This window comes from Gellertiella sp. DMC107 (assembly GCF_056313605.1).
Map to the genome: position 1 here is coordinate 1 of NZ_JBQUZZ010000007.1, position 114,254 is coordinate 114,254.

101 protein-coding genes (1 of these 101 running past the window's edge) are annotated in these 114,254 nt (G+C 65.3%); 32 read left to right on the forward strand and 69 right to left on the reverse strand.

Annotated elements, in window-relative coordinates:
- Positions 1–1,181 (reverse strand): Ig domain-containing protein (locus ACT54B_RS19645; RefSeq protein ID WP_476047416.1); only part of this gene is annotated, 1,181 nt, incomplete at its 3' end.
- 194 nt (positions 1,182–1,375) lie between these two features.
- On the reverse strand, positions 1,376–2,176 hold the full coding sequence (locus tag ACT54B_RS19650) for a hypothetical protein (RefSeq protein ID WP_476047418.1): 801 nt from the start codon (positions 2,174–2,176) through the stop codon (positions 1,376–1,378).
- Positions 2,177–2,355: 179 nt separating this feature from the next.
- Here ACT54B_RS19650 and ACT54B_RS19655 point away from each other — a divergent pair, with 179 nt between their 5' ends.
- Together ACT54B_RS19655 and ACT54B_RS19660 are read left to right on the forward strand one after the other, a co-directional pair.
- Complete coding sequence (locus ACT54B_RS19655) at positions 2,356–10,800, forward strand: autotransporter domain-containing protein (protein ID WP_476047419.1); 8,445 nt, start codon at positions 2,356–2,358, stop codon at positions 10,798–10,800.
- Positions 10,787–11,350: an invasion associated locus B family protein gene (locus ACT54B_RS19660; RefSeq protein WP_476047420.1), complete on the forward strand. Its 564-nt coding sequence runs from the start codon at positions 10,787–10,789 to the stop codon at positions 11,348–11,350. Before ACT54B_RS19655 ends, ACT54B_RS19660 begins: the two co-directional genes overlap by 14 nt.
- Positions 11,351–11,356: 6 nt before the next feature.
- Here ACT54B_RS19660 and ACT54B_RS19665 read toward each other — a convergent pair whose 3' ends face one another.
- The 7 genes from ACT54B_RS19665 to ACT54B_RS19695 all read right to left on the reverse strand — a co-directional run bounded on the left by ACT54B_RS19665 (position 11,357) and on the right by ACT54B_RS19695 (position 19,220).
- A complete protein-coding gene (locus ACT54B_RS19665) occupies positions 11,357–13,015 on the reverse strand; it encodes an ABC transporter ATP-binding protein (RefSeq protein ID WP_476047422.1) in 1,659 nt (552 codons plus the stop codon).
- A 17-nt stretch (positions 13,016–13,032) separates the two neighbouring features.
- Positions 13,033–13,977, reverse strand: a complete 945-nt coding sequence (locus ACT54B_RS19670) for an acetamidase/formamidase family protein (RefSeq protein WP_476047424.1) — start codon at positions 13,975–13,977, stop codon at positions 13,033–13,035.
- A gap of 117 nt (positions 13,978–14,094) precedes the next feature.
- Positions 14,095–15,708, reverse strand: coding sequence for an ABC transporter substrate-binding protein (locus tag ACT54B_RS19675; protein WP_476047426.1), 1,614 nt, complete (start codon positions 15,706–15,708; stop codon positions 14,095–14,097).
- Between the two features lie 29 nt (positions 15,709–15,737).
- Positions 15,738–16,658: an ABC transporter permease gene (locus tag ACT54B_RS19680; RefSeq protein ID WP_476047428.1), complete on the reverse strand. Its 921-nt coding sequence runs from the start codon at positions 16,656–16,658 to the stop codon at positions 15,738–15,740.
- Entirely contained in the window at positions 16,658–17,506 is an 849-nt protein-coding gene (locus ACT54B_RS19685; RefSeq protein ID WP_476047430.1) for an ABC transporter permease, read from the reverse strand. The genes ACT54B_RS19680 and ACT54B_RS19685 overlap by 1 nt, the downstream gene beginning before the upstream one ends.
- Positions 17,506–18,087 carry an ANTAR domain-containing response regulator gene (locus tag ACT54B_RS19690; protein ID WP_476047431.1) on the reverse strand — a complete coding sequence of 194 codons (582 nt, stop codon included), beginning with the start codon at positions 18,085–18,087 and terminating at the stop codon, positions 17,506–17,508. Before ACT54B_RS19690 ends, ACT54B_RS19685 begins: the two co-directional genes overlap by 1 nt.
- Positions 18,084–19,220 carry a transporter substrate-binding protein gene (locus ACT54B_RS19695; RefSeq protein WP_476047433.1) on the reverse strand — a complete coding sequence of 379 codons (1,137 nt, stop codon included), beginning with the start codon at positions 19,218–19,220 and terminating at the stop codon, positions 18,084–18,086. The genes ACT54B_RS19690 and ACT54B_RS19695 overlap by 4 nt, the downstream gene beginning before the upstream one ends.
- Before the next feature lie 279 nt (positions 19,221–19,499).
- Here ACT54B_RS19695 and ACT54B_RS19700 point away from each other — a divergent pair, with 279 nt between their 5' ends.
- Positions 19,500–20,315: a creatininase family protein gene (locus tag ACT54B_RS19700; RefSeq protein ID WP_476047434.1), complete on the forward strand. Its 816-nt coding sequence runs from the start codon at positions 19,500–19,502 to the stop codon at positions 20,313–20,315.
- 6 nt (positions 20,316–20,321) lie between these two features.
- Here the strand turns inward: ACT54B_RS19700 and ACT54B_RS19705 are convergent, their stop codons facing one another.
- From ACT54B_RS19705 to capB, 8 genes are all read right to left on the reverse strand, one after another.
- Positions 20,322–21,227 (reverse strand): sterol desaturase family protein, encoded by a 906-nt coding sequence (locus ACT54B_RS19705; protein WP_476047436.1) that lies wholly within the window; start codon positions 21,225–21,227, stop codon positions 20,322–20,324.
- A 145-nt stretch (positions 21,228–21,372) separates the two neighbouring features.
- Complete coding sequence (locus tag ACT54B_RS19710; RefSeq protein WP_476047438.1) at positions 21,373–22,569, reverse strand: ABC transporter substrate-binding protein; 1,197 nt, start codon at positions 22,567–22,569, stop codon at positions 21,373–21,375.
- A gap of 51 nt (positions 22,570–22,620) precedes the next feature.
- Positions 22,621–23,649, reverse strand: coding sequence for a branched-chain amino acid ABC transporter permease (locus tag ACT54B_RS19715; RefSeq protein WP_476047440.1), 1,029 nt, complete (start codon positions 23,647–23,649; stop codon positions 22,621–22,623).
- A gap of 3 nt (positions 23,650–23,652) precedes the next feature.
- Positions 23,653–24,567 (reverse strand): branched-chain amino acid ABC transporter permease, encoded by a 915-nt coding sequence (locus tag ACT54B_RS19720; RefSeq protein ID WP_476047441.1) that lies wholly within the window; start codon positions 24,565–24,567, stop codon positions 23,653–23,655.
- On the reverse strand, positions 24,564–25,292 hold the full coding sequence (locus ACT54B_RS19725) for an ABC transporter ATP-binding protein (RefSeq protein ID WP_476047442.1): 729 nt from the start codon (positions 25,290–25,292) through the stop codon (positions 24,564–24,566). The genes ACT54B_RS19720 and ACT54B_RS19725 overlap by 4 nt, the downstream gene beginning before the upstream one ends.
- Positions 25,289–26,032, reverse strand: coding sequence for an ABC transporter ATP-binding protein (locus ACT54B_RS19730; RefSeq protein ID WP_476047443.1), 744 nt, complete (start codon positions 26,030–26,032; stop codon positions 25,289–25,291). Before ACT54B_RS19730 ends, ACT54B_RS19725 begins: the two co-directional genes overlap by 4 nt.
- A 10-nt stretch (positions 26,033–26,042) precedes the next feature.
- Positions 26,043–28,130, reverse strand: coding sequence for a caprolactamase subunit alpha (gene capA, locus ACT54B_RS19735; protein WP_476047444.1), 2,088 nt, complete (start codon positions 28,128–28,130; stop codon positions 26,043–26,045).
- A gap of 14 nt (positions 28,131–28,144) precedes the next feature.
- The gene (capB, locus tag ACT54B_RS19740; RefSeq protein ID WP_476047446.1) at positions 28,145–29,905 is read right to left on the reverse strand and encodes a caprolactamase subunit beta; all 1,761 of its coding nucleotides are present in this window, start codon (positions 29,903–29,905) and stop codon (positions 28,145–28,147) included.
- A 182-nt stretch (positions 29,906–30,087) separates the two neighbouring features.
- On the opposite strand from capB, the gene ACT54B_RS19745 reads away from it, so the two are divergent.
- Positions 30,088–31,056, forward strand: a complete 969-nt coding sequence (locus tag ACT54B_RS19745) for an AraC-like ligand-binding domain-containing protein (RefSeq protein WP_476047448.1) — start codon at positions 30,088–30,090, stop codon at positions 31,054–31,056.
- An 84-nt stretch (positions 31,057–31,140) separates the two neighbouring features.
- Here the strand turns inward: ACT54B_RS19745 and ACT54B_RS19750 are convergent, their stop codons facing one another.
- From ACT54B_RS19750 to ACT54B_RS19770, 5 genes are read right to left on the reverse strand one after another with little or no spacing between them, the layout of a single operon-like run.
- Positions 31,141–32,112, reverse strand: coding sequence for a 5-oxoprolinase subunit C family protein (locus tag ACT54B_RS19750; protein WP_476047450.1), 972 nt, complete (start codon positions 32,110–32,112; stop codon positions 31,141–31,143).
- Positions 32,109–32,978 (reverse strand): 5-oxoprolinase subunit B family protein, encoded by an 870-nt coding sequence (locus ACT54B_RS19755; RefSeq protein WP_476047452.1) that lies wholly within the window; start codon positions 32,976–32,978, stop codon positions 32,109–32,111. The genes ACT54B_RS19750 and ACT54B_RS19755 overlap by 4 nt, the downstream gene beginning before the upstream one ends.
- Positions 32,975–34,360 carry an acetyl-CoA carboxylase biotin carboxylase subunit gene (locus tag ACT54B_RS19760; protein ID WP_476047453.1) on the reverse strand — a complete coding sequence of 462 codons (1,386 nt, stop codon included), beginning with the start codon at positions 34,358–34,360 and terminating at the stop codon, positions 32,975–32,977. Before ACT54B_RS19760 ends, ACT54B_RS19755 begins: the two co-directional genes overlap by 4 nt.
- Positions 34,361–34,364: 4 nt before the next feature.
- Positions 34,365–34,601, reverse strand: a complete 237-nt coding sequence (locus ACT54B_RS19765) for an acetyl-CoA carboxylase (RefSeq protein WP_476047454.1) — start codon at positions 34,599–34,601, stop codon at positions 34,365–34,367.
- A 31-nt stretch (positions 34,602–34,632) separates the two neighbouring features.
- A complete protein-coding gene (locus tag ACT54B_RS19770; RefSeq protein ID WP_476047456.1) occupies positions 34,633–35,346 on the reverse strand; it encodes a LamB/YcsF family protein in 714 nt (237 codons plus the stop codon).
- A 120-nt stretch (positions 35,347–35,466) separates the two neighbouring features.
- Between ACT54B_RS19770 and ACT54B_RS19775 the strand changes: the two genes are divergently transcribed.
- Complete coding sequence (locus ACT54B_RS19775) at positions 35,467–36,378, forward strand: LysR family transcriptional regulator (RefSeq protein ID WP_476047458.1); 912 nt, start codon at positions 35,467–35,469, stop codon at positions 36,376–36,378.
- Positions 36,379–36,393: 15 nt separating this feature from the next.
- Here ACT54B_RS19775 and ACT54B_RS19780 read toward each other — a convergent pair whose 3' ends face one another.
- From ACT54B_RS19780 to ACT54B_RS19795, 4 genes are all read right to left on the reverse strand, one after another.
- On the reverse strand, positions 36,394–36,798 hold the full coding sequence (locus tag ACT54B_RS19780) for a type II toxin-antitoxin system VapC family toxin (RefSeq protein WP_476047460.1): 405 nt from the start codon (positions 36,796–36,798) through the stop codon (positions 36,394–36,396).
- Positions 36,798–37,043 (reverse strand): type II toxin-antitoxin system VapB family antitoxin, encoded by a 246-nt coding sequence (locus ACT54B_RS19785; protein ID WP_476047745.1) that lies wholly within the window; start codon positions 37,041–37,043, stop codon positions 36,798–36,800. Before ACT54B_RS19785 ends, ACT54B_RS19780 begins: the two co-directional genes overlap by 1 nt.
- 307 nt (positions 37,044–37,350) lie before the next feature.
- Positions 37,351–38,121: a DUF1236 domain-containing protein gene (locus ACT54B_RS19790; protein ID WP_476047462.1), complete on the reverse strand. Its 771-nt coding sequence runs from the start codon at positions 38,119–38,121 to the stop codon at positions 37,351–37,353.
- Positions 38,122–38,242: 121 nt separating this feature from the next.
- Positions 38,243–38,638, reverse strand: coding sequence for a DUF1236 domain-containing protein (locus tag ACT54B_RS19795; protein WP_476047464.1), 396 nt, complete (start codon positions 38,636–38,638; stop codon positions 38,243–38,245).
- Positions 38,639–38,846: 208 nt separating this feature from the next.
- Between ACT54B_RS19795 and ACT54B_RS19800 the strand changes: the two genes are divergently transcribed.
- Together ACT54B_RS19800 and ACT54B_RS19805 are read left to right on the forward strand one after the other, a co-directional pair.
- Positions 38,847–40,253 (forward strand): sensor histidine kinase, encoded by a 1,407-nt coding sequence (locus ACT54B_RS19800; protein ID WP_476047466.1) that lies wholly within the window; start codon positions 38,847–38,849, stop codon positions 40,251–40,253.
- The gene (locus tag ACT54B_RS19805; RefSeq protein WP_476047468.1) at positions 40,235–40,858 is read left to right on the forward strand and encodes a response regulator; all 624 of its coding nucleotides are present in this window, start codon (positions 40,235–40,237) and stop codon (positions 40,856–40,858) included. The genes ACT54B_RS19800 and ACT54B_RS19805 overlap by 19 nt, the downstream gene beginning before the upstream one ends.
- A gap of 47 nt (positions 40,859–40,905) precedes the next feature.
- On the opposite strand, the gene ACT54B_RS19810 is transcribed toward ACT54B_RS19805, so the two are convergent.
- The 5 genes from ACT54B_RS19810 to ACT54B_RS19830 form a co-directional block, all read right to left on the reverse strand.
- A complete protein-coding gene (locus tag ACT54B_RS19810; RefSeq protein WP_476047470.1) occupies positions 40,906–41,403 on the reverse strand; it encodes a hypothetical protein in 498 nt (165 codons plus the stop codon).
- Positions 41,404–41,569: 166 nt separating this feature from the next.
- Positions 41,570–43,861, reverse strand: coding sequence for a methyl-accepting chemotaxis protein (locus tag ACT54B_RS19815; RefSeq protein ID WP_476047471.1), 2,292 nt, complete (start codon positions 43,859–43,861; stop codon positions 41,570–41,572).
- Between the two features lie 126 nt (positions 43,862–43,987).
- Entirely contained in the window at positions 43,988–45,844 is a 1,857-nt protein-coding gene (gene recQ, locus ACT54B_RS19820) for a DNA helicase RecQ (protein ID WP_476047473.1), read from the reverse strand.
- Between the two features lie 105 nt (positions 45,845–45,949).
- A complete protein-coding gene (locus ACT54B_RS19825) occupies positions 45,950–47,314 on the reverse strand; it encodes a sigma-54-dependent transcriptional regulator (protein ID WP_476047474.1) in 1,365 nt (454 codons plus the stop codon).
- The gene (locus ACT54B_RS19830; RefSeq protein WP_476047476.1) at positions 47,311–49,152 is read right to left on the reverse strand and encodes a sensor histidine kinase; all 1,842 of its coding nucleotides are present in this window, start codon (positions 49,150–49,152) and stop codon (positions 47,311–47,313) included. Before ACT54B_RS19830 ends, ACT54B_RS19825 begins: the two co-directional genes overlap by 4 nt.
- Positions 49,153–49,376: 224 nt before the next feature.
- Here ACT54B_RS19830 and ACT54B_RS19835 point away from each other — a divergent pair, with 224 nt between their 5' ends.
- Entirely contained in the window at positions 49,377–50,711 is a 1,335-nt protein-coding gene (locus tag ACT54B_RS19835) for a dicarboxylate/amino acid:cation symporter (RefSeq protein WP_476047478.1), read from the forward strand.
- Positions 50,712–50,768: 57 nt separating this feature from the next.
- On the opposite strand, the gene ACT54B_RS19840 is transcribed toward ACT54B_RS19835, so the two are convergent.
- Positions 50,769–51,863: an ABC transporter substrate-binding protein gene (locus ACT54B_RS19840; RefSeq protein WP_476047480.1), complete on the reverse strand. Its 1,095-nt coding sequence runs from the start codon at positions 51,861–51,863 to the stop codon at positions 50,769–50,771.
- A 100-nt stretch (positions 51,864–51,963) separates the two neighbouring features.
- Here ACT54B_RS19840 and ACT54B_RS19845 point away from each other — a divergent pair, with 100 nt between their 5' ends.
- Both ACT54B_RS19845 and ACT54B_RS19850 read left to right on the forward strand, forming a co-directional pair.
- Positions 51,964–52,746, forward strand: coding sequence for a helix-turn-helix domain-containing protein (locus ACT54B_RS19845; RefSeq protein ID WP_476047481.1), 783 nt, complete (start codon positions 51,964–51,966; stop codon positions 52,744–52,746).
- 2 nt (positions 52,747–52,748) lie between these two features.
- Complete coding sequence (locus ACT54B_RS19850; protein ID WP_476047482.1) at positions 52,749–53,192, forward strand: GFA family protein; 444 nt, start codon at positions 52,749–52,751, stop codon at positions 53,190–53,192.
- Positions 53,193–53,212: 20 nt separating this feature from the next.
- Here the strand turns inward: ACT54B_RS19850 and ACT54B_RS19855 are convergent, their stop codons facing one another.
- Both ACT54B_RS19855 and ACT54B_RS19860 read right to left on the reverse strand, forming a co-directional pair.
- Complete coding sequence (locus ACT54B_RS19855; protein WP_476047484.1) at positions 53,213–54,073, reverse strand: MBL fold metallo-hydrolase; 861 nt, start codon at positions 54,071–54,073, stop codon at positions 53,213–53,215.
- Positions 54,070–54,738, reverse strand: coding sequence for a pyridoxamine 5'-phosphate oxidase family protein (locus tag ACT54B_RS19860; protein WP_476047486.1), 669 nt, complete (start codon positions 54,736–54,738; stop codon positions 54,070–54,072). Before ACT54B_RS19860 ends, ACT54B_RS19855 begins: the two co-directional genes overlap by 4 nt.
- 74 nt (positions 54,739–54,812) lie before the next feature.
- On the opposite strand from ACT54B_RS19860, the gene ACT54B_RS19865 reads away from it, so the two are divergent.
- Entirely contained in the window at positions 54,813–55,304 is a 492-nt protein-coding gene (locus tag ACT54B_RS19865; RefSeq protein ID WP_476047487.1) for a MarR family winged helix-turn-helix transcriptional regulator, read from the forward strand.
- A gap of 33 nt (positions 55,305–55,337) precedes the next feature.
- Here ACT54B_RS19865 and ACT54B_RS19870 read toward each other — a convergent pair whose 3' ends face one another.
- The 15 genes from ACT54B_RS19870 to ACT54B_RS19940 all read right to left on the reverse strand — a co-directional run bounded on the left by ACT54B_RS19870 (position 55,338) and on the right by ACT54B_RS19940 (position 73,136).
- Positions 55,338–56,411 carry a GlxA family transcriptional regulator gene (locus ACT54B_RS19870; protein WP_476047488.1) on the reverse strand — a complete coding sequence of 358 codons (1,074 nt, stop codon included), beginning with the start codon at positions 56,409–56,411 and terminating at the stop codon, positions 55,338–55,340.
- Between the two features lie 78 nt (positions 56,412–56,489).
- Entirely contained in the window at positions 56,490–56,870 is a 381-nt protein-coding gene (locus ACT54B_RS19875; RefSeq protein ID WP_476047490.1) for a group II truncated hemoglobin, read from the reverse strand.
- A 12-nt stretch (positions 56,871–56,882) separates the two neighbouring features.
- A complete protein-coding gene (locus ACT54B_RS19880) occupies positions 56,883–59,261 on the reverse strand; it encodes a DUF1989 domain-containing protein (RefSeq protein ID WP_476047492.1) in 2,379 nt (792 codons plus the stop codon).
- A gap of 165 nt (positions 59,262–59,426) precedes the next feature.
- Positions 59,427–60,434: a GlxA family transcriptional regulator gene (locus ACT54B_RS19885; protein WP_476047494.1), complete on the reverse strand. Its 1,008-nt coding sequence runs from the start codon at positions 60,432–60,434 to the stop codon at positions 59,427–59,429.
- Positions 60,434–61,501, reverse strand: coding sequence for a heme-dependent oxidative N-demethylase family protein (locus ACT54B_RS19890; RefSeq protein WP_476047496.1), 1,068 nt, complete (start codon positions 61,499–61,501; stop codon positions 60,434–60,436). Before ACT54B_RS19890 ends, ACT54B_RS19885 begins: the two co-directional genes overlap by 1 nt.
- Positions 61,502–61,511: 10 nt before the next feature.
- Positions 61,512–62,474: a PDR/VanB family oxidoreductase gene (locus ACT54B_RS19895; protein WP_476047498.1), complete on the reverse strand. Its 963-nt coding sequence runs from the start codon at positions 62,472–62,474 to the stop codon at positions 61,512–61,514.
- Positions 62,471–63,088, reverse strand: coding sequence for a dimethylamine monooxygenase subunit DmmA family protein (locus ACT54B_RS19900; RefSeq protein WP_476047500.1), 618 nt, complete (start codon positions 63,086–63,088; stop codon positions 62,471–62,473). The genes ACT54B_RS19895 and ACT54B_RS19900 overlap by 4 nt, the downstream gene beginning before the upstream one ends.
- Before the next feature lie 84 nt (positions 63,089–63,172).
- Positions 63,173–64,309: an aminomethyl transferase family protein gene (locus ACT54B_RS19905; RefSeq protein ID WP_476047502.1), complete on the reverse strand. Its 1,137-nt coding sequence runs from the start codon at positions 64,307–64,309 to the stop codon at positions 63,173–63,175.
- A 146-nt stretch (positions 64,310–64,455) separates the two neighbouring features.
- Complete coding sequence (locus tag ACT54B_RS19910; protein ID WP_476047504.1) at positions 64,456–66,222, reverse strand: APC family permease; 1,767 nt, start codon at positions 66,220–66,222, stop codon at positions 64,456–64,458.
- Positions 66,223–66,550: 328 nt separating this feature from the next.
- Positions 66,551–67,894, reverse strand: a complete 1,344-nt coding sequence (locus ACT54B_RS19915; RefSeq protein ID WP_476047506.1) for an NAD(P)-binding domain-containing protein — start codon at positions 67,892–67,894, stop codon at positions 66,551–66,553.
- Between the two features lie 164 nt (positions 67,895–68,058).
- Positions 68,059–68,472, reverse strand: a complete 414-nt coding sequence (locus ACT54B_RS19920; RefSeq protein WP_476047507.1) for a universal stress protein — start codon at positions 68,470–68,472, stop codon at positions 68,059–68,061.
- Positions 68,473–68,826: 354 nt separating this feature from the next.
- Positions 68,827–70,134, reverse strand: a complete 1,308-nt coding sequence (gene glnT / locus ACT54B_RS19925; RefSeq protein ID WP_476047508.1) for a type III glutamate--ammonia ligase — start codon at positions 70,132–70,134, stop codon at positions 68,827–68,829.
- 74 nt (positions 70,135–70,208) lie between these two features.
- Positions 70,209–71,537: an FMN-binding glutamate synthase family protein gene (locus ACT54B_RS19930; RefSeq protein WP_476047510.1), complete on the reverse strand. Its 1,329-nt coding sequence runs from the start codon at positions 71,535–71,537 to the stop codon at positions 70,209–70,211.
- A 9-nt stretch (positions 71,538–71,546) separates the two neighbouring features.
- Complete coding sequence (locus tag ACT54B_RS19935; RefSeq protein ID WP_476047512.1) at positions 71,547–72,236, reverse strand: protein GlxC; 690 nt, start codon at positions 72,234–72,236, stop codon at positions 71,547–71,549.
- Positions 72,237–72,239: 3 nt separating this feature from the next.
- The gene (locus tag ACT54B_RS19940) at positions 72,240–73,136 is read right to left on the reverse strand and encodes a class II glutamine amidotransferase (RefSeq protein ID WP_476047513.1); all 897 of its coding nucleotides are present in this window, start codon (positions 73,134–73,136) and stop codon (positions 72,240–72,242) included.
- 236 nt (positions 73,137–73,372) lie between these two features.
- On the opposite strand from ACT54B_RS19940, the gene ACT54B_RS19945 reads away from it, so the two are divergent.
- The 6 genes from ACT54B_RS19945 to ACT54B_RS19970 are packed head-to-tail and all read left to right on the forward strand — an operon-like array spanning position 73,373 to position 76,649.
- Positions 73,373–73,654, forward strand: coding sequence for a hypothetical protein (locus tag ACT54B_RS19945; protein WP_476047514.1), 282 nt, complete (start codon positions 73,373–73,375; stop codon positions 73,652–73,654).
- A gap of 2 nt (positions 73,655–73,656) precedes the next feature.
- Positions 73,657–74,037 (forward strand): hypothetical protein, encoded by a 381-nt coding sequence (locus tag ACT54B_RS19950; protein ID WP_476047515.1) that lies wholly within the window; start codon positions 73,657–73,659, stop codon positions 74,035–74,037.
- Positions 74,038–74,048: 11 nt separating this feature from the next.
- Positions 74,049–74,219, forward strand: a complete 171-nt coding sequence (locus ACT54B_RS19955) for a hypothetical protein (RefSeq protein WP_476047516.1) — start codon at positions 74,049–74,051, stop codon at positions 74,217–74,219.
- A gap of 6 nt (positions 74,220–74,225) precedes the next feature.
- On the forward strand, positions 74,226–75,662 hold the full coding sequence (locus ACT54B_RS19960; protein WP_476047518.1) for an APC family permease: 1,437 nt from the start codon (positions 74,226–74,228) through the stop codon (positions 75,660–75,662).
- 55 nt (positions 75,663–75,717) lie between these two features.
- Positions 75,718–76,383: a hypothetical protein gene (locus ACT54B_RS19965; protein ID WP_476047520.1), complete on the forward strand. Its 666-nt coding sequence runs from the start codon at positions 75,718–75,720 to the stop codon at positions 76,381–76,383.
- Complete coding sequence (locus ACT54B_RS19970) at positions 76,380–76,649, forward strand: hypothetical protein (protein ID WP_476047521.1); 270 nt, start codon at positions 76,380–76,382, stop codon at positions 76,647–76,649. Before ACT54B_RS19965 ends, ACT54B_RS19970 begins: the two co-directional genes overlap by 4 nt.
- On the opposite strand, the gene ACT54B_RS19975 is transcribed toward ACT54B_RS19970, so the two are convergent.
- The 5 genes from ACT54B_RS19975 to ACT54B_RS19995 form a co-directional block, all read right to left on the reverse strand.
- Positions 76,650–77,306, reverse strand: a complete 657-nt coding sequence (locus tag ACT54B_RS19975) for a helix-turn-helix domain-containing protein (protein WP_476047523.1) — start codon at positions 77,304–77,306, stop codon at positions 76,650–76,652.
- Between the two features lie 68 nt (positions 77,307–77,374).
- Positions 77,375–77,938 (reverse strand): sarcosine oxidase subunit gamma, encoded by a 564-nt coding sequence (locus tag ACT54B_RS19980; RefSeq protein WP_476047524.1) that lies wholly within the window; start codon positions 77,936–77,938, stop codon positions 77,375–77,377.
- Positions 77,931–80,879, reverse strand: a complete 2,949-nt coding sequence (locus tag ACT54B_RS19985; protein WP_476047525.1) for a sarcosine oxidase subunit alpha family protein — start codon at positions 80,877–80,879, stop codon at positions 77,931–77,933. The genes ACT54B_RS19980 and ACT54B_RS19985 overlap by 8 nt, the downstream gene beginning before the upstream one ends.
- On the reverse strand, positions 80,876–81,160 hold the full coding sequence (locus ACT54B_RS19990) for a sarcosine oxidase subunit delta (protein ID WP_476047527.1): 285 nt from the start codon (positions 81,158–81,160) through the stop codon (positions 80,876–80,878). Before ACT54B_RS19990 ends, ACT54B_RS19985 begins: the two co-directional genes overlap by 4 nt.
- Positions 81,161–81,169: 9 nt before the next feature.
- The gene (locus ACT54B_RS19995; protein WP_476047529.1) at positions 81,170–82,420 is read right to left on the reverse strand and encodes a sarcosine oxidase subunit beta family protein; all 1,251 of its coding nucleotides are present in this window, start codon (positions 82,418–82,420) and stop codon (positions 81,170–81,172) included.
- A gap of 220 nt (positions 82,421–82,640) precedes the next feature.
- On the opposite strand from ACT54B_RS19995, the gene ACT54B_RS20000 reads away from it, so the two are divergent.
- From ACT54B_RS20000 to ACT54B_RS20025, 6 genes are all read left to right on the forward strand, one after another.
- Positions 82,641–83,525, forward strand: coding sequence for a LysR family transcriptional regulator (locus ACT54B_RS20000; protein ID WP_476047531.1), 885 nt, complete (start codon positions 82,641–82,643; stop codon positions 83,523–83,525).
- 365 nt (positions 83,526–83,890) lie between these two features.
- Positions 83,891–85,015: an extracellular solute-binding protein gene (locus tag ACT54B_RS20005; protein WP_476047533.1), complete on the forward strand. Its 1,125-nt coding sequence runs from the start codon at positions 83,891–83,893 to the stop codon at positions 85,013–85,015.
- Positions 85,016–85,019: 4 nt separating this feature from the next.
- Entirely contained in the window at positions 85,020–85,934 is a 915-nt protein-coding gene (locus tag ACT54B_RS20010) for a hypothetical protein (protein ID WP_476047535.1), read from the forward strand.
- Positions 85,931–86,803 carry an ABC transporter permease gene (locus ACT54B_RS20015; protein WP_476047536.1) on the forward strand — a complete coding sequence of 291 codons (873 nt, stop codon included), beginning with the start codon at positions 85,931–85,933 and terminating at the stop codon, positions 86,801–86,803. The genes ACT54B_RS20010 and ACT54B_RS20015 overlap by 4 nt, the downstream gene beginning before the upstream one ends.
- Positions 86,803–87,837 (forward strand): ABC transporter ATP-binding protein, encoded by a 1,035-nt coding sequence (locus tag ACT54B_RS20020; protein WP_476047537.1) that lies wholly within the window; start codon positions 86,803–86,805, stop codon positions 87,835–87,837. Before ACT54B_RS20015 ends, ACT54B_RS20020 begins: the two co-directional genes overlap by 1 nt.
- On the forward strand, positions 87,821–89,350 hold the full coding sequence (locus ACT54B_RS20025; protein ID WP_476047539.1) for a sulfatase-like hydrolase/transferase: 1,530 nt from the start codon (positions 87,821–87,823) through the stop codon (positions 89,348–89,350). Before ACT54B_RS20020 ends, ACT54B_RS20025 begins: the two co-directional genes overlap by 17 nt.
- A 190-nt stretch (positions 89,351–89,540) precedes the next feature.
- On the opposite strand, the gene phnY is transcribed toward ACT54B_RS20025, so the two are convergent.
- The 4 genes from phnY to ACT54B_RS20045 all read right to left on the reverse strand — a co-directional run bounded on the left by phnY (position 89,541) and on the right by ACT54B_RS20045 (position 95,264).
- On the reverse strand, positions 89,541–90,998 hold the full coding sequence (phnY, locus tag ACT54B_RS20030) for a phosphonoacetaldehyde dehydrogenase (protein ID WP_476047540.1): 1,458 nt from the start codon (positions 90,996–90,998) through the stop codon (positions 89,541–89,543).
- Positions 90,995–92,269 carry a phosphonoacetate hydrolase gene (gene phnA, locus ACT54B_RS20035; protein ID WP_476047541.1) on the reverse strand — a complete coding sequence of 425 codons (1,275 nt, stop codon included), beginning with the start codon at positions 92,267–92,269 and terminating at the stop codon, positions 90,995–90,997. The genes phnY and phnA overlap by 4 nt, the downstream gene beginning before the upstream one ends.
- A gap of 21 nt (positions 92,270–92,290) precedes the next feature.
- Entirely contained in the window at positions 92,291–93,493 is a 1,203-nt protein-coding gene (locus ACT54B_RS20040) for a 2-aminoethylphosphonate--pyruvate transaminase (RefSeq protein ID WP_476047542.1), read from the reverse strand.
- Between the two features lie 73 nt (positions 93,494–93,566).
- Positions 93,567–95,264: a Na/Pi cotransporter family protein gene (locus tag ACT54B_RS20045; RefSeq protein WP_476047543.1), complete on the reverse strand. Its 1,698-nt coding sequence runs from the start codon at positions 95,262–95,264 to the stop codon at positions 93,567–93,569.
- Between the two features lie 108 nt (positions 95,265–95,372).
- On the opposite strand from ACT54B_RS20045, the gene ACT54B_RS20050 reads away from it, so the two are divergent.
- Both ACT54B_RS20050 and ACT54B_RS20055 read left to right on the forward strand, forming a co-directional pair.
- Positions 95,373–96,239: a LysR substrate-binding domain-containing protein gene (locus tag ACT54B_RS20050; protein WP_476047545.1), complete on the forward strand. Its 867-nt coding sequence runs from the start codon at positions 95,373–95,375 to the stop codon at positions 96,237–96,239.
- A gap of 108 nt (positions 96,240–96,347) precedes the next feature.
- On the forward strand, positions 96,348–96,932 hold the full coding sequence (locus tag ACT54B_RS20055) for a UbiX family flavin prenyltransferase (protein WP_476047546.1): 585 nt from the start codon (positions 96,348–96,350) through the stop codon (positions 96,930–96,932).
- A gap of 6 nt (positions 96,933–96,938) precedes the next feature.
- On the opposite strand, the gene ACT54B_RS20060 is transcribed toward ACT54B_RS20055, so the two are convergent.
- Positions 96,939–98,435 (reverse strand): UbiD family decarboxylase, encoded by a 1,497-nt coding sequence (locus tag ACT54B_RS20060; RefSeq protein WP_476047548.1) that lies wholly within the window; start codon positions 98,433–98,435, stop codon positions 96,939–96,941.
- Positions 98,436–98,544: 109 nt separating this feature from the next.
- On the opposite strand from ACT54B_RS20060, the gene ubiT reads away from it, so the two are divergent.
- The 6 genes from ubiT to ACT54B_RS20090 are packed head-to-tail and all read left to right on the forward strand — an operon-like array spanning position 98,545 to position 103,067.
- On the forward strand, positions 98,545–99,051 hold the full coding sequence (gene ubiT, locus ACT54B_RS20065) for a ubiquinone anaerobic biosynthesis accessory factor UbiT (RefSeq protein WP_476047550.1): 507 nt from the start codon (positions 98,545–98,547) through the stop codon (positions 99,049–99,051).
- Entirely contained in the window at positions 99,042–100,019 is a 978-nt protein-coding gene (ubiU, locus tag ACT54B_RS20070; RefSeq protein WP_476047551.1) for a ubiquinone anaerobic biosynthesis protein UbiU, read from the forward strand. Before ubiT ends, ubiU begins: the two co-directional genes overlap by 10 nt.
- Before the next feature lie 5 nt (positions 100,020–100,024).
- Positions 100,025–100,966 (forward strand): ubiquinone anaerobic biosynthesis protein UbiV, encoded by a 942-nt coding sequence (gene ubiV / locus ACT54B_RS20075; RefSeq protein WP_476047552.1) that lies wholly within the window; start codon positions 100,025–100,027, stop codon positions 100,964–100,966.
- Entirely contained in the window at positions 100,963–101,229 is a 267-nt protein-coding gene (locus ACT54B_RS20080; RefSeq protein WP_476047553.1) for a hypothetical protein, read from the forward strand. The genes ubiV and ACT54B_RS20080 overlap by 4 nt, the downstream gene beginning before the upstream one ends.
- Entirely contained in the window at positions 101,226–101,888 is a 663-nt protein-coding gene (ric, locus tag ACT54B_RS20085; RefSeq protein WP_476047554.1) for an iron-sulfur cluster repair di-iron protein, read from the forward strand. Before ACT54B_RS20080 ends, ric begins: the two co-directional genes overlap by 4 nt.
- Before the next feature lie 6 nt (positions 101,889–101,894).
- Positions 101,895–103,067, forward strand: a complete 1,173-nt coding sequence (locus tag ACT54B_RS20090) for an NnrS family protein (protein ID WP_476047556.1) — start codon at positions 101,895–101,897, stop codon at positions 103,065–103,067.
- Between the two features lie 11 nt (positions 103,068–103,078).
- Here the strand turns inward: ACT54B_RS20090 and ACT54B_RS20095 are convergent, their stop codons facing one another.
- Genes ACT54B_RS20095 through ACT54B_RS20125 form a run of 7 tightly spaced genes read right to left on the reverse strand, consistent with a single transcriptional unit; the run spans position 103,079 to position 111,710 of the window.
- Positions 103,079–104,002 carry an FAD:protein FMN transferase gene (locus ACT54B_RS20095; protein ID WP_476047558.1) on the reverse strand — a complete coding sequence of 308 codons (924 nt, stop codon included), beginning with the start codon at positions 104,000–104,002 and terminating at the stop codon, positions 103,079–103,081.
- Positions 103,999–104,586, reverse strand: coding sequence for a nitrous oxide reductase accessory protein NosL (locus ACT54B_RS20100; RefSeq protein WP_476047560.1), 588 nt, complete (start codon positions 104,584–104,586; stop codon positions 103,999–104,001). Before ACT54B_RS20100 ends, ACT54B_RS20095 begins: the two co-directional genes overlap by 4 nt.
- Positions 104,583–105,404 (reverse strand): ABC transporter permease, encoded by an 822-nt coding sequence (locus ACT54B_RS20105; RefSeq protein WP_476047561.1) that lies wholly within the window; start codon positions 105,402–105,404, stop codon positions 104,583–104,585. The genes ACT54B_RS20100 and ACT54B_RS20105 overlap by 4 nt, the downstream gene beginning before the upstream one ends.
- Positions 105,401–106,300, reverse strand: coding sequence for an ABC transporter ATP-binding protein (locus ACT54B_RS20110; RefSeq protein ID WP_476047563.1), 900 nt, complete (start codon positions 106,298–106,300; stop codon positions 105,401–105,403). Before ACT54B_RS20110 ends, ACT54B_RS20105 begins: the two co-directional genes overlap by 4 nt.
- Positions 106,266–107,594, reverse strand: a complete 1,329-nt coding sequence (locus ACT54B_RS20115) for a nitrous oxide reductase family maturation protein NosD (protein WP_476047564.1) — start codon at positions 107,592–107,594, stop codon at positions 106,266–106,268. Before ACT54B_RS20115 ends, ACT54B_RS20110 begins: the two co-directional genes overlap by 35 nt.
- A 5-nt stretch (positions 107,595–107,599) precedes the next feature.
- The gene (gene nosZ / locus ACT54B_RS20120) at positions 107,600–109,525 is read right to left on the reverse strand and encodes a TAT-dependent nitrous-oxide reductase (protein WP_476047566.1); all 1,926 of its coding nucleotides are present in this window, start codon (positions 109,523–109,525) and stop codon (positions 107,600–107,602) included.
- 28 nt (positions 109,526–109,553) lie between these two features.
- Entirely contained in the window at positions 109,554–111,710 is a 2,157-nt protein-coding gene (locus tag ACT54B_RS20125) for a 4Fe-4S binding protein (protein WP_476047568.1), read from the reverse strand.
- A 209-nt stretch (positions 111,711–111,919) separates the two neighbouring features.
- On the opposite strand from ACT54B_RS20125, the gene ACT54B_RS20130 reads away from it, so the two are divergent.
- Positions 111,920–112,225, forward strand: coding sequence for a hypothetical protein (locus ACT54B_RS20130; RefSeq protein ID WP_476047569.1), 306 nt, complete (start codon positions 111,920–111,922; stop codon positions 112,223–112,225).
- Positions 112,226–112,374: 149 nt separating this feature from the next.
- Here ACT54B_RS20130 and relB read toward each other — a convergent pair whose 3' ends face one another.
- From relB to katE, 3 genes are all read right to left on the reverse strand, one after another.
- A complete protein-coding gene (relB, locus tag ACT54B_RS20135; RefSeq protein WP_476047571.1) occupies positions 112,375–112,665 on the reverse strand; it encodes a type II toxin-antitoxin system RelB family antitoxin in 291 nt (96 codons plus the stop codon).
- 127 nt (positions 112,666–112,792) lie between these two features.
- Positions 112,793–113,878, reverse strand: a complete 1,086-nt coding sequence (locus tag ACT54B_RS20140) for a DNA topoisomerase IB (RefSeq protein ID WP_476047573.1) — start codon at positions 113,876–113,878, stop codon at positions 112,793–112,795.
- Between the two features lie 70 nt (positions 113,879–113,948).
- Positions 113,949–114,254, reverse strand: partial view of a catalase gene (gene katE, locus ACT54B_RS20145; protein WP_476047747.1) — the 3' end only. 1,770 nt of this gene lie beyond the right edge of the window; the window shows 306 of its 2,076 coding nt (coding positions 1,771–2,076); its start codon lies off the right edge, out of view; its stop codon occupies positions 113,949–113,951.

Consider the following 114,254-nt stretch of genomic DNA (forward strand, 5'->3'; position numbering starts at 1 on the left):
GTGAGGGTAACGGGCGAAGCATTCCACGCCACGGTCGGCGCGGTGAAGGTCGGCTGGGCAGCCGAGGCATTGGAGAGCGTCACGGCGGGGCCGGCCGTCTGCGTCCAGCTGTAGGAGAGCGGCTGGCTTTCCGGATCGGTGGAGCCGGTGCCGTTGAGCGTCACCGACGCCGCCGAGGCGACCGTCTGGTCCGGGCCGGCATTGGCGGTCGGGGCCGCGTTGGGCGGAGCAACGATCAGGGAGAAGCTCTCCACCTCGAAATACTGGCCGGGGCCACCACTGCTGTCGGTCACCCGCACATTCATGGAATAGGTGCCGGTCGCGGCATTGGTGGTGCCGGATACGAGGCCGTTCGAGCCTATGCTGATGCCGGAGGGCAGGCTGCCATTTTCGAACAGGAAGCTGTAGCTCGGCACGCCACCCGCCCCGGTCAGCATCAGCGAAACGGGCGAGCCCTGGAAGATCGTCGCGCTGGTTGGCGAGAGGCTGAGACTGCCGGCGAGCACATTCACCACATAGGCCTTGTCCGTGAACTGGCTGGTGGCCGTATCCGTCACGCGGAGGGTGAAGCTGAAGGTGCCGCGGCTCGTCGGCGTTCCCGAGAGAAGACCGGAATTGAGCGAGAGGCCAGTGGGAAGGGTACCGGCCTGCAGCTGATAGGTGTAGGGACCCGTGCCACCGGAGGCGGTGATCGCCTGGCTGAAAGGCGTTCCGGCCGTCAGCGTCGGCAGCGTCGACGGCGCCACCACCACGGGGCTCGTCGACGGCTGAATGGTGATGGTGACGAGAACAAACCCTTCATAGGCGGGGTTGTTGTTGCCCTGGTCGTTGAAACGGAAGGAATCCGTGGTCGCGCTGTCCCCGTTATGCGTATAGGTGATGAAGGACCGCACCGTGCCGCCGGAATGCAGCTCCGAATTGACGACGGCACCATGGGAAGGGCCGGGATTGACATCGGAGGTCCCGATCCCGAAGCCGAAATTGAAGAAGTCGCAATCGGTGACTTCGATGACCACCGAGCTGCCCTGGGTCACGGTCGCTGTCTTTGGCGAGCAGTTGGTGGACGTGTGGGTCAAGGCCGCCGCCGGACGCGCGTCGAAGACGCCCACCATCAGAACCATGACCACCGCTACGGCCTGCCACAGCCTGCCAAAATTACGCGCCCAGCCCGCCAGAGTCATTCCCGCACGCCCCTCAATTATCCGGATTTTTTTGCCTTTTTTCGGCCCTAATCGGGATTGCGTAACGAGGCGGAAAGATTTGATCAACTAATAGATGTATTACTGTGGGTTAGGCTGGGATATTTTCTACCAATGACATAAAAAGTCTGACGAACGACTCGAATTCCATCGCGTTTTCAGCACGATAGCGCCGCTCAGGACAGGGCGAAGCGATCCGCAGCGCCTTCGGCCAGCACAACGGCGGCAAGCCGCCCGTAATGGGCCATCTCGGCGCGGCACCAGGTCTCGAACTCGGCCACCAGAGCGGGGCTCGCCACCCGCGCGCCGTCGATCAGGCCCGTGGCGGCCAGATGGCCGATCACGTTGCCCACATGGGATTTCGAAACCTGAAAGCGCTCGGCCAGCGATTCCAGCGTGAGGGGAACCGGCTCGCGCCCTTCGCTGCGGGCATAATGGGCCGCCATCAGCGCGACGAGCAGCGGATAGCCGCTGTCGAAGCGGGTCATGGCGAGAATGGTCGGGAAGGGGGACAAGGTGGCGCCACCGGCCAGAACCTGGCAGGCCGAGCGGTGGATCAGCCGTCCCAGCGCCTCGGGCGAGGCGGCCACGGCGGCGGCGAGCGCCGTTCCCTCCACCCGGTCACCGGCAGCAAGGAAAGCGAGAAGCGACCGGCCGATCTCATCGACCAGTTCCGGTTCCGGACGCAACACGGTGCGCCGCCGCTCTCCCTCCACCGCGTCAGCGGTCACAAAGCCCGCAGTCTTCAGAATGTTCACCACATTCACCACATGGCGGGGGCTGAGGCTGCCCATGGCTTTCAGCCGCGCCAGCGTCGGCAAGGGCGCCTCGCCCGCCTTCCACCCGTAATAGTTGTGTATCAACAGATAGGCGGTGAAGTAGCGGCCGAACTGGTTCAGCAGCTTGCGGACCGGCCAGCGGGATGGCGCCACCGCAATCATCGTTTCACAATAACCGGCAAAGACTGATGTGGTCATGGCGTGGCTCTAGCCCCTAAAATTTCCACTATCCATACGTGAATAAAAACTAGGTGCAAACTTTGGATTGGTAGCTCCCGACCGGCTCGGCGATAAGGCGAGAGCGGCCTTTCGTGTCGCTTCAGACCGGACAGGGCGCTTGCGCGCTGCCGGCGGACCGGGAAGGACGATCCGATACGATGAAAGTCTTGCAGCCGGAAAGGCGTTCGACAGGCAGGCAAACCAGGCGGCGCGCCCGGGCGGCGCGGGCCTATCCCTGGCTTGCCGGTGTGTCGCTGCTGGCGCTGCTCGCCGCAGGGCAGGACGCGCAGGCGGCGGATGTGACGCTCGACGGAGGCACGACGCTGATCGACGGAGGCGGCGCGGGCACCTATCCCTCGCCCTGGACCCTTGACGGCAACCTGACCGTGGGCACGACACAAGCCACGCTCTTCAAGGTGGAAAATGGCGGCATCGCCCGCAATGGCACGACGACGGTGGGAACCGGCCCCGGCCAGTTCCAGCCCGGCGCCTTCGCCACCACCGTCGACATCGCCGGGGCCGGATCGCGGCTCGAAAACACGCTCTTCATCCTCGGCGATTCCAGCACGGCGAGCCTCAGGGTGCATGACGGCGCGGTGGTGACCACCAGCTGGCAGGCGACGCTGGGCGACGACGTGCGCTCCTCCGGCTCGGCCTCCGTTACCGGGTCGGGCTCCGTCTGGACCGTGGGCGGGGCGTTGACCGTCGGCCATTTCGGCCAGGGCACGCTCACCGTGAACAGGGGCGGGCAGGTCAATGCGGACTATATCCATCTCGGCGCCGGTTTCGACGGCCAGAATTTCGGACGCGGCTACCTGGCCCTGAACGGCGATGCGACCGGGCAGGGCGTGCTGGATACCGGCATGATCCTGGCCGGGGGGGCGGGCCCCGCCTCCGTACGGTTCGACGGGGGCATCCTGCGGGCGCGCTATGGGAATGCCAATTTCATCGCCGGCGGCGTGACGATGACATTCGACACCGACGGCGGCGTCATCGACAGCCAGGGTTTCGATATCGGCGTGGCCGCCACGCTGGGGGGCTCCGGAACGCTTTCCAAGCGCGGCACGGGCACCCTGACGCTGTCCGCCGACAGTGTCTTTGGCGGCACCATCGCGGTCGAGCAAGGCACGCTGCTGGTGGACGGGATCCTCGGCGATCTCGACCCTGCGGTCGCCCCGGGCGAGGTGGAGGTGCTTGCCGGCGGCGCTTTCGGCGGGGACGGGACGGTCGACGGCTCGGTGCAGGTGGCCGATGGCGGAAGCCTTGTGGGCCGCTCCGGCCGGTCCATGACGGTCAATGGCGACCTGACCCTGTCATCGGGCGCGCGGCTGGACCTGATGCTCGGCGCGGCATCGCCTTCGTCCTCCTTTTACACCGTCAAGGGCACGCTCACCCTCGACGGCACGATGCATATTGCGGCCTCGCCCTCTGGCCCGGGCTATTTCGGACCGGGCATCTATCGCCTGTTCGATTATCAGGGGGCCTTCAACAATCGGGGGCTCCTCCTCGGCACCCTGCCCGACGGGGCGCTGGCCAGCGATTTCTCCCTGCAGACCGGGGTCACGGGACAGGTCAACCTCGTCTATACCACGCTACGCGAGGGCTACAGCTTCTGGGATGGCCCGGACCCGGCCTTCTACAACAACAGCCGGATCGAAGGCGGAACCGGCATCTGGCGGGTGGGCGGCGCCGGCTGGGCAGATCAGCAGGGCACGGTCAACACCACCTACGATCCCGCCGATTTCGCCATCTTCCAGGGTGCGCGCGGCACCGTGACGGTGGACGGATCGGGCGGCGCCATGGCGGTGGCCGGCCTGCAGATCGCCACCGGCGGATATCGCATCACCGGCGATCCCATCCGCCTCGACGGCGGCGCGGAAACGATCCTGCGCATCGGCGACGGCACACCGGTGAGCCAGTCCATGCTGGCCACGATCGAATCCGAACTGACGGGAAACACCAGGCTGGTCAAGACCGATCAGGGCACGGTCATCCTGTCGGCAGCGAACAGCTATGCGGGTGGAACCCGCATCGAGGGCGGCTGGATACGGCTTGCGGGTGCGGGAACGCTGGGCGCGGGCGATCTCACCGTGGCCACGGGGGCCACGCTCGATCTCAGCCGGACCACCCAGACCGTCACCCGCCTCAGCGGCGGCGGGCGCATCTCCGATTTTCAGTTGCCGGACAGCACCGTCAGCCATCTGATCGTCAATCAGGCGGCGAATTCCACCTTCAGCGGCACGTTCGGGCCCGGCTCCGCACCGATCAACGTGTCGAAGCGCGGGACCGGCGTGCTGACGCTGACCGGGGAAAGCACGGTCCGTCGCTTCAGCGCCGACGGAGGCGAAGTGCGGCTGGCAGGCGCCGGGGCGAAGCTGACGGCCAGCCTCTATGTGGCGCCCGGAGAAACGGCGGGCGGCCGCCTGACCGTCGCCGACGGCGCTTCTCTGGTCAGCCCGAACATCTATTTCGGCTCTTCCACCGGCGGGGACGGCACCCTGACCGTCACGGGCAGCGGGTCCAGCGTCTCCGCCGGTCTGCTCATCGTCGGCCAGCTGGCCGAGGGGCATCTGGCGATCGAAGACGGCGGCAGCCTGACCTCGACCGGCAATGTCTTCCTCGGCACAGTTGCGGGCCAGCGCGGCGATGCGACTGTATCCGGCACGGGATCGCGCTGGACCAGCACCGGCTCGATCATGGTCGGCTATGCCTCCGAAGGGGCGGTGCGGGTGGACCATGGCGGCCTTCTCGATGCCACGGAGATCCATATCGGTGAGGGGGGACAGGGCAACGGCACCCTGACCGTCGCGGGCACCGCCGCCGGGCGCGGCATCCTCGAAGCGGGGTTCATCAGCGAGGGCAGCGGCACCGGCCGGCTTGTCTTCGATGGCGGCATCCTGCGGCCACAGGCAGACACGACCAATTTCCTGCGCGCCTTCGAGCCCGGCGACGTGGAGATCGCCACAGGCGGCCTCTATTTCGAGGATGGCGGCCATGACGTGACGCTTTCCACCCGGTTCACGGGGACAGGCGCGCTGGTGAAGCGGGGGGCGGGAACCCTCACCCTCATCGCCTCCAGCCAGCATACGGGGGGCACGGTGATCGAGGAGGGGGTGCTGCATCTCGACAGGCTCTCCGGCGGGTTGAGCACCCCGACAGGCGCCCTGAGGGTGGAGAGCGGCGGAACGCTGGCGCTCGGCGGCTCCAATCCCGTTTCGGTCGGTTCGCTCAGCGGCAGCGGCACCATCACCAACTGGGAACCTTCGAGCCGCCGCTATCTCGCCGTCAACCAGACCGGCGACAGCACCTTTTCCGGCAGGCTGGTGAACGGGGCCGGCGATGTGGACCTGATGGTTTTCGGCACCGGCACCCTGACGCTTTCTGGGGTGAGCACCTATCGCCTGACGGCCGCAGATCGGGGCAATCTCGCCATTGCCGCGGGCGGGCGGGTCACCAACAACACCGTCCAGGCGGGTTCCGGCTCGACGATCACCGTGACGGGGGCTGGTTCCGGGCTCGATGCGGACATGGTCCGGATCGGCGAGGGCGGAACCGCCACGCTCCGGATCGCCGATGGCGGGCGGGCGACGATCGGGACATCGCTTCTGCTCGGCAGCAGCAGCCAGTCCAGTGCGGAAGGCGTGGTGCAACTGGACGGCACCGTAGCCGCCCGGGGCCTTCTCGAAACGGACGGCATCACCCGCGGCGTCGGGGCGGCCACCCTGCGCTTCAACGGCGGCATTCTGTCCGCCACCGCCGACAATGCGGATTTTCTTCGCAATTTTGCACCGGGCAGCCTGATGGTGGCTGCCGGGGGCGGCTTCATCGACACGAACGGCCATGCGATCGGCATCGGGGCCAGCCTGAGCGGCGGCGGACAGCTGACCAAGCAGGGACTGGGCCGGCTTGAGCTGACCGGCGACAACGACGCGGCAAACCGTTTTACCGGCGAGATGTCCGTCTCTGCCGGCACGCTGCACCTCGGCGGCCTTCTGGGCGATCCGGTAAACGGCACGGCAAGAGTGACGGCAAAGGGCAGCGGCATTCTCACCGGAACGGGCCGGATTGCCGGCTCCGCGCTCATCGATCACGGCGGGACGCTCGCCGGCCGCAGCGGCACGCGGCTTTCCATCGACGGCGATCTGGCCTTTGCCTCGGGCGCGCACCTCTCGGTCACGCTGGGCGCGGCGGGCCAGCCCGCGCTTTTCTCCGCCGGCGGCGACCTGACCCTCGACGGCCGGCTGGATGTGGCCGATGCCGGCGGCTTCGGTGCGGGCATCCATCGGCTGATCGACTATCGCGGGCGGCTTTTCGACCGTGGCCTCAACCTCGGAACCGCAGGACCCGGCATCCAGCCCGGCGCGCTTTCCATCCAGACCGGCATTGCCGGGCAGGTCAATCTGGTCAATACGGCGGGCCTCACGCTCGGCTTCTGGGATGGCGCGGATACGGCCGGCCATTCGAACGGGCGGGTGGAGGGCGGCGCGGGCCTCTGGAGCCGCGACACCGCCCTTGCCGGTCCCAACTGGACCGACAGCAACGGCACGCTGAATGGCGGATACCAGCCGAACCCCACCTTCGCGGTGTTCCAGGGCCGGGGCGGCACCGTCACCGTGGACAATGGCGCCGGCGCCATCGGCGTGACGGGCCTGCAATTTGCCGCGGACGGCTACCGCCTTCAGGGCGATGCGATCCACCTTCAGGGCGGCAGCGGCGAGACGGTGATCCGGGTCGGCGACGGCAGCGCCGCCGGGTCTGCCATGACCGCCACGGTCAGCGCGTCGCTGGCCGGGGCCTCGAAGCTGATCAAGGACGATCTCGGCACGCTGGTTCTTGCGGGCCACAACACCCATACGGGCGGCACCGAGCTGCGCGGCGGCACCCTCCGCATCGGCGCGGATACGGCGCTCGGCGCGGCCAATGGCATGCTGGTCTTCAGCGGCGGCACCCTTGCCACCACGCAAGACCTGACCTCCGGCCGCACGATTTCGCTCACCGGCCCGGCCGGTGGCCGCATCGATGTGGCTGCGGGCACGGAGGCCGATTTCCTCGGGACCATCGGCGGCGGCAGTCTTACCAAACGCGGCGCGGGAACCCTCAGCCTCGGCGGTGCGAACAGCTTTGCCGGCGGCCTGCGCCTTGAAGAGGGCACGGTGCGCATCGCGAACGAGCGCGGGCTCGGCACCGGCGCGATCCGCATGGCGGGCGGCACGACACTCCGCTTTGCGGCATCCCCCTATGCGACGGTGGGACCGGTCGCGCTGTCCGGCGACGTGACCTTCGATGTGGATGCGGGCCAGAATGCCGCGCTCTATCGCACCGTCTCCGGACAGGCGGGTTTCGAAAAGACCGGCGCCGGTACGCTCAGCCTCTATGGAGACAACAGCTTCACGGGCAATGTTCAGGTGCGCGAAGGCCGGCTCTGGCTGGACAACTGGCAGCATGCCGAAAATGCATCGCTGGCCGATACGGCCCGGCTGACGGTGGAGAGCGGCGCGATCGCTGCTTTCCAGCGGGGCGAGACCATCGGCGAGCTGACCGGCGCCGGCACGGTCGATCTGACCTATGCGGGCTTTTCCGGCCTGACGGTCGGCGCTGCCGACACGGATTTCACCTTCGGCGGCACGCTGACGGGCTTCGGTTTCGGCAGTTCCGGCTATGGCCTCAGGAAGACCGGCAGCGGCACCTTCACCCTGACCGGGGCCAGCGACACCGATCGCGCCGTTCTGGTCGGCGGCGGACGGCTGTCCGTCGACGGATCCCTCGCGAGCCGCAGCGTCGAGGTTTCCGACGGCGCACGCCTTGCCGGGTCCGGATCCCTTGCCGGAACGGTCGATATCGGACGCGGCGGCACGCTGGAAGGACGGTCCGGCCAGACCCTGACGCTCGGCGGGCTCCGTCTCGATGCGGGCGCCAGCATCGAGGCGGCGCTCGGTCGTCCCGGCGGAGCGGCGCTCTTCGATATTGCGGGTGACCTCACGCTTGACGGCCGGCTGTCCGTTTCCGATGCCGGAGGCTTCAGCGCGGGGATCTACCGGCTGATGACCTATGGCGGCAGGCTGACGGACCGGGGGCTGGAAATTGCCACCGCCCCCACGGAGGGCGCGCGCGAAAGCCTCGCGATCCAGACCGCCGTTGCCGGTCAGGTGAACCTGATTTCCACGGTCGGCGCGCGGCTGAATTTCTGGGACGGCGGCAATCCGGCCCTGCATGGCAATGTCAGGATCGATGGCGGCTCGGGTCTCTGGAGCCCCGGCGGCCGCAACTGGACCGACAGCGCCGGCATTCGCAACGGCCCCTATGGCGTCACGCCGAGCTTCGCGATCTTCCAGGGCATCGGCGGCACGGTGACGGTCGCAGGCGGGGCCGGCGCAACCGGCGTGACCGGCCTGCAATTTGCCTCGGACGGCTACCGCATCGACGGGGAGGGCCTGACGCTGAAGGGCGGCGCGGGCGGAACCGTCATTCGCGTCGGCGACGGTACGGCCACAGGCGCCGCGATGACGGCCACCATCGACGCGTCGCTTTCCGGCAGCGGAGACCTCGTCAAGGACGACCGCGGCACCCTCATCCTCACCGGCAACAACCGCTATAGCGGCGATACGCTGGTGCGCGCGGGCCGGCTCATCGGCGATACGGCCTCCCTGCGGGGCAATATCGGCAATGCGGCCACCGTGATTTTCGATCAGGACGAAGCGGGGCGTTTCGCCGGCACCATCGGCGGGCTGGCGGGCCGCGCGGGCACGATGATCAAGGACGGAACCGGACGCCTGACGCTTGCGGGCAAGTCCTCGCTCGACTGGTCGGTGAAACGGGGCGAGCTCAGCACGGCGACCGACCGCTTTGCCGGCAATGTCACGCTGGCTGCGGATGGCCGGTTGACCTTCGACCAGAAGACTGCGGGGCTCTACCGGGGCAAGCTCGGCGGCACAGGCACATTCGGCATTACGGGCGGCGGCAGCGTCTGGCTTGCCACCGATAACGAAGCCTTTCGCGGCCTGACCGTCCTTTCCGGCGCCACGCTGGTGGCGGACGGCAAGCTCGGCGGCTCGGTCCTCGTCGGCAAGGGCGGACGCCTTGCCGGAAGCGGCGTGCTCGGCCATGGCAACGGCTCCACCGTGACGGTGGGCGATGGCGGCACCATCGCACCCGGCCATTCCCCGGGCGTGCTGACGGTGGAGGGCGATCTGGTGATGAAAAACGCCGCGCGCTACGAGGTCGAAGCCCGGCCCGGCGCCGGCAATGCGGATCTGATCCGCGTGACCGGCAAGGCCACGCTTCTGGGCGGGACCGTGCTGCAGGTGGGCGCGACCGGCGGATACGATCCGGGCGAGGCCTATCGCATCCTCACCGCCGAGGGCGGAATTTCAGGCCGCTTTGCGGCGATGCGCTCCGATTTCGCCTTCCTCGACATGGCCCTGCTCTACGGCGCGCGCGACGTGACCCTGACGCTTGCCCGCAACGGCACCGCGTTCGAAACCGTGGCCAGCACCGCCAACCAGAAAGCCACGGCCCGGGCGCTCGACGGCCTGACGCCGGGACAGGGTCTGCATGACCGGGTCGTGCAGCTGAACCGGACGACGGCCCGGATCGCCTTCGACCAGCTTTCCGGCGAGATCCACGCTTCGGCCGCGACCGGCCTGATCGAGGAAACCCGGCATGTGCGGATGGCGGTTTCCGACCGTCTCCGCGCCGCCTTCGGCGAGGCGGCCGCGCCGGAAACCCCTGTCATCGCCTATGGTCCCGACGGTTCCTACCGGGCCGTTGCCCCCGACGATCAGGGTCCTGTCTTCTGGAGCAGCGGCTTCGGTTCCTGGAGCGAGGGAGAGGGCGATGGCAATGCGGCCGGGCTTGACCGCTCGACCCGCGGCATGCTGTTCGGCGCGGATGCGGCGTTTCTCGACAACTGGCGGATCGGCCTGCTGGCCGGGTACAGCCATAGCACGATGGACGCGGAGGACCGGGCCTCCATGGTGAGCGCCGAAGGTTATCAGGCTGGCCTCTATGCGGGCACCGACATCGCCGGCCTGTCCGTCAAGTCGGGTGTCGCCTATGGCTGGCACGACCTTTCCACCAGCCGGTCGATCGGCTTTACCGGCCTGTCCGAACGGCTGACGGGGGAGGGGCAGGCAAGCCTGTTCCAGGCCTTCGGGGAGATCTCCCGTCCGATGGATCTCGGTGGCCTGAGGCTCGATCCCTTCGCCAGCCTCGCCCATGTGCGCTTCGCTTCGCATGGCTATTCCGAACGGGGCGGCCTCGGCGCGCTCGCCGGCGACGGCTTCGACCAGAGCGTGACCTTCACGACGCTGGGTGTCCGGGCGGAGCAGCCGCTCGTCATCGGCGACAGGGAGGGGGGGCTTACGGGAACGCTTGGCTGGCGGCACGCGTTTGGCGATCTGGTGCCGGAAGCCACCCACCGCTTTGCGGGCTCCGATCTCTTTACCGTCGGCGGTACTCCCGTGGCGCGCGACAGTCTCGTCATCGAGGCGGGCATCGGCTTCGATCTCGCGGCCCGGGCCTCCCTCGATCTTTCCTATACCGGCCAGCTTTCGCAGGACGCGCGCGAGCATGGTTTCAAGGCGCAATTCAATGTCAGGTTCTAGCATGAAGACCGGTTTCGTCCCCTCGCTTGCCCCGCTCTTCGGGGCGCTCCTTGCACTCCTGCCGCCGAGCCTTTCGCAGGCCGGGGAGGCGGCGGCGCCGTTGCTTCCCGGCGGCGCATCCTCGCTTCAGGAAAGCTACGAGGACTGGACGGTGACCTGCCGCATCGTCGAGACGCGAAAGCTCTGCGCCCTCTCCCAGCAGCAGGTGCAGGAGAACGGCCAGCGGGTTCTGGCCATCGAAGTGGGGCAGGGAGAAAAGGGCACGCTTGCCGCCACCCTCGTCCTGCCCTTCGGCCTGCTTCTGGAAGCGGGCGTGACGCTGGCGGTGGACGACAAGCCGGAGGGCGAAAAGCTGGCGTTCCGCACCTGCATTCCGGCAGGCTGCCTCGTGCCAGCAAAGCTTGACGCGCCCCTGCAGGACGTGCTGCGAACCGGCAAGGCGCTGAAGCTGTCCGCAAGGACCGTGGACGGCCAGCCGGCCCCCTTCTCGATTTCGCTGAAGGGCTTCGGCGCGGCCGCCGACCGCCTTGCAACCCTCATGGCGCCCTGAGCGGCCTTACCGCGCGGCCCGGTATTTCTGCGGGTCCGGAACCGGTACGGCGGACAGGAGCGTGCGGGTATAGTCGCTGCGCGGATTCTCGAAGACCTGCCGGCGCGTGCCCATTTCGACGATCTTGCCGCCCTTCATGACCGCCACGTGATGGGCCATCTTTTCGATGACCGCCATGTCATGCGAGATGAAGAGATAGGAAAGGCCCATCTGCTCCTGCAGTTCCAGCATGAGATCGAGCACGCGTGCGCGCACCGAGACATCGAGCGCCGCAACGCTTTCGTCGGCGACGATCAGACGCGGTTCGAGCGCGAGCGCACGGGCAATGCAGATGCGCTGCCGCTGGCCGCCGGAAAACTCGTGCGGATAGCGCTCCGAAACCTCGGGGCTGAGGCCCACGCGGGAGAGCAGGTCCGCCACCTTGCGCTTGCGCTCCGCCGGCGTGCCGATGCCGTGGATGATCAGCGGCTCGGCAATCGCCGCGCCGATATTCATGCGCGGATCGAGCGAGGCATAGGGATCCTGGAAGATCATCTGCGCGGCGCGGCGGTGGGGCCGCATGGCGGCAGCACCCAGCCCGCTGACGGTATGCCCGCCGAGAATGATCGTGCCGGTCGAGGGAATGAGGTTGAGGAGCGCCTTGCCGGTCGTCGACTTGCCCGAGCCGCTTTCGCCCACCAGCCCCAGCGTTTCGCCCGCGCGGATGGTGAAGGAGACATCGTCGACGGTCGGGGCCGGCGGCTTGCCGAAATTCAGCCAGCCGGTCTTCGCACCATAGGTGACGGAGAGATTGCGCACCTCAGCGACCGGGTCGGGCGCCTCGAGCGGCTTGAAACCCGGCGTGACCGCGGGTGGCCGGTCGGTGCCGGCATGGGCCCCGAGCCGCGGCACGGCCGCCAGCAGCTCCTGCGTATACGCTGCCTTCGGCCGGGCGAAGATGTCCGTGACATCGCCCTGCTCGACGATCTCGCCCGTCTTCATCACCGCGACCCGGTCGGCCATTTCGGCCACCACGCCCATGTCATGGGTGATCATCAGGATCGAGGTCTGGAATTCGCGGCGCAGCTCCCGCATCAGGTCGAGGATCTGGGCCTGGACCGTCACGTCGAGCGCCGTGGTGGGCTCGTCGGCAATCAGCACCTTCGGTCGGCCGGACAGCGCCATGGCAATCATCACGCGCTGGCGCATGCCGCCGGAGAGTTCATGCGGATATTGCGTCAGCCGCCGGGCGGCATCGGTGATATGGACCGCATCCAGCATGGATTTCGCGATGGCTTCCGGGCTTTCCCGTTCGCCTTTGCGATGTTCCCGGATCGCTTCGGTCAGCTGGGCGCCGACCGTCATGACCGGGTTCAGCGAGGTCATCGGTTCCTGGAAGATCATGGCGATCTCGCCGCCGCGCAGGCTGCGCAGGGCCGATTGCGGCAGGCCGAGAAGGTCGCGGCCGGACAGGCGAATGCCTCCCGCGCTCACCTTCAGCGCATGTTTCGGCAGAAGCCCCATGATCGCAAGCGAGGTGACCGACTTGCCCGAGCCGGACTCGCCTGCGAGGCAAAGCGTTTCCCCTGCCGCCAGATCGAAGCTGACGCCGGAGAGGACGCGCTTCAGCCCCTCGGGCGTGCGCGCATCCACCGTCAGGTCGCGAACGGAGAGAACCGGTTCCATGCTGCCCGCGCCGCCCGTCATGCAAAGACGATGCGCGGGAAGTAGAAGGACACGACCCAGTTCGGCATGTCGACGATTTCGCTGATGCGGAGATCGCCGCAGACCGAGCAGAGCATGTAGGCATCGACCGGGTTCATGCCGTGCTCGGCGGTGAGCAGGTCGATCATGCGGGCGACCGCGTCGCGCGCACCGGTCATCAGGTCGGGGCCGATGCCGGTCGTCACCTCGTAGCCCGCGCCGTCGAGATGGCGGGTGACGGGCTCGGTGGTGGTGAAGCGCGGCGTCTTGAGGTTTGCGCCCTTCACCAGATCGAGCGTCAGCTCCACATTCATCTGGCTTTCGATGGCGGTGCCGCAGACTTCGCCATCGCCCTGTGCCGCATGGGTATCGCCGACGGAGAAGAGCGCGCCCGTCACCTCGACCGGCAGGTAGAGCGTCACGCCGGCCGTCAGGTCACGAATATCCATGTTGCCGCCGACGCGGCGAGGGGGCACGACGGAATGCAGACCGCTTTCGGCCGGGGCAACCCCGATGGTGCCGGTGAAGGGCTTCAGCGGCACGCGGCCGCCGGGCCCGAAAGCCGAAGGGGCCATGGACTGGGTGTCATAGGACCAGACATGCAGGGCAGGCTCCTTGAATTGGTCCGCCAAGAGCCCGAAGCCCGGAATGTTGGCCGTCCAGCCATGGCCGCTCGGGTGGAACGTGTTGATGGTCACCTTCAGCGCGTCGCCGGGCTCGGCGCCCTCGACATAGACGGGACCGGAAACCGGATTGATACGGCCGAAATCCAGCGAGGCCAGCGTGTCCAGCGTCGCATCGGGGCCGATCTGGCCGCCGGAGGAATCCATGCATTCGAAGAGAATGGTTTCGCCGGGCTTGGCCGTCAGCGCCGGCGGGAAATCCCGGTTCCAGCCGAAATTATGCTGCGCGCGGTGGATGGTGTGGGTGCAGGCAACGCACATGGAAGGATCTCCAGCTCCGTGGATTCGAACTCGCGGGGAATAGGCCGTCCCGGGTTACCGGGACGGCCGGGCAGCAAGGCTTCCCCTCTTCCCGCAGGACGAGGGGATGGGGGCCCCTTACTGCTTGACGTAGATGGCGTCGTAATTGATGACCCGGGTGGGGTCGATGTAGATATTGTCGGGACCGCCCATGCGCGGCGACTTGGCGACGACGCGGCGCTCGTTGATAACAGGCACCCACGGCGCATCGGCCATGATGTCGGTGAAGACCTTGCCCCAGGCAGCCTGACGCTCGGCGGCCTTGGCCGGGTCCGACATGCTGTCGGCGGCAATGGCCCGCGCATCCAGCTCCTTGTTGCAGTACCAGGACCAGTTCCACCCGCCCTGTACCGCGCCGGCGCAGCCGAGGATGGGGCCGTAGAAGTTGGACGGATCCGGGAAGTCGGCGATCCAGGCCATGCCGCCGGACCAGATCATCGGCGCTTCGCCTTCCGTGCCGCCGGCGGCGATCACGTTCGCCTGGGCGAGTGCGCGCACTTCGGCCTTGATGCCGATGGCCGCGAGATCCTGCTGGATCGCCTGGGCGATGCGGGGCTGCGGATCGGTATTGGTGGAGTAGAGCACGGTTTCGAAACCATCGGCGAGGCCGGCCTCGGCTAGCAGCGCCTTCGCCTTTTCCACGTCATAGGCATAGCCGGTATAGGCCTTGTCATAGCCCGGCATCAGCGGCGGCAGCACCTGATTGGCGGGCGTGGCGCGACCGTTCAGGATGCGGGTGATGCGCTCCTTGTTGATCGCCATGTTGACAGCCTGGCGCACCTTCACGTCATCGAAGGGCTTCACCTTGGTGTTGAGCGTGATGTAGCCCGTGTGAAGCTGCTCGCCATCGACGATGATCTGCGCGCCTTCCGGCGAATTCTTCACCTCGAGGAACTTGGCCGGCGGAATGCCGTCGCCGGCAATATCGACCTCGCCCTTCTGCAGGCGCAGCAGCGCGACGAGCGGCTCCTGGCCGACCTCCACCGTCACCTTGTCGATATGGGGGATGTCCTTGAGGTAATAATCGGGATTGCGTTCGAAGACGAGCTGCTGGCCGATGGTCCAGTCCTTCAGGATGAAGGCGCCGGATCCCACCGGCTTCTTCCCGAAATCGCCGCCGGCGGCCTCGACGGCCTCCTTCGGAACCACGGAGGCGAAGTTGATCGCCAGCACGTGCAGGAAGGTGGCATCCGGACGGGAGAGCTTGAAGACGACGGTGCCCTCATCCGGCGTCTCGATGCCGGAAAGCGTTTCCGCCTTGCCGCCGGTCAGATCCTCGAAACCCTGGATCGCACCGAAGAAGCCGGCGCCGGGGCCTTGCGTCTTCGGGTTGACGGCGCGCTCGATGGAATATTTCACGTCCGAGGCGACGAGTTCGCGGCCGTTCGAGAATTTCACGCCCTTGCGCAGCTTGAACGTGTAGGTGAGCCCGTCGGGCGAGACCTCGAAGCTTTCGGCGAGCGAGGGAACGACGGTCGCCGTGCCCGGATCGTAATCCATCAGGCGGGAAAACAGGCTCTTGATCATCGACCAGTTCACCCAGTCATAGCCGATGGCCGGATCGAGCGTGGTGATGTCATCCTTGTAGGTGACGGTGATGTCGCCACCCTGGGACGGGGTTTCCGCCCGGGCCATGGGCGCGAGTGCCAGCATGGCAATGGCTGTTGTGGCGAGAGCTAGGCGTTTGAACATTTTTCGTTCCCCTTTTTTCGCGAGACGTCTCAGTGTGAACGGATACGCGGATCGACCGCAGGCGCGATCAGGTCCGCAGCGAGATTGCCGATGACGATGGCAAGCGCCGAGGTGAGCGTGACCCCCATAATGATGGGAATGTCCACCTGCTGGATCGCCTGCCAGGCAAGCTGGCCGATGCCCGGCCAGCCATAGACCGCTTCCACCACCACCACGCCGCCCATGAACTGGCCGATATCGATGCCGATCATGGCGATGACCGGCAGGATGGCGTTGGGGAGCGCGTGGCGAAGCACGATGCGGGCGCCCGAAAGGCCCTTGGCCCGGGCGGTGCGGATATAGTCCTGGTTCAGCACCTCGATCATCGCCGAGCGCACGATGCGGGCATACCAGCCGGCCCCGAGGATGCCGAGCGTGGTGGCCGGCAGCACCAGATGGGAAAGCGTGCCGAAGCCGCTCATCGGGAACCAGCCGAGCGTGGCGGCAAAGACATAGAGCAGGAAGAGCGCGACGATGAACTGCGGTGCGGAGACGCCGACGAAGGCGGTCATCATGATCAGCCGGTCGACCGGGCCGCCGCGGGAGAGCGCCGCGACCACGCCGAGCGTCAGGCCGAGCAGGAGCTCCATGAAGATGCCGGCCGCCATCAGCGCCAGCGTCGCCGGCAGGCGGGCGGCGATCAGGGTCGCCACTTCCGTCTTCTGCGCATAGGAGCGGCCGAGATTGCCCTGCAGGAGATGGGAGAGATAGGCCCAGAACTGGGTGAGAAGCGGCTGGTCGAGACCGAGTTCGTGGCGGATGTTCGCGACCGTCGCGGCCGTTGCCGAGCGGCCGGCGATCATCCGGGCGGGATCGGCGGGCAGCGCATAGAGCAGCACGAAGGTGATGGCGGCCACGCCGAGCAGGATCAGCACGGACTGGACGAGGCGGCGGACGAGAACGGCAAGCATCAGCCTCTCCCTCGCTGGGTCGGATCGAGGATGTCGCGCAGCGCATCGCCGACCAGATTGAAGGCGAGCGCGGTGAGCAGGATCACCGCACCGGGGAAAAAGACCAGCCAGGGGGCCGCCTGGAAATAGCTCTGGCTCTCGAAGATGATGTTGCCCCAGGACGGCTGCGGCGGCTGCACCCCGATGCCGAGGAAGGAGAGCGTCGCTTCCAAGAGCACCGTGGTGGCGATGCCGAGCGTGCCCCAGACGATGGCCGTCGGCACCAGATGCGGCAGGATATGCAGGAAGAGGATGCGGCCATGGCCGGCGCCCAGCGAGCGTTCCGCCAGGATGAAATCCCGCTCCGAGAGCGCCCGCGTTTCCGTGTAGACGATCCGCGCCACCTGCACCCAGTTCACCAGGGCGATGACCAGCGCGACGATCCAGAGGCTCGGCTTCAGCAGGGCGGCGAGCACGATGGCGAGCAAGAGCGCCGGAAAGGCCATCATCAGATCGGTGAAGCGCATGATGAGATTGCCGGAGAGGCCGCGCAGGTAGCCGCCCGCAATGCCGATGGCGAGCCCGATGGCGACCGCGACACCGTTCGCCACGATGCCGATGACCAGCGAGGTGCGTGCGCCATAGAGAAGGCGGGAGAAAAGATCGCGCCCGAGCGTGTCGGTCCCCAGCCAGAACTGGGCACCGGGGCCGATGGGGGCGCCCTCGAGCGTCAGCCCGTCGAACATCTGCTCGTCGGGGCTGTAGGGGGCAATCAGCGGCGCAGCGAGCGCGATGATGACCACCAGCACCACGATGGCAAGACCGAAGAGCGCGGCAGGCTGCCGCGCAAGCTCTTTCCAGACCCGCATCAGACGGCCTCCCTCAGGCTTTCGGAGCCCCCGAGGAAGAAGGCGGCAATCTGTTCCACCGGCACCCGGCGGCGCATGGCGAAATCGCGCAGCACCGCATAGGCCTTGTCGTCATCGAGCCCGCGCTCGCTCTTCAGCCGGGCAATCGCCGCATGCACGACCGGCCGCAGCTTCAGCCGTTCGGTCAGGTGCGCCTCGCGCAGCCGGGCGGCCATGCGCTCTTCGTGGATGGACACGGCGAGAACCAGCGCCGGGAAGATGGCGGAGGCGGTGACCGGCTTCGCAATCAGCGCGCCGCAACCCTGCCGGATGGCCCAGGAAATCCGGCCCGGCGCTTCCGAGCCGAGAAGGCCGATCACGGGGCGCAGCGGATGGTCCGCCGTCCAGGGCAGGAGCTCGTCCCAGCCCCGATCGGCATCGATGAGGACGAGATCGGGCAACGCCTCGCCGGCGAGCGGCTTCCACTGCATGGAAACCGTCATGCCGAGCAGGTGGAGCTGGCGCTTGAGGCGTTCGGAGTTTCCATCCTCTTCCGCCAGGATCATGACATGCCAGCCGGTGAAATTCGGGGTCTTCGTCATGACACGACCCTCAGTTTCGGCTGCGCGGGCCGCGTCTTGCCGGTCAGGTAGGGATCGGCGGCGATGGGACCGGAGGCGGCAATCAGGTCGTAGTTCCGCTGCGCATTGATGCGCCCGAGCAGGAAGGGAAGGGCGGCGTGATTGGTGGCAGGGTCGATATGCATCGCGCCGAAAAGCGTCGGCCAGGTGCGGGCGAGCAGGCTGTCGCGCACCGGCCCCGGCGCATCGGTTCCGGCCGCCTCGATTGCCGCGATGCAGAGCGTGACGGCGGTATAGGCACTGGCAAAGACGCTGGAAACCTTGCGTGGCCCGCCTTTCCAGGCCGCAAGGCGCGCCTTGAAGGCGTGGTTGTCGGGCGTATCGAGCGTATCGAAATAGGAGGCGGCGCAGAGCTGGCCGATGGCCGCGCCGTCGGCGATCTCGTCGAGCTCGCTTTCCTGCAGGTCGCAGCTCGCCACCGGACAGTTCTCCGGCAGGAAGGCCGGATCGCGCTGGCCGAGTTCCCGCATCGCCTCCAGGAAGGCATAGCTGGCCGGGCCGATGAGATTGTTGGCGATGAAATCCGGGCGCTTCTCCTGGATGTCGTCGATGATGCGCCGGACGGCGGTTTCCTCGAGCGGCAGATAGCGCTCGCCGAGCACCGCCCCGCCCGCATTGGTGATCAGCTCGCGCGAGAGCCGGTTCATCTCCCAGCCCCAGACATAGTTGGCGCCCACCAGATAGGCGCGCTTTCCATGCTTCGGGAGCAGGTGGTCGAACATCGGGATCAGGTGCTGGTTCGGGCAGCCGCCGATATAGATGACATTCTCGTTCGCCTCGAACCCCTCATAGGGGCACATGTACCAGAGGAGACCGTCATGCTTCTCGACGAGCGGGATCACTTCCTTGCGGGCGGCCGAGGTGATGGTGCCGACGATGTGGCGGCAGCCGCTGTCGCGGATGAGGCTGCGGGCGCCGTCCAGATAGGCCGGCAGTTCGCCACGCGGATCGACATAGACCGGCTCCACGGCCGTGCCGCCGCGCGCCTGATAATCGTGAAAGGCAAATTCCGCGCCCTCGCGCGCATCCCGACCGATGGCTCCATAGGGCCCGGTGGACGAATAGAGAATGCCAATCCTGATCCTGTCCTGCATCCCCACTCCAAAAACAAAAAGCCCCACGACGCTTTCCCCTTTGCGGGGGCGTTGTGAGGCGCTGTTGCCTGAGACAAGATTGTCCGTGTAATCCGGCGGAAACAAAAATGTCCAAATCCGGTCATGATCAAATTACAGAGAGTGCGCCCTGTCAAGCACCTCCGCTGCAAGAAGTGACCGGGAAAGGCTCCAGCTTCGGAAAAGAAAGGCTTCCTACACAGGAAAGCCCTATGTTTTTCTAAATTAGAAATCTTCTCCCGCGCTTCCGGAGGCCTGACCATGCGCCTTGCTCACCTCGTTCTGCCGCTGCTGGCCCTCCTCGTTCCCCCTGCAGCCGGGGCTGCGGAGGCCGGGACGCCGCCCGACCTCCATCTCGCCAGGCTGACCTCCCCGGAAATCCGGGCGGCTGTCGAGGCGGGCTACACATCCGTGCTGGTGCCGAGCGGCGGGACCGAGCAGAACGGCCCGCACATGATCCTCGACAAGCACAATATCATTGTCGCCGAGGCGGCGGGGCGCATTGCGGCGGCGGTCGGCCATATGCTTGTCGCGCCGGTGCTGACCGTGGTGCCGGAGGGGGATTTCGGCCCGCCTTCGGGCAACATGCTCTATCCGGGCACGATCGGCCTGTCGCCGGAAGCCTATGAGGGCGTGCTGGATGGCGTGGCGCGCAGCCTGCGCAATGCCGGCTTCCGGACCATCTTCCTGATCGGCGATCATGGCCAGAGCCAGGATCCGCAGCAGGCGGTGGCCGAACGCCTGACCGCGGAATGGGAAGGGGAGGGCATCCGGGTCATCCCGATTGCCGCCTATTACGACGATGCCCGGCAGATGGCTTTGCTGAAGGCAGAAGGCTTTACCGACGACCAGATCGGCTTCCATGCGGGGCTGATCGATACGTCGGAGGCCATGGCCATCCGGGCCGATGCGGTTCGTGCCGACATGCTGCAGCACCTGCCGCAGCCGCTTTCGGACCGGGGCGCGAGCGGCGACCCGGCCCTGGCCAGCGCGGCGCTGGGACGGCGCCTGCTGGATCTCAGGATCGACGCGGCCGTGACGGAAATCCGCGCCCATCTGCCCGCACCCGCTCCCTAAGCGGCCTTACCGGTCGGAAGAGGCGGCATCCGCCACGGCGGATATGGGCGCCTTGCGCTTTTTCCGTCTCAGCGATTTGCGGAAGTGGATGAAGGGAACGATCATCTGCCGGACGATATCCTTGGGATAGGACTTGTCGTCCACGCCATAGCGGGAGGGCAGCTTGCCTTCCGGCATGTAGAAGGTGCCGAACATCACATCCAGGAAGGCGAATGTGGGGGCAAAATTCCTCTCCCCGCCTTCATCGATCCCCGTGTGGTGCCAGCGATGGAAGACGGGTGTCGCGATAACATATTTCAGCGGCCCGAGCGTCCAGTTGAGGTTCGAATGGACCCAGGCGCCCGCGACCATGTCGAAGGGCACCATCATCACCATCACCCAGGGCGGAATGCCCAGCAGCATCATCAGCGTGGAGACCGCCATGGGGCCGAACAGGCGGTTGACCGGATGGGTGCGGTAGGTCGAGGTCCATTGCAGGTCTTCCGGCGAATGATGAACCGCATGGAACGCCCAGAGGTGACGGGTATGAAACAGACGATGGTTCCAGTAGAGCAGGAAATCCGTCGCCAGGAGATAGAAGGTCACCTGCACCCAGGCGGGCGCAGCGGCCAGCGGGCCATGCCCCTCGTCGAAGAAGTGAAGGATCTGGTCGGGCGCGGTGAAAGCCAGCATGATCATCGTCATCATCGCGACCAGCACGATGTTCAGGATCGGCGCGATGAAATCATAGGTCAGCGCATAGGCGATGTCGGTCACGAGATCCGGGCTTTTCCACCAGACCTTGCCGGGATTGCAGGCCCGGTTGTCGAATATTGTCAGGGCGGTGAAGGCCGCCCCCAGACCGGCGATCCAGAGGAGATGGTCGCCAAGAGACTGAAAGACATCAGAAAAAAGATATAAAATAATGTCCACGATAACCTCCTTGTTCCGGCAACCGGAACGAACAGAAGCTCTAACATTTATTCATTAATGAATTAGAATATAAAGCCGCACGGATTCGAGACAAAAAAAGACCGCCCCGAAGGGCGGCCAGTGGGGGACTTGGCCCTGGGAGGGTTTACTTGGAGACGAGGTAATCCACCGGAATGGCTTCCGAAATGGTCCACTCGTCGATGACATGCGGCTTGCCCTTGTCGGTTTCGACGATCAGGTAACGGCCCCGGTTCTGGTGGTGGATTTCAGAGGAGAAGGAGCGCGGGCCGAAGAGGGTCGGCTCGTCCTTCATCTTTTCGAGTTCGGCCACGACCGCATCCGCATCCGTGGACTTGGCGCGCTCGACGGCCTTCGCCCAGACGTCGATCATTACATATCCAGGATAGACATACTGGCTCGACGGATCGCCGCCGGTGACTTCCTTGTACTTGGCGTTGAAGGCGGTCACGTCCTTGTTCGGGTCGTCACCGTAGATCGAGCCCTGCACCGGGGTGTAGAAGTTCGAAAGATCAGGAACGGCGTTCAGCCAGTAGGAACCGTCGACGCCCGAGCCGTTGAGGATCGGCGCGGTGATGCCGGCGGCGCGGATCTGCTTGATCGCCGAGACGACGCCCGGCATCATCGAGCAGAGCATGATGGCATCGGGCTGCTCGGGCAGGCTCTTGATGCGGGTGATCTGGGCCGCGATCGAGGCATCCTCGTTCTTGAAGGTGTCTTCGCCGACGAGCTTGGCGTCCTTCAGGCGCGGCAGCATCCAGTCGAAGCCGTCGCAGATACCCTTGTTATATTCGGTCCAGGTGTCGAGCAGGCGGTAGAACTTGCGGGCATTCTTCTTGTTATAGGCCCATTCGGCCATGGTCGCGCCCTGTACGGCGGCAAGAACGGACGCCGAGAAGGAATGCGGGCCGACGCCCTGGATGCCGGCCTTGATGGATTCGGCGCAGAGGAAGAAGGAAATCTTGCCGGCGCTTTCGGCGGCAAGGGCTGCGGGCGAACCGAAGTCGTAGTCGCAGGAGACGACCACGAGGTCGGCGCCCTTGTCGATCACTTCGAGGCCGGCCTTGGCGCCTTCGGCGCGGTCGGTCTTGGTGTCGGCGGTGACCACCTCGATCTGCTTGCCGAGCAGGCCGCCGGCCTTGTTGATCTCGTCGATCTTGATCATGGCCGCATCCTGCGCCGGCTTGTCGTAAGCCTGCATGAAGCCGGAGGCGGCAGTGGCGAAGCCGACCACGATCTTGTCGTCATCCGCATGCGCCACGGCTGCGGACAGCACGAGGCCGGAGACGGCCATTCCCATTCCCAGTTTATGCCAGAGAGTCATGTTTTTCTCCTTTGGTTCCCTTTTTTCTCCGGGTTGAGCCCCGGAAACGTTTCATGCGTTGCGGAAGCCGGACCAGCCGATCTCCCGGTTGCCGATGAGCCCTGCCGGGCGGCGCATCAGGATGACGATCATGATCACGCCGATCGCGATCTCCTGGACGCCGTTGGGGATGGTGAGAACGGTGTCGCCGAGCGCGACGCCCTTTTCGAACATCCGGAGGATCTGGATGATGGTGGAGAGCAGCACCACGCCGATGACCGCGCCCGACAGGCTGCCCATGCCGCCGACGACAAGCATGGAGAGCGAGATGAAGGTGAGGCCGAGATAGAAGGTATCGGGCGTGACGACGCCGACCGAATGGGCATAGAGCGCGCCGCCGCCGCCCATGACGAAGGCGGAGATGACGAAGGCCCGGAGCCGTTCCTTCGGGATGTCGACGCCGGAAGCGGCCGCAGCCGTCGCCTCGTCCCGGGCGGCGCGAAGCGCCAGCCCCGAACGGGAGATGGAATAGGCATAGCCGATCCCGACCGCGATGAGGGTCGCGATGAAATAGGGCCAGATCGACCGGTTGATCGGAATGCCGACCACGGAGGAGGTCGCGCCCGTCACATCCTCCCAGTTGGAATAGACCTGGTTGATGAGGGCGAGCATGGCGAAGGTGGCTATGGAGGCGGCAATGCCGGACAGCCGCATCAGGATCTTGCCGAACAGGAAGGCGATCAGCGCGGCGAAGAGAGCCGCCGCCGGCACGCCCACCCAGAAGGGCAGCTTCGCCTCCAGCACGAAGCCCGGCAGGCCGGGCAGTGCCATCTTCTTCATCGGCGGCGGGATCGTCAGCCAGGCGGTCATGTAAGCGCCGAGGCAGGTAAAGCCGATATGGCCGAAGCTGATCACACCGGAATTGCCGATGAAGATGTAGAGCCCGACGACCAGGATCACCCGGATGAAGATGTCGATGATCGTCTGGTTGAAGGGGCTGGAGCCCATGACCAGGGCGAGAACCGCAATCGCGGTGAGCAAAAGGCCCAGAATGACCGGCGTCGCCACGGTGCGGGAGAGGATGGAAGCGCGTTCAGCCATGGGTCACACCCTCTGCTTTGCGGATTTCGGCATGAAGAGACCGTTCGGACGCCAGATCAGCGTGGCGATGACGGCGGCATAGACGAAGGCATCGCGGAAGGGCCTCGCCTCAGGCGGCAGCACCACCTGCATGACGGTGGCAATCGCGCCGATGAGGAAGCCCGAGAGCACCGCCCCCGGCAGCGAACCCAGCCCGCCGATGACGGTGGCGATGAAGGCGATCAGCATGATGTTGCCGCCCATCTGGATATCGGCGGTTCCCGTCTGGGTGACGAGGATGAGCGCGACGGCGGCGGCCAGCATGCCCGACAGCGCGAAGGCCAGCATGATCACCCGGTTGGCGCGCACGCCAAGCATCCGGGCCATGGTGAAGTTTTCCGCCGCCGCCCGCATTTCGAGCCCGAAGCGGGTGCGCTTCAGGAAGAGGGTCAGCCCGATCAGGATCGCAATCGCGGTGACGATGGTGATCACCTGCAGCAGCGGGATGCGGGCGCCCATGATTTCCACCGGCAGGCCGAGATTGGACCAGAGGTCGATGCTCTTCGGGCGGCTGGAATAGAGCATCAGCAGGAAATAGCGGATGACGAAGCCGAGCGCGAAGGAGGCGATCATCATGGTCGCCGGATTGGTGTTGCGGAAGCGCCGGAAGACGATGATCTCGGACAGAACGGAAAGCCCCGCGCCGACCGCCAGGATGAAGGGGATCAGCAGCCAGGCCGGCAGGTTGCCGGCAAAGACGATGGCCGCCGCATCCACCGAGGGCCAGAGCATCGCAAAGACGCAGAAGGCCATGGTGTCGCCATGGGCGAAATTGACGAGGCGCATCACCCCGAAGATCAGCGCGATGCCGAGCGCGCCGAGTGCGTAGAGACTGCCGAGGCTGAGCGCGTCGAAGACGACTTGCAGGATCTCCGTCATTTGCCGTGCTCCCCATATCCGAAATAGGCCTGTTTCAGCGCGTCGCTGGAGGCGAGTTCGCGGGCATCGCCTTCGAGCGCCACTTCGCCCGAGCGCATCAGGATCATCCGCCCGCCGGTGAGCTTGGCGCGGGTGGCGCTCTGCTCGACGATGAGGAGGGTGAGGCCGATCGTGTCGCGCAGCTTGACGAGCGTCTGGTAGACATCGTCGATGACCTTCGGCGCGAGACCGAGCGAGGGCTCGTCGATGGCGATCAGCTTCGGCCCGGCCATCAGCGCGCGGCCGATGACGAGCATCTGCTGCTGCCCGCCCGAAAGCGCGCCCGCATGCTGGTGGCGGCGGCTCATGAGAACGGGAAAAATGGAATAGACCATTTCGAGATCCCGGGCCGCCTGGTCCTTGTCCGCCCGCATGCCGATGCCGAGGCGGAGATTTTCCTCGATGGTAAGGCCGCCGAAGACCTCGCGGCCCTCGGGCACCATGGAAAAGCCCATGCGGGCGATGTCCTCGGGGCTGCGGCCGGAGGTGACCTGACCGCGGAAGGAAATCGACCCGCCGACCGGTTTCACGACGCCGGCAATCGCCTTCATGAGGGTGGATTTGCCGGCGCCGTTCGGGCCGGTGACAAAGAGGATCTCGCCCTCGTTGAGGGTGAGCGAGGCACCGCGCAGCGCGGTCAGGCGACCATAGCGGACGGTGATGTCGTTGACGGAAAGCAGGGTCACAGGATCTCTCCTTCCGCATCGGCCTGGGTGCCCATATAGGCGTGGCGCACCTTCTCGCTGGCCTTGATGGCATCAGGCGTGCCGAATTCGATGATCTCGCCGCTGTCGAGCACATAGATGGAATGGCAGGTCTTCAGCACGAGGCCGATATTGTGCTCGATCAGCAGCACGCCGCACTTCACGTCATCGGCGATGCGGTGGATGAGGCGCGAGAGATCGTCCGCCTCTTCCGCCGACATGCCGGCGGCCGGTTCGTCGAGTAGCAGGAAGGCGGGTTCCAGCATCAGCGCCCGGCCGATGGCCACGCGCCGCTCGTCCGTATAGGGCAATCCACCGGCGAGCCGGTCGGACAGCGGTGCGATGCCGATCCAGTCGAGCAGCGCATCCGCCTTCCGCGAGGCTTCCCGGCGGGAGAGGCCGAGGCCGACGCCGGTCACTTCGAGATTTTCATGCACCGTCAGGTCGGCGAAGAGCCGGCCCGACTGGAAGGTGCGGGCAATGCCGGCCTGCCGGACGCGATGCGCCGGCAGGCCGCCGATCTCTGTGCCATCCAGGAGCACGCGGCCCATGGACGGCTTCTGAAATCCGGTGAGGACATTGACGCAGGTGGTCTTGCCCGCACCGTTCGGTCCGATCAGGCCCGTGACCCGCCCGGCGGGAATTTCCAGCGTGACATTCGAAAGGGCCCGCAAGCCCTCGAAGGCCACTGAAACCATATCTGCCGCGAGTGTCTGAGCCATAGGTCCCTTCTTACTTGTCGCGCGTGATGAGGTAGGAGTTGGTCGGGTCGAGAACGGCGGTCCAGCCGGGCTCGATGACGATGGTGGTCGTGACTTCCTCGATGATCGCCGGCCCCTTGATGGGCTCGCCCGTGCCGATCCGGTCGCCGTCATAGACGGGCGTGCGGGTCGCCTGGCCGGACGGATCGAAGATCGCGTCGCGGTGATCCTTGATCGCCCCGCCGGGGGCGCTGGCCTTCGGCATGTCGGGACGCTTCGGCTTCTCGATCCGCCCGTAAAGGGTCGATTCGATGTTCACCACCTCGACCGCATTATGCGGCTCGGCATAGGTGTAGAGTTCCTTGTGCCGGCGGTGGAAAGCCTCTTTCACGCGGTCGATGGTCGTGGCGTCGATGTCGAACAGGTCAATATCGACGGTGCATTCATGCACCTGGCCCACATAGCGCATCTCGAGCGAGCGGCGGATCTCGATGGTCCCCTCGTTAAAGCCGTCGGATACGAGATGGGCGCGGCCCTCCTTCTCCAGCTGCTTGTAAAGGTCGTCGATGCGCTTGTAGGCGGCATCGCTGTCGAGACGCACCGGGGCGGTGGCCATGTAGTTGTATTTCACGTCCGAAATGATCTGGCCGAAGGCGCAGAGACCGGAGGCGAGCTTCGGCAGGATGATCGTGTCGATGCCGATTTCACGGGCGAGCGCCGTGATATGGGCAGCGGTCGCACCGCCCGCGCCGACCAGCACGAAATCGCGCGGATCGTAGCCCCGCTCCACCGAGACGCGGCGGATGCCGTTCACCATGTTGTTGTTGACGATGGTGTACATGCCATAGGCCGCACGCTCGATGGAAATGCCGAGCGGATCGGCCACCCGCCGCACCGCCGCGCGCGCCTTTTCGATGTCGAGCGGCAGCTTGCCGCCGAGCAGGCCGTCCGGCGAGAGATAGCCGAGCACGAGGTTGGCGTCCGAGGTGGTCGGCTCCGTGCCGCCCTGGCCGTAGCAGGCCGGACCCGGTTCGGAACCCGCCGATTGCGGACCCATCTGGATGATGCCAAGCGGATCGATCCAGCCGATGGAGCCGCCACCGGCGCCCAGCGTTTCCACCTGGATCATCGGCACGCCGATGCGGTAGCGCAGGAAGTCGATGTTCTTGTTGAGGTTCGTCTGCCCGTCCTTGGTGAGCGTGATGTCGAAGGACGTGCCGCCCATGTCGACGGTGATGACGCTCTTCTTGCCGAAGGGCTCGCAGACATAGAGACCCGCCTGCGGGGCCGAGGCCGGGCCGGAATTGATGGCATAGACCGAGCGGTCCGTCATCACCTGGCCGATGGCAAGGCCGCCGTTCGACTGGAAGTAGCGCACCGGCTGGGCCGCCCCGAGCTCGCGGAAATAGGCATCCACGGCCTTCACGTAGCGGCGCATGACCGGGGCGAGATAGGCATTCACCACGGCGGTGGAGGTGCGGGTATATTCGCGCACCTGCGGGTAAAGCTCCGAGCCGACGGTGATGATGGCGTCGGGCATCATCTCCCGGACGATCTCGGCGGCGCGACGCTCGTGCGCCGGGTTCAGCACCGACCAGACGAAGGAGATGGCGACGGTTTCGATGCCTTCCTTCAGGAAGAGCTCGCAGGCCGCCCTGACGTCTTCCTCATGCATCGGTATGCGCACCGAGCCGTCGGACAGCACGCGCTCGCGCACCCCCTTTCGGAGATAACGCGGCACCAGCATGGTCGCGGCCGGATATTCCGGATCGTAGCGATAGCCGTCTTCCTTGTGGCCGTTGCGGATCTCGATGGAATCCTCGTGGCCGGCGGTGGCGATGAGGCCGGTCTTGCCGCCCCGATGGGTGATCAGCGCGTTGAGACCGACGGTCGTGCCGTTGATGCAGAGATCGCTGCTGGAGACGAGTTCGGTCGGCGAGACGCCGATGGCCTCATGGATGAGCTTCAGCCCGTTCTGGATGGCGCGGGTCGGGTCCGTGGGGGTCGACAGCGCCTTGAACAGCTTGGTTTCGCCCGTCTGGCGGTCGGCCACAACGAAGTCGGTGAAGGTGCCGCCGGCGTCGATGCCGAGGCGATAACGGTTCTTGATCGAGGTCATGGTCGTGTCTCCTTTCACGCGGCCGACCGGAGGGCCTGCGTTGCCGCCTGGTCCACGGTGAGGGTTTCGGGATCGGTGATCACGACGCCATAGTCGCGGCGCGCGCCTTCGATGGAGACAAGCCCGTTCTTGACATCCCAGAGGACCTTTTCGATGGGCCGTTCATGCGGATTGCCGTAGCCCCCTCCGCCGGGGTTCATGTTGGTGACGGTGTCGCCCGTCTTGATCGTCTCCATGATGTTGGTGCGGCGCACCTCGGTCTCGCCGCCACGCTTCAGCTCGACGCGGCCGACCTTGGTATCGATGTCGCTGGAATAGGCGCCGGCAGCGCCCATGGCGGGAATGCGCCGGCCTTCGCCGAAGCCGATGCAGAGCATGTCGCCGTCGAGCGGCTCCACTTCCCAGGCCGTGCCCGAGCCGCCGCGGAACTTGCCCGCGCCGCCGCTATCGGCCATCAGCGAATAGCGGTGGATGATGATCGGGTAGGAATATTCGAGCAGTTCCACGTCACCCGAGGTGAGCGCGCCGAAGCAGCATTCCGGACCGACCGCATGCCAGCCGTCCTGCTCGGGGGTCGCGCCGCCGCCGGAAATGATGGTGGCGAGCACCATGGTCACATATTCCTCGCCGGTGCGCTTGTCCCAGCCGGCAATGTTGAGGCCGTTGGCATGACCCCAGGAGGCCGCGACCTTGGAGGGCATGGCCTTTTCGAAGGCGAGCCGCACCGCATCCGTCAGCGTCTCCATCGGCGTGGTGGTGCAGTTCATGTGGGGGGCGGGTTCCTGCGCGTTGCAGATCGTGCCCTTGGGGCCGAAATCGATCGAGACGCAGCGGTAGAGCCCCTCATTATAGGGCGGCGGGAGGGCGGCGAACATCATCAGGCCGAGATAGACGCCCGAATGGGAATTGCCCTCGTAGGAATTGATGAAATAGGGGATCTGCGGCGGGCTGGAGATGGCGATATGGCAATTGTCGCCGGTGATGGTGACGGTCGCCTTGATCTCGAAATCGCCGAAGCCGTGGCCCGCATCCTCGAGGATCGCCGAGCCTTCGTAGGTACCATCGGGCACGGTGCGCATCATGTCGCGCATGTGCTTTTCGGCCATGTCGAGGAGTTCGTCGATGCAGGCATCGACGGTGTCCTTGCCATATTTGTCGAGCAGCGCGATGAGGTTGCGCTCGCCCACCTGGCAGGCGCCGATCAGCGCGTTGAAATCGCCTTCCTGGTCGCGGCGGGCGCGCATGTTGGTGTAGATGAAGTTGAGCACGTCGTTGCGCGGCACGCCCTTGTCCCAGATCTTGACCGGGGGAATGCGCAGGCATTCCGCATAGATTTCCTTGGCATTGGGGTTGTAGCCCGCCGGAACCGGCCCGCCGATATCGGTGAGATGTCCCTTGCAGACGGTCCAGTAGACCAGCTCGCCGTGATAGAAGACCGGCTTGTACATGCAGGTATCGATGGCATGGCTGCCGCCGAAGGCCGGGTCGTTGTGGAGAATGAGATCGCCTTCGTGGATATCGCCCTCGAAGAATTTGGCGACCGCCTTCATGGCCGGGATCAGCGAACCCAGATGGATCGGGATGTCCTGGCCCTGGAGGATCATTTCCGGCCGGCCGTTGAACAGCGCGGTCGAATAGTCATGCGCCAGGTTGAACACCGAGGAACGGGCCGTCTTTTCGAGAGACAGGGTCATTTCGCGCTGGGTGGTCTCCAGCACGCCGCGCACCACGGAGAGCGTGATCGGGTCGACTTTCGGTTTGTGAACTTGTTTCATGGCTCCCTCATTTCCGGGCCGGCGCCTGCCGCCCTTTCGATTGAGGAAAGCCTAAGGCCGCTTTTGCCGAACGGTCTTTGCATCCGGCGCACCAAGCCTTGTCTTTCGGTGCAGCTTTTCAAGATTTTGCTGGACGAAGCCCCCCGTCCTCCCCTTTCATAGGAAAAAAAGGGGAACATAAAATGAAGTCCACCATCACGACCGCGGAAACCCCGCGGCACGACCGCAGCCGCCATTGGCACGAGGCCATTGCCAGTGCCTATTTTCCGCTCGATCTCACCTTCGCCCAGACCGACAATTTCACCGGCGACCTGATGATCTGGGAACTGGGCGACGTCTCGCTCTCGCGGCTCGCCTCGTCCGCGCTGCAATATCGCCGCCTGCCGAAGCACCTGAAGGCGGAGCGCGACGAGCATTTCCTCATCACCATCCCGATCCGCAGCCAGGTGAATTTCAGCCAGTGCGGCAAGGAGGTCTATTGCCAGCCGGGCGGCTTCTTTCTGGAGCGCAGCCACGAACCTTACGAATTCTGGCACGACGACTTCGCCGATCTCTGGGTGATGAAGGTGCAGTCGCAGGAAATCGCCAGCCAGATCCGCCAGCCGGACCGCTTCTGCTCCATGCAGTTCAACGCGGCGGAGGGTGCGGGCGGCCTGTTCTCCGACATGCTGCAGCTGATCCCCGGCCGCTTCAACGCCATGACGCCGGAAGTGCGCCAGGCGGTGGGCAAGCAGCTGATCGATCTTCTGGTGCTGTCGCTGAAGGCGGACGAGCGGACGCTGACGTCTGGAAGCTCCTCCGTGCGCGCCGCGCATCTGACGCGGATCGAAGCCTATGTGCGCCGCAACCTGCACAATCCCGATCTCGACCCTGAAACCATCGCGCGGGCCTGCGGCATGTCCACCCGCTACCTGCACGAACTGTTCCGGGATACGAACCAGACGCTCGGAAGCTGGGTGCGCGACCAGCGCCTGATGGCGTGCCGCACGGCGCTGGCGGATGTGTCCAACCGCCAGACCGTCGCGGAAATCGCCTATCGTTTCGGCTTCAGTGACCATGCCCAGTTCTCGCGTGCGTTCAAGGCGCACTTTCAGGTGACGCCCAAGGAATTCCGGGATCAGGCACGGGACCGCCTTCGCGCCGCCAACTGACGGCGCGTTGAAGCGTTCCGGATTGCCCCCCGGCTGAACCGGGCAGTGCCCCTTCGGGGGCGCGGCCCTTCTTCTTTCAGCCCGTCAGGCGAGCGCCTGACGGATGCGGTCGATGAGGCGGGCGCGGTCGTTGCGGGCAAGCAGCGCCTGCTCCATCGTCACGTCCACGAACCGCGCCGGCATGTGCGGCTGCAACTGGCCGATGAGATCCATGTCCGCCGAGATCACCGCGCCGACCATGAAATAGCCGCCGCCCGACACCGCATCGCGGTGGAGCACGATCGGCTCGGTGCCGCTCGGCACCTGGATGGAGCCATAGGGATAGCAGGCATCCACGATGTTGGACGGGTCGGAGCCCGCGCCGAAGGGCGGTTCGCGCGGCACGAATTCCAGCGGCTTGCCGCCCTTGAAGCGGTAGCCGATGCGGTCCGCCTCCGGCGCCACCTTCCAGGTATCGTCGAGGAACTGCTTGCCCGAGGCTTCCGTAATGCGGTGCCAGTAGAGACCTGGCAGCATGCGGAGCTCCGCGGGCGCGCCCGGCGACCGGCGCAATTCCTCCGGTACCGCCCGGCCTTCCGCGGCACCCCTGCCCGCGCCGAGCGGCAAGACGTCGCCTGCTGCGAGTTTCCGCCCCTCGAAACCGCCGAGCGCGCCCAGCGTATAGGTGGAGCGGGAGCCGAGAACGACCGGCACGTCGATGCCGCCCGAAATCGCGATATAGGCCCGTGCGCCCTTCTTCAGGAATGCGAAGGACAGCACGTCGCCCTTCTTCACCGCAAGCGAGGTCCAGGTGGGCTTTTCCTCGCCATTGATCTTCGGCGGCAGTTCGGCCCCGGTGACGGCGACGGTCGCATCCCGGTGAAACTCGATTTCCGGCCCCATGAAGACCACTTCGAGAAGGGCCGCTTCCTCCGGATTGCCGACCAGAAGATTGGCAGCCCGGGCGGAAAGCAGGTCCATCGCCCCCGAAAGCGGAATGCCGATATGGTAATAGCCCGGGCGGCCCAGATCCTGAACGGTGGTGGAAAGGCCCGGTGAGACGATCCTGATGCTCATTTCAGCGCCCCCATCAGCTTGGCATTGTAGGCATCCATGTCGGCCTGGAATTCCGGCAGCGAGAAGGTGACGTCGCGCATGAGCGGTGCGAACTGGCCCGCATCCACATCGGCGACCGTCGCGTCATATTCGTCGCGGTTGATCGGCTTCCAGCGCACGATGTCGCCGGGCCGGAACAGGCACATGAAGTCCTGGAGATACTTGATCTTCTGGTTGGGATCGTAGATCGGCATGGGCGTGATGCCGAACATCTGGTAGCCGCCGGCGCCGCGCACCGAATAGATGCAGCCGAAGCAGCCGCCATGCCCGACCGTGAGCCGGGGCGTATCGGTGCGGGGGCGCAGATATTTCGGCGACTGGATCTGCCGCTGCCGGTCCACCATCTGGTAGAGGAAGGGCAGGCCCGCCACGAAACCCACCATGGAGACGAACCAGGGCGCGCCCGAATGGGCCTTGATGAAGCCGTCGACGCCGTCGAGATCGTTGATGCGCGCGGTATATTCGATATCGGTCGAGGTCGGGTCCTGGTGCCGCTCGCGGAAGCGCATCAGCGTCTCGTGGGTCCAGGGATCGTTGTAGAAGACGGGGATTTCGATGATCCGGGTGCGGATGACCGATTCCGCCTTTGCCGCCGAAGCCTCGATGGACTTCAGCTCCTTCAGCATGTCGTCGGGTGCGATCACGTCCGGATTGAACTTCACCTGGAAGGAGGCATTGGCGGGACAGATCTCCGTGACGCCCCGGATCTGCGCTTCCTTCACCGCCGTGGTGATCGAGAGCGATTTGAAGAAGGCTTCGAGCGACATTTCCTCGTCACATTCGACGAAGATGTGCTCGTCCCCTCCGAAGGAGTAGCGTGTCTTCATGAACCAGTTCCCTCTTGTTCTTTTATGGTCAGCACATTCTGCTCGAGCCAGGGCTCCAGCCAGCGCGTGTGGACGTTGGCGGCGCGGACATCCGGATCGTCGGCAAGCCGCTCGAACAGCGGTCTCGTGGTCTTGAGCCCCTTCACCTCCAGTTCGCCAAGCGCGCGCTTCAGCCGCTCGATGGCGCCGTCGCGGGTCTCGTCCCAGACGATCAGCTTGCCGAGCAGCGAATCGTAGAAGGGCGGCACCGTATAACCCTGGTAGAGCATGGTATCGAAGCGGGTCCCGGCCCCGCCCGGCACCGTCAGCGCGGTGACCATGCCCGGGCCGGGCTGGAAGTTCTTCGCCGGGTCCTCGGCGTTGATGCGCACCTCGATCGCCGCCCCCCGGGCCTCGATATCCGACTGCCGGTAGGACAGCGGCGCCCCGCCGGCAATCCGGATCATCTCGCGCACCAGATCGATGCCGGTGATCATTTCCGTGACGGGATGTTCCACCTGGATCCGGGTGTTCATCTCGATGAAGTAGAACTCGCCCGAGGCATCGTCGTAGAGATATTCGATGGTGCCCGCGCCGCGATAGTTCACCGCCTTCGCCAGGGCGACGGCGGAGGCGCAGAGCTTTTCCCGCACCGCGGGCTTCAGCGTGGCGGCGGGCGCCTCTTCCCAGACCTTCTGGCGGCGGCGCTGCAGGGAGCATTCTCGCTCGTAGCAATGGATCGCATCCTTGCCGTCGGCCAGCACCTGCACCTCGATATGGCGGGCGCGTTCGATCACCTTTTCCACGTAGAGACCGCCGTCTCCGAAGGCCGCCTTCGCCTCGGCGCTCGCCTGCGCCATCAGGCTCTCGAACTCTTCCGGGTCGGAGGCGATGCGGATACCGCGTCCACCCCCGCCGGCCGCCGCCTTGATCATCAGCGGAAAGCCGATCCGAGAGGCCACGTCGCGCGCTTCCTCCGGGCTGTCGATCCGGCCGTCGGAGCCGGGAACGCAGGGCACGCCGGCCGCAAGCGCGGCGCTGCGCGCCATGGCCTTGTCGCCCATGGTGCGGATCTGGTCGCCGGTCGGGCCGACGAAGGTGAGGCCCGCCGCCTCCACCGCATCGGCAAAGCCCGCATTTTCCGCCAGAAATCCGTATCCCGGATGGATGGCATCCGCTCCGGTCTCTTTCGCGGCGGAGAGGATGGCCTCGATGTTGAGATAGGATTTGGCCGCGTGCGGCGGGCCGATATTCACCGCCTCGTCGGCCATTTTCACGGCCAGCATGTCCTTGTCGGCGGCGCTGTGGACCTGCACGGTCCGGATGCCGAGTTCCCGCGCCGCGCGGATGATCCGGACGGCGATTTCCCCGCGATTGGCGACGAGCAGCTTGCGGATGGTCATCGGCTCAACCCAGCTCGGCCAGCGGCTGGCCGGCCATGACCGGTTCCTCGTCATCGGCGAGGAAGGCGGTGAGCGTGCCGGCCTGTTCCGCCTTGACCTCGTTGAAGCTCTTCATCACCTCGATGAGACCGATGACATCGCCGACCGCAACGGCGTCGCCGACACTCTTGTAGGCGGGCGCATCCGGCGACGGCTTCCGGTAGAAGGTGCCGGGAAGCGGCGAGAGCAGTTGCTTGGACATGGACGATCCCCTTTTATAGTCTTTCTTGCACTCAGTTGGTCAGCGCGCCGCGCACGGCGGTGGCGATCTCGACGGCGTTCGGCGTATCCGAATGGACGCAGATCGTATCGGCCTTGACCTCGATGTCGATGCCGCCGACGCTTTTCACCCGGCCTTCTGTCACGGCCCGGCGACAGATTGCGGCAGCCTTTTCCGGATTCTTCGCCTCATGCTCGCGCGTGATGATCAGGCCGCCCTGGTCGTTGTAGTCGAGATCGGCATAGAATTCGGCGATGAAGGTGTGGCCGCGCTCCGTATAGATCGTCTCGTGCAGCGTGTTGATCATGCCGAGCAGCGGCACGCGGAACACATCCGCCGCATCGCAGATCGCATGGGCCACGTCTTCCATCCGCGCCGCCATGCCATAGAGCGAGCCATGCGGCTTGATGTGATTGAGGGTAAGCCCTTCGGCTTCCAGGAAGCCCTTCAGCGCGCCGACCTGATAGATGATGCAATTGGCCAGTTCTTCGCGGCCGATCTTCATCTCGCGGCGGCCGAAACCCTGCAGGTCGGGCAGGGAGGGATGAGCGCCCACGCGCACGCCGTGCCGCTTGGCCAGCTTTACCGTGGAGCGCATGTGGTTGAAATCGGAAGCATGGAAGCCGCAGGCGACATTCGCGATGTCGATCAGCGGCATGAGGCCCTCGTCGTCGCCCATCCGGTAGAGACCGAAAGCTTCGCCCATGTCGCAATTCAATGTTGCCACAGCAATCCTCCAGATTTTCCTGTTCCCGGCCGGTTTTCCCGGCTTTTGAAGAGACCTTGCCGCAGCACGGAAACATTGTAAAATACGAAGAAGTGATCCCTCGTATCAAAAAAACAGATAATGCCCCTTTCGATCAAACAGGTCCGCTATTTCATCGCCACGGCCGATTCCGGGCAGGTTTCGCAGGCCGCGATCCTGCTCAATGTCTCGCAATCGGCGGTGACGACGGCGATCAAGCAGCTGGAGGACACGCTGGGCGTGAGCCTTTTCCGGCGGCTCTCCACGGGCGTGGTGCTGACGGCGGAAGGATCGCGCTTTCTCACCCATGCGCGCAACGTGATGGCGGCGGTGAATTCCGCCGAGCGGGCGCCGCTGACGGAGGAGACCGCGCTTTCCGGCGTGGTGCGCGTCGGCGCCACCTACACGGTTCTCGGCTATTTCCTGCCGCGGCTTCATGCCCGTTTTGCCCGCACCTATCCGAAGATCCGGGTGGAATTGCAGGAACTGCCCCGCGACCTTCTGGAGGAAAGGCTGAACGACGGCTCGCTCGATATGGCGGTGATGCTGGTTTCCAACCTCAGGGACAAGGCCCACCTGGCCTTCGAAACCCTGCTGCAATCGCGGCGAAGGCTGTGGCTGCCGGCGGAGCATCCGCTGCTTTCGGTGGAGACCGTGACGCTGGAGGATGTTTCGAAGGAGCCCTATGTGATGCTGACCGTGGACGAGGCCAACCAGACGGCGGGACGCTACTGGCAGCAGGCGGGGCTGGCGCCGAACGTGATCTTTTCCACCTCCTCGGTGGAGGCGGTGCGAAGCTTCGTGGCGGATGGCATCGGCGTGACCATCCTGTCCGACATGGTCTATCGCCCCTGGTCGCTGGAAGGACAGCGGATCGAGCTTCGCAACGTGGTGGCGGAAATCCCCACCATGGATATCGGTGTCGCCTGGAACCGGGCGGTGCCGCAATCGCCCGCCACCCGCACCTTTGCCGAATTTCTCAGCCTGTCCTTCGGTGGCGGCATACCGCTCTGAGGCCCAGGCCTGCGTTCAGGGCACCGTTTCGAGATCGGTGGCCCGGAATTCGTCCGCGGTCGCGAGGATGGGGACGGCGTGGTAACGGGCGCAGGCATAATGAAGGCAATCGCCCAGATTGAGGCCATGCCGGCCGCTGCGGTAAAGATGCGCCGCCCGGAGCGCCAGGCGCGTGGCCTCCGCCGCCGGCGGAAGATCCCGGACCTCGATGCGGCGGGCCGCCAGAAATTCCATGACCAGCGGTTCGACCTCGGCGACGGGCCGATCGAACTTGTCCGGGCGGGCGAGGCCCAGAACCGTTTCCAGCACGGCGACCGGCGAGGTGAAGGGGTGGCGGGCCGCCTGGATGGCCGCCGAGACGCGCTCCGCCTCGGGCTCGTCCGAGAGCAGGGCTATGATGGCGCAGGCATCGATATACATCAGCCTTCGTTCCAGAGATCGTCGAAGACCGCGCGCGGCAGAGGCCGGCGGGCCTGCTCTTTCAGGAGAATGCCGCGTCCGGCGCGCAGCCGCGCCGCCGTTTCCCGCGGGGTTTCCGCCTGCAGCCGCCGGTCGATCGCTTCCCGCATGGCGATCACGATGGCATCGGTGATGCCGACGCCGGTCATTTCCGCAAATTTCCGGGTCAGGGCATCCGCCTCGGGATTGTTGACATTGATGGCCATGGCCGGCTCCATGTAGATGAATTCATCCATCAATGTAGAGGAGTTTCCCCGCTTTTCCAAGAGCGGCCGGTTGCCGACGGAAAAGGGCGGAGGGCGTCCCCGGCCCATCCGCCCTTTTCGCCCGGCGAACCGCGCCGCGCGGTGCTCAGCCGAGCCATGTCCCCACCACCAGCAGACAGAACGGAAGCGCCAGAATGGGCGCGAGAAGCCAGCGGGCCTGATAGATACTGTTGTCCATGATCCTTCTCCTTTGGCGTTGCGGGAGCCGGTCCGCGTGACCGGACCGGCCCTGCAGGTCTCAGCCCGATCAGGCGGTGATGACGTAGACGATCACGTAGCGCTTCGGATCGACGATCACGATGCGGCCGTCCTCCAGCACGAAGAAGCGATAGTGCTTGTACTTCGGGACGATCTTGATGATGCGCGGCGGAAGCGGCTGCAGATGCACCTTCTTCGGCACTTCCACACCAACCGTCACGTCGAAATCCACCTGCGTGACGGGTTCGACCTTCACATCCTGGATGACCTGGCGGATTTCCGTGGTCTGCTCGGTGGTGATGTTGACCTCGTTTTCCACGTTCACGTTGGTTTCGGTGTTCTGCGCGGTTCCGGACTGGTCCGTGCTCTGGCTTCCGCTGGCGCTGCCGGAGGTATCCGTACCGCTGCTACCCGACGGGGTCGTGCCGCTTTCATCGCCGGTCGAAGGCGTGGTTGCGGTGCCCGAGCCGGAACCGCTCGTATCGGACGATGTCCCGCTTTCGCTGCCGGACGCCGAGCCGCTGCCGGACGTGGAGCCCTCTGTCGTCGCGCCGCCGCTGGTGGTGCCGGAGGCACCGTCCGTGGTGGTTGCGCCCTCCGATCCCGAAGCATCCGGCGTGGGTGTCGCGGTCTCGCCCGAGCCTGACGCACCGGCGCTTCCGTCGGTGGCCGTTCCGCTGGAACCGTCCGTGCTACCGCCCTGCCCCTGCTGGGGGAGGACCGGCGGGGTGGTCTGCGCGAACGCCGGGAGGGAGGCGAGCGGCGCCGTGCCGATGGCAAGCGCTGCGAGGAGCGCGCGGTGACTGTTCTTTGTCCACATGGTCTTGGCCTTTCTGAAGGCCGCACGCCCCACCCGCCCGCGCTTGCGGCGCGGCGTCAGAGGAAACGATGCGGCAGGGAGGGAAGAGAAAGGGGGAGAGCGCGCGGCTCTCCCCCGAGGGTCAGTTGATCACCTGGATGACCTTCCGCGAGGAGGGTTCGACGATCACCCGCTCGTCATTGACGATGGCATAGGCATATTTCGGATTGTCCGGCACGGGAGTGACCATCACCGTTTCCGGCAGGGCCACGCCCACGGCGACCTTTTCCTTCACGACGACCTTTTCAGGGGCCGGCGCTTCCTGGACATACTGGACCACCTGGCGCGGCGGCGGGTCGATGGCGGTGCCCACCAGGGCGCCCGCGACACCGCCGACGGCAGCGCCGACCGGCCCGCCCACAATGGCGCCCGTCACGGCACCACCTGCAGCGCCGTTCACGGTGGAGGACTGGGCGAGAGCAGGGCCCGACATCAGGATCGCGGCGGCGGCCGCGGTTACAAGCAACTTCGGGAGCATGATCTTCTCCTTTTTCATCATGGGTGCAGTCCCTATGACCGCTGGGAAACCAACGTGCCGGAACCGGTGACGTTCCGGCGCCCGGACCTCAGTCGGGGACACCCCGGACTTTCGTCGGGGGTCGGAAAAACGGGCCATACGGAACGAATGGGCGGGGCTTTGCGCTTTGATCCGGAATGATCCTGCATGCATGGAGTGCCCGGCTGCAATGAGACCGAGGGTAAGCTGGAATGCCCGTTCGCTTGCCTGCCAGTTCTTTCTGGCAGGCGGGGCCGTGTCCGTCGGCGCCATGGCGCTGGTGGGGCTGGTGGTCACCCATCTGATCGAAGAGGCCGTCATTCACAATTCCGGGGCCGCAACGGCCCTTTACGTGGACAGCGTCGTGGCGCCGCTTCTGCCGGACATGCAGGCCGAGGCGGTGCTCGACGACGTCACCGCCCGCGCGCTCGACGAAACGCTCGGCGAAGGCGCGCTGGGCGCGCGCCTTCTCTCCTTCAAGCTCTGGCGGGGCGACGGCACCATCCTCTATTCCCGGCAGAAGGATCTGGTCGGCCGCAAATTCCCCGTCAACGAGAAGCTCCGGCGGGCCTTTGCCGGCAAGCTGATCGCCCGCTATGGCGCGGCGGACGATCCGGAAAACCAGGCGGAGAACACCGCCGGCCGCTCGGTGATGGAAATCTACAATCCGGTGCTCCAGCCCTGGTCGGGAAAGGCGGTGGCGGTGCTGGAATTCTACGAGAACGCGGATGGCCTTCAGGAAAGCCTGCGACGTGCCCGATTGACCAGCTGGCTTGCGGTCGCGGGGGTGACGGCCGTGTTCTTTCTCATTCTGTCCGTGCTGGTGCTGCGCGGCAGCCGCACCATCGAGAGCCAGCGCGCGGCGCTGAACGGCCGCATTGCGGAGCTGTCCGCCCTCCTCGAGGAAAATCGCAGTCTGCAGCAGCGGCTGAAACGGGCCTCGCAGCGGGCGGCGGCCCTCAACGAGACCTATCTGCGCAGCATCGGCACCGATCTGCATGACGGCCCCCTGCAGCACATCGCCTATGCCTCCATGCGGCTCGACAGCGATCTCTTTCACCGGAGCGGGACACCGTTGCAGACACTGACGGCGGAAATCGACTGGATCCGCTCCAGCCTGGCCGAGGCGACGGCGGAAATCCGCAATCTGTGCCGGGGCCTGATGCTGCCCGAAATCGACAATGCGGGGCTTGCCGACATCGTGGCGCGGGTGGTGTCGGCCCATCGGGAAAAGACCCGCAGCACCGTGGAAACCCAGGTGCAGGAGGACGATCCGGACCTCGCGCCGGCGATCCGCATCTGCATCTACCGTTTCATCCAGGAAGCGCTGAACAATGCCTTCCGCCACACGGGCGGGGCGGGGCAGAAAGTCCGGGCGGTGGCGAGAAACGGGCATGTGGAGGTGGAGGTCCGCGACAGCGGACCGGGCTTCGATCCCGCCGAAATCAGGCCCACCAGCCTCGGCCTCGTCGGGCTGCGGGAGCGGATCAACAGTCTCGGGGGAGAATTCGACATTCACACCGGGCCGGGCGGAACCACCGTCAGCATGAGGTTCGGCCCCTTGGAAGGAGAAGACCGATGGACGGGATCAGAATAGGCGTGGTGGACGATCATCCGCTGTTTCGGGAAGGCGTGGTGCGCAGTCTTTCCGAAATTGCGGGCTTTTCGATCGTCGGGGAAGGCGCTTGCCGCGACGATGCCCGCGCCATCGCCGCCGAGGCGCGGCCCGATGTGCTGCTGCTCGATATTTCCATGCCCGGCGGCGGACTGGTGGCGATCGTCGACGTGCTTGAGACCAGCCCCGCGACCCGGGTTCTGATGCTGACCGCCTCGGAGGAGGCCGAAGCGCTGATGACCGCCCTCAGCCGGGGGGCGCGGGGTTATGTGCTGAAGGGGGTGGGCGCGCGCAGTCTCGGCGAGGCGATCCGCACCGTGCATGGCGGCGCGCGCTATGTCAGCCCGCTTCTCTCGGCAAAGGTTCTGGAAGGCTCGCTGCATCCCGACAGCTCCGAAAGGGCCTGCCTGACGCCCCGCGAACAGGACGTGATCGAACTGGTCGGCCAGGGCCTCTCCAACAAGCAGATCGGCCTGAAGCTCGACCTCCAGGAAAAGACGGTGAAGCATCACATGACCCAGATTCTGGCCAAGCTGGGTCTCAGCAACCGGACCGAGGCAGCCCTTTACTGGCGTGACCGGGGCTAGGGTATGTCGAGGAAAACCATGGTCCCGGTCTTCGGTCCGGGCAGGCACTAGCGCAGATAATCGCCGAGGCGCTGGCGGTCGGCCGGGGTTGCGGGTCGGCTGATGATCCGCCGGCCCCGCCTGTCCCGCATCGTGTAGGTCTGGCTGCGCAGCGTTTCGCTGATGCCGTTGGCGTGGCGGACCTCGATCGATCCGTCCGGGCGGGCGGAGGCTTCGGCCTCGCGGTCGGGCGGCTCCGGTGCGCCTTCGCCGGGCCCGGTCCCGCTTCCGTTGTCCCCGCTCTTTCCGCCGTTTCCTTCGCCTTCGCCTTCGCCCTCTCCCTCGCCGCCTTCGCCCACGCCGCCATCGGTCTCGCCTCCGTGGCCGCTTCCGCCGCCACGGCCCTCGCCCTTGCCCTCGCCTTTTCCCTCACCCTTTCCCTCGCCTTTGGCGGCGAGGGCGGGTGAAAGGGCAAGGCCGGTGGCATTGAGCGAAAAGGGTGAGGCGGCGGCCAGAAGACCAAGGGCGGAGACGGCAAAAAGGCCAAGCCCGGCCCTTCTGCTCACGACGATCCCTTCTCCTGTCTTCTCCGCTTTGCCCATGGTCACTGCCCCTTGCCTGATCCTCGACCTCTTAAGATAAGGCCGAAAATGCTCACGGGGAGTCCGGTGGGACCATGGTCCGGCGGGAAGGCGGACCATGGTCCGCCTGCAGGCAGTCCGGCGGGGCGCTTCAGGCGGCCAGCGTACCGCGCCGCTGCGGACCCGCCGCAGCGGCCGGCGAGCCCGGCTCGCGGATGGCCTTGCGGCGGTTCAGCTTGAACTTGCCGACCTGTACGGCTAGAGCCTCCGCCTGGGCGTTCAGCGAACGGCTGAGGGCCGCGGTTTCTTCCGCCATGGCGGCATTCTGCTGCGTCGAGCTGTCGAGCTGCTGGATCGCCTGCGAGGTCTCGATCAGGCTGACCGACTGTTCGCGGATACCGGTGGCGATGGAATCGATATTCGTATCGATGGCATGGACGAATTCGTTGATTTCCTGAAGCGCCTGACCGGTCTGCTGCACCAGGCCGACGCCCTGCTGGACTTCCCGCGACGAGCTTTCGATGAGGGCCTTGATCTGCTGCGCGGCCGCGGCCGAGCGCTGGGCAAGCTCCCGCACTTCCATGGCCACCACCGCAAAGCCCTTGCCGGCCTCCCCCGCACGGGCGGCTTCCACACCCGCATTGAGCGCGAGCAGGTTCGTCTGGAAGGCGATGCTGTTGATCACGGCGATGATCTGCGAAATCTCTCCGGCCGATTGTTCGATCCGGCCCATGGCCGCCACTGCATCCGTGACGATGCCGCTGGAAGCGCCGGCGCGCACGCGGGCATCGCCCGCGAGCTGGCGGGTTTCCTCGGCATTCTGGGTGAGCTGGCGGACCGTGACGGTGATCTGCTCCAGCGCGGCCGCCGCCTGTTCGAGAGAGGCCGCCTGCTGCTCGGACCGCAGGGACATGCTCTCGGAACCCGAGCTCAGCTCCGCGCTGCTTTCCTGGATATCGACGGTGCCGGCGAGAACCTGTTCCAGCGTCACCTGGAAGGCGGCGATGGAGCTGTTGAAGTCCTTGCGGATCTGCTCGAACTCGACGGTGAAGGGCTCGTCCAGCGTCATGCGGATATTGCATTCGGACAGGCGCTTCAGACCGGCGCCGAGCTGCTCGACCACCGCCGTCACGCTGGCTGCCCTTTCGCTGGCATCGGCCTCCCGCTCGGCCTGCAGCAGCAGATCGCGTTCCGCCTGCAGGACCCGCTCCTTTTCGGCGGCCTGGAGGGCCAGGGCATTGTCCCTGAAGCGCGTGACCGCCCGGCTGATCTCGCCCAGGAGGTCACGCCGCTCGCCGAGCGGCACGTCCTGATCGATCTTGCCGGCAGCGATGTCGACCAGGGCGTGGACGACGGCCCGCGCCGGGCGGACGAAGCGCAGGTCTGCCAGCCAGATGGCGGCAATGGTCAGCGCCGTGACAATCCAGATGACCGCGAAAATGACGGTTTCACGCGTCCCGAGCTCAACGATTTCAGGTGCATTTTCAAAGGTTTGGTTCGGCAGACCGCGCCACAGCATCCACTCCGCCTGCGCATCCGGGATCGAGATGGGCAAGGCTTCGGAATAGAGGAGGGACGGATCCGGCTTGCCGGACAGCAGGCTCGCCTCCGACAGTTTGGCCTGACCGGGATTGGCGGCATAGACGGCGAAATTCTGGCCCTTGCTGACCAGCGCCGCATGGGTATCGGGCAGGATCTTTTCCAGCACCCGCAACCGCACGATGGCAGAGACGACGCCGCCGAACTTGCCGTCCCGATGGAAATAGGGAACGGAGAAGACGATGCCCTGGCGGTCGTAATCCTTCAGCGTCTTGTTGAAATCCGTATTGTCGCAGGTAATGACGGGGCTGCCGGAGACCATGGGCACGTTCAGGCCGTCGACCTTCTCGGAGGTCGGGTAAGCCTGCTTGAGATAGGCGATCTGCCGGGCGATCAGCACATATTCCTCGTCCTCCACTTCCGGCTGGCCGGACTCGTCGCCCGTGGACGCGGTCTCGAACACGTCGCCGGCAATCAGCTCGTCATACATCATGGCGGGCTCTTCCGCCTTGCCGGTGTCCGGATCGATCTTGCCGGGGGTGAACTCCGCCGGCACGAAATAGACTTCCGACACGCTGACATTGGACGCAAGGTTGTTATAGACCTGCTGGATGGTCTGCCGGGCGCTTTCGCCCACATTCGAGGCGTGACGATCCAGCGAGCGAATATCGGGCAGGAAGGACAGGGTGCGGATATTCTGGTAGACCTGCGTCAGCGCACCCGTCGCCACATCGACGTCGAGCCGTGTATTGGCCCGTTCCTCCGCCTTCAGCTTCTCGATGGCCTGGGTCTTTTGCTGCTGGATCAGCAGATGGAGCCCGTAGGAGCCGGATACGGCTGCCGCGAGGACGATCGCCGTACCCCAGGCCGCGAAGCCCAACCGCCATCCAGAAACCACTGACATTACAACCCCCGATATGAATATGCCTAAATAATAGAATTAGTGAATGAATCTTAAAATTATGTATAAAAGATAGTGTACATTATACCTCTTGTAGAGGAATGCCCTGGAACAGGCGTCTGCGGCCGCTCAATGGTCGGCGATGACATCCAGGAAGGCGGCGCCGTAGCGGTCGAGCTTGGAGTGGCCGACGCCCGGCAGCGCCAGAAGACCGTCCGGGGTCAGCGGCCGTTCGGTGGCCATGGCCACGAGGGTCGTATCCGGGAAGATCACATAGGGTGGCACACCGGCCTCCCGCGCCAGCTCGGTGCGGGTCGCACGGAGTTTGTCGAACAGCTGCAGGTCGTCGCCTTCAAGCCCGGCCCGGGCCTTCTGGGAAGAGGGGGTTCCTGTGCGGGCGGCCTTGCCCTTGGTGGGCCGATCCTTGCGGAAGGAAACCGGGCGCTCGTGGCGAAAGACGGCCCGCGCCTCTTCCGGCACCAGCTTGAGCGCGCCATGGGCGGCATGGTCCACCTGGATCAGCCCGGCCGCCAGCAGCTGCCGGAAGACCGATTGCCAGGTCTTGGCCGGAATATCCTTTCCGGCGCCGAAAACCGGCATCTCCGTGTGGCCGAAACGGATCGTCCGCTCGTTTTCCACACCGGTGAGCACGTCGATCACATGGCCGGCGCCGAAGCGTTCCCCGGTGCGATAGACGGCGGCCAGCGCCTTGATGGCGGCCTCGGTGCCATCCCATGTTTCGACCGGCTTGAGGCAGGTATCGCAATTGCCGCAGCCGCCGGGATGGGCTTCGCCAAAATGGGAGAGGATCGCCTGCCGGCGGCAGAGCGGCGTTTCGCAAATGGCGAGCAGGGCATTGAGCTTGGCCCGTTCCACCCGCTTGATCTCGGGCGCGGAACCGGATTCGTCGATCATCCGGCCGCGCTGGATCACATCCGCCATGCCATAGGCCATCCAGACCTCGGAGGGCATGCCGTCGCGCCCGGCCCGACCGGTTTCCTGATAATAGGCCTCGACCGAGCCCGGCAGGTCGAGATGGGCGACATAGCGCACATTCGGCTTGTCAATGCCCATGCCGAAGGCAACGGTCGCCACAAGGCACAGTTCCTCTTCCCTGAGGAAGGCGTCCTGATGGCGATTGCGGATCTCCCGCTCCATGCCGGCGTGATAGGGCAGCGCGTGGATGCCCTGCTGGTTCAGCCAGTCGGCGGTTTCCTCCACCTTGGCGCGGGACAGGCAGTAGACGATGCCGCTGGCCCCCCGGTGGCGGCCGAGGAAACGCAGCAACTGCTGGCGCGGCTGGTCGCGCTCGACGATCTCGTAGGTGAGGTTCGGCCGGTCGAAGGAGGTGGTGAACACCTTTGCCTGACGCAGCTCCAGACGCTCGATAATGTCTTCGCGCGTATGGGGATCGGCCGTCGCGGTCAGCGCGATGCGGGGGACACCGGGATAGTCGGCGGCGAGCTTGCCGAGTTCGCGATATTCCGGCCGGAAATCATGACCCCACTGGGAGACGCAATGGGCTTCGTCAATGGCGATCAGCGACAGCTTTGCCGGGCCGATCAGGTCGCGGAAGCCCGGCGTGACGATCCGTTCCGGGGTGACATAGAGAAGATCCAGCTGGCCCGCCTGCAACTGCCGGCGCACATCCAGAAATTCTTCCCGGCTCAACTGGGAATTGATTGCCGCCGCCCGGACGCCGAGCTGGGCAAGCGCCGCCACCTGATCCCGCATCAGCGCGATCAGCGGCGACACGACGAGCCCCACCCCCTCCCGGCAAAGGGCCGGGATCTGGAAGCAGAGCGACTTTCCGGCCCCGGTCGGAAAGAGGACGACCGCATCGCCTCCCCCCATGATTTCCGCCACCACTTCCGCCTGCCGGCCCCGAAACCCCGAATAGCCGTAGATCCGCCGCAAAACGTCCAGCGGATCGGAGGAAGCCCGGCTGTCGAACAGCGCGGCCGTGGTGGATTCGGTCGGTCTCATGCGGCCTTCCCTATCACGGCCCCGTCCCCCGATGCGACCCCCGATGGCCGCGGCCGGGACGCTATCCCGGGAATTCGCCGGCGCCGGGCGGATCGAAAAGTCGCCTCAGCCGCTCCCCTCGCCCGCCGGATCGGCAAAATCCCTGCGGGTGATGCCGTAGCGCTGCAGCTTGTCGTAGAAGGTTTTGCGGGGAATGCCGAGCGCGGCGATGGTCTCCTGCACATTGCCGCCACAGGCCGAGAGCGTTTCCCGAATCATCTCCGCCTCGATCTGCTGCATCCGCTCCGGAAGGGAGCCCGCGACGGGCGTGGTTCCCCCGCCCGTCCTGCCGGCGTCGCGCGGCAAATCCAGCCCGAGCACCAGACGTTCGGCGAAATGGGCAAGCTCGCGCACATTTCCCGGCCAGTCATGCCGGCCGAGCCAGGACAGCAGGGGGCCATCGAGCGGCGGCGCCGGGCGGCCGAAGCGCCGCGCCGCCCGATCGGCAAAATAGCTGTAGAGCAGCGGTATGTCGTCCCGCCTCTTGCGCAAGGGCGGAATGGTCAGCGACACCACGTTGAGGCGATAATAGAGGTCTTCCCGGAACCCCTGGCGCTGGGCGGGATCGGAAAGATCCACCTTGGCCGCCGCGACGATGCGGAGGTCGACGGGCCGCACCTCGTTGGTGCCGAGCGGCGTCACCTCCCGCATTTCTAGCACGCGCAGCATCTGGATCTGGGTGGAGGCGGGCATGCTTTCCAGCTCGTCGAGGAACAGCGTGCCGCCGCTCGAATGCTCGATGCGGCCGATGCGCCGTTTCTGGGCGCCGGTGAAGGCGCCGGCCTCATGGCCGAAAAGCTCGCTGTCGATCACCTGCTCGGGCAGCGCACCGCAGTTCAGCGCCACGAAATTGCCCCGCGCCCGCCGGCTCCAGCCATGCAGCAGCCGGGCCACCACTTCCTTGCCGCTGCCGGTCTCGCCGGTAACGAGCACATCCACATCCGTATCGGCGATCTGGCGGAGGGTCTGGCGGAGCCGGTTCATGACCGGCGTCTGGCCGATCAGCGGGAAATCCTCCTCTGCCGCGCGCGCCGCCTCCCGCAGGCGCCGGTTCTCCAGCACCAGCCGGCGCTTTTCCGCAGCCCGGCGCACGCACTGGATCAGCCGTTCCGACGGGAAGGGCTTGGCGATGAAATCATAAACCCCGTCCTGGATCGCCTTCACCGCCGTATCGATATCGCCATGGCCGGTAACGAGAATGACGGGAATATCCGGATCGAGCGCGCGGATGCGCCCGAAAAGCTGAAGGCCGTCCAGACCGGGCATGCGGATATCCGACACCACGACCCCCGGAAAATCGGCGGCCAGCAGGCCAAGCGCCTCGCTTGCCGTGCCGAGCGCCGTCACGTCGAAATCGGCAAGCTCCAGCGTCTGCGCGGTGGCGTGGAGCAGCTGCCGGTCGTCATCCACCAGAAGAACGGGCACGGTCATTCGCTGACCCTCCTCAGAAAGACCCGGAAAACCGCACCGCCGCTGCCGCTTTCCACCTCCAGCGTCCCGCCATAATCGGAGACGATGTCCTTGGCGATGACGAGGCCGAGACCGAGACCCTTTTCCTTGGAGGTGTTGAAGGGCTCGAAGAGATGGTCGGCAATGGACGCGGGAAGGCCGGGTCCGTTGTCGCGGACTTCGATGACGACCCTGTCCCCTGTTCCGTCCGTCCGCACCTCGACCCGCCCGTCGGCGCGACCGTCCACCGCTTCCAGCGCATTCTGGAAGAGATTGATCAGTACCTGTTCCAGCCGCAGCCGGTTGGCATGGACCCGAAGCGGCTCGGGCTCGGCGACGATCACGAGCCGGTCCAGCCGCCCGGTGAAACGGCTGCGCAGCAGCAGCGCCGCCCCCGCGACCGCATCGCGGACGAGGACCGGCTCCTCACCGGTGCGCCCCTTGCGGGCCAGCGCCTTCAGATCCTCGGTGATGGTGGCGATGCGTTCGGTCAGGCCGGAAATATGGTCGAGATTTTCCTGCGCCTTTTCCATCTTCTGGCGTTCGAGGAAGGTCCGGGCATTATCCGCATAGGCGCGGATGGTGGCGAGCGGCTGGTTGATCTCATGGGCGACCCCCGCCGCGACCTGACCCAGAATGGAAAGCCGGTTCGCCTGGACGAGATCCTGCTGCACCGCCTGAAGGCGGATTTCCGTCGCCTTCTGCTCGGCAAGAGCCGCTTCCAGCCGGTCGCGAGCCTCGCTGAGGTCGCGCGTGCGCTCGGTGACGCGCCGTTCCAGCTCCTCGCGGGCAGCCTGCTCCCGGGCGATCCGGGCAGCCCCCGCCTGCACGCGCCGCAGCCAGGCGGCCGCCAGAAGCGCGACAAGGCCGAGGGCGAGCAGCACGGCCAGCCGCGCCTCGCGGGTGGCGGCGGCCAGCACCTTGCCGGTCGGCAGGAGATAGTCGAACGTCCATGGCGTCGAGGCGACCGGCAGGCTGACGCGCAGGAACCGGTCCGCCTTGCCGCCCGGCAGCAGCACGTCGAGCAAGTCGCTGCCCTCCCCGCCTGTGATCGGCAGCCGGGCCAGCGGTGCCTCGCCGAATTGCAGGCTGTCGCGGATCGCGGAAAGGGCTGCGGCGGGCAGCGTTTCGGTGGTCATGAAGCGCCAGGACGGAATGCTCGTGATCAGCACGACATGATTGGCATCGGCCACATAGGCCGGACGATCCGCCTCCTGCCAGGCCCTTTCCAGCGCATCGAACTCCATTTTCACCACCACGACGCCGAGGGGCTGGTCGGCCGGGCCGATCCGCTGGGAAATATAGAGACCCGGCCGCTTGCTGACGGAGCCGAGGGCGAAATGCTCCGCCCGCCCCTCCTTCATCGCCCGGGAGAAATAGGGCCGGAAGGAATAATCCTTGCCGACGAAGCTCGTCGGTTCGCGGAAATTGCTGGCTGAGATGGCCACGCCCCTCTTGTCGATCACATAGATCACCGCCGCGCCGGTGCCGGATACCAGGTCCTCCAGCTTGCGGTCGAGCGCGGCGCGCCCTGCGGGATCGGCATCGAGAAGGGCATCGGACAGGTCCCGGTCCCGGGAGAGCAAGAGGGGCAGCGCCCGGGGACGTTCCAGAACCGCCTGCAAGAGCGCGACCTTCAGGCGGGCATCGGTTTCGCCCTGCTGCTTCAGGCCGGCAAGCGCCACCGAGCGGCCATAGAGCCCCGCGCCATAGAGCGCACCGACACCCAGCAGCAGGAAGAGACCGGCAAAGACCAGCCATTGCCGCCGCGCCCGGCGGGCAAAGCCCGATTGGGGATCCTCTTCGCGTGCCTGATCCATGCGGATAGTTGAGCATTAAATTGCACACTGCGCAACGGATTTTGTGCGGTATTTCGCACAAATGGCTCGATCCGTTCGCGGGCCGGAAATTTTAAGCGTTGTTTTTCAACACCTTAATCCAACCCTCCGACACTGGCACGCGCGTTGCAAAGAGAAGGGCAATGCAGCACGTCACCTCGGGAAGAGCCGGCCATGCCGGTTGAGGTGCAAACCGGAGGAAGCCCATGTCCATGCCCTATGCCGCCGCGCCCCAGGCGGGCGAAAGCAAGCCCTTCTACCGCCATCTCTATTTTCAGGTTCTCGTCGCCATTGCCGCCGGCATGCTGGTCGGCCATTTCTATCCGGCTTTCGGCGCCTCGCTGAAGCCGTTCGGCGATGCCTTCATCAAGCTCGTCAAGATGATCATTGCCCCGGTCATCTTCCTCACGGTCGCGACCGGCATTGCCGGCATGGCCGACCTGAAGAAGGTCGGGCGCGTGGCGGGCAAGGCCATGCTCTATTTCCTCACCTTCTCGACGCTGGCGCTGGTGGTCGGCATGATCGTGGCCAATGTGGTGCAGCCGGGTGCCGGCATGCATATTGCGCCCGCCTCGCTCGACGCGGCAGCGGTGGAAACCTATGCCTCCAAGGCGCATGACACCACCATCACCGGCTTCCTGATGAACATCATCCCGCAGACCATCGTCGGCGCCTTCGCCGAGGGGGATATCCTGCAGGTGCTGTTCTTCTCGGTGCTGTTCGGCATCGCGCTCGGCATGGTCGGGGACAAGGGCAAGCCGGTCGTCGATTTCCTGCAGGCGCTGACGGTTCCGGTGTTCCGGCTCGTTGCCATCCTGATGAAGGCTGCGCCCATCGGCGCCTTCGGGGCCATGGCCTTTACCATCGGCAAATATGGCATCGGTTCGGTCGCCAATCTCGCCTTCCTGATCGGCACCTTCTATCTCACCGCCTTCCTCTTCATCTTCGTGGTGCTGGGGGCGGTTGCCCGCTATAACGGCTTTTCCATCATCGCGCTGATCCGCTACATCAAGGAAGAGCTGCTGCTGGTGCTCGGCACGTCTTCCTCGGAAGCGGCCCTGCCGGGCCTGATGCAGAAGATGGAGCAGGCCGGCTGCAAGCGCTCGGTCGTCGGTCTGGTGATCCCGACCGGCTATTCCTTCAATCTGGACGGCACGAATATCTACATGACGCTGGCGGCCCTGTTCATCGCACAGGCGCTCGACATTCCGCTCTCGATCGGCGACCAGATCCTGCTGCTGCTGGTGGCGATGCTGAGCTCCAAGGGGGCCGCAGGCATTACCGGCGCGGGCTTCATCACGCTTGCGGCGACGCTCTCCGTCGTGCCGTCCGTGCCGGTAGCCGGCATGGCGCTGATCCTCGGCATCGACCGCTTCATGTCGGAATGCCGCGCGATCACCAATTTCATCGGCAATGCGGTCGCGACCATCGTGGTGGCCCGCTGGGAGGGCGAGCTTGACACCGCCCGCCTGACGGCGGCCCTGAACGGCGAGGCCTCCGGCGCGCTGGAAGACATTCCCGCCCTGCAGCCCGCAGAATAGCCTATCCGTCCATCACCGCAGAGCAGGGGCGCCGCGCAGACCGGCGCCCCTTTTTCGTCAGGGATACAGGACTCGGAACGAGGCCGGGTTGCCCGGTTCGCGCTCCGCGACCTGCACCGGCGCCGCCGGCCATTGCCAGAGCATCGAACCGCCGTCCTGCCGGAAATGCAGCGGCCCGCGCGTGCCCCCGATGTGGATGCGCGACCAGACCTCCGGTATGGCGGACCGTTCCCCTCCGGCAAGCCGCAGGGCCTCTGCGAGCGCCAGCAGGCTGTCGTAACCCTCCAGCGCGATGAAGGACGCCGGCGCGCCCAGGGTCTCCGTGATCGCTGCGGCCACCGCCTGCCCCCGGTCGCTCAGCGCCGCCGGCAGATAGCGCAGGAAAGGAATGCCCGTGGCCTGATCGCCGAGCAGTTCCGGCCACACGGCAAATTCCGCCTGCCCGGCCGGCGTGCCGATCAACAGCCCGTCAAGGCGGCTGTTGCGCCGGACGGCCCGCACGACGGCAAGGGACGGATCGGGATGACCGGCGAGAACCAGCAGGGCCGTCGCGTCGCCCGCCTCCAGCTTTTCCGAAAGCGCATCGGGATCCATGGCGCCCAGATCATACGCCTCGACAGAGCCGCCGATCGCGCCGAAACACATCCGGAGAATGTCGATGCCGCTCCGCCAATACAGGCTCGGCTGGAAGGCCACCGCGATGTGGCGGTGGTTCCGGCTGGCGAGAACATCCGCATAATGGCGCCAGCCGGTGGATTGCGGCGGAGAGAGGCGGGCGACCCAGCGCGAGGGCTTGTCCACCAACCCGTCCAGAACCGCAGAGGCACAGAGGAAGGGCAGGCCCAGCGCCTCCGCGCGGATGGCTGCCGCCCGGGCGACCACGCTGTGATATTCCCCGACGATGCCGGAGACGCCGAGCCCCGCCAGCGTTTCGACAATCGCCTCCGCCCGCGCCGGATCGGCAGCGGTATCCCGTTCCACCAGGCGGATCGGCAGGCCGTCAATGCCGCCCGCCTCGTTGATGTCGGCGGCGGCGTGCCTAAGACCGGCCATGAGCTGCGTCCCCGCCTCCACCCAGCCCGGCCGGGAGAGCGGGGCGAGCGCGCCGATGAGGAGGACGGGATAGCTCTTCGGGCGGACGGATGTGGGCATCGGGGTCTCCATCGGTTTTGGTCGTAAGGGAAGGCAGGCCGCAGCCGGACGACCGGCTCGCGGGCTTGACAGGCGTCAATATGTTGGTAATTAACCACACATGGGAAGACAAGTCATCCAGGAAAACGAACCGATCTGGCGCGCCCTTGGCGATCCGACGCGCCGGCAGCTGCTGGACCTCCTGCGCGGGGGGCCGCAGACGACAGGGGCACTGGTCGGCCATTTCCCCACCAGCCGTTACACGATCATGGGGCACCTTGAGGTGCTGCACGCGGTGGGGCTCATCACCTTCGAGCGGCGGGGGCGGGAGCGTCTCAACCACCTGAACCCGGTGCCGCTGTTTGCGGCCTGGCACCGCTGGATCGAGCCCTTCTCGGCCGAAGCCGCCTCGGTGCTTGTCGGCCTTGCCGCCCATGCCGAAGAGGAGGAAAAGACCTTGAGCGCACTCAGCATCGATATCCGTGCCGAACACCGCATCGCCTGCCCACCCCAACGGACCTGGGACGCCCTGATGCGCCTTGGCGACTGGTGGCCGAAATGCTGGGAGGACGACGAAAGGCTCGCCTTCGAGCCACGGCTTGGTGGTCGCCTTGCCGTGGTACCGGCCGCCGATACGGGCCTTGAATCGGCGGGGACCCTCTGGGGTATGGTCGAACAGTTCCACCCGCCGCAAAGGCTGGTACTGAAGGGCGCCATGGGCCTGCCCGGGCCGGTGACGGGCGTCTGGCAACTGGCGCTTCTGGCCGAGGGAGACGCCACCACCACCGTGCTCACCCACCAGGCCATCGGCCCGGTCAGCCGCGAAAACCGCAATTGCTTCGCGCGGGGCTGGCAGACGATGCTGCAGGCGCTGGCCGCCCAAGCGGAAAACGGGGAGGACTGACCATGGAACCCTCAAGGCCCGCCTCCCGCTCGCAGGGAAGGACCATCGCGGGCGGCTGCCTGTGCGGACGGGTGACCTACCGTTCGCCGGCGACGCCGTTCTTCAGCGGCTTCTGCTATTGCCGCGATTGCCGGAAGGTTTCCGGCGCCGGTCGGCTGCCCTATTTCGGCCTGCCGTCCGACGAACTCGTTGTCACGGGGGAGCCGGCGCACTTCGTCAAAAGCGGCGGTTCCGGCGCGGATATTGCCCGCTTCTTCTGCCCGGCCTGCGGCACGACGCTCGGCTCCCGGCCTGCGGCGGCGGAGGGGATCACCCTTCTCTATGCGGGCACGCTGAACGAGCCGGCGCTCTTCCAGCCCACAAGCGCGATCTTTCTTTGCGAGCGGGCCGACTGGGAGCCCGCGCCGAGCGGTCTCGTCTGCCATGGGCGCGGCGAAGAGGAATAGGGTTCTCGCACGGGCCGCGTTTATCCGCCGATCCGATAGCGGGCGAGATCCTCCGCGAGGCTGGTCGGGCCGGGGAATTCCGTGCGAATCTCGGACAAGGCCTCCTCGAGCGCGGCCAGCGACCAGAGCGCCGCATCGCCCTCCCCCGCCGGCCCTTCCATGAGGTGGGAGAGCACGAGGTGGCGCACATCGGCCTGCTGGGCCGTCCGGCCGATATCGGCAGGCAGGGCCACCACATTGGCAAGCGGCGTTCCCGCACAGCGGCCATTGGCGATGAGGTGGGCGACCATCAGGTCCGCGCCGCGCGCAAAATTCACGAAGGCCGGATCGCGCATCACCTGATCTCCGGCAAGAACGACAGAATGCCCCGGCCCGTCGATGCGGAAGGCCTGGGTGGGTGCGCGCCCGTGATGGACGGGATAGACCGAAAGCGAGGTCCGCTCGTCCGGACCGAGCGGCATGCGCCGCCCCCGGGCGAGCGTGACGGCAATCGGGAACGGAGGCCGGGTGACCAGTTCCGACAGGAAGGGAAAGGCGCCGCTTGCCCCGAAGAGCCGCTCCCAGAAGGTGCGCATGTCGGGAAAACCCTCCCCCGCCGGTGGCCCGATCACCGTCAGCGGCGCGGTGCGGCCGGCGGTCATCTCGCCCCAGAGGAAATTCGGAAGGCCCGAGACATGGTCCGGGTGCAGATGGGAAATCAGCAGCGTGCCCACCGTGCCCGGACGAAGGCCGGCACGGGCAAGTGCATGGGGGGTATCGCCGCCCATGTCGATCACGAGCGGCGGATGACCCTCAAGTCGCACCAGATAAGCCGCGCTGCCCCGGCGGTCGCCGTGCATGGGACCGCCGGAACCGAGGATGACCAGTTCTGCCCCGCTCACGAGACCGCACCGGGCACGATGGCGCAGGCCGGCGGATCGCCGATGCCGTATCGGATCGCCGTTTCATCCGGAACCGGACTGTCGAAGCCCGTCCGGATCGGGATGAGGCCGCCCCAGACCGGCCAGGTCAGGTCTTCCTCGTCCTCGTCCGGCGGGCCGATGCGGATCTTCGCGGAGGCTTCGTCAAGCGGCACCGCGATCACCCGCGTCGCTTTCAGCTCCTGCGCCGTCACAGGCCGCAGCTTGTCCCACCGGCCGGGAAAGAGCCGTTCCATCATCAGCCGGAGCTGGTCCCGGCATTCTTCCGGATCGGCGATCATCCGGCCTTTTCCGAACAGCGTCACCGACCGGTAATTGGCGGAATGGTGGAAGGCCGAGCGGGTCAGCACCAGCGCATCCATCAGCGTGACATTCACGCAGAGCGGCTGGTCGGCTGCGGCCTTGATCATGCGGCTGGCCGTGGACCCGTGAAAATAGAGGTTGTCCCGGTCGTGCCAGTAAAGGGTCGGCAGCACGAAGGGCTGCCCCTCGTGCAGGAAAGCCACATGGCAGTTCAGGCCCGCATCGAGGATCGACAGGACCGTTTCGCGCTCATAGGCGCCCCGCTCGTGGAAGCGCTTCACACGGGTACGGGCAGAAGGCGGAGATGCTGGATGCGGGCTCATGTTCGACCTGTTATGGGTGGGGGAATTCTGTTTCCTTTAATATCAGGTCCCTGATACTGGAGTCAAGGCGAGTTATGACGATGTCACGCACGGATGAGACGAATCTGCCGGAAATCGGCGAGGGCCGGCGGGGGATGGAGGGCTATCTTCTCTATCTGCTTCGCCAGGCGAGCACGGCGGCGCAACAGGCGGTGGATCGGGCCTTGTCGGATCTGGGGCTGAGCCTTGCCCAATATTCCGCCCTGACCATGATCAACGCCTATCAGACCCTTTCGAGCGCCAAGCTGGCACGGCTTTCCATGCTCACGCCCCAGAGCGCGCATGAGGTGGTGCAGCGGCTGGATGCCCGCGGACTGATCGTCAAGACGGTCGATCCCGAGCACAGGCGCATCTTCCGCCTCGCGATCACCGAAGAGGGCAAGGCATTGCTGAAACAGGCGCGCGAGCGCTCCGACCCGGTCGAGGACTTTCTCAACGCGCAGGCGGCGGCCCTCGGCGGTACGGATATCCGCACCTGGCTGGTGGCGGTGGCCGCCGGGCTGAATGGTGGCGGGGACAAGGCCTGACTGGCTGGCCCTTTCCCTTGAGGCGGGCGGTTTTCAGTCCGCGTCGTTTTCCCGCTCGCGCTTGGGCGAATGGCCGAAGCGCTTGCGATAGCACTTGGAAAAGTGAGAGGCCGAGATGAAACCGCATTCCCGGCCGATATCGACGATGGGCATGTCGGTTTTCTGCAGGAGCTGCTGGGCCTTTTCCAGCCGGACATAGAGATAGAAGCGGGCGGGCGCCTGCTGGCCCTCCAGTTCGAACAGCCGTTCCACCTGCCGGCGCGACATGCCCATGCGCCGGGCGAGCTGCACCAGCGGCAGCGGCGGCGCGAGGTTCTTCTTCATGATCGCGATTGCTGTGGCAATCCGGGGATTGTTGATCTCGATCGAGGAAATATCCGGACGGCGCTGCCGGTGCCGGGAGGGCCGCACCTGTTCGACCACATGATGGTTGCAAAGCTGGGAGGCGATGTCCGCGCCCAGTTCGACCCGCACCAGATTCATGACCAGATCGAGCGAGGCGGTCAGGCCGGCGCAGGTAATCACCCGCTCGCCCATTTCATAGAGATGGCAATCGACGTTCACCTTGGGATAGCGGGAATCGAATTCCGGCAGATGCTGCCAGTGCACGGCACAGCGCTCTCCGTCCAGCAGGCCGGCTTCGGCCAGCAGCAGCGTGCCCCGGCCGGTGCCGACCAGCCGCGCGCCCGCCTTCGAAAGGCCCTGGAGATAGCGCTTCACCTTGGCCATCAGGATCTGGCTCTGCGGCCGGTCCGAGGTCAGGAAGAGGATGTCCGTGCGCTCGGCGGTGCGCAGGCCATGCAGCTCGAGATCGATATCCGTACCGCATTCGAGGCGGATGCCGGAATCGGATTCCACATGCCGTTCCTGCACGGAGACGAAACGCCAGCGATAGACCTGCCGATGCGCCAGACGGTTGGCCGTGCCGAAGGCTTCGATGGCGGCGGTCACGGAGAACAGGCAGAAGCCCGGCACGAGCAGGAAGGCGACGGAGACGCTGTCCGTTTCGGGCGCCAGCTCCCGGCCAAGCGCGCCACCCCTTTCCAGCAGGGTGACCTTGGCCGATTGCAGACCGGGTTCCAGATGTCTGAGAGTAGCAATATTCATGGCGGAACTCATCTCGTTACAGGTGATGTTCTCAATCGGAATCAGTCGCTACCCGCCCGGACCGGGCGGTCATTGCCGTCAAGCGTTGACGAGGCTGAACGCCGCCCGGGTCAGTGCCGCCATGATCGGCTGGCTCTGTTCCGGGCGAATGCCCGTGTCGGTCATGGCCTGCCCCATCACGGCGAGCCAGTCTTCCGCATCCTCCCGCCGGATCTCCACATGGGCGTGGATTTCCCGCAGATTCATGTGGCCGTGCTGCTCGTGATAGTAGCGGCGGCCGCCGAGGAAGCCGCACAGGAAAGCGAATTGCGCCGGGCGCACATGGTTGAGCCCATGCCCCTTCAGGTGCATTTCCATGATCGCGCGACCCTGCGGGATGGTCTCGATCAGATCGTAGAAATGGTTCACCAGCTCCTGAAGCTTCAGCTCTCCGCCAATCTGGTCGATCATCGGCTGCATGGCCCTGGTCCTTCAGCTCTGCGGACGGGTTTTCTTCGGATCGTAATGGGAAAGCGGCACGATGCGCGCCGGCAGCCGCTTCTGCTGGCCATCGAGCTTGCCCACTTCCAGCGCCGTGCCCGGCTCCGCATGGGCGACATCCACCCGTGCGAGCGCAATGTTCTTGCCGAGCAGCGGCGAGCGGGTGGAAGACGTCACCTCGCCCACCTGTGCCCGACCCACATGCAGGCAATCGCCATGGCCGACATCCACATTGGCGTCGATCTCCAGACCGACGAACTTGCGGGACGGATGCTCCTTGCGGCGGATCAGCGCGTCGCGGCCGATGAAATCGTCGGTCTTGGTCTTGAGCGGCACGGTAAAGCCGATGCCGGCCTCGAAGGGATCGGTCTGGTCGGAGAAGTCATAGCCCGCGAAGATCAGCCCGGCCTCGATGCGCACCATGTCGAGCGCGGCGAGACCCATGGGCCGCAGGCCGAGATCCGCGCCATGCTCCCAGACCGCGTCATAGACCTGCGAACCGTCCTTCGGGTGGCAAAAGATCTCGAAGCCCAGTTCGCCCGTATAGCCCGTGCGGGAGACGACGACCGGCGCGCCGTTCGGTCCGCCGATGCGACCAACCGTGAAGCGGAACCAGCCCAGCTCCTCGATGGAGGGCTGATGCGGCGCGGTCCAGATGGTGCGCTTCATGATCTCGCGCGAATTCGGACCCTGCACCGCCAGATTGTGCAGCTGGTCGGTGGACGAACGCACCATGACCTTGAGGCCCAGCTTTTCCGCCTGTTCGCGGATCCAGATGCCGCCGTAATCGTCGCCGCCGATCCAGCGGAACTGGTCACGGCCCAGCCGGAACAGCGTGCCGTCGTCGATCATGCCGCCATGCTCGTAGCACATGGCGGAATAGACCACCTGGCCCTGCGACAGCTTCTTGACGTCGCGGGTCAGCACCCACTGCATCAGTGCTTCCGCATCCGGACCGGTCACCTCGAACTTGCGCAGCGGCGAGAGGTCAAGCACGACCGCCTTTTCGCGGCAGGCCCAATATTCCTCGATCGCGCCGTTGGACGAATAGACCTGCGGCAGCCAGTAGCCCTTATATTCCACCTGATGGCGGGTTTTCTCGGAGATGCGGTCGTGGAAAGCGGTTTCCTTGGTCATTTTCGGCTCCGAGGCAGGCGTAGGACGATAGGCGATCGAGCGGGAGAATTTTTCCTGGCCGGAATAGGTCCGGACATGGATATCGCTGAGATACCAGCCATTGGCGGGCGAGGTATCGTCGGGGCAGGCGGAGTTGACGCAGACGATATCGGTGAGCGCCCGGAACAGCACATAGTCGCCCGGCCGGCTCCAGGGCTCGTCGCTGATCAGCACGCCATGGGCATCGATATTGGTGTTGAAGAACAGGTTGACCGCCATCCAGCCGGGCCGCGGATCGACCCCCCTGCCCTTCAGCGCATGGTTGAAGTTGTCCGAGCAGTTGGCATGGCCGGGATAGCCGATATCGTCGTAATATTTCGAGGCGCAGGCCATGGCGAAGGCATCGTGCCGACCGACCGTATCCTGCACCACCTCGACGAGCGGCACCCAGTCCTGATCGTAATATTTCGAATGCAGGCCGGGCATGGAATAGGCATGGCCCATGAAGGTGCGGCTGGTGGTGACGTCGAGCGCGTGCTGGATGCCCCGGTCGAGCTTGCGGGCGTCGAAGCACTGGAAATCCGTGCACTGGCGACCGTCCACGTCGAGGATCTGGATATAGTCGCCCGCCTTGACGAAATAGCTCTCCGCCGTCGCGGACTTGACCCGGAGATCGAGGAGCGGATCGGCAAGCGGATCGGGAAGATCGTACTGGCCGATCATGCGCGGGGCGGCGCGCTTCAGGAGGACCGTCACCGGGGTGGCCGTATCCTGCGCATCCGGCGTCATCGGAAGGCCGGGGGCGGCCACCACCACCCAGCCATCGTCCATGGCGGTGAAGCTTGCGGACGTGCCGGGGGGCGTATCCGTGCCAAAGAGATGGATGGCGCCCGCCCGGGCCAGATCGATGCCGCGCGCCTCCAGTCCGCGCCGCAGGCGGCCCAGGCCCTCGCCCGCCGCCTCGCCGAGCGCCAGCATGGCCTTGAGGCCGCCGGCCGAACCATTCGCCGCCTCGCCCAGCACGATGGCATCGATGCGCCCGTCACGGTCGGCGGCAACGATCTCCACGGGCTGGCCACCCTCGTCGTTGACAACTGTCAACCGGTCGCCGGTCTTCACCTGAAGCAGCGACGCGCCGCCGCCGGCCACCGCATGCCGTTCCTCGCCATGATGACGGGAAAAGCCGCGCGGTTGCAGGATCCGGGAAGCCCGGGGCGGGCCGGCGATCACATCGGGATAGGAAAAAGCGACCATGCTTTGCCTCGTTCAGCCTGTGCAGTGTTTATCACGGGTAAAACTTGTTCATTCAGATTAAATACCATCTTGCCATGGCGAGACAAGCGGCAAAAGACAAAGAAGTACTGGATTGACGGAAATCAGGTACCGGAGGGCGAAAAAGCACCGGAAAATGGCGAAATTCTACTCGGCTGCGTCGAGTTTAGGCCCGAGTCCGTTGCGGAGCGCCTGGGTCAGCCCGCGCTCCACCTTGGGGCTGACCCCGAAGGCTTCCTGATAGTGGCGGACCATGCGGCTGAGCGTCGGATAACCGACCGAAGCGGCAATTTCCGAGATCGGGTCCTGCGTATAGAGCACCCGCTGCCTGGCCTTGGCGAGGCGGATGCGGTGGTAATAGCGCAAGGGGCTCTGGCCGGTTTCCTGCTTGAACTGGCGGTCGAAATGGCGTCCGGAAAGGCCCACCGCGCGGGCGATGTCGGGAATGCGCAAGGGGTCTTCGATATGGGTTTCGAAGAGGCGGATCGCCTCGCGGATCTTCGGCGTCAGACTGTCTTCCGTCGCCCCCAGCCGCGCCACGGGCACCTTTTGCGATACATCCGCATCGCGCACGAAGGGATGCTGGAACCAGCAGGCCACCTCGGTCATGCAGTCACGGCCGAGGCGCTCCTCGATCAGCTTCAGCATCAGGTCGAAGACGGCGCCCGCCCCCGACACGGTAATGCGTCGCCGCTCGCGCACGATCACGGATTGCGAGGCGGTAACCTCGGGAAATTCGGTCTTGAAGGCCGCCTCGTAGCACCAGTGCACGGAGCAGGAACGGCCATCCATCAGGCCGGACCGGGCGAGCGGAAAAATGCCGCCCGAGAAGGCCCCGAGCGTGACGCCGATGCGATCGAGCCAGCGCAGGCGGGCCAGCCCCCGGCGCGGATCGGCAAATGTCGCCGTCGGCGGCGAGATGAGATAGAGATGGTCGATGCCATCGGCATCCTGCAGCGTCATGTCCGGCTCGAAGCCGAGCTCCGCCGAGCAGCGCACCGTTTCCGCCGTTTCCGACACCAGCCGCCAGACGAAGGCCCGCCGTCCGGCAATTTCATTCGCCGCCCGCAGGGGTTCGATGGCCGAGGTGAGGCAGGCCATCGGGAAACCCGGGAACATCAGGAACCCGAGACTGAGCGGCTTTTCGGCGTGCATCAATCCTCCGGCCACCATCCCGGCGAGGTCGGCGCCCCGTCATCATATTTCGAAAGCCATTCGGCCATGGCATCCCGGTTGCGCAGGAAGCCCTTGTAGGCGGCGAGATCCGGATGGATGTCGCGCACCACCCGGTGCAGACGCCGGCCCCATTTCGGCACCGTCACCAGTTCCTCGAACTTGCCGAGATAGGCGCGGATCGAAAAGGCGATGGCATTGGAACGGGGCAGGCGGAACAGCGCCTGCAGCTCGACGCGCAGATGCATCATGTGCCCCATGTTCTCCTGGTTGAGCAGGGTGCGCATGTAGCCCCATTCCGGATAGGTTTCCGGCGCCGTATCGAGAAGCGGATTGACGGTCATGGTCCAGTTGAACCGGCGAACCGGCGCCCCATGCTGCAATTTCAGCAGGAACTTCAGCGCCCGGTCGAAAATGCCCTTCTCGTGGGCAAGCGGCACGGGGGCGTGCCACTCATGGAAATTCATGCCGATATCGAAATCGAGCGACCAGTCCGCCTGGGTCGTGACCATGCCGGCATCGACCCAGAGCGTGCCTTCCCGCTCGTCCTGCAGGGTGAAATCGCCCTGCGTCTGGCGGGTGATATATTCCATCGGCCCGTAAGGCAGCGTCGTCTCGTCGAGGAAGGTGAAGCTGTGGTCGATCCCCATCGGGCGATTGATCCAGCGCCAGCGATTGCCGTTCTTTTCCAGGCTGAACCACTGCGGATAGTCGCGCGCCTTGGATTCCATGATCAGCTCGAGCAGGTCCCAGCCGGCCAGCGTCATGTGCGGCAGCGACTGGCAGCGCAGCGGATCCTTGGCGAGCACCCGGGCCCGGTCGCGCATCTCGCTGACATAATGCTCGTCCACATCGAAGGTCTTCTCGAAGACCGATCCCTTCCGGCCCGGCACATGCGGCTCCATGTTGACCGAATACATGTAGTCGTCCCGGTCGAAGGGGAAGGGAAAGCGCCGGATGCCGGCGGGCGAGTTGCGGTAGGTGAAATCGTCCGTGAAGGTCTCGTCGCGGAAGAACTCGTCAAAGGCATATTCGACATCGAGGCTCATGGGGTCTCTCCTATCGGTCAATCACCAGCGTGCCGCCTTCGCAGCGGCTGACGCAGGGCATGATCTTCTTTCCGGCGGCCATATCTTCCGACGTCAGCCAGTGGTCGCGGTGGTCGATCTTGCCGTCGCAACGGATCACATCGGTCTCGCACTGCCCGCAGGCCCCGCCCCGGCAGAGGTAAGGCGCATCGACGCCGGCCGCTTCCATGGCTTCCAGCAGCGACTGGGTGGGCCCGACGGTGATGGTCTTGCCGGATGCGGCAAGCTCCACCCGGAAGGGAACGCCGGTTCCGGGGGCGGTAAACTCCTCGAAATGCACCGCATGGTCCGGCCATCCCCGGGAGGCGGCCGTCGCCCGCACCCAGTTCAGCATGCCCTTCGGCCCGCAGCAATAGAGATGGGTGCCGAGCGGCTGGCGCGACAGGAGATCGGCCAGCGGAATCTGCTCCCCCATATCGTCGTAATAGAGCTGCACCCGGTCGCCATGGGCCGCCTTCAGGCTGTCGCCATAGGCGCAGAGCGCCGGATTGCGCGTCGCATAATGCAGCTCGAAGCGGCCGCCGAAGCGGGTGAGCTGGTGCGCCATGGCGAGGAAGGGCGTGATGCCGATGCCACCCGCGACGAACAGGTGCTTGCGCGCCCGGTTGTCCAGCGGGAAGAGATTGACGGGATGGCTGAGAACCATGTCCATGCCCGGCCGGACATGGCCATGCATGAACAGCGAGCCGCCGCGGCCCGCATCGTCGCGCCGCACCGAAATCTCGTATCCGGTCTGGTCCTCGGGATCCGACATCAGCGAATAGGGATTGAGACGGCGCGTGCCGTGATCGTCCATCTCGACCACCGTATGCGCCCCGCCGGAAAAGGCCGGCAGCAACCCGCCATCGCGGGCGACGAACCGGAAGCGCGTGATCAGGTCGTTGACCTTGACCACCTCGGCAACCCGTACATTCAGCTTTGCCCCGCCGCTCATTTGAATCGCTCCACTGCCGGGGGGATCAGCCCCTTGTCTTCCGCATCGATATTGACGCCCTGGAAGGCGGCAAGGCGGCGCGAATAATGATCGCGCACGAAGAGATGCAAGCCGCAATGGCTGCATTGGAACGGATCGGTGCGGACATTTTCAGTCACGCCCTTGCAATGCACGCACTGGACGCGGCGTACCGTCGAGCCGCGATGCTCCTTCTGGATATCCGCGTGCGGAAAGCCGAGCGCCATGATGTCCCGCTCGGCCTGGCCCATCAGGCCCTCGGTGCCGGCGAGGTAGATCTGCGTGCCCATCTGCGCATCCTGCAGCACCCGGGCGAGGCGGAAGAGCAGGGTGGGAACGGAGGCGGCCTTCTGCGCCTGCGCGGCACCCAGCGCCTCGATCTTCGCCCATTCATCCGTGCCGTTCGGCCCGGCCGTATAGAGAATATGGGTTTTCGCCAGCATGGCGGGCGCATCCGGCGCCCCGGCGAACAGGTCGGCGACGGCATCCGCGCCCTCCCCGTCCGCGACGATCAAGTGAAAGGACCCTGTCCGGGGTTCCAGCACGCCATAGGTCGGCCGGCTCCGGATCGAGGGGGGAAACTCCGTCTTCGTCATTGTCACGACACCTGTTGCAAGCGGCCTTCAAATGCGGGGTCCAGGCCCCGGCAGTGCCGGGGCCGGTCTCGTAACATCAGGCGATCAGTCCTGAACCGTGCGCCGCTTCTTGTCCACGTCGTAGAAGGGCAGCGAATGGGTCTTCGCCTTGATCGCGCCATGGGTGGCGCAATTGACCACCAGATCGGTGTTGTTGTTGGCGCAATCGACCGGAATGCGGGCAATCGCGATATTGTGCTTGTTCAGCGGCGAATACATGGCCTGGGTGACCACGCCCACCTGCTTGCCGTCCCGCATCACGGGCGCGCCGTTGCCGGGCACGTTGGGGCCTTCCATCTTCAGGCCCCAGATCTTGAAGCGCTCCTTGCCCTTCAGGCGGTAATGCTCTTCCGCGCCGCGGAAGCCCACCTTGCCCGGCGAGACGGTGAAATCGAGGCCGAGCTCCCAGAGCGTATCCCCCGGGCCCTCGTTCTCGAACGGATACATTTCCGAATTGTCGAAGGGGAAGAACAGCAGGTAGCTTTCCGTGCGCAGCATGTCGAGCGTGGTGAAGCGGCAGGGAATGATGCCCATCGCCTTGCCTTCGTCCAGAATGCGGTCCCAGATCATCACGGCATCCTGGCCGCGGCAGAAGATTTCATAGCCGCGCTCCCCCGTATAGCCGGTACGGCTGATGGTGATCGGCTTGCCGAACAGCGAGGCCGGCATGTGGCTGAAATAGGCGAGCTTGCGAATGCCCGGAATGTGCTTTTCCAGATAGTCGACGGCCAGCGGCCCCTGCAGCGACAGGTCATGCAGGTTGTCGTCGAAGCGGACCGACACGTCGCGACCGGTGGCCGCCATGGTCAGCTGCTCGTGGCCCTGGCCGGACCCATGCACCACCGTGAAGCTGTTCGGACCGAAGCGGTAGATCACGCAGTCGTCGATGAACTTGCCGGCGTCGTTGAGCATGCAGGCATAGATCGCCTTGCCCGGCATCAGCTTTTCCATGTTGCGGGTCGTGGCCCGCTCGATCACGTGGCTGGCGGCCGGTCCGGTGATGTGCACCTTCTTGAGACCGGAGACGTCCATCAGGCCGGCCTTGGTGCGGATCGCCATGTATTCCGCATCCGGATCGCCGTCATAGGACCAGGCGGTGCCCATGCCGGACCAGTCTTCCAGATTGGAACCGAGGGCGCGATGGCGGTCGACCAGGGTCGAAAAGCGCCAGGAATTCGTCATTGGTGAGACTCCCCTTTTGTTTCGTCGTTCGGGAAAGTTTGAGAGGTTTGACGACGAAAATCAACACTTGAGTGCAAGTTTTTTTCTCAGTGGGAAATTTTCCCGAAAAAGGGGCCGCCTCTCGGCGGCCCCTCGTCGACTCGTCGTCAGGCAGCGGGCAGGGTGAAGAACCAGTTTGCCCACAGGACAAGGGCTGCGCCCGCAATCAGCGTGACATAGGGCAGCACGCCGGCCTTGCGCTCGCCGAGATCGCCCTCGCTGAGGCCCAGATCGTCATAGGCTTCCTTCGGGAACTTGCCGCCGTCCCGGTAATAATGGCGATACCAGAAGACCGGGATGATGAAGGAGGCGAAGATCAGGCCCGACCAGAGCGCATTCTCGTAGCCCCAGACCTTGGCGCCGGCGCCGAGGAAGAGGGCATTGACGAAGGCGAGCATGGTGTTGAGCGCGATCAGCCAGGTGGGCGCCTTCCAGGGGCGTTCCATGTGGCTGGAATCGATGCGGTGGATCCAGCCGGCATTGAGGTTCAGGAAGTTGAACAGGATGTAACCGACATTGGAGATGGCGAGCACGTAGAAATAGCCGGATGCGTCGGATGCGAGCGCCAAAAGGATGACGTTGAAGCTGAAATCCGTCCACATCGCCTTGGAGGGCACGCCCTTTTCGTTGACGCCGGAGAGATATTTCGGCAGCCAGCCGTCCTTCGAACCCTGGTAGAGGGTGCGCGAGGACCCGGCAAGCGCCGTCATGATCGCCATGAACAGCGCCATGACCATCAGGATCACGAAGATCTGGGTGATGACCTTGCCGCCGCCGATCATGTTGCCGAGCGCTTCGCCCACGCCCGTTCCGTCGACGATGCCCGTCGCCAGCATGCCCTGGGTGCCCAGAACGCCCTGGAAGGAATAGGGAATGAGGAAGAAGAAGACGCAGCAGAGCAGGCCCGAATAGAAGATCGCCTTGAACGTATCCCGCTTCGGATCCTTCAGTTCGCTGGTGTAGCAGACCGCCGTTTCGAAGCCGTAGGTGGACCAGGCGGCGATGTAGAGACCGCCGAGGAACAGGGTCCAGCCGCCGATGTTCCACTGACCGTCAACACCCGAATAGGCGGCGGACGGCGGCAGAAGATTGGTGACGTTGGCCGTGTTGATCTCTCCGGTCACGATCGGCACCAGGCCGACGAGCAGCAGCGGCACGAGAACGATGATGGCGAGCCATTTCTGGGCGCTGGCCGTGGAGGCGATGCCCCCGTGCTGGATGCGCAGGATGGCCAGCATCAGCACCACGCCGATGACGAAGGTGGAGTTGAAGTGCAGGTTGCCGAGGCCGGGCACCGGAATGGCGACCAGTTCCCAGGTGCGGAAGGCGGGCGTCAGCGCGGCCACCGCATCGGCGGTGGCGACCGCCTTGATGGCGTCGGGTACGGCCGTGCCGGCATTGGCGGCGATGTAATCCACCACGGCCTTGGTTTCGGCGGTATAGCCGGCCATATGCGCCGTCACCCAGTCCAGCACCGGCTGGCTGTCGGCCGCCGGGATGGGGAAGAAGGCATTGAGGATGTAGCCGGCCGCGATGGCGCAGCCGAGCGACAGCACCGGCGACCAGGCAAACCAGTTGCACCAGACCGAAAGCGGCGCAATCAGCTTGGAATAGCGCAGCCACGCGGTTGCGCCATAGACGCTGGTGCCGCCCGACTTGTTGCCGAACATGCCGGCCATTTCCGCATAGGTGAAGCTCTGCAGGAAGCCCATGATCATCGAGATGATCCACACGAGAAAGGCAAGTTTCCCAGTGGTTCCCGCGATCCCTCCGATGGAGAAGAGCACGAGCGGCGGCACCCCTGCCGCGACCCAGAACGCGCCCCTCCAGTCCAGCGCCCGGACCATCTGGCCCGACCCAGTTTCATTCGTCATTGTTATCTCCCCAGTACGACCGACGGAGTCTGACGGTTTGTTTCCCCTGTTCTGTCCGTGCGGCGTTGGCTCAGTTGATGATGGCCTTGTGGCCGATTGGCTGTTCCCTGCGGAAAGTTTTCTTTCCGTCGTGTTTTTCATCGGAAAGAGGATGGTGGCGTCCCCGGGCCCGATGCGGACATGTAATCATGCAAATGCAGATATTGCCAGCGAAGTTTTATTTGCACGAATATTTGTTTCCTGTGGATTCGATGCAATCGCCGGATGTGATCCCCTGAAACCGGAAGGCCCCTCTGGGGACCAGAGGGGCCTTCCGGCCGGTTCGATCTCAGTTCTTGAGATAGCTTTCCATGGAGTCTTCCAGCGCGTCCTTCCAGGGCGTGTGATGCACGGGCGCCATGGTGCCGGTGATCACCGACTTGTAGGCATTGTCGCGGAACTTCATGATGTCCTTCTTCTTGTGGTCCTTCCACTCGAAGAAGGCCTCGCAGGCGCCGTCCACGTCGAAGGACGGATAGTCGGTCTCCGCGATCAGCTCCTTCACATAGTCGCCCTGGTAATGAATGGCGTCATGGGCGTCCTTGCCGGCATCCTCGCCCGCCACGCGGTCTTCCACGTCCTTGAGCAGGGTGGCCTTGTCGGTCGGGATCTGGATGCGGCCCATGATGGCGTCGCGCACCCACCAGGCCTGGGCGTCGAACATGTTGAAGGTGAACCACTGGTCCTGCATGCCGACATAGAAGAGCTTCGGATTGTGCACCCAGACCACGCCCTTGTAGAGATCGGCGGCGGCGAGGCGGTTGGCGGTCTTCAGGCGCAGGTCGTCCGGCAGGAAGGGGAAGTGGTGCTTGTAGCCGGTGCACAGGATGATGGCATCCACCTTCTTCGAGGTGCCGTCGGCAAAATAGGCGGTGTTTTCGTCCACCCGCTCCAGCTTCGGCACTTCCTTCCAGTTGTCCGGCCACTTGAAGCCCATCGGCGCATTGCGATAGGCGACGGTGATGGACTTGGCGCCGTATTTCCAGCACTGGCTCCCGATGTCCTCGGCCGAATAGGACGAGCCGAGCAGCAGGAGATCCTTGCCGGCGAATTCGCGGGCATCGCGGAAATCATGGGCATGCAGCACGCGGCCGTTGAACTTGTCGAAGCCCGGATATTCCGGCACGTTCGGCACCGAGAAATGGCCGGAGGCGACGATCACATGGTCGAAATCCTCCTCATACATCCGGTCCTGCTTGAGATCATGGGCGGTGATGGTGAAATTGCCCTTGTCCTCGTTGTAGCGAACCATGCGGATGGTGGTGGAAAAGCGGATCCAGTCCCGCACGCCGGCACGCTTCACGCGGCCTTCGATATAATCGAACAGCACGGCGCGCGGCGGATAGGAGGCAATCTGCTTGCCGAAGTGTTCCTCGAAGGAATAGTCGGCGAATTCAAGACCTTCCTTCGGTCCGTTGGACCAGAGGTAGCGATACATGGAGCAGTGGACCGGCTCGCCATGCTCGTCGAGGCCGGTGCGCCACGTATAGTTCCACAAACCGCCCCAGTTGGACTGCTTTTCGAAACAGACGACCTCGGGAATGTCCGCGCCCTTTGCCTTGGCTGACTGGAATGCCCGCAACTGTGCAAGCCCCGACGGTCCCGCACCGATCACTGCCACTTTCTTCTTCATGAATGCCTCCGGATCATTGTTCCCCGGCAAATGGTTCCCCTTGCCTTGACCGGAATGCTAGAACTGGCGTTGCGTGTCTGTCAAATCTTTTTCCTCCAGTGAAAATATCATTTCGTCGGGGGTCCGGATTTTGACAGGCGACCGGTGCGGTGTCTCCGTCCCGCTCAGCGGGCGACGGTGACCGTGCAATGGGCCTGGCCGGCCACTTCGGCTGCAACCGAGCCGAGCACAAGACGCTTGACGCCGCGCTTGTCGCCCGTGCCCATGACGATGTGGTCGTAGCCGTTCTGCTCCGCATAGGCGAGAATGCCGGGCGCGACCTCGCGCGAGACCAGCTCGACGGTGCCGACTTCGGCCAGTCCCCCGGCCTTGCAGGTCTCTTCCGCAGCGGCCAGCAGGGCCGCGACGTCTTCGGCGGTCCAGTGGTTGATGGTCGGTCCGCGCGCGCCGCCATGGGCGACGTTGACCACGCAGACGGTCAGCGTCGCGCCCGTCGCGCGGGCAAGTTCGATGGCGGTGGCGAGGCCGGCATTGGCATGGGTGCTGCCATCGGTCGGGCAGAGAATTTTCTTGCTCATGACTGTCTGTTCCTTGCTGCTTTGGCTCCCGGCGTCAATTCCCGCAAGAACAGGGCGGAGGGCATTTTGGGGAATTGCCGACGGTCGGAATGTCTGGCCTGTCCGCTCTGCTGGAATGCCCGGAAATCCAAGCATTCCGCGGACAAGGACGCCTTGACCTGCGTCAACCGGCCCTGACCGATTCGAAGGGAGCGAGGGGCTAAAGGCGGTCGCCGGAAACAGAAGCAAGCCCGTCGGCAAGGGCTGCGGCGCGGGCATCCGCGCAGGACAAAAATCCCCGGCACCGGCCCCTCCCCCTGGCTTTCGCGGCGGGGAAGAGGTCGGCACCGGGGCGTCAGAGTCCTGGGGGAGGACCTAGATATCCAGCGTGTTATCGGCTTCCCATTTGGAGAAGTGCGAGGCGTAGCTGTTCCATTCCTGATGCTTGAGCTTCAGATAGGCGCTGGAGAATTCCTCGCCCATCATCGCCTTCAGCGTCTTGTCCTTGTCGTATTCGCGCAGCGCGTCGAGCATGTTCAGCGGCAGCTTCGGCGCGTTCTTCACCGTATGGCCCATCTGGTACATGTCGATGTCGTGGCGCGGGCCGGGATTGGCCTTGGTGCGGATGCCGTCGATGCCCGCCGCCAGGATGACGGCCTGCATGAGATAGGGGTTGGCGGCGCCATCCGGAAGGCGCAGCTCGAAACGGCCGGGGCCGGGCACGCGCACCATGTGGGTGCGGTTGTTGCCGGTCCAGGTCACCGTGTTCGGCGCCCAGGTGGCGCCCGAGGTGGTGCGCGGCGCATTGATGCGCTTGTAGCTGTTGACCGTCGGGTTGCAGATGGCGGCAAGCGCGCTTGCATGCTTCATGATGCCGCCGAGGAAATGCCGGCCCTGTTCGGACAGGCCGAGTTCCTTGGAATTGTCGGCGAAGGCATTCTTCGTGCCGTCCAGGTTCCAGACCGAGATATGGGCATGGCAGCCGGATCCGGTCAGGCCCTTGAAAGGCTTGGGCATGAAGGTGGCGCGAAGCCCGTGCTTTTCGGCGACCGACTTCATCATGAACTTGAAGAAGCTGTGCTTGTCGGCGGTCTGCAGCACGTCGTCATATTTCCAGTTCATCTCGAACTGGCCCGTCGCGTCCTCGTGGTCGTTCTGGTAGGCCTCCCAGCCGAGCTCGAGCATGTAGTCGCAGACCTCGGAAATCACGTCATACTGGCGCATGACTGCCTGCTGGTCGTAGCAGGGCTTTTCCGCATTGTCGAAGGGATCGGCAACCTTGTCGCCCTGGGGCGTCAGCAGGAAGAATTCCGGCTCCACGCCGGTCTTCATGCGCAGGCCTTCCTTGGCGGCCTCGTCGACGAGCCGGCGCAGCACGTTGCGCGGCGCCTGGGCGACGGGCTTGTCTTCCATCACGCAGTTCGAGGCGATCCACGCCACTTCCCGCTTCCAGGGCAGCTGGATGGCCGCATCCGGATCCGGAACCGCCATCATGTCGGGATGGGCGGGGGTCAGGTCGAGCCAGGTGGCGAAGCCCGCAAAGCCCGCCCCGTCCACTGCCATGTCGTTGATCGCCTGTGTCGGCACAAGTTTGGCGCGCTGGGCACCGAACAGGTCCGTGTAGGAGACCATGAAATATTTGACGCCTCTGTCCTTGGCCCATTTGGCCAGATCTTTTGCCATGCTTATCCCCAGTGTGACTGATAGTTCCGCTTGTTGTTCCACTCTGTTTTATTTTTTTGGGGCCGGTCGGCGGCTCAGAAGCCGCCGTTGCGCCCGGGTATCCAGTTGGTGCCGGCGAGCGGTACACCCGCCATGGCAGCCGCTTCGATGGTCAGCGAGCACAGGTCTTCCGGCTCGAGATTGTGCAGGTGATTCTTGCCACAGGCGCGCGCGATGGTCTGTGCTTCCAGCGTCATCACCTTGAGGTAATTCTTCAGGCGGCGGCCGCCGAGGATCGGGTCGAAGCGCTTGAACAGTTCGGGATCCTGGGTGGTGATCCCGGCCGGGTCGCGGCCTTCGTGCCAGTCGTCATAGGCATCGGCGGTGGTGCCGAGCTTCTGATATTCCTCTTCATGGACCGGATCGTTGTCGCCGAGCGCGATCAGCGCCGCCGTTCCGATGGCCACCGCATCGGCGCCGAGCGCCATGGCCTTCGCCACATCTGCGCCGGAGCGGATGCCGCCCGACACGATCAGCTGCACCTTGCGATGCATGCCGAGATCCTGCAGCGCCTTCACCGCCTGCGGAATGCAGGCGAGGATCGGCATGCCCACATGCTCGATGAACACGTCCTGGGTGGCGGCCGTGCCGCCCTGCATGCCGTCGAGAACCACCACGTCCGCACCGGCCTTCACCGCCAGCGCCGTATCGTAATAGGGGCGCGCGCCGCCGACCTTCACATAGATCGGCTTTTCCCAATCGGTGATTTCGCGCAGTTCGTGGATCTTGATTTCCAGATCGTCCGGTCCGGTCCAGTCCGGGTGACGGCAGGCGGAACGCTGGTCGATGCCCTTCGGCAGGTTGCGCATGTTGGCCACGCGATCCGAAATCTTCTGGCCGAGCAGCATGCCGCCGCCGCCGGGCTTGGCGCCCTGGCCGACCACCACCTCGATGGCGTCGCAACGGCGCAGGTCGTCCGGGTTCATGCCGTAGCGGCTCGGCAGATACTGGTAGACCAGCGTCTTCGAATGGCCGCGCTCTTCCTCGGTCATGCCGCCGTCACCGGTCGTGGTGGAGGTGCCGGCCGCCGAGGCGCCGCGGCCGAGGGCTTCCTTGGCCGGGCCGGACAGCGCACCGAAGCTCATGCCGGCAATGGTGATCGGGATATCCAGATGGATCGGCTTCTTGGCAAAGCGGGTGCCGAGCCAGACATCGGTGGCGCATTTCTCGCGATAGCCTTCCAGCGGATAGCGGCTGATGGAGGCGCCGAGGAACAGCAGGTCGTCGAAATGCGGCAGATGCCGCTTGGTGCCGCCGCCGCGGATGTCATAGATGCCGGAGGCCGCAGCGCGGCGGATTTCGGCATTGACGGCGGGGGTGAAGGTTGCGGAAAAACGCGGCGGGGTTTTCGGGAAATCGGTCATGGGGTCGCCTCAGTATGCCGACGCGTTGTCGATATTGAAATTGTAGAGCTTGCGGGCCGAACCGTAGCGGCGGAACTCCTCCGGCCGCGCCTTGGCATCGGCCTCGCCCGCGCGCAGCAGCTTTTCGAGCAGTTCCAGATGCTCGGGCCGCATTTCCTTCTCGATGCAATCCGCACCGAGCGACTTCACGTTGCCGCGCACGAAGAGGCGGGCTTCGTAAAGGCTGTCGCCGAGCGCCTCGCCGGCATCGCCGAGCACGACCAGATTGCCCGATTGCGCCATGAAGGCCGACATGTGGCCGATATTGCCATGCACGACGATATCGATGCCCTTCATGGAAATGCCGCAGCGCGAGGAGGCATTGCCCTTGATGACCAGAAGCCCGCCACGACCGGTCGCGCCCGCATACTGGCTGGCGTCGCCGTCGATGACGACCGTACCGGACATCATGTTTTCAGCCACGCCCGGACCGGCCGAACCCTTGATCAGGATCGTCGCCTGCTTGTTCATGCCGGCGCAGTAATACCCGGTGGAGCCGCGAACCGTGATCTCCACATTGGCGTCGACGCCGGCGGCGATCGCATGGGCGCCCTTGGGGTTGATCACTTCCCAGCGGGTCATGTTGGTCTGACCTTTGAGGGCATGTAGCGAGGAGTTCAGGGCGCGCAGGCCCTCTTTCCCCAGATCGAATGTCTGCATGTGTTAGCGCTCCCAGAAGTAGACGGTTGCCGGCTCCGGTTCCCAGACGCGGGCATTCTCGATACCCGGAAGGTTCACCAGCGCCCGATATTCGCTGCCGAAGGCGACATATTCGTCGGTCTCGGCCATGACCGCCGGCTTGCAGGCGATGGGATCGCGCACCACGCCGAAGCCGTTATGGGTGCCGACCACAAAGGTGAAGAAGCCGTCGAGATCGGTCAGGGTCGATTCCAGGGCAGGCCCCAGCGCCTCGCCCTGCTTCAGCTTGTGGCTGATGAAGGCGGCGGCGACTTCCGTGTCGTTCTCGGTTTCGAAGGTCATGCCCTGGCGGCGCAGCTCGCGGCGCACCCCATTGTGGTTGGAAAGCGACCCGTTATGCACCAGGCACTGGTCGGAGCCGGTGGAGAAGGGGTGCGCACCCATGGTGGTCACGGCCGATTCCGTCGCCATGCGGGTATGGCCGATGCCGTGGGTGCCGCCCATCTTGGACACGCCGAAGCGCGCGGCCACATCCTTGGGCAGGCCGACCTCCTTGAAAATCTCGATATTCTCGCCCGAGGACATGATCTTCACGCCCGGACGCAGATGCGCGATCGCAGCGCGCGCCGCATCCAGCTGCGCCAGCGGCACCTCGATCACCGCATGGGTGGACTTGACGAGAAGCGCCACCGGCGTGCCGAGCGCCTCCTTCAGATCGCCGTCCAGATTGGCGAAATCCGCCTGCGGATTGGCCGACTGCACGGTGACCTTGCCCAGGCCCTTGCCGGCCGAGGAATAGATGGCAATGCCGGCCGAGTCCGGACCGCGGTCCGTCATCGTGATCAGCATGTCCGTCAGCATCTCGCCCAGACGGGGCTCGAGCTTGGGATCCTTGAGGAACAATCCTACGATTCCACACATGGTTTCGTCTCCTGACTTTCGATTGACCGGACGCTAGCACCGAAGCGGAGCCCTTTCAACTGGGAAGAAACAAATTTTACCCCGCGGGAAAGTTCTTGGATAAATGTCCAATCGGGCAGGTTTCCCTTGACAGATTGTCGCATGCAGTTTTCCTTGATGGAAAATTTTTTACCGGAGAGGGCGTGTGGAGGCCCACCCTCTCGGGTAGGGGAGCCGCGGGGCCTTGGGAGGGTAGCATGCCTGACATGACGCAACGCATTGAGGCGATGCACAAGCGCGACGTGACGATCGCCTGGGCTTTCATCGTCGGTCTCTGGTTTTCCATCATCTTCGTCGCCTTCGCGACCTGGAACCTCGCGCCATCGGCGGGGGCCCGCATGCTTCTGCTGTTTGCGGGAGCGGTGGTCCTGCTGTTCAACACGGCCGCCATCGCCGCCATGCTGAAGCACTATCGCGAGGACCGGGATTTCATCTACGGCCTCGACATCAAGTTTCTCGACGAAGCGCGGGGGCACTGACCATGGCCCATTACAAGCCTCCCGTTCAAAGCAAGCTCAGCCAGCTGATCGACGTGATCGTGCTGGTGGCGCTTACCGTCGGTGCGCTCTTCGTGCCGCTCTGGCTGCATATGGCCGGATCGTCCAAGACCGTGTCGGCGCCCGTCACCGCCCCCACCTGGGAGGCGCTGGGACAGAACGCCGTCCAGGCCAAGCAATACGAGGCGCTCGGCTATACGCCGGAAACCGCCCATGACCTCATTCTGGCGCGCTTCGACTACTCCTTCACGATCAGCTCGCTTGTGGTGATGATCGTGGTGATCATCGCCTATTACGTGCTGATGCTGCGCTTCTCCGAGGCGGAATATCGCGACGTGATCGCTGAAAAATTCGACGAGAAATAGGAACCGGGCCGATGCAGACATGGGATTACATCGAATATCTGGCCTGGGGGCTTTCGGCCCTGCTCGGCCTTTTCATGGTGGCGGACTGGCTGAAGACCGACACGACCTATTCCGAAGAGGTCCTGACTTCCTCGCGCGAAGGCGAGCTGGAAGCCATGACCGAAGAAAGCTTCAAGGGGTGATGCGTCATGGCTGAATTCGACATCACATCCGCAGAACGGGACGGCATGGGGCCGCATGGCACCAAGGTCGGCCTGCTGCGCGTGCTCGGCCCCGCCCATGTCTGGGCGCTCGGCGTGGGCATCGTTCTCGTCGGCGAATATATGGGCTGGAACTTTGCCGTCGGCAAAGGTGGCGCCTATGCGGCCCTGCTCGCCTGCTGGTTCGCCGGCATTCTCTACACCTGCGTCGCCATGATCGATTCGGAGGTGACCTCCACGGTCGCCGCCGCCGGCGGTCAATATACCCAGGCGAAACACATCGTCGGCCCGCTGATGGCCTTCAATGTGGGGCTCTACCTCGTCTTTGCCTATACGATGCTGGAGGCCGCGAACGCCATCACGGCCGGCTATCTGGTGTCGGTGGTGGCGACCATGACCGGCTATACGGGCGCGCTCGACCAGCGGCCCTTCATCGTGCTGGTCATCATGTTCCTCGCCTGGCTGAACTATCGCGGGGTGCTGGCGACGCTGACCTTCAACCTGGTCATCACCGCCGTCGCCTTCGTGGCGATCCTTGTGATCTTCCTGTCGACCTCGGGCATTCTCGGCGGCGGCATCATGCAGCATGCGGCGCTCTTCCAGGGCCATGAACTGCCCTATGGCTGGATCGGCGTGCTGGCGGCCATGCATTTCGGCCTGTGGTATTATCTCGGCATCGAGGGCACCACGCAGGCGGCGGAAGAGGTGCGTTCGCCCGCGCGTGCCCTGCCCTTCGGCACGCTGGCCGGCATCATGACGCTGCTGATCGCCGCAACGCTGACCTGGTATGTCTGCTCCGGCGTCCTGCCCTGGGAATTCCTCGGCGACGGCGTGAACGGCTCGGTGGCGCCGCTCTTCGATACGGCCCGCCTTTCCGGCTCGAATGCGCTGGTCTGGCTGCTCGGCATCGGCACGCTCTTCGCCACGCTCGCCTCGGCCAACGGCTGCATCAACGATGCCTCGCGCGCCTGGTTCGCCATGGGTCGCGACAAGTATCTGCCGTCGTGGTTCGGGGCGGTGCATCCGAAATACCGCACGCCCTACCGCTCCATCGTCTTCCTCGTTCCGATCGCGCTGATCTTCGCGCTCGGTGCGCCGCTCGATCAGGTCATCACCTTCTCGATCCTGTCGGGCCTGCTGGAATATACGTTCATGCCGCTCAACATCATCCTCTTCCGCAAGAAGTGGCCGATGGGCGTGATCAAGCGCGGATACGAGCATCCCTTCCATCCGCTGCCGGCCATCACGCTGCTTGCGCTCTGCTCGATCACCTTCTTCGCGGTGTTCCTGGGCTACGGCACGCAGCTGGTGGCGATGATCGGCTTCTACATCGTGGTCAGCCTGTGGTTCCACTTCCGGCGCTATCGCTTCGTCGATCGCGGCGCGCAGTTCACCATGCCCTGGCCACGGCCGCACGGCTATTGACCGGCCCATGGCCCGCGCCCCTGACCGGGCGCGGGCCGTCTTGCGAAAGAGATGCATGACCACACTGTTGCCGCTTGCCCTTGCCGCCGGAGGGCTCCTTCTCTGGCTCGCCCTTGCCACCCGCCGCGCGCTCGGGCAGCGAAAGGCGGCGCAGGCCCGCTATTTCTCCGCTCTCTCCCCCCTCTTCGACCGCATGGCCGGCCGGATCGAGCCTTCGGGCTTCCCCCGCATGACCGGTTATCGCGGCGCCGACGGCTTCGATCTGCAGGCCCTGCCCGATAGTCTCACCTTTCGCAAGCTGCCGGCGCTCTGGGTGATGGTGACGCTGCCGGTGCCGCTGCCGGTTCGCGCCACGCTGGATATCATGGCCCGGCCCGGCGGGCTGGAAACCTTTTCCCGTTTTTCCAGCCTGCCGCAGACCCTGCCCACCCCACCGAGCCTGCCGGACGGCACGGTGATCCGCACGGACGATGCGGCCGGCGTGCCGCCGATCGAGCGGATCGAACCGCATCTCGGCCTCTTTGCCGATCCGCGCGTCAAGGAACTGGTGATTTCGCCGAAAGGGCTGCGCTTCGTCATCCTGGCCGAAGAGGCCGAGCGCGGGCGCTACCTCATCTTCCGCGATTCGGAACTGGGGGGCACGCCGCTTGCGCCGGAGCGCGTGAAACCCCTGATCGACACGCTTCTTGCCCTCAGAGACGGATTGAACGAGGCCTCATGACCAAGCCCCCGAACCCCTATGCGGTGCTCGCCCTTGCCACGGTCCTGCCGGGCATGGGACAGGTGATCAACCGGCAGCCGCTGCGCGGCCTGATCTTCGTGTTTTTCGTAATCCTGCTCGGGGCCTTCACGCTGAAGACGGCGGGGCCGGAGATTTCCTTCATCGGCAAGATCTCGGGCGGACTGTTCGTCTGGGCCATGGCGATGATGGATGCCTACCGGACGGCGAAGCTGCGCCGCGCCGTCTACGATCGCGCCCGCGCCTGATCAGCCCTGCGGATAGGAAATGACCGAGAGATAGCGCGCAGGCAGCTTCACCAGCGTTTCCGGCCCATGCGGCGCGTCCGCATCGAAGAACAGGCTGTCGCCGGGTTTCAGCGGATAGATCTGGTCGCCATGCCGGTAATCCACCTCGCCTTCGAGCATGTAGAGCAGCTCCAGCCCCTCGTGCTGGAAGGCCGGGAAGGTGTCGCTCTCGGTGGTGAGCGTGATGAGATAGGGTTCCACCGTGACGCCGGAGGAATTGGAACCGATATGGCCGAGCAGGTTGTACTGGTGGCCGGCGCGCGTGCCCCGCCGCTCGATCTCGATATGCTCGCCTGCCTTGACGTGCTGCGCCTCGCGCCGCTCCTCATAGCTGCGGAAAAAAGCCGTCAGCGGGACGGAGAAGGCATGGGAAAGAACCTGCAACGTGGTGAGCGAGGGCGAGGTATTGCCATTCTCGATCTTCGACAACATGCCGATCGACAGGCCCGTGGCACTGGCGAGGTCGGCCACCGTCATGCCGAGCTGGCGGCGGTAATTGCGCACCTCCCGCCCGATCGCCGCCTCCAGATTGCGCTCGGTAATCTCGCGCACGCGATGCGGATCCTGGTCGAAGGCAGGCTTGACCCGGGGCAGATTCGGCTGTTCGGCATTCGACATGGTTGCATTCCTGATAAAATCCCAGTCATTTTTCCTACCGGGAAACACAACCTGCCGCAAGGGCGCGATCAGATCACCGACCGGGCGGTGACCTCCAGCGCGTGGAAAAGGCTCGCCGCAGAGGAGCGGGGGCCGTAAAGCGTGATCGAACCGGCGCCGTGCCGGATGAGATAGCAGCCGATATGCTCGATCACGGTGCGGCTGGCAAAGCCATCCGGCGCCTCCGCGAAATCCACGTTGGAGAGCCGTTCGAGAAGCGGTGCCAGATCAGGCGCGCCAAGATCGAACCGCACCCAGGCGTCGGTCTGTTCGGTGATCGAGGCCGCCTCGCCGAAGGCGGGCTTCAGCGCGGCGACAATATCCGCATGGGTGGCATAATCCGCCTCGACCATCCACATGTCGGGTGCAACCCAGAAGGAAGACCAGACAGGGCCCGAAGCCGCCCGGGCCGGGGCGGGCAGCGGCAGGCCGAGCGTGGAGGCGACGCTGCGCAGCGCCTCGTCCTTTCCCTTGCGGGTGGCGAGCGAGGCGAGCGCCACGTCGAAGCGCTCGACGATCCGGTAGGGACCGATATCCAGGGTTTTCGGGGTCTGGTGGCCAAGGGCCGTCAATGCGTGCAAGGGCTCAGCCACGGAGTCTCTCCCCTTCCGGATCAAAGAAATGCGGCGACACGATTTCCACCTCGGTCTCCGTCCCCGCGAGCAGGTTGACCGCCCGCATGCGGCGACCGATCTTCTGGTCGCCGGCCTTGAGATAACCGAGCGCGATATCGCAGCCGAGATGCGGCGAATAGACCTTGGAGGTCAACCATCCGCCATCATTGGCGATCACGGCGGCCGCCCCCGGTTCGAGGAAGTGGCTGCCCGCCGTCAGCGTGCCCTTGGGATCGACCGGCTTGACCCCGACGAGGCGATAGCCGCCCGGATCGTTCATGCCCTCGCGCTGGGACAGAACCATGCCGATGCTGTCCTTCTTCTTCGAGACCATCTTGCCGAGGCCCATGTTGAGGGCGGTGGACTGGCCGTTCAGCTCGTTGCCGGCCACATGGCCCTTCTCGACGCGCATGACGCCGAGCGCTTCCGTCCCGTAGACCACCGCGTCGAAGGCCTTGCCTTCTTCCACCAGCCGCCGGATCAGCGCATCGCCATAGCGGGTCGGCACGGCGATTTCGTAAGCCAGTTCGCCCGAGAAGCTGATGCGGAAGAGACGGGCCCGCAGGCCGCCGATGGTGATGTTGCCGGCCGCCATATAGGGGAAGGCCGCGTCGGAAATATCCTGATCCACCAGTTTTTCCAGCAGGCGACGGGCATTGGGTCCGGCGACCGAGAACTGCGCCCAGGCCTCGGTGGTCGAGATCAGCTGGACATCCATGTCCGGCCACAGCACCTGCCGGCAATATTCGAGGTGACGGAACACCGTGACCGCATTGGCGGTGGTGGTCGTCATCACATATTCGTTCTCGCCCATGCGCGCGGTGGTGCCGTCGTCGAAGACCATCCCGTCCTCGCGCAGCATCAGCCCGTAGCGGCAGCGCCCGACGGCGAGCGTGGAGAAGGTGTTGCAATAGACCTTGTCGAGGAAGGCCCCCGCATCCGTGCCCTGGATATCGATCTTGCCGAGCGTGGTCACGTCGCAGATGCCGACGGACTTGCGGGTCGCCAGCACTTCGCGGTCGACGCTCTCGCGCCAGTGAGTTTCGCCGGGCTTCGGCAGCCACTGGGTGCGCAGCCACATGCCGACCTCGACGAAGATCGCGCCCTGTTCCTCGGCCCACTTGTGCGAGGGCGTGAGACGGAAGGGCTTGAACGCCTTGCCGCGCGAGCGGCCGGCGAGCGTGCCCATGGCAACAGGCGTATAGGGCGGGCGATAGATGGTGGTGCCCGTCTGCGGAATGGTCTGTCCGGTGAGGCCCGCCATGATCGCCAGACCGATCACATTGCCGGTCTTGCCCTGATCGGTCGCCATGCCGAGCGTGGTATAGCGCTTCATGTGCTCGACGGAGGTGAAGTTTTCCTTCTGGGCGAGCTTCACGTCCTTGACGGTGACGTCGTTCTGCGGGTCGATCCAGGCACGGCCCTTGCCCGCGTTGACATACCATTTCGGCGTGATCGAGACGGGCTTGTCTTCGGCCTCGGGCAGCGCATCGGCCTTGCCGGCGATGCCGAGATCGGCAAGGGCGGCGAGCGCCGCCCGCTGCCCGCTGTCCAGCGCCGCATGGGTGGACATCAGGCCGGCGGCAGCCCCGGCGGCACTCAGACCGGGCGGGCCGCCCTCGCCGGGCACGAAGGCCTGCAGCGTCTCGTCCCAGGTGGGCCGGGAGCGGTGATGGGAGGAAATGTTGACGTTCGGGTTCCAGCCGCCGGAGACGCCGAGCGCGCTGACGGAGACCGTCTCCGTCCGGCCGTTTGCCTGCCGGATGGTAATCGAGCTCAGACCGAGGCGGCCGGAGGCATCGATGACCTCCGCACCCTTGAGATGCCGGATGCCGGGCAGTAGCGGTCCGTCGGGCCGGGCATCGGCCACGGCCACCACGTCGACACCCTTCGCCACCAGATCGGTCGCGGTGCGCAGGCCGTCGTCATTGTTGGTGAAGATGGCGACGCTTTCGCCCACGGCCACGCCGAAGCGGTTGGCATAGGTGCGCAGCGCGCCGGCCAGCATGATGCCCGGACGATCGTTGTTCTCGAAGGCGATCGGCCTTTCGGTGGCGCCGCCCGTCAGGAGCGCGCGCTTCGAATAGATGCGCCAGAGCGTCTGGCGCGGCTTTCCGGCGGCGGGCACGGCCACATGGTCGCTCACCCGCTCCACCGCACCGTAGATGCCGTGGTCGAAGGCGCCGATGACGGTCGTGCGCAGCATCAGCCGCACATGGGGCAGGCTTGCCAGTTCGGCCACCGCACGGTCGGCCCAGTCGGCACCGGCCATGCCGCCGACGGTCAGGGTTTCGGCGTTCAGCCGGCCGCCGAAGCGGAAATCCTCGTCTGCCAGGATGACGCGTGCGCCTGACCGCCCGGCGGCAAGCGCCGCCATCAGGCCCGCGGGACCCGCGCCGATGACCAGAAGGTCGCAATGCAGGAAGCCCTTGTCATACTCGTCCGGGTCCTCCTGGCGGGTCAGGCTTCCGAGGCCTGCCGCACGGCGGATGATCGGCTCGTAGACCTTTTCCCAGAAGGAGGCGGGCCACATGAAGGTCTTGTAGTAGAAGCCGGCGGTGAAGAAGGTGTTCAGCCGGTCGTTGATGGCCAGTGCATCGAAGGCAAGCGAGGGCCAGCGGTTCTGGCTGGTCGCCTCGAGCCCGTCGAAAAGCTCGGCCACCGTGGCGCGCGTGTTCGGTTCCTGGCGGGCGCCGGAACGCAGTTGCACCAGCGCATTCGGCTCTTCAGAGCCTGCCGAAAGCGGCCCGCGCGGGCGATGATACTTGAAGCTGCGGCCCATCAGGCGCACGCCGCTCGCGAGCAGCGCTGAGGCGAGCGTATCGCCCGGATGCCCCTCGTAGGACGTGCCGTCGAAGGTGAAGCGGAGGGTTCTGGCGCGGTCGATCTGGCCGCCGGAAATTCGGTTCTTCTGGCTCATTTCGTCCGTCCCATCGCCTTGGCCACGTCGCGTGCGAGTTCGACCCTGACAATCTCGTGGGTCACGGTGTTGCGGGTTACCACCAGCCAGGAGCGGTCGCCCTGCTCATGATACCAGAGTTCGCGATGTTCGCCGGCCGGGTTGTCGCGGTTGTAAAGATAGTCGTGAAAGGCCTCGATGCCTGCGGCAAGTCCGTCAGGCCGGTTCATCAGGCTCGCATCGCCGAGATAGACGAATTCCTGGGAGTCGCGCGGTCCGAGGATCGGATGATGGATGATCATGGCTTCCTCTCAATGCAGGTTCGGGGTGGCGCCCTGGCCCTTTTCGTCGATCATCAGTCCCTTAAGGAACCGGTCGAAGCGATAGGCCGTGGCGGTGACATGCGGTTCGTCCCGCGCGAGAAGATGGGCGAAGCACCAGCCGGAGGCGGGCGTCGCCTTGAAGCCGCCATAGCACCAGCCGCCATTGAAATAGAGACCGTCCACGGGCGTCTTGTCGATGATCGGCGAACCGTCCATCGACATGTCCATGATGCCGCCCCAGGTGCGCAGGAGCCGTGCCCGGCCGATGGAGGGCATCAGCGCCATGCCGCCTTCCGCCACATCCTCGATGACGGGCAGGTTGCCGCGCTGGGCATAGGAATTGTAGCCGTCGATGTCGCCGCCGAAGACGAGGCCGCCCTTGTCGGACTGGCTGACATAGAAATGGCCGGCCCCGAAGGTCATCACCCCGTCGATGAAGGGCTTCAGCCCCTCGGACACGAAGGCCTGCAGCACATGGCTTTCGATCGGAAGGCGCATGCCCGCATGGGCCATGACCTTCGACGAGGAGCCGGCGACCGCCACGCCCACCTTGCCGGCGCCGATGAAGCCCCGGGTCGTCTCGACCCCCAGCACCTTGCCGTTCTCGATGCGCATGCCCGTGACTTCGCAGTTCTGGATGAGATCGACGCCGCGCATGTCGGCGCCGCGGGCATAGCCCCAGGCCACCGCATCGTGACGCACCGTGCCGCCCCGGCGCTGCATCAGCGCGCCCTTGATCGGGAAACGGGCATTGTCGAAATTCAGCCAGGGATACATGGCGCGCACCTGCTCGCGGTCGAGCAGTTCCGCATCGGCCCCGTTCAGGATCATGGCATTGCCGCGCCGGGTGAAGGCGTCGCGCTGCGCGTCCGTATGAATGAGGTTGATGATGCCGCGCTGGGACACCATGGCATTGTAGTTGAAATCCTGCTCCAGCCCTTCCCAGAGCTTCAGCGAGAATTCGTAGAAGGGCTCATTGCCGTCGAGCAGGTAGTTGGAGCGGATGATCGTGGTGTTGCGGCCCACATTGCCGCCGCCGAGATAGCCCTTTTCGAGCACCGCGATCCGGCTCTTGCCGAATTCCTTGGCGAGATAATAGGCCGTCGCCAACCCATGCCCGCCGCCGCCGATGATGATATAGTCATAATGCGCCTGGGGAGCGGGGTCGCGCCAGACGGGCTTCCAGCCCCGATGCCCGGTCAAGGCTTCGACGATGACCTTCAGGCCCGAATATCGCATGGTTCATATCCCCCATTGCTCAGTTCGAGCAGACTAACATTGCCCACCGGCAAAAAGCGTCCTTTTTGGCCACAAGCGTGACATTTTCAGCCATCCTCTCCGGGGCGCGGTCGCGCGCGGTTTTTTGGCGGGGGAAGACAATCCCGCGCCGCCCGGTGATTGCCGCCGAACCCGGATTTTCGTATTGCTTGGCTCGTCTTGTTGCTCAGCGGAACCCGTCATGTCGATCAGCCTTGCCCACCTGCGTGCCGTCGACGCCCTTGCCCGGACCGGACAATTCTCCAAGGCGGCCCAGGATCTCGGGGTCAGCCAGCCAACCATCTCCACGCAGGTGAGCGCCTTCGAGACCCAGAGTGCGATCCGCATCTTCATCCGGGACGGCCATGTGATCCGCCCGGCGCCCGGTGCGGAGCGTCTTCTCGGCAAGATCCGCATGGCGCTGGCCGCCATCGACGATATCCATCGGGAAATCACCGATCCGGAACGGGTCACGTCGGGGCGGGTTTCCATCGGTTTCAGCGCCCACCGGCTGATCATGCCCATTCTCACCGCCTTCGTGGAGCGGTTTCCCAATCTTCACGTCTCGACCCGCGGCGGACCCTCGCTGGAACTGGCGGAAGCCGTCGTGCGGGGCGAGCTCGATCTGGCTTTCCTGTCGCAGGCCATGCCCGATCCCCGGCTGCACAATCTGGAACTGCGTCGCTGCCGCATCGTGGCTTACGGGCAGAAGGGCAATCCCGTGCTTCGAAGCGGGCATGTGGATATCCGCCGCCTGTCGCAGGAAAAGTTGGTGCTGTGGAACCGCCTGTCGGCCACCCGCAACCTGGTTGAAACCATGGCGCGCAATGCGGGGGTCACCCTTTCGCCCGTCATGGAGGTGGCCACCCATGACGTTGCCTTTGCCGCGGCGGCCTCCGGAATGGGCATTGCCATCGCCATCGAGGGCGAACTGCCCCAGGATTCCGAGATCGAGGTGTCGATTATCGACGATCCGCTGTCCGATATCGGCCATTACATGGTGACCCTGCCGGAATCCCGGCACTATGCGGCCATCGCCGGATTTCTCTCCGTCTGCGAGCCCCTTGCAACCGCAAAGCGATCCTAGCCCGATTGCGCCCGAAAATGTCGCAGTCCGATCTATAGACTGTGCCTATGATTATAGAAATTTTTGATTATTTGACATCATTTATAGCGTGAATATATAGTTCATCCTGCCGGGCAAGTCCAAAAGTGGCTTGTGTCGCCGGCAAAATGCAACCGCGTGGGCAAGAAGCGCGGACAGAAAAAGCAAGAGCAGACATCAAATCCATACACGCCCGGCCGAACCGGGCGGCAGGGCCCTGAAAAGCCCGGACTCGCGGTCGATTGCCGATCCGCGAAACGATGCCGGCTTGCCTCCGATCTGTCCGCGACGGGCCCGCAACGGGACCATGGCCACCGCCATCAACGACCATATGAGGGAACTGGACGATGACGACGAAAAAACTGGGAATGGAAATCAACCGCAGGCACTTCCTGGCCGGATCTGCCATGCTGGCGGCCGGCGCGGTTCTCGCAGGCGGCGTCCGCAGCGCCTTCGCCAATACGATGGACGACTGGACGGCGCCCCTCGATATCGAGAAGGCAAAGGTCGAAGCTGCGGAATTTTCGAGCTACGGCATGCCGGACAGCTGGGCCAATTACGGCGAAGTCCTGCAATCCATGGCCAAGAAATACGACTTCAAGCTGAACCATGTGGATACGGACATGGGCTCGCTGGAGGAAATCACCAAATTCGAGGCGGAGAAGGACAATCCGGTCGCCATTTCCGGCGATATCGGCATTCTCTACGGCAAGGTGGCGTCCGACAAGGGCGTGGTGCCGGATTACATTCCGCCGAACGCGGCCAAGCTTCCCGATGGCCTGAAGGGCGCCACCGGTGGCTGGGTCGCGACCTTCGTGGGCGTGCCTGCGATGGTGGTGAACACGGATGTGATCAAGACTGTGCCGCGCACCTGGCAGGATCTGCTGAAGCCGGAATATACGGGCAAGATCGGTGCGGTCGATGCCAGCGGCACCAGCGGCACCGACGTGGCCATCTTCCTCGCCTGGGCCTATGCCCATGGCGGCAGCGAACTGGACATGAAGCCCGGCGCCGATTTTGCCCGGCAGATGCTCGCCCAGTTCTCCTCGGGGCAGAAGAACAGCCAGACGCTGGAGCGCGGCGAAGTGCCGATCCAGCTGAAATATGACTTCAACTGCATCGCCGCCGCGGCGGCCCTGAAGGAAAAGGGCGTCAATGCGGAAGTCGTCATTCCGGACGTGTCGATCTATTCGCCCTCGGCGCTGATGATCAACCGCTACAACCTGGCCAAGATGAATGCCGCCAAGCTGCTGCTCGACCACGTGCTGACGGATGAGGCGCAGACCGCCTTCGCCCGCTTCGGCGCCCGTCCGATCCGCTGGGTTCTCGGCGACCTCAAACTTCCCGACGATGCCCGCAAGGGATGGCTGCCGGACAGCGCCTATGCCGGCGTGAAGCAGATCCCGAACTGGGATCTCGTGGATGTCGCCGCGCTTGCCGGCGTCTGGCAGGAACAGGTCGCGGGAGGCTGAACCCTTGACGGACGCACAGATCTTGCCGAACGGAGGCGGGGGAAAGGACCCATCTGCCCCCAAACCCGCGCCCCTTTCCACCTTCTGGGTGGACTGGTCGCTGGCAATCCCCCTCATCCTTCTGGCGGGGTGCGCTCTGGTCCTTCCCTGTCTTGTGCTGATCCGCGCAAGCTTTGCCGGCCCCTCGGGGGCCGGCTTCACGCTCGCCAACTGGGCGGCCGTGCTCGGCTCCGCCGCCATGCGGCAGGCTGTCCTCAACAGTCTCTATCTCGGCGTCATGGTGGCGACCGTTTCCATGCTTGTCGGCGTGCCGCTCGCCTGGCTGGTCTCCCGCATGCCGCGGGTGCAGCGCTCGCTGCATCTCGGCATGCTGAACGTGGCGACCAATTTCAGCGGCATCGGCCTCGGCTTCGCCTATTTTGCCGCCATCGGCACCTATGGCATGGTCACGCTGTCGCTGCAGCGGTTCGGCGTCGCGTTCGAACCGCCCTCGGCGAATGGCTTCACCGGGCTGGTCGTGGCCTATATCTACGGCAATATCCCGCTGTTCGTGCTGTTCTCCCTGCCCGCCATGAGCCTCATCAAGGATGACTGGCAGGAAGCGGCGAAGACCTGCGGGGCAACCTGGCTGCAATTCTGGTACCGGGTGGGCTTTCCGGTCATTCGGCCCTTCATCACCGCCTCCTGGCTGCTGATCTTCACCTGGACCGTCGGGCTTTACGGCCTGCCGGTGGCGCTGGTCGGCAATACGCCGCTGGCGACCCGCCTGATCACCGTCGAAATGAACCGGTCCCTTCTCGGATCGCTGTTCGGCAGCCAGCGCATGCCCGTGCTTGCGGTCATCCTGATGATCCTCGCGCTGATCAGCCTGGCGCTCTACCGCTATTCCGTAAAAAGGGGAACGAAATGGCTGTCATGACGACAACCCTGACGACGAACAATCCTTCACCGCTGCCCGTGCCCAAGGGGTTGCGCAAGCTGCCCGGCCGGTTCCTGATCGGCGCCGTCAGCGCCTATATCCTGCTGCCCATGCTGGCCGTGCTGCTCTATTCGCTGGCCACCCGGTGGACGACCAATGTGCTGCCGGACGGCTATACCCTGTCCCATTGGATGGAGGGCTTTGCCGACGAGCGTTTCCGCACGGTGCTGTTGCGCTCGCTGGCGCTGGCAGTCGGGGTGGCGGTGGCCGACATCCTGCTGGTGGCGCCGGCCGTCTACTGGCAGCATGTCCGCCATCCAGCCATCCGGCCGGTGCTGGAAACGCTGGCGGCCATTCCCTTCGCCATGCCGCTCGTGGTGCTTGCCTTCGGCATGCTCGAGATCACCGGCGATTACGCTCCCTGGGCACAGGGAACGGTGGGGCTGGTGGCGGTCATGCACATGGCGGTCGCCTTTTCCTTCGTCTACTGGGCGCTGGACGGGTCCATGGCGGCGGCGAATGTGCGGACGCTCACCGAAGCCGCCCGCACCTGCGGCGCCGGTCTCGGGACGACCATCTTCAAGGTCATCCTGCCCAATATCGGCCCCGGCTTGACCTCGGGCGCCATCATGGCCTTCGGCATTTCCTTCAACGAGATCGCGCTCGTGCAGATCCTCGTCGGCAGCCGTTTCGAGACGGTGCAGCTCTATCTGCTCAACATGCTGAAGAGCGCGGACGCGGATTTCAACATCCTCGCGGTCATGACCTCGATCAACTTCTTCGTCACGCTCGCCCTCTCGATCGGTGTCGTCTATTTCAACGACTCCTCCTCGAAGCGGCTGGCGGATAGCGGCCAGGGAGGCCACTGATGAGCAGCTCCATCACCATATCCAGCCTTGTGAAAACCTATGGCGGCAAGCGCGCGCTCGATCATGTCGACCTTGAAGTCGGCGAGAGCGAACTGATCGCCCTGCTCGGCAGCTCCGGCTGCGGCAAGACCACGCTGTTGCGCTGCATCGCGGGCCTGACGGAACCGGATAGCGGACGCATTCTCTTCGGTGGGGAAGACGTCACCCGCATGCCGACCCAGAAACGGCCGATCGGCATGGTCTTCCAGTCCTATGCGCTGTTTCCCAACATGACCGTGCGGGACAATATCGGCTTTCCGCTGGCGATCCGCGGCGAGCAGCAAAAAGCCGTCGCCCGCCGGGTGGACGAGTTGCTGGCGTTGGTCGGGCTCGAAGACCGGGCGGATCACCATCCGAACCAGCTTTCGGGGGGCCAGCAGCAGCGGACGGCGCTGGCCCGGGCGCTCGCGCCCGATCCGAAGGTGCTGCTGCTCGACGAGCCGCTTTCCGCGCTCGATGCGGTGGTGCGCGATTACCTGCGCGACGAGATCCGCCGCATCCAGCAGTCGATCAAAACGACCGCCATCCTCGTCACCCACGACCAGTCGGAGGCCCTTGCGGTGGCCGACCGGGTGGTGGTGATGCGGGCCGGCCGGATCGAGCAGGTGGCGCGTCCGGACGAGCTCTACGACCGTCCGAGCACCGCCTTCAGCGCCCGGTTCATCGGCGGTCGCAACGAGCTGGACCTGAAGGTGCAGAACGGCCATGTCAGCCTCGGCAAGGCGCTGGTCATGCCGGTGCAGGGCAATCTCGCCCGCGCCCGGGTCTTCATCCGCGCTGAAGACATCGTGCGCACCACCCATGGGGAAGTGGCCCGCGTGGAAGCCAAGCTCTTCCAGGGGCAGACCACCCGATTCTATCTCAGCATCGATGGTGAGGAATCGCCGCTTCGGCTGCGCGTCGACTGGGCCAGCCGCGAAGTGGCCGATATCGAGGTGGGCCAGTCGGTCCGGGTCGCCGTCCGTCCAGAGAATGTGCATGTCTTCGAAGCCTGACGCATCGCTCAACGTGCTCCTGATCACCGCCGACCAATGGCGCGGTGATCTCCTCCCCGGCGGGGTCGGAGGCCACAGGCCTCCGACCCCTTCGCTCGATTGGCTGGCGCAGGACGGCACGCGCTTTGCCCGGCATTACTGCCAGGCCTATCCCTGCGGCCCGGCCCGGGCCGGCCTGATCACCGGCCTCTATCCCCACAAGCACCGTTCGATCCGAAACGGCACGCCGCTCGACCGACGTCACCGCACGCTGTTCCAGGAAGCGCGCTCCGGCGGCTATCGCCCGGTTCTCTTCGGCTATACGGACACGACAGCCGATCCGCGCGGCCTCGATCCCGCCGATCCGGCCTGCGGCGATTACGAAGGCGTTGCCCCCGGGCTCGATGTCGGTCTGCTTCTGACCGAATCCGCCCGGCCCTGGCTCTCCCACCTGAAGGCGCGCGGGTATCCGGTCGACGATCCCGATCGCGGGCGGGACGGGATCTTCCGGAAGTGCCGGTTCGGCGAGCCGGCCCTTTTCCGGGCCGAAGACAGCGAAGCAGCCTTTCTGACCGACCGTTTCCTCGATCATCTCTCGGCGGTGGGGCGCAAGCCCTTCTTCGCCCATCTGTCCTATATCGCGCCCCATCCTCCCTTTGCGGCGGCCGATCCCTATTTCAGCGCCGTCGATCCCGCCTTGCAGAGACTGCCCATTCCGGGCGACGGATCCGCCACGAGCCATCCGCTGGTGGAAGCCATCCAGGAGCGCCAGGACCTCGGCGATTTCGTGCCCGGTCTCGAAGGATCGGTGCGGACGGCGTCCGAAGCGGTCATCCGGCAGGTCCGGGCCATCTATGCCGCTCTCTGCATGGATGTGGACCACCAGATCGGCCGTATCCTGCACGCCCTGAAGGCCGCCGGGCTTTACGAAAATACCCTCATCGTCGTGGCCGGGGATCACGGGGAGCAGCTCTTCGATCACGGCCTGATGGGCAAGCTCGCCTATTTCGACCAGTCCGCCCATATTCCGCTGATCGTCCGCGATCCGCGCGGGACGGCGGATGCCGGACGGGGCCGCACCGTGACCGCCTTTACCCAGTCCATCGATGTGGTTCCGACCATCCTCGATGCGCTCGGCCTTGGCATCCCGGTCAACATGGACGGCGAAAGCCTCGGTCCCTGGCTTGCGGGCGCCACGCCGGCCGGCTGGCGGGACGCCGCCTACTGGAGCCATGATTTCGCCGATCTCGCCAGCCGGCGCGCGCAGGAGCGTTTCCGCTTGCCGGCGGATCTGTGCAACCTTCACGTGGTGCGCACCGAGCGGTTCAAATATGTGCGCTTCGCCGCCATGCCGCCGGTGCTGTTCGATCTACGCGACGATCCGCTGGAAACCGTGAACCGGGCCGGCGATCCGGCCTTGGCCGGGCTGGAGAGGGAGGGCCTGGAGCGGCTTCTCGACCTCAGGCTCCGGCACGAGGAGCGCAGCCTGAGCGGCTTGCAGGCCGCGGGCGGAGCCCTTTACGGCAGCCTCTGAAGGGGGCTGCCGGCATCCGTCCCGCCGCTGCCGCCATGTCCCGCCGCTCGTCTCTTCCCCATGGCAAGAAGCCTGCCCGTTCATCGCGAGATCAACGGACAGGCTTCAAAGCGTTGTTCTTGCGTCGAAACAGGAAAACCGGGGTCTGCGGGGCCCCGGTTTTCTGCATCACCGATCGTCAAGGGGACCGTCAAGGCCAGGGAAGCGAATAGGTCTTGACGTTGGTGAAGCTCTTCATCGCCTCGATGACGCCTTCCTTGTAACCGTTGCCGCTGTCCTTGATGCCGCCGAAGGGGGACATTTCGATGCGGTATCCGGGAACTTCCCAGATATTCACGGTGCCGACCTTGAGGCCGGCAATATAGGCCTGCATGCGGCGGAAATCATGGGTGCAGACGCCGGAGGAAAGCCCGAAGGCGGTGGAGTTGGAGAGGCGGATCAAGGCCTCGTCGTCGTCGGGGGCGCGGATGATCGGGATGACCGGACCGAAGGTTTCCTCCATGACGAGATCGGAGCCATGCGGCACCCGGTCCACCACGATCGGCGGCAGGACGGCGCCCTTGCGGCCCGGATCGTAGAGCACCTCGGCACCCTGTTCCGCGGCGCGGTAGACGCGTTCCTCGAAAAGGGCGGCCGCCTTTTCATTCACCACGGTGCCGAGATCGTTCGAACGGTCCATCGGATCGCCGAAGCGGAGCTTCTTCGCCCGTTCCAGCACCAGCGGCACGAAGCGATCCGCCACGCTTTCCTGCACCAGGATGCGCTTCACCGCCGTGCAGCGCTGGCCGGAATTCTTGGTGGCGCCCGCCACCGCCAGATCGGCCGCGCGGGCCAGATCCTGGTCGGACAGGTCGTTCAGCACAATCAGCGGATCGTTGCCGCCGAGCTCCAGCACCTGGCGCTTGTAATGGGCATGGGAGGCGATGAGCTTGCCGACCGGAACCGACCCCGTGAAGGTGATGAGGTCGAAATCCGGATTGGTGATCATCTCCATGCCGATATCGCCCGGCCAGCCGGTGACGACGGAGAGCATTTCCGGCGGCAGCCCGGCCTCGTAAAGGATGTCGGCCAGCACCAGGGCGGTGATCGGCGTCAGTTCGGTCGGCTTCACCACCACGCAATTGTTGGTGGCGATGGCCGGCGCCACCTTGTGCGCCACCATGTTCAGCGGATGGTTGAAGGGCGTGATCGCCGAGATCGCCGTCAGCGGTTCGCGCAGGGTAAAGATCTTGCGGGCCTTGCCATGGGGGGTGAGGTCGCAGGAGAAGATTTCCCCGTCGTCGCGGATGCACATCTGTGCCGCCAGCGTGAACACGTCATAGGCACGGCCCACCTCATAGAGGGAGTCCTGCTTGGAAATGCCGAGTTCCAGCGTGATGATGTCGGAAATTTCCTCCCGGCGGGCGGCGAGCGCCTCCGCCGTGCGGAACAGGATCTGCTGCCGCTCGTAGCGCGTCAGCTTGGGCTGATAGGCGGCGGCGATGCGGAAGGCTTCGCGGGCATGCTCCGCCTGTCCCGCCGGCACCGTACCCACCACGGTATTGTCGTAGGGGTAGAGCACGTCGATCCGCCCCTCCGCCTCCACCTTGAGGCCGGCAATGCGCATGGGCTCGTGCCGGACCGAAATGGCTTTCTCCACCGTCGTCATGCGCCTGCCTCCTCTTCGACCAGGGCCGCTGCGGTCACGGCATAGTAGAATGCATCGAAATTGCGCAGGTGCGGCTGGTCCGGAAGGCTCGGCAGCACCCGGTTGACGATGAAGGGAACCACCTGCTCGGTCAATCCGCCATGCGAACGAAGCGGCTCGTTGAGCGCGGCGAGATCATGCCGATGCTCGCTGGTGCCGAGCGTCTTGTTCTCCGAGGAGATCAGCACGATGTCGCCAATCCGGTCTTCCGGCAGCTCGAAGCGGGCGCAGGCCTGCTTGCGGTCCAGCACCACGTCGATGCCGGGAATGGCAGACAGGCGGCCGACGAGGCCGGGAATGTCCGAGCCCTTCGGCAGATAGGCCGTGGCAAAGGAGCCCAGCGCCCCGTGATGCACGACATAGGGATCGGTGATCGGCAGGATGACCCGGGCTGCGTCCTTGCCGAGCCATTCGTCGAGCAGGTCCTGCAGGTAGATGACGTCAGGCGTGCCATCGGCCTTGTGCTTCGGCTTCATGCCATGATCGGCGGTGACGACGATGGCGGCGCCGAGCGCGTCGAGTTCGGCCAGGTAGCGGTCGAACATTTCGTAGAAGGCATTGGCCTGCGGCACGCCGGGCGCATATTTGTGCTGCACGTAATCGGTCGTGGTCAGGTACATCACATCCGGGCGGAATTCACGCAGCAGTTTGACACCGGCCGCGAAGACGAATTCGGACAGCTCCGCCGAATACACTTCCGGTACCGGACGGCCGAGCCAGCGCGAGGCATTGTCGATGCCGTTGGCGGAGACCGTCGACGTATCGGACTTCTCCGAGGAGAAGCACACCGCCCGGCCCTCGTCATAGCGCAGCCCGTGCCCGAGAAGCGCCCGCAGCTTGTCCTTGGCGGTGACGACCGCGACGCGGGCGCCCCGGTCGTAGAAGGCCTGGAACACGGTGGGCGCGCGCAGGAAGCGCGGATCGTTCATCATCACCTCTTCGCCGGTGGCGGGATCGTAGAGGTAGTTGCCGCAGATGCCGTGCACGGCCGGGGGCCGGCCGGTGGCGATGGAGAGGTTGTTCGGATTGGTGAAGCTCGGGATGACGCTGTGGGCGAAGCGCTCGGTGCCTTCTGCCTTGATGCGGGCCAGCGTGGGCATGAGGCCGGCCTTGATGGCTTCATCCAGATAGGCCGGCTCGCAGCCGTCCAGGCAGATCGCAATCGCCGGAACCCGGGGCCAGGGATAGTTGCGCCCGTTGGCGGTCACGTATGAGGGGGTGTTCACGTTCATTTCTCTTTCCTCCAAAGGGGATCAGGCGGCAAGCCGCGCGCGTTCCTGAAGCGCGCTTTCGGGCGGCGCGGCATGATCGACATTCATTTCGGCAAGGCTCGAACGGGCGGCCTCCACGACCCGGCGCATCACATGGTCGTCCATCCGGCCGATGCAGCCGATCCGGAAACTGTCCACCACCGTCAGCTTGCCGGGATAGATGATGAAACCCTTCTGCTTCATGAGATCATAGAAGCGCTCGAACTGGAAGTTCGGATGGGCCGGGCTGAAGAAGGTGACGATGATCGGCGACAGCCACTGGTCGTCGAGAAGCGTCTCGAAACCAAGGGCGCGCATGCCCGCCACCATCACGTCGCGGTTGCGGGCATAGCGGGCACCCCGGCCCGCGACGCCGCCCTCTTCCGCATGCATCCGCAAGGCTTCCTGGAAAGCGGCCACCACATGGGTCGGCGGCGTATAGCGCCACTGGCCGGTCTTGTTGAAAGTGGTCCACTGGGCATGGAGATCGAGGCTGAGCGAGTGGCTGTTGCCGCGGGCGGCCTCCAGCGCGCTCTTGCGGGCAATCACGAAGCCGAAGCCCGGAACGCCCTCGATGCACTTGTTCGCCGAAGAGACGATCGCCTCGTAACGGATGTCGTGAATGCCCGCCGGCACCGCGCCGAAGGCGCTCATGGAATCGACCAGCAGCTTGCGACCCCGCGCCTGAACCGCATCGGAAATTTCCTTGAGCGGGTTCAGGATGCCCGAGCTCGTCTCGCAATGCACGACGACCACATGGGTGATGGCCGGATCGGCATCGATGGCCGCTTCCACTTCCGTGCCACGGGGCGGCATGTAATCGCCCTTGTCGATCACCACGTGATCGCGGCCGAGATAGACCAGCGTCTGGGCAATGCGCTGGCCATAGGCGCCGTTGACCAGCACCAGCACCTTGCCGTCGCGCGGCACCAGGCTTCCCAGCATGGCCTCGACGCAGAAGGAGCCGCTGCCCTGCATCGGCACGCAATCGAATTCACCGGCCGTATCGCCGGCCATGGCCAACAGGTCCTTGCGGATCGCGGCGGTGATCGCCCGGAAATCCCCATCCCAGGACCCCCAGTCCCGCAGCATGGCTTCCTTGACGGAATAGGCGGTCGTCAACGGACCGGGCGTGAGGAGATAGGGTTCCCCGAGGCGGGGCGTCTCAAAGCGTGTCTGGTTTCGGCTTACGACTGGGCTAGGCATGGCATTCCCCGTTCCTTTCGTTTGGGCTGAATGGACTATCGCAGAGCCGATAATCATATGTAAAATCGATATTTCAAATTGATCTAACGATTTTGTCGATGTTATCGCCCGCCCGGGACAGGCGGCTCTCGGAGAGGTCTCCGCGCTCCGTCAGCAGCGGATAGGCAAGCGTGGCGAGCAGGGCGTTGATTTCCTTCAGCGCCCGCGACGTCTCCACATGGGTATTGCTGGATTCGATGCTGTCGCGCCGGTTGGCTTTCAGCCGTTCGAGGTGTTCCTCGTGGCTGCGCCGCACCAGACGCCGGACCTCTTCCTTGCCCCGCACCAGCGAACGGGCCAGCTCCGGATCGGCATAGACCAGCAGGTTGAAGGCATAGGCCATGTTCTGCTTGACGGTGGCGTGGATCTCCCGCAGTTCCGTCCAGCCTTCCGGGGAGCAGCCGGGTTCGCCGCGCAGGCGGTCTTCGGCCAGTTCGAGCAGGGACTTCGAGACGATGTCGCCCGCATGCTCGAAATTGATGGCGGCATCGATCAGCTCCACCCCGCGCCGGCTTTCGGCCTCGTCCAGCGACCGGCGGTTCACGGCGGCGATATAGAGCTTGATGGCCCGCTGGCTTCGGTTCATGTGGCCTTCGAGCTGGCGGATCCGCTCGATGGCGGCGACCGTGGGCGTTTCGAGGACATCCATGATGCTGCCGAACATGTGGCGAAGGATTTCGCCCATGAAGAGCACCTCCCGGGTTGCGGCGGCCAGCGCCTGACCGGGGCGATCGTGCAGGGAGGGATCGAGCGCGCTGATGCGGCTGGCATAGGGATCTTCCGCGGCCGGGTCCGGCGGGCGCGACGGGATCAGCCGTTCGAGCAGCCGCGCCATGGGTCCCGCAAGCGGCAGCGACACGACGAGAAGCGCCCCGTTGAACAGCAGGTGAAGATTGGCGAGCTGGGCGGCTTCCGCCTGTCCGCCGAGAGGCAGCAGCGGCAGAACCAGATCCCCGGCAAACAGGAAGATCAGGCCGCCGGCCAGCCGGAACAGCAGATTGCCGGTGGGAATGCGGCGGGCCTCCGGGCTGAGGCCGCGGCTCAGCCAGAAGGCGATGAAGCCGCTGCCGAGATTGGCGCCCAGCACCAGCGGATAGCCCGCATCGACCGGCAGAAGCCCGTTATGGCAAAGGCTGAGGATCAGCACCATTGCCGCCACGCTGGAATGGATCGCCCAGGTGAAAAGGGCGGCCACCACCATGCCCGTCACGTGATCGTCCGCGAGGTAGCCGACGATTGCAGGCAGAAAGCGGCTTTCCTTGAGCGGCGCGGTCGCTTCGCCGATGAGCCGCAGCGACAGGAGAACGAAGGCGATGCCGAGAAGAATGCGCCCGGTTTCGCGCAGGCGGTTGCCGGATGTCTTCAGATGCAGGAAGCCGCCCGCCGCCAGCAGCAGCGGCATTAGCCAGCCCGGATCGAAGGACAGGATGCGCACCACGGCGGCCGAGCCGAGATCGGCACCGAGCAGGACCGATAGGCCCGTCTCGAGCCCCAGCATGCCGCTGGCCCCGAGGCCTGCCGTGAGAATGGCGACCGCGGTCGAGCTTTGCAGCAGGATGGCCAGCGAAAACCCCGTGACGGCGGGTCCGACGCGACCGCGCGAGGTGGAGCCGAGTTGCCGCTTGAGCAGGGCGCCATGGGCATTTTCAACCCCCTGGCGAACGAGCTGCACCGAGAACAGCAGGAGCAGCGTGGCTCCCGCCAGCTTGAGGATGATGATGGCGAACGACATGGGATACCCTCCGGACTGCGAAGTCCGTCACTCTCACTTTTCCCTTTACATAAGGCAAATCGTTCGTTTCTATTAATCCATAGACCAAAGCGATGATTGAGGCTTCCCATGCGATATGTGCAATTACGCGCCTTCCACTATGTGGCCCTGTGTGGCGGCTTCTCGCGGGCGGCGGAAGCGCTCTGCCTGACGCAGCCCGCCATTTCCGATCAGGTGCGCAAGCTGGAGGAGGAATATGACGTCCTCCTGTTCAACCGTTCCAAGAAGCAGGTGACGCTGACGGCGGCGGGCGACCAGCTTCTCGACATCACCCGGCGCATGTTCGACACCGAACAGCAGGCGATGGATCTGCTCTCGGAAAGCCGGACCCTGCGCTCCGGCCGGCTGCGCGTGGTGGCCGATGCGGCCCACCATGTGCTGCCGATCATCTCCGCCTTCCGGCAGCGCTACCCGAACATCCGGATCTCCTTCATGGCCGGCAACACGGAAACCGTGATGTCGTCCCTTTATTCCTACGAGGCGGACATCGGGATTCTCGGGGAAATTCCGGCCAGCCGGGACTATGAAATCCTCCAGCTGAACTCCACGCCCATCGTGGCCATGGTGCCCGCCGGCCATCCGCTGGCGAAGGCGGGGACCGCCAGTCTGGGCACCCTGCTGGCCTATCCGCTGGTGCTGCGCGAACGCGGTTCGAAGACCCGGGCCAAACTGGAGGAGAAGGCCGCCTCCCTCGGACTTGCGGTCGAGGCGACCATCGAGGCCGAGGGACGCGAGGCGGTGCGCGAAATCGTGGCGGCCGGCGCCGGCATCGGCTTCGTCTCCGCTGCGGAATTCGGCCATGACAGCCGCCTGGTGCGCATCGAGATCGAGGACAACGACATGCTGATGGACGAAGCCCTCATCTGCCTGAAGGAGCGGAGCAAGGCGAAGCTGGTGCAGGCCTTCCTGACCCTCGCCCGCAGCCAGGAAACGTGACCCACCGCTTACGGCTTACGAGGAGAACTGTGCTGAAGTTTGCGCCCGGGCAAAAACCGCTTCGCCCTGTCCTGCCATAGATCGCGCCTCAACGGGAGGAAACGAGCGATGCAGGATCGGACCAGGCGCGTTGTCGTGGGCGTTTCGGGGGCCTCGGGCGCACCGCTCGCCCTTCAGGTGATGGCGCGGCTTGCGGGCCTGGCGGAGGTGGAAATCCATCTGGTGCTGTCCGATGCCGCGCGTGTCACCGTCCGGCACGAGGCAGGCGAAGGGGCGCTGGACCGGCTGGTCGCCCTTGCCCATGTCCATCACCCCATCGACGCGATCGGCGCCACCATTGCCAGCGGCTCGTTCCGCGTTCACGGCATGATCGTCGTGCCCTGTTCCATGCGCAGCCTTGCGGCCATCGCCACCGGGCTTTCCGACACTCTTCTGGTGCGGGCCGCCGACGTGCAGCTGAAGGAACGGCGGCGCCTAGTGCTCGTCACCCGGGAAACGCCGCTGCATCTCGGCCATATCCGCAACATGGCGACGGTGACGGAAATGGGGGCGATCGTCATGCCGCCCGTGCCGGCCTTTTACCGCCGGCCGGTTTCCCTCGAGGCGGCGGTGGATCACCTTGCCGCCCGCGCCATCGACCTGCTCGACCTGCCGATCGGCCCGCTCGCCACCCCCTGGGACGGCGGCGCCTGAGGGCCGTCAGAGGCCGAGGTCCTGCCAGAGGCGGTCGACCCGGTCCTTCACCGCGTCGCTCATGGTCAGAACGCGGCCCCATTCCCGGTCGGTCTCCGTCCCGATCTTCGTCGTCGCATCGAGGCCGAGCTTGCCGCCGAGCCCCGCCTTGGGCGAGGCGAAATCCAGATAATCGATGGGCGTATCGGACAGGATCAGCGCGTCGCGGCTGGCATCGAAGCGGGTGGAGAGCGCCCAGAGCACGTCCTCCCAGCGGCGCACGGCGATGTCCCGGTCGACCGCGATGATCAGCTTCACATAGCTGAACTGCGGCAGCATCGACCAGAGCCCCAGCATCACCCGGCGCGCCTGCCCCGGATAGCGCTTGTCGATTGCGACCACCATGACCCGGTAGGAACAGGCCTCTGCCGGCAGCCAGAGATCGACGATCTCCGGAAACTGGCGACGGGCGAGCGGCACGAAGAGATCGTTCATCACCTCGCCAAGGCGGGACGGCTCGTCCGGCGGACGCCCGGTAAAGGTGGAGAGATAGACCGGCGCCTTCTTCAGCGTGATCGCCGAAAGCGTCATCACCGGAAAGGGCTCCACCGCGTTGTAATAGCCCGTATGGTCGCCATAGGGCCCTTCGGGCGCCGTCTCCTCCGCGGATACGGTGCCCTCCAGCACGATTTCGGCACTGGCGGGCACCGGCAGCGGCTGGGTCAGCGCCCGGGTGACCGGGGTCGGCCTGCCGCGCAGGAGGCCGGCAAAGGCAAGCTCGCTCATGCCCTCCGGCAGCGGCATGACGGCGGAGAGGATGGTCGAGGGATCGGCCCCGATCACCACGGCGACAGGCATGTCGCGCCCTGCCCTCTGCCACTGGCGGTGATGCCGGGCCCCGCCGCGATGGGCAAGCCAGCGCATCACCAGCCGGTCGCGACCGAGCACCTGCATCCGGTAAATGCCGACATTCACGTCACGCGGATTGTCCGGGCTGGCGGTGATGACGAGCGGCCAGGTGATGAGCGGCGCGGGCTCTCCCGGCCAGCACCATTGCACGGGAAGCCTCGCCAGATCGATCTCCGCGCCGGTGAGCACCCGTTCCTGGCAGGCGGCCCGATGTTTACGGGAGGTGCGCATGGACAGGGCGGGCCGCAGAAAGGGCAGCCGCTCCAGAAGCTCCCGGACCGAGCCCGGCATGCGCGGCTGGCGAAGTTCGGCCAGCATCTCCGCCAGCGCCGGAATATCCGCCGGTTCCCGCCCCATCCCCCAGGCGATCCGCTCGCGCGTGCCGAAGAGGTTGACCAGCACCGGCATCTCCGCCGGTTGCCCTTCGGCCGTCACGGGCCGTTCGAAGAGAAGCGCCGGCCCGCCAGCCTCAAGAACCCGGCGATGGATTTCAGTCATCTCGTGAACGAGCGACACGGGCCTTGCGATCCGCTTCAGCGCGCCGCGCCCTTCGAGAAAGGTCATGAACTCTGGAAGCGAGGAAAAACGGGGAATGGAGGAAGGGTGCGCGAACATGCCGCCACCCTCGTGCCAAAAGCTGCATCCGTCTTTGTGGTTTCACAAATACCGGCTGGATCGCACCCGCTATAACCCGTTTCGAACCGGACTGGAGGAGAAACGGCGCATGGCCTTTCCAAGACTGATGGCGCGGGCGGCCGGGCTGATGCCGCGCCTGCTGGTGCAGAAAATGGCATCCGATCTGTTTGCGGCGGTCATGGCCGCCCATCCCGAAATCATCGAGCGGCTGGATGGCCATGCGGCAGCAACCTTCGCCTTCGAGCCGACGGACATGGATCTCCGCTTCCTCGTCCAGCCCGCCCGGCGTCGGATCGAGGTCCGGAAATCGGGCAAGCCCGTCGAGGCGGATGCCCGGGTCGCAGGGCCGCTCCATCTGCTCCTGCTGCTGGCCGAGGGCGAGGCGGATGCGGATGCGCTGTTCTTCTCGCGCGACCTGACCGTGACCGGCGACATGGAGGCGCTGCTGGCCCTTCGCAACGTGCTCGATGATTGCCGGATCGACATCCCCGCCTGCATGGCGGGTCTGGCCGGCCCCTTCGGCGGGCTGGCGGAAGGCGTGGCGCGGCAGGTTCGCCGGCACGTGCTCGGACCCGAGGGTGCCGCATGGAACTGATCTGCCCGGCCGGCACGCCGGCAGCTTTTCGCGAAGCCGTGGAAGCCGGTGCCGATGCGGTCTATTGCGGTTTCCGCAACGAAACCAATGCCCGCAATTTCCCCGGCCTCAACTTCTCGCCGGAGGAGCTTGCCCGCTCGATCGCCCATGCGCGGAGCCGGGGGGTGAAGACCTTCGTCGCGATCAACACCTTCATGCGGGCCGGGGCGGAGGACATCTGGTACCGGGCCGTCGACGATGCAGCCCGGCTGGGTGCCGATGCGGTGATCCTCGCGGATTTCGGGCTGATGGCCTATACCGCCGAGCGCCATCCGGAGCTCAGGCTGCACGTCTCCGTCCAGGCCTCGGCCTCCAATCCGGATGCCATCGCCTTTCTGGTGGAGGCCTTCGGCGCCCGGCGCGTGGTGCTGCCGCGCCTGCTGACCATTGCCGATATTTCCCGGCTGGTCCCGCAGATCGGCTGCGAGGTGGAAATCTTCGTCTTCGGCGGGCTGTGCGTCATGGCGGAAGGGCGCTGCTCGCTCTCCTCCTATGCGACGGGCAAATCGCCGAACATGCAGGGCGTCTGCTCGCCGCCCAGCCATGTGCGCTACCGGCAGGAGGGGGCGGAGCTGGTCTCCGAACTCGGCGACTTCACCATCAACCGTTTTCCCGCCGGCGAGGCCGCCGGATATCCGACGCTCTGCAAGGGCCGGTTCGAGATCGGCTCGGCGCGCGGCTATGCCTTCGAGGACCCGGTCTCGCTGGATGTGATGGCCGAGATCGACGCGCTTCGCGCCGCGGGTGTCTCCGCTCTCAAGATCGAGGGGCGCCAGCGGGGCAAGGCCTATATCGCCGAAGTGGTTTCCACCATGCGCCGGGCCCTCGAAGCGCCCGCCGCCGAGCGCAGCCGGCTCCTTGCGGGTCTCGCGGCCCTCAGCGAGGGGCAGAAGACCACATCCGGTGCCTACCAGAAGAAATGGCGGTGACTGTCATGGCTAAACCTGCACGACCCGGCCTGTCGCTCGGCCCCGTGCCCTTCCTCTGGAACGGCGAGCGCTGGCGAGATTTCTATTTCCGCATTGCCGACGAAGCGCCCGTCAGCCATGTGACGCTCGGTGAAACGGTCTGCTCGAAACGCCTGCATTTCACCGAACCGCATCTCGCCGAGGTGATCGAACGGCTGGAGCGGGCGGGCAAGACGGTTCTGCTCGCCACCCTTGCCGTCGTCGTGCTGGAGCGGGAAATCCGCCATACCCGCATGCTGGCGGAAGAAAGCCCGCTGATGGTGGAGGCGAGCGACCTCTCGGCCCTCCATCGCCTTGCCGGCCGGCCGCATGCGGTCGGGCCGCTGGTCAATGTCTATAATGGCGCCACCGCCCGGCTGCTGCGGAGCCGGGGCGCAGAAATCATCTGCCTGCCGCCCGAGCTGCCGCTCGCCTCGATCGCAGCCATTACCGCCGCCGTGCCGGACTGCGAGACGGAGGTGCTGGGCTTCGGGCGCATGCCGCTCGCCCTTTCCGCCCGCTGTGCCCATGCCCGCGCCAAGGGGCTGACGAAGGACAATTGCCAGTTCGTCTGCGGCGAGGACCCGGACGGGCTGACCGTACAGACGCTTGCCCGGCAACCCTTCCTGTCGCTGAACGGCATCCAGACCCTTTCCCACACCTGCCAGGCGCTGATCGACGAGCTGCCGGACCTCGCGGCCGCCGGCGTTGCCCGCATCCGGCTGTCGCCGCAGGATTGCGACATGGCAGGCGTTGCCAAGGTTTTCGAGGCGGTGCTGGCCGGCCGGATGGAAGGCGGAGCAGCGCGCGAACGCTTGACGGCGCTCTATCCTTCCGCACCGCTTTCCAACGGCTTCGTCCATGGCGAGGCAGGCGCTGCCTGGGTCGCCCGCACGAGAAATCGTCAGGCAAGCGGAGACCGGCCATGAGCGCGATGACCCTCTCTTCCGCCGCGCCGCTTCTCGACGCCGCCCGGCGCGAACGGCGGCGGCTGATCGCGCTTGCCGACCTGCTCGGCGAAATCGACGACCTCGACGAGGAGACCGATGCCGATGTGATCGGCGAGGCCGTCTGCCTGTTCCGGGATGCCGCCTCCGCCGCCTCCGCGGGGGCCGCCCTTCTCGATCATCTGCTCACCACCACCCATCCGGCCCGAGCCATTTCGGACCCCACTCGAAAGGACCAGCCATGACCACCCTCTCCCTCGACCAAACCGTAAGGCACATTGCCGGAGACCTGCCCGGTGCGGCACAGATCTTCCGGGATCACGGGATCAATTTCTGCTGCGGCGGCGATGTCCGCCTCGATGCGGCCGCCGCGCAGGCCGGCATTCCCAGCGAGACCCTGCTCGATGCGCTGACGGCGCTCCAGACGGAAGCCGGAAAGGAAGCGCCAGATCAGACACCGGACCTGATTGCGCATATTCTCCACCGCTACCATGAAACCCACCGGCGCGAGCTGGATTGGCTGATCACGCTGGCGGTGAAGGTGGAGCGGGTGCATGGCGATCACGAACAAGCGCCGCGCGGCTTGAGCGAGGCGCTGCTTGCCATGCGCGACGATCTCGAAAGCCACATGATGAAGGAGGAGCGCGTGCTTTTCCCGGCCATGGCGCGGGCGGACCTGCCGGATGTGCGCACACCGATCCTGTGCATGCGGGACGAGCACGAGGAGGCCGCAGCCCTGCTGGAAGCCATCGAGCATGCGGCGAATGGCATGAAGCTGCCGGAGGGCGCTTGCGGTTCCTGGACGGCGCTCTATACCGGTCTCCGGAAATTCTGCGACGATCTGGTCATGCACATGTATCTGGAAAACCATGTGCTGTTTCCCCGCTTCGAGGGACGGGGCTAAAGCCCCTTGGCGGGCGCGCCCGACGCCATCCGCCAGCTCCTTGACGGGCCGCACCGGCTGCTCTTCCTGTTTGCGGCGCTGTCGGGTCTCGCCGGCGCATCCCTGTGGCTCTGGCTGCCCGAGGGGCTCGATCCCGTTGCCCTCCACCGGAACCTCTTCCTGGGTGGCATGGCGCAGGCAGCCGTCTGCGGCTATGTGCTGACCGCCCTGCCCGGCTGGACGGGGGCGCCCCGCACCGGGCCGCGCGGCAATGCGGTCTTCGCCCTCCTCTGGCTTGCCGGACTGCCGGCGCTCCTCGCCCCCTCCGCCGGCTGGCCTCTGCCGGCCGCATCGCTCGGCATCGCCGTGACACTCACCGTGCTTTTCCGTTTCGCGAAGGCACGCACCCTCTCGCGGGTGCTGGTGCTGCCCTTCCTGCTTCTGCTGGTAGCGGGATGGAATGCCCTTCCGGAGGACGGGATTGCCCGGCTGGCTTTCCCGCCCGAAACGATGGTGCTGGTGCTGGCCGGGTTGATCGGCCTGATCGGCGGCCGCGCCCTGCCCGCCTTCGGACGTTTCTGGCAGGCGGCCTCTCCAGCCTCCACCCGTCCGGGCGCGATACCCGGCGTCGCCGGCCTGTTGCTGACGCTTGCGCTGCTCGCCGCCGGCCATGGGAAGGCCGCCGGTTTCAGCCTGGGTCTTGCGGGGGTTGCCTTCCTGGTCCAGGGCCTGGCCTGGCCGTGGAAGACGGCGCTTGCCTATCCGGCGCTTCTCATCCTCTACCTTTCCTGGCTCTGGTTGCCGGCGGGGCTGCTTGCAGCCGGTTTCGGCCTTGCCAGCGGGCAGGCAACGGGCGCGAGCGCCCTGCACGCGCTGACGACAGGGGCGATTTCCACGATGATCTACGGTTTCATGGCGCGGGCCGCGATGGAAAGGATCGATGGCCGGTTGCGGCTCGGTCTTCGGCTCGGCTCCGGCTACGGCGCGATGGTTCTGGCCGCCCTGCTGCGCACCGGCCTATCCCTCGGCCTGCTGTCGCCCGCGATGCTCCGCCCGAGCGCCGCGCTGATGGCGCTGGGGTGGCTCCTGTTTCTGTCGGCCTATGGGCCAAGTCTGGCAAAGCCTGCGCCACGTCCGGTCTTCAGCGCGGCCCATCCGGCCGAGGACCGGCGCGGGCGGGGGATCGTCCGACGCTCCTGATTGCCGTCGGCTCAGGCGACGCTGATCGCTTCGAGGCGCGCGCCCTCGAAACGGGCGATCATTCCCTCGATGGCCGGGCGTTCCGGAAGAAGGCAGGCGGCGGTGGCGAGCGCATCGGCAATGGCCGCCGAGGGCGCGGTCACCGACAGGGCCCGCCAGCCGCTTTCCGCCGGGCGGCCCGTGCGGGGGTCGAGAATATGGCCGTTGCGGCCCGCCTGATCGAAGGTCGTTCCGAGCGGCGCCGATGTGGCGAGCGCGCGGGCGCGCAGGCGCACCTGTCCCTGCGGTTCGAGCTTGATCGGCCAGCCCGTTTCCGCGCCCGGCATCCCGCCGACCGCACGAAATTCTCCGGTGTCGACGAGAATATCCGTCAGTCCCTCGCCTTCGAGCAGGCTGGCGATCCGGTCGGCCACATAGCCCTGACCGATCCCGTTGAGGGTGAGCGCCATACCGGGGGCGAGATGGATCGCATCCTCGTCCATCCGCAGCCCGGCCCAGCCGGTATGGCCGAGGGCCTCCGCAATCGCCAGTTCCTCCGGCTGTCGGCCGGCGCTCGCGGCCCGCGCCCAGAGATCCCAAAGCGGCTGCACGGTGGGATCGAAACGTCCCTCGCTGGCCCGCCATACTGCCTCGGCAAGCGACAGGCATTCCAGCAGTTCGAAAGGCGGGGCCTGCAGCCTGCCCTCCCGGTTCAGCCGGCTCAGCGCGCTATCGGCCCGATAGAGACTGAGGATCGATTCCAGCCGGTCGATCTCGGCCATGACGCGCGCGGCAATCGCCTCGCCATCCGGGTGCGCCAGCCGGATCGAGGCCCGGGCGCCGAGCGCCTGCCCCGTCCACAGACGGGTGGCGGGCGCGCTCGTGGCCCAGGCCGCCGGCGGCAGGACGCAGAGGGCAGCGGAAATCGCAATCAGGCGTCGTCTGGTCAGCATCATGGTTGGGTCTCCGGCGGTTGATCGAGCGCGCGCAGGCGGCCCTTGAAATCCTGGTCGTCATCGGCGGCACCGTCCCCCGTTTCCACGGGAGCCAGCACCATGTCGTCGGTGATCTCGCCATAGGCCAGCACCGTGCCGCCTTCCGTGCGGGCAAAGGCTTCGGCTTTCTCGCGGGTGGCGAAGGGGACGGTCTCGGGCGCGCCCATGCCGCCTTCGCGCCGGGAGCCGGCCACGTAAAAGGCCTTCCCGGCGGCAATCCAGTTGCCGTCGCCGGGCTTTTCCCATGTGGCTCCCGGCCGGCCCATGTCGTTCACGTAGATGGCGACGATGGGGGCGACCTGTTCGGGCGCACGGGCATAGGCGATCGCATCCCGGACCTGGCTGAAGAACAGCGGATCCGGACTTTTCTCCAGGAAGATCTGCGCCTTGGGACCGGGATGTTCGAGGAGGTTCATCTGGCAGTAGTGGCCGAGCGTCTCGGGCGTCATGTCCTTCGGCGTCAGGTCCTGGGCAACCTCCTGACGGCAGGCGCCGAGGAGCGACAGCAACGCCAGGAACAAGAGGGTACGAAGGCCGGGTCTCATGGCGACACCTTCCGGAAGGCGAGGGTGGCGGCAAGGATGGCTGCAACCGGCCAGAGAAGGAGGGAGGAGACCGATTGCCACAGCGGGATGGCACTCGCGGCGCTGCCGATCCCGCCCGCCACCGCCACCGCACTGGACGCGGAGAGATTGAAGACGCGGAACGCATCGGCCGGATTGACGAGCAGCGCCACGGGCAGGGCCCTGGTGGTCAGTTCGCCGCCGCCATCGGAAACGATGAGCGCCAGAAGGGCGAGGTCGTAGAGCACCACGGCCACCAGCCAGAGCGCAATGGCAAGGCCTGCCGCCCCTGAGGGCCGCCGCGACAGGGCCGAAAGCCCGTAGCCCGCCCCGAGAAAGGTGGCCCCGAGAAGCACCGACGACCAGGTCAGACGCCAGAGCGCCAGAAGCCCGGAGGCCGAGCCCGGATCCTGCCAGAGCGACACCAGCGCCGCCGCGCCATAGCCGAGGCTGACGGCGAGCGAGAGGATGGCGAGATGGGCGAGCAGCTTGCCGAGCAGGATTTCGAGCCGCGAGACGGGATAGGTGAGCAGCAGCGGCAGCGTGCCGCGCTCGACCTCCCCCGCCACCGCGTCGAAGCTCATCAATAGCGCCAGCAGCGGCACCAGATAGACGGCAAGCGAGGTAAGCGAGGCGACCGTGACCGAGAGCCGGTCGACACCGACATCCCCCGTGGGCGCGGCACCGGCCGCAGCCAGAACCAGCGCGAAGAGCATCATCATGCCGGTCGCGATGGAAACCCAGCGGTTACGAAGCGCAATGCGGAATTCGCAAAGGGCGGTGGCGAGGATGCGGCTCATTGCCCGTCCCTCCGGCTGTAATGGCTGTAGATGTCCTCAAGGCTCGGTGGGATGACATCGATGTCGGCGACCTCGCCCGGGCGGGCGGCAATGCGCGACAGCAGCGCCAGCTTTTCCGCCTGCGGACAGGCGAGCCGGAATAGCCCCTCCTGTGCCGGCACGGCATCCGGGAAAGCGGCCGCAAGGGCGGCTTCCTTCCCCGCCCTTGCCCGGATCAGGACCGTGACGGGCAGTGCGGCCCGGGCACGCAGCGCGGCGAGCGAGCCTTCCGCCACCAGCCGGCCACCGGAGAGGATGAGGATGCGATCGGTGCGGGCCTCGACCTCGGTCAGCACGTGCGAGGACAGCAGGATCGCGGTACCATCGGCGGAGAGACCATCGAGGAGATCGTAGAAATCCCGCCGGGAGACCGGGTCGAGGCCGGAGGTCGGCTCGTCCAGCACCAGCAGACGCGGTCTGCCGATCAGGGTCTGGGCAAGGCCCACCCTTTGCCGCATGCCCTTGGAATAGGTGCCGATGCGCCGCCGCGCGGCGGGGCCGAGGCCGACCCGTTCGAGCAGGTCCATGGCCCGGCCGGGCCTTTCGCCGCGGAGCGAGAGATAGTGGCGGATCTGTTCCTCGCCGGTCAGCGCCGGATGAAAGGCGACGTTTTCGGGCAGATAGGCCACGCGGTTGCGCGCCTCCTGAGAGCCCGGATGAGCCCCGCAAGCCTCCACCGTCCCGGTCTCGAAGGGCACGAGGCCCAGCACGATCTTCATCATGGTGGATTTGCCGGCGCCGTTATGGCCGAGCAGGGCAGCGCGCTTTCCGGGCTCCAGCGTCAGCGAGACCTCGCGAAGGGCCTCGACGGACTGAAACCGCTTAGTGAGCCGCGAGATCGTCAGTGTCGGCGTCATCGTTGTTTCCTTCAGTCCAGCGTCCGGCAGCCTCGGCCTCCTCGGCGAGAATGGCGGGCGGGACGGTTATGGTGAGAGGCTGCATCAGCGGCGCGCTGTCGCGCACGCCGCCGGGGAAGGTGGCGGGAAAGTCCCGCTGGCTCCAGCGCACGAGCTGCACCGCCGGCGAGCCCATGAGCAGGCTCGCGGCTGGCTGCGACCAGAGGATCTGGTCCATAAGATCGTTCGGCCGGTAGAAATTGTCGGCGATACCATCGCCGTTCAGGTCGAAGGCGGGATGATCGGACCAGAAATTGCCCCGGCCCTCGTGGCTCCATTCCATGTTGCGCGTGCCGACATATTTCACCTGGGTGCGGTTGCCGATGAAGGCATTGCCGGTCAGCACGTTCTTTTCCGAACCGGCGGTGAAATGGATGCCGATGCCGCAGCCTTCGAAGCGGTTGTTCCAGATCAGGTTCTTGTGGGCATTGTAGATGAACAGGCACTTCTTCGTGCCGCCCCGGACCAGGTTTCCGGTCACGTCGGCATTGTTGGCGTAGTTGAGCATCAGCCCGTGTTCGCGGTCGTCGAGGCTCCTGTTGTTCAGGATCTTCGCGTGATCGGAGAACATGATGGCAAAGCCCAGATGGTTGCCGATCGAGATATTGCCGGAGACTTCCGTGTTGCGCGTGTACATGAAATGCACCGCAAAGCGCAGGTCGCGCATGACATTGTCGCGGAAGACATTGTTCGCCCCCGTATTGGAGAAGATGCCATCCCGGCCGTAGCGGATGCGGTTGCGCTCCAGATGGGTGCCCGGGCTGTTCCAGACATAGATGCCGTTGCCGCGCTCGTTCATGCGCTCGTTCTGCAGACCGGTGATCTCGTTGTCGGCGACCAGACTGTTCTTGCCGCCATGCACGTCGATGCCATGCATGTTGCCGGTGACCGCCATATGGGTGATGCGGCTTCCGTCCGCGCCCTGAAGGATCTTGATGCCCGCATCGAGATCCTGGTTGATCCGGCCGGAGCCGGTGACGGTGAAGCCGTCGAGCACGACGCCGGAGGCGGAAAGGTTGATGACGGTGCCCTTGCCCCCGCCATCGACGACCGCACCACGCGGACCGGTGAGCGTCAGGGGGCGGTCGATGGTAACGGGGCCCTCAAAGGTCCCGTCCCGGAGTTTCAGATGATCGCCGGGGCTTGCCGCGGCAATGGCGGCGGCGAGGCTCCCCCTCCCGGGCGCCACATCCCGTTCCGCCGCAAGGAGCGGCGAAGCAGCGAGAAGGCCGGCAATCAGGAAGGGGATGCGCATCGCGTTCAGCCCGCCTTCGGTTCGACGAACATGCGGCCGCGCATTTCCATGTGCAGCGCGTGGCAGAACCACTGGCAATAATACCAGTAGACCCCCGGATTGGCGGCCACGAAGGTCACCGAGCTCGTCTGCTGCGGCCCGATTTCCATGGCGACGCCATGATTGCCCATGGTGAAGCCGTGGGTCAGGTCGTCGATCTCGTCGAGGTTGGTGACGATCACGGTAACCTCGTCGCCTTCCTTCACGGTGAAGCTCGGGTGGCTGAAGGCCGGAGCGACCGAGGTGAAATAGACGCGCACCTTGTTGCCGTCGCGGATGATGGCATCGGTCCATTCGTCGATGTTGACACCATCGGCTTCCGCCTGCTTGCGGGTTTCGGCCCACATCTTGTCCTTGCGGTCCCAGACCGAGCGGATATTCGGCAGCAGCGATGGGGAAACCGCAATCGCATCATGCGGCTCGGCGAAGTTCGGGCCGTCATGCACCAGCACCATCTTGTCGCCGGAAATGTCGATCAGCTGATCGTTTTCCGGCTTCAGCGGCCCCACATTCAGGAAGCGGTCCTTGGAGAACTTGCACAGGCACACCAGCCAGTCGCTGGAGGCATCGAGCGTTTCGCCCATGACCGTCTTCAGGTGGCCCGGCTGGTACTGGACGTCGAGCTTGTCCTTGATCGGGTTGATCTTCTCCCCGCTGAAGGCCTTGATCGCATCGGCGATGTTCCACTTGACCACCTGGCTGTCCAGGAAGAGCGAGGTATAGGCATTGCCACGGCCGTCGAACGCCGTGTGGAGCGGCCCGAGGCCCAGTTCCGGCTCGGCGACGACGGCGCTGCGCGGATCGGCGTTCTCGTTGAAGAGCGCGTCGAACTTCGTCACGTCGAGCACGGTAACGGTCGGCGAAAGCTTGCCGCCGATGCACAGGTGCTTCTTGTCCGGCGCCATGTTGCAGCCATGCGGATTGTTGGCGACCGGGATATAGCGGGTGAACTGCGACTTGGCTTCCTTGCGGCCATCGAGCACCTTCACGCCGTTGACTTCCTTGAAGTTGCCCGCGGCCACCGCCTTCTCGATCTCGGCGATGTTGAAGACGACGACATGGTCCATTTCGGATTTCGTCATGTCTTCCAGCGTCATGCCCATTTCGGAATTGTAGCTGGTGGAAAAGGCCCATTTGCCCTCGTAATCGGCATCGCAATTGTCGAGGTTGCCCGAGACCATGACCTGCCAGGCCACATCCCATTTTTCCGCATCGACCGCGGTGAAGATGTTCACATAGGTCTTCACGTCCTGCATGGTGGAGCCGTCATTGACGAGCGGCGCCTCGTCCTCGCCGTTGCAGAAAACGTAGTTGGTGCGCGGCCATTTCTGCGGACGCAGGCCGTGGATGCCCTTGGCATTCGGGATTTCCAGGATCGCATCCGGCTTCATCACGTCGCAGCGCACGCGGGCGACGCGGGTATTGGCCTTGTCGTTCATGAACAGGTAGCGGCCGTCATACTTGCCCTCGGTGAAGGACATGTGGACGTGGTGCAGGTCGCCATTGTCATGGATCTTCTTGCCATTGGCGGCGAGCTGCTTCTTCGTCTTTTCAGACATGGTGCGCTGGTGGATGTGGATCGACTCGTTGGTCTGGCCCCAGCCCGTGGCCGAGCAGCGGTTGAAGACCGGTACCCGCATCAGCTCGCGCATCGAGGGAATGCCGAGAATGCGCATCTCGCCCGACTGGCCCGAGGACCAGAAGCCGTAATAGCTGTCGAGCTTGCCGGGCGCGACCGAGCCATCGCTGCCTTCGGATGCGAAGGCGGGGGTGGCAAGGCCCGTCGCGCCCATGCCGAGCGCCGTGCCGACGGCACCGGCAACCACCGCCCCGCCTGCCGTGGCGCTGAACAGCGCGCGACGGCTCAGGCCTTTCTGTTCTTTTGTTTCCATAACCTTATCCTTCCTTGGTTAAGCGTGTTCATGGAGACTTGCGGATGGGGTCGCCGCCGGGGCTCGCGGCCAGCTTGGCGCGCGCCTTCATTTTCTTGATCACCACGGGGCAGACCGTTTCGGACTGGTAGAGCACCTGACAGTGCAGGCAGTTGATGCACTCGTTCGGGTTGATCTCGCCGGTCTTGTGGATGGCCTGCACCGGGCACTGGTGGGAGCAGGTCTGGCAGGGATTTCCGCATTCGTGATAGCGCTTCAGCCAGTCGAACATGCGGATGCGGGCGGGGATGGCGAGCGCGGCACCGAGCGGGCAGAGATAGCGGCAGTAGAAGCGCTCGACGAAGAGGCCGGCCACCAGAAGCGCCACCGCATAGGCGACGAAGGGCCAGGCGCGGATGAATTTCAGGATGATCGCCGTCTTGAAGGGCTCGATTTCCGCGAAATGCTCCGCCTGTTCGACACTGACCAGCGACAGGCCGAAAAGACCGAGGAAAATCATGTATTTCAGCGGCCAGAGACGCTCGTGCAGACCCCAGGGCAGGGTCCATTGCGGGATCTTCAGCTTGCGGGCGACCTGGTTGCTGAGTTCCTGCAGCGCACCGAAGGGGCAGAGCCAGCCGCAATAGGCGCCGCGGCCCCAGAAGAGCAGCGCCGCTGCCACCGCAAACCAGAGGATGAAGGTGAGCGGATCGAGCAGGAAGGCCTGCCAGCTGAAGCCCGTGACCAGGCTGCCGAAGAGCGCCATCAGATTGACGACCGAGAGCTGCGCATTGGCATACCAGCCGAGGAAGACGAGGGTGACCAGCAGGAACCCGATGCGGAAGATAGAGAAGGCGCGGGCGTTGCGGGTGGCGAAGCCCTGGAAGAAGAACACGCCCGTCAGCACGACCAGCATGGCGCCGAGCACACCGATCTTCAGCTTGGAATCCTGCCAGATGCGCTTCCAGAGTTCGGCCTGCGCCGTGCCTTCCGGGCGGTCCGCCTTGGCGGCCACATCGGTAGCCGGAGCCGGCGGCGGGGCGACGGAGACGAGATATTTCTGCGGCAGCTGATAGCCGAGATCGAAGGTGTGGAAGACCTTTTCCACCGGCCCCACATCGCGATGGGCGAGAAGCTGGATGCGGAAGGGCTTGGCCGGATCGAAGCCGGTGGCGGCCGGAATGCGGAAGAGGTCCATCTCGGTGAATTCGGGGGCGCCGGCAAGCGCGATGCCGCCGAGGCGATGGTGATCGCGGTCATGGAACCGGACCGAGACGTCGTCCTGGATCAGCACGATGCGGTCGAAGATGCCGCCGCGCACATAGCCCGATCCCTTGAAGGAGTAGAGGCCGCGCGCAACGATGGCGATGGCATTGTCGCCCTTGCCGAGCCAGCTGCGAAGATTGCCGTCCTGCGCGGGTCCGAGCAGGGCCTTGCCGATGGCGGGAACCGAAACGAGGGCCACCTGCATGTCGATATAGGTGTCTTCCTTCGGCTCGGTCAGCGCCCGCTCGCGGGCCCGTGGATCGGGATGGGCGGCGAAGGCCTCGTTGACCTGACCCACATCGAGCGACAGGCGGCGAAGCGTGCCGTCGCCCTCGGCCGTCGTCCAGTCGGCCGGCGGGGCGGCCTCCGGATTGACGGCGAGTTTCGGACCGGACCCGGCCGCATCGGCGGTCAGCCCGCCAAGCCCGAGCGCACGGGCGACCTTCAGCCCGGATCGCACGATGGAATCGTCGATCACCATGACGGTGACGGTGGCGCCCGAGATGATGTCCACCTTGTGCGCCGTGCCGCCGGACTGCGCTTCCTTGACGAGATCAAGCCCGGCATAGCTGGCGACGAGCGCCTTCACCTTGGCGTCGGGAATGCCGATCAGAACGATCGGCTCGGAATGCTTGACGAGGCGGACGCCGAGGATTTTCGCCTGCTTGTCGACGGCCACCAGCGTGTGGATCGGCTTGCCGGAATAGCCGGTCGTGCCGACGAAATCCGACGTGGCGAAGACCCAGGCAATCGTCTCGCCGCCCTTCAGGACCGGTGCGACGGCCACATCGTCGCGGATCGGCCCGAAACCATCGGCACCCGGCACGAGGTCGGAGGCGGTCACGGCGGGCAGATAGTGCTGCAATATGGTTTCGGCGCGCGCGCCGGCCGCCAGGCAAAAGCCGGCAAAAAGCAGGATGAAAAGGCGAAGCAGCTTCATGATACGAGTATTCCCCCATCTCGGCCGCACCTTAGTGCGCGGGGAAAAACGCTCTTTGCGCCGGAACAAAGAAGGCAGGATGCGCCACGAAGGCCGCCCCTCTGATCTGTGAAGAGAGCCGCCCTGCCCGCAAAGTTTGGGTTGACGACGGTCCTGCGGGGGACGACATTCCCTGAAGGTCACCCGCTCTCGATGAAGGAGAAACCGCGATGGCAGAAGCAGAACGCTGGCGTCAGATCCAGAGCGCGCCCAGGGACGGCAGCCGGATTCTCGTGACGATCAGGCCCTCCGAACAGGGGCCGGCCGAAGTGGATCTGGCCTACTGGTCCAAGGGCGACCGCTATGGCGCGGAAGGCTGGCGCTCCTCCGATTCATCCCCCGGCCGGATCATCGAATATTCCGAACCGGAGCTGAAATGCTGGATGCCGCTGCCGACGGCCAATCTCGACCGCACCGCACTGCCCTCCCCCTGGGAAGGCCGCGACGCCCGCGAGCTGGACGGCTCGGGTATCTGAGAGGCCGATCACGGAAAGCCAAGCACGAGTCCGGCGGAGGGATCTCCATCGGAAACCGGATTGCTGCTTTGGAAACGTTCTTCGCGTCCTGCACGCGGCGCAAAACAGAGATTGACGTGGGCCATGGCGCACTGCTGGCGCGCCAGAGCTTACTTTCTTCGGTCGCGCAAAGTTGCGCGGACAGAGGCCATGGCTTCCTCATGAGGTATACGCGGGCGCTTATCCTCCATGGCTTCCTTCACCTTTTCGCGAAACCATGCATCGTATGTTTCCGGGTCAACGGTCAGTCCGATAGGGAGTCCCCCTTCCCGTACGGTCCGCGTCAAAAGGATTTTTACCGCGTCCGAAATTGTCAGGCCATATTCGGCAAGCACGTCCGAGGCAGACTGCTTCAATTGCTCGTCAATCCGAACATGCAGCATCGAGGTTTGTGCGCCCATTGAGATGTCTCCTTGTTGCCCTTTTCGTATCTCAATTGAGATACATTGTCAATCTCGCAAGCGGGAGGGAGGGGTGTTTAAGGAGCACGATGCACAACCCGCTGAGGACCCTGAGGCAGGCAGGCCGCTAGGGGCTGCCCGCCGCAGACAACCATCTGAGGACACAGATTTCGTCCTCGTCCATCCAGTCGAGCAGGCGGAGGCTGCGGGTGCGGCCGCGCTTGACGAGGTCGCGGAGCGTTCCGGCCTCGAAATCCTCGAAGACGCGGGGGTGGATGTAGGAGCTGCGGCACACGGACCGGGTATTGACGAGCTTGGCGGCGACGGCATCGACCACGGCATTGATCTGGCGCGCCCGTTCCCGCTGGCTCCCGGCCGCTTCGATCCCCGCCAGCGAGAAGGCCGCCATGCAGGTCGCGCCCCAGGTGCGGAACTGGCGCGAGGTAAAATCGCCCCCCGCCGCATCGCGGATGTAGTCGTTGACGTCCTGGGACCGCAGCGCCCGCGCCGCGCCGTCTTCGTCCAGATACTGGAAGAGGTTCTGGCCGGGCAGTTCCTGGATGCGCTTGATCGCACCGGCGAGCCGCCGGTCGCTGTGGGCGATGTTCCATTCCTTGCCGGATTTGCCGCGAAACCGGAACTTCACCACCGATCCCTCGATCCGTGCATGCCGGTTGCGCAGGGTCACAAGGCCGAAAGAGCCGTTTTCCGCGGCATAATTGGCATTTCCGACGCGGATATAGAGGTTGTCCATGAGGTGGACGACGGTGGCGAGCGCCTTTTCATAGGTCGGCTTGCGAGCGCCGAGATCCCGGTCGACACGCGCCCGGATTTCGGGCAGGCGGTCGGCGAAGGCGGCGAGCCGGTCGAATTTCGCCCTCGCCCGTTCCGCGGACCAGAGAGGATGATAGCGATATTGCCGGCGGCCCCGGGCATCGATGCCGGTGGCCTGGAGATGGGCCCGGGGATCCGCAGAAATCACCACGTCCCGGTAGGCGGGCGGGATGGCGAGCGCGGAAAAACGGGCAATCTCCCCGGGATCCCGGACCGGTTTGCCCAGGGCATCGTAATAGAGAAAACCGCGCTTGCCCTGCTTGCGGGTAATGCCGCCTTCGAGCGAGGGATTGTAGACGAGCCCGGCTTGGGCCAGCTCGGCGGAGAGGGCGTCGCCTTCGACAGGGATGTCGGCAAGAGAAGGATCGCTGTTCAGCATTCCGGTGTGTCCTGGCTATCGGGTGCCGGCCTGCCCCGTCAGGGCAGACCGGTTGGGCTTCCGGTCCCTGTCACTTCGGCGGAACCGAAGCCTTGCCGAGCTTGACACCCGGCTCCCGTTCCCAGACGCGCAGCGCCCCCAGCTGCTCGACGAAGGCCGCAAGGCTTTCGCCGGGAAGCTCGATCGTGCCCTGGTCAAGTTCCCCGGCAATGCCCGCCACCTCGAGCAGCGGCATGGCATCGGGCGCATAGCCGATGAACTTGCAGTGCTGGAAGGCATCCGCCACGAAATCCCGCGCCGTGGCCTCGCGCGCGAGCTCCTCCACCGCAGGGGCCGCGACCAGAAGCGCCACCGCGTCGAACAGCACGGAGGGGCC

Bases quoted from the DNA above. Each gene is read 5' to 3' on its own strand.
- ACT54B_RS19955 (WP_476047516.1), top strand. From the start codon at position 74,049: ATGCAGACATGGGATTACATCGAATATCTGGCCTGGGGGCTTTCGGCC.
- ACT54B_RS19915 (WP_476047506.1), bottom strand. From the start codon at position 67,894: ATGAAGAAGAAAGTGGCAGTGATCGGTGCGGGACCGTCGGGGCTTGCA.
- ACT54B_RS19890 (WP_476047496.1), bottom strand. From the start codon at position 61,501: ATGAGCCTCGATGTCGAATATGCCTTTGACGAGTTCTTCCGCGACGAG.
- ACT54B_RS20000 (WP_476047531.1), top strand. From the start codon at position 82,641: ATGTCGATCAGCCTTGCCCACCTGCGTGCCGTCGACGCCCTTGCCCGG.
- ACT54B_RS19780 (WP_476047460.1), bottom strand. From the start codon at position 36,798: ATGTATATCGATGCCTGCGCCATCATAGCCCTGCTCTCGGACGAGCCC.
- ACT54B_RS19950 (WP_476047515.1), top strand. From the start codon at position 73,657: ATGGCCCATTACAAGCCTCCCGTTCAAAGCAAGCTCAGCCAGCTGATC.
- ACT54B_RS19895 (WP_476047498.1), bottom strand. From the start codon at position 62,474: ATGAGCGGCGGGGCAAAGCTGAATGTACGGGTTGCCGAGGTGGTCAAG.
- ACT54B_RS20060 (WP_476047548.1), bottom strand. From the start codon at position 98,435: ATGTTCGCGCACCCTTCCTCCATTCCCCGTTTTTCCTCGCTTCCAGAG.
- ACT54B_RS19995 (WP_476047529.1), bottom strand. From the start codon at position 82,420: ATGCGATATTCGGGCCTGAAGGTCATCGTCGAAGCCTTGACCGGGCAT.
- ACT54B_RS19690 (WP_476047431.1), bottom strand. From the start codon at position 18,087: ATGACGAAGACCCCGAATTTCACCGGCTGGCATGTCATGATCCTGGCG.
- capA (WP_476047444.1), bottom strand. From the start codon at position 28,130: ATGACCTCGATCAAGAACCGTTATCGCCTCGGCATCGACGCCGGCGGC.
- ACT54B_RS19650 (WP_476047418.1), bottom strand. From the start codon at position 2,176: ATGACCACATCAGTCTTTGCCGGTTATTGTGAAACGATGATTGCGGTG.
- ACT54B_RS19695 (WP_476047433.1), bottom strand. From the start codon at position 19,220: ATGCAGGACAGGATCAGGATTGGCATTCTCTATTCGTCCACCGGGCCC.
- ACT54B_RS20125 (WP_476047568.1), bottom strand. From the start codon at position 111,710: ATGAAGCTGCTTCGCCTTTTCATCCTGCTTTTTGCCGGCTTTTGCCTG.
- phnY (WP_476047540.1), bottom strand. From the start codon at position 90,998: ATGACGACGGTGGAGAAAGCCATTTCGGTCCGGCACGAGCCCATGCGC.
- ACT54B_RS19680 (WP_476047428.1), bottom strand. From the start codon at position 16,658: ATGCTTGCCGTTCTCGTCCGCCGCCTCGTCCAGTCCGTGCTGATCCTG.
- ACT54B_RS19745 (WP_476047448.1), top strand. From the start codon at position 30,088: ATGAAGTCCACCATCACGACCGCGGAAACCCCGCGGCACGACCGCAGC.
- ACT54B_RS19755 (WP_476047452.1), bottom strand. From the start codon at position 32,978: ATGAAGACACGCTACTCCTTCGGAGGGGACGAGCACATCTTCGTCGAA.
- ACT54B_RS20020 (WP_476047537.1), top strand. From the start codon at position 86,803: ATGAGCAGCTCCATCACCATATCCAGCCTTGTGAAAACCTATGGCGGC.
- ACT54B_RS19765 (WP_476047454.1), bottom strand. From the start codon at position 34,601: ATGTCCAAGCAACTGCTCTCGCCGCTTCCCGGCACCTTCTACCGGAAG.
- ACT54B_RS20110 (WP_476047563.1), bottom strand. From the start codon at position 106,300: ATGACGCCGACACTGACGATCTCGCGGCTCACTAAGCGGTTTCAGTCC.
- ACT54B_RS19760 (WP_476047453.1), bottom strand. From the start codon at position 34,360: ATGACCATCCGCAAGCTGCTCGTCGCCAATCGCGGGGAAATCGCCGTC.
- ACT54B_RS19785 (WP_476047745.1), bottom strand. From the start codon at position 37,043: ATGGCCATCAATGTCAACAATCCCGAGGCGGATGCCCTGACCCGGAAA.
- ACT54B_RS19900 (WP_476047500.1), bottom strand. From the start codon at position 63,088: ATGACGAAGACGGAGTTTCCCCCCTCGATCCGGAGCCGGCCGACCTAT.
- ubiV (WP_476047552.1), top strand. From the start codon at position 100,025: ATGGCTAAACCTGCACGACCCGGCCTGTCGCTCGGCCCCGTGCCCTTC.
- ACT54B_RS19975 (WP_476047523.1), bottom strand. From the start codon at position 77,306: ATGTCGAATGCCGAACAGCCGAATCTGCCCCGGGTCAAGCCTGCCTTC.
- ACT54B_RS19875 (WP_476047490.1), bottom strand. From the start codon at position 56,870: ATGCAGCCGATGATCGACCAGATTGGCGGAGAGCTGAAGCTTCAGGAG.
- ACT54B_RS19970 (WP_476047521.1), top strand. From the start codon at position 76,380: ATGACCAAGCCCCCGAACCCCTATGCGGTGCTCGCCCTTGCCACGGTC.
- ACT54B_RS19775 (WP_476047458.1), top strand. From the start codon at position 35,467: ATGCCCCTTTCGATCAAACAGGTCCGCTATTTCATCGCCACGGCCGAT.
- ACT54B_RS19700 (WP_476047434.1), top strand. From the start codon at position 19,500: ATGCGCCTTGCTCACCTCGTTCTGCCGCTGCTGGCCCTCCTCGTTCCC.
- ACT54B_RS19845 (WP_476047481.1), top strand. From the start codon at position 51,964: ATGGGAAGACAAGTCATCCAGGAAAACGAACCGATCTGGCGCGCCCTT.
- recQ (WP_476047473.1), bottom strand. From the start codon at position 45,844: ATGAGACCGACCGAATCCACCACGGCCGCGCTGTTCGACAGCCGGGCT.
- ric (WP_476047554.1), top strand. From the start codon at position 101,226: ATGACCACCCTCTCCCTCGACCAAACCGTAAGGCACATTGCCGGAGAC.
- ACT54B_RS19670 (WP_476047424.1), bottom strand. From the start codon at position 13,977: ATGTGCGTTGCCTGCACCCACACCATCCACCGCGCGCAGCATAATTTC.
- ACT54B_RS19985 (WP_476047525.1), bottom strand. From the start codon at position 80,879: ATGAGCCAGAAGAACCGAATTTCCGGCGGCCAGATCGACCGCGCCAGA.
- ACT54B_RS19830 (WP_476047476.1), bottom strand. From the start codon at position 49,152: ATGGATCAGGCACGCGAAGAGGATCCCCAATCGGGCTTTGCCCGCCGG.
- ACT54B_RS19880 (WP_476047492.1), bottom strand. From the start codon at position 59,261: ATGGTCGCTTTTTCCTATCCCGATGTGATCGCCGGCCCGCCCCGGGCT.
- ACT54B_RS20005 (WP_476047533.1), top strand. From the start codon at position 83,891: ATGACGACGAAAAAACTGGGAATGGAAATCAACCGCAGGCACTTCCTG.
- ACT54B_RS20105 (WP_476047561.1), bottom strand. From the start codon at position 105,404: ATGAGCCGCATCCTCGCCACCGCCCTTTGCGAATTCCGCATTGCGCTT.
- ACT54B_RS19910 (WP_476047504.1), bottom strand. From the start codon at position 66,222: ATGACGAATGAAACTGGGTCGGGCCAGATGGTCCGGGCGCTGGACTGG.
- ACT54B_RS19800 (WP_476047466.1), top strand. From the start codon at position 38,847: ATGAGACCGAGGGTAAGCTGGAATGCCCGTTCGCTTGCCTGCCAGTTC.
- ACT54B_RS19935 (WP_476047512.1), bottom strand. From the start codon at position 72,236: ATGCAGACATTCGATCTGGGGAAAGAGGGCCTGCGCGCCCTGAACTCC.
- ACT54B_RS19815 (WP_476047471.1), bottom strand. From the start codon at position 43,861: ATGTCAGTGGTTTCTGGATGGCGGTTGGGCTTCGCGGCCTGGGGTACG.
- ACT54B_RS19965 (WP_476047520.1), top strand. From the start codon at position 75,718: ATGACCACACTGTTGCCGCTTGCCCTTGCCGCCGGAGGGCTCCTTCTC.
- ACT54B_RS20050 (WP_476047545.1), top strand. From the start codon at position 95,373: ATGCGATATGTGCAATTACGCGCCTTCCACTATGTGGCCCTGTGTGGC.
- ubiT (WP_476047550.1), top strand. From the start codon at position 98,545: ATGGCCTTTCCAAGACTGATGGCGCGGGCGGCCGGGCTGATGCCGCGC.
- ACT54B_RS19940 (WP_476047513.1), bottom strand. From the start codon at position 73,136: ATGTGTGGAATCGTAGGATTGTTCCTCAAGGATCCCAAGCTCGAGCCC.
- ACT54B_RS19850 (WP_476047482.1), top strand. From the start codon at position 52,749: ATGGAACCCTCAAGGCCCGCCTCCCGCTCGCAGGGAAGGACCATCGCG.
- ACT54B_RS19945 (WP_476047514.1), top strand. From the start codon at position 73,373: ATGCCTGACATGACGCAACGCATTGAGGCGATGCACAAGCGCGACGTG.
- ACT54B_RS20130 (WP_476047569.1), top strand. From the start codon at position 111,920: ATGGCAGAAGCAGAACGCTGGCGTCAGATCCAGAGCGCGCCCAGGGAC.
- ACT54B_RS19960 (WP_476047518.1), top strand. From the start codon at position 74,226: ATGGCTGAATTCGACATCACATCCGCAGAACGGGACGGCATGGGGCCG.
- relB (WP_476047571.1), bottom strand. From the start codon at position 112,665: ATGGGCGCACAAACCTCGATGCTGCATGTTCGGATTGACGAGCAATTG.
- nosZ (WP_476047566.1), bottom strand. From the start codon at position 109,525: ATGGAAACAAAAGAACAGAAAGGCCTGAGCCGTCGCGCGCTGTTCAGC.
- ACT54B_RS20025 (WP_476047539.1), top strand. From the start codon at position 87,821: ATGTCTTCGAAGCCTGACGCATCGCTCAACGTGCTCCTGATCACCGCC.
- phnA (WP_476047541.1), bottom strand. From the start codon at position 92,269: ATGAACGTGAACACCCCCTCATACGTGACCGCCAACGGGCGCAACTAT.
- ACT54B_RS19870 (WP_476047488.1), bottom strand. From the start codon at position 56,411: ATGAATATTGCTACTCTCAGACATCTGGAACCCGGTCTGCAATCGGCC.
- ACT54B_RS19720 (WP_476047441.1), bottom strand. From the start codon at position 24,567: ATGACGGAGATCCTGCAAGTCGTCTTCGACGCGCTCAGCCTCGGCAGT.
- ACT54B_RS19990 (WP_476047527.1), bottom strand. From the start codon at position 81,160: ATGATCATCCATCATCCGATCCTCGGACCGCGCGACTCCCAGGAATTC.
- ACT54B_RS19710 (WP_476047438.1), bottom strand. From the start codon at position 22,569: ATGACTCTCTGGCATAAACTGGGAATGGGAATGGCCGTCTCCGGCCTC.
- ACT54B_RS19795 (WP_476047464.1), bottom strand. From the start codon at position 38,638: ATGCTCCCGAAGTTGCTTGTAACCGCGGCCGCCGCCGCGATCCTGATG.
- ACT54B_RS19835 (WP_476047478.1), top strand. From the start codon at position 49,377: ATGTCCATGCCCTATGCCGCCGCGCCCCAGGCGGGCGAAAGCAAGCCC.
- ACT54B_RS20045 (WP_476047543.1), bottom strand. From the start codon at position 95,264: ATGTCGTTCGCCATCATCATCCTCAAGCTGGCGGGAGCCACGCTGCTC.
- ubiU (WP_476047551.1), top strand. From the start codon at position 99,042: ATGGAACTGATCTGCCCGGCCGGCACGCCGGCAGCTTTTCGCGAAGCC.
- ACT54B_RS19805 (WP_476047468.1), top strand. From the start codon at position 40,235: ATGGACGGGATCAGAATAGGCGTGGTGGACGATCATCCGCTGTTTCGG.
- ACT54B_RS19655 (WP_476047419.1), top strand. From the start codon at position 2,356: ATGAAAGTCTTGCAGCCGGAAAGGCGTTCGACAGGCAGGCAAACCAGG.
- ACT54B_RS19885 (WP_476047494.1), bottom strand. From the start codon at position 60,434: ATGCACGCCGAAAAGCCGCTCAGTCTCGGGTTCCTGATGTTCCCGGGT.
- ACT54B_RS19840 (WP_476047480.1), bottom strand. From the start codon at position 51,863: ATGCCCACATCCGTCCGCCCGAAGAGCTATCCCGTCCTCCTCATCGGC.
- ACT54B_RS19750 (WP_476047450.1), bottom strand. From the start codon at position 32,112: ATGAGCATCAGGATCGTCTCACCGGGCCTTTCCACCACCGTTCAGGAT.
- ACT54B_RS19730 (WP_476047443.1), bottom strand. From the start codon at position 26,032: ATGGCTCAGACACTCGCGGCAGATATGGTTTCAGTGGCCTTCGAGGGC.
- ACT54B_RS20100 (WP_476047560.1), bottom strand. From the start codon at position 104,586: ATGAGACCCGGCCTTCGTACCCTCTTGTTCCTGGCGTTGCTGTCGCTC.
- ACT54B_RS19790 (WP_476047462.1), bottom strand. From the start codon at position 38,121: ATGTGGACAAAGAACAGTCACCGCGCGCTCCTCGCAGCGCTTGCCATC.
- ACT54B_RS19665 (WP_476047422.1), bottom strand. From the start codon at position 13,015: ATGGAACCGGTTCTCTCCGTTCGCGACCTGACGGTGGATGCGCGCACG.
- ACT54B_RS20055 (WP_476047546.1), top strand. From the start codon at position 96,348: ATGCAGGATCGGACCAGGCGCGTTGTCGTGGGCGTTTCGGGGGCCTCG.
- ACT54B_RS19685 (WP_476047430.1), bottom strand. From the start codon at position 17,506: ATGCGGGTCTGGAAAGAGCTTGCGCGGCAGCCTGCCGCGCTCTTCGGT.
- capB (WP_476047446.1), bottom strand. From the start codon at position 29,905: ATGAAACAAGTTCACAAACCGAAAGTCGACCCGATCACGCTCTCCGTG.
- ACT54B_RS20015 (WP_476047536.1), top strand. From the start codon at position 85,931: ATGACGACAACCCTGACGACGAACAATCCTTCACCGCTGCCCGTGCCC.
- ACT54B_RS20115 (WP_476047564.1), bottom strand. From the start codon at position 107,594: ATGCGCATCCCCTTCCTGATTGCCGGCCTTCTCGCTGCTTCGCCGCTC.
- ACT54B_RS19825 (WP_476047474.1), bottom strand. From the start codon at position 47,314: ATGACCGTGCCCGTTCTTCTGGTGGATGACGACCGGCAGCTGCTCCAC.
- ACT54B_RS19715 (WP_476047440.1), bottom strand. From the start codon at position 23,649: ATGGCTGAACGCGCTTCCATCCTCTCCCGCACCGTGGCGACGCCGGTC.
- ACT54B_RS19920 (WP_476047507.1), bottom strand. From the start codon at position 68,472: ATGAGCAAGAAAATTCTCTGCCCGACCGATGGCAGCACCCATGCCAAT.
- ACT54B_RS19865 (WP_476047487.1), top strand. From the start codon at position 54,813: ATGACGATGTCACGCACGGATGAGACGAATCTGCCGGAAATCGGCGAG.
- ACT54B_RS19675 (WP_476047426.1), bottom strand. From the start codon at position 15,708: ATGTTCAAACGCCTAGCTCTCGCCACAACAGCCATTGCCATGCTGGCA.
- ACT54B_RS19905 (WP_476047502.1), bottom strand. From the start codon at position 64,309: ATGACGAATTCCTGGCGCTTTTCGACCCTGGTCGACCGCCATCGCGCC.
- ACT54B_RS20040 (WP_476047542.1), bottom strand. From the start codon at position 93,493: ATGCCTAGCCCAGTCGTAAGCCGAAACCAGACACGCTTTGAGACGCCC.
- glnT (WP_476047508.1), bottom strand. From the start codon at position 70,134: ATGGCAAAAGATCTGGCCAAATGGGCCAAGGACAGAGGCGTCAAATAT.
- ACT54B_RS20080 (WP_476047553.1), top strand. From the start codon at position 100,963: ATGAGCGCGATGACCCTCTCTTCCGCCGCGCCGCTTCTCGACGCCGCC.
- ACT54B_RS19860 (WP_476047486.1), bottom strand. From the start codon at position 54,738: ATGAGCCCGCATCCAGCATCTCCGCCTTCTGCCCGTACCCGTGTGAAG.
- ACT54B_RS19660 (WP_476047420.1), top strand. From the start codon at position 10,787: ATGTCAGGTTCTAGCATGAAGACCGGTTTCGTCCCCTCGCTTGCCCCG.
- ACT54B_RS19930 (WP_476047510.1), bottom strand. From the start codon at position 71,537: ATGACCGATTTCCCGAAAACCCCGCCGCGTTTTTCCGCAACCTTCACC.
- ACT54B_RS20140 (WP_476047573.1), bottom strand. From the start codon at position 113,878: ATGCTGAACAGCGATCCTTCTCTTGCCGACATCCCTGTCGAAGGCGAC.
- ACT54B_RS20095 (WP_476047558.1), bottom strand. From the start codon at position 104,002: ATGATGCTGACCAGACGACGCCTGATTGCGATTTCCGCTGCCCTCTGC.